The sequence below is a fragment of the Bdellovibrionales bacterium genome (assembly GCA_041662785.1).
In the GTDB taxonomy this organism is placed as follows: Bacteria; Pseudomonadota; Alphaproteobacteria; order UBA9219; family UBA9219; genus UBA8914.
This window is the reverse complement of record JBAZRW010000006.1, coordinates 1-88996: the sequence shown is the minus strand read 5'-3', so window position 1 is coordinate 88996 and position 88996 is coordinate 1. Positions and strand designations below refer to the sequence as shown.

The 88996-nt window shown below is 54.7% G+C and carries 84 protein-coding genes and 1 tRNA gene; 36 read left to right on the top strand and 49 right to left on the bottom strand.

Annotated elements, in window-relative coordinates:
• Positions 1-367: 367 nt before the first annotated feature.
• From WC612_06145 to WC612_06135, 3 genes are all read right to left on the bottom strand, one after another.
• Positions 368-4672, bottom strand: a complete 4305-nt coding sequence (locus WC612_06145) for an OmpA family protein (protein MFA6280355.1) — start codon at positions 4670-4672, stop codon at positions 368-370.
• Between the two features lie 258 nt (positions 4673-4930).
• Positions 4931-6274, bottom strand: coding sequence for a PQQ-binding-like beta-propeller repeat protein (locus WC612_06140; GenBank protein MFA6280354.1), 1344 nt, complete (start codon positions 6272-6274; stop codon positions 4931-4933).
• 3 nt (positions 6275-6277) lie between these two features.
• Positions 6278-6943 (bottom strand): tetratricopeptide repeat protein, encoded by a 666-nt coding sequence (locus WC612_06135; protein MFA6280353.1) that lies wholly within the window; start codon positions 6941-6943, stop codon positions 6278-6280.
• 78 nt (positions 6944-7021) lie between these two features.
• On the opposite strand from WC612_06135, the gene nagA reads away from it, so the two are divergent.
• Entirely contained in the window at positions 7022-8176 is a 1155-nt protein-coding gene (gene nagA, locus WC612_06130; protein ID MFA6280352.1) for an N-acetylglucosamine-6-phosphate deacetylase, read from the top strand.
• 329 nt (positions 8177-8505) lie between these two features.
• Here the strand turns inward: nagA and WC612_06125 are convergent, their stop codons facing one another.
• The 4 genes from WC612_06125 to lgt all read right to left on the bottom strand — a co-directional run bounded on the left by WC612_06125 (position 8506) and on the right by lgt (position 12075).
• On the bottom strand, positions 8506-9339 hold the full coding sequence (locus WC612_06125; protein MFA6280351.1) for a tetratricopeptide repeat protein: 834 nt from the start codon (positions 9337-9339) through the stop codon (positions 8506-8508).
• A 101-nt stretch (positions 9340-9440) separates the two neighbouring features.
• Positions 9441-10223 (bottom strand): peptidoglycan editing factor PgeF, encoded by a 783-nt coding sequence (gene pgeF, locus WC612_06120; GenBank protein MFA6280350.1) that lies wholly within the window; start codon positions 10221-10223, stop codon positions 9441-9443.
• Positions 10220-11275, bottom strand: a complete 1056-nt coding sequence (locus tag WC612_06115) for an SAM-dependent methyltransferase (GenBank protein ID MFA6280349.1) — start codon at positions 11273-11275, stop codon at positions 10220-10222. The genes pgeF and WC612_06115 overlap by 4 nt, the downstream gene beginning before the upstream one ends.
• Entirely contained in the window at positions 11272-12075 is an 804-nt protein-coding gene (lgt, locus tag WC612_06110) for a prolipoprotein diacylglyceryl transferase (GenBank protein ID MFA6280348.1), read from the bottom strand. The genes WC612_06115 and lgt overlap by 4 nt, the downstream gene beginning before the upstream one ends.
• A gap of 239 nt (positions 12076-12314) precedes the next feature.
• Between lgt and WC612_06105 the strand changes: the two genes are divergently transcribed.
• The 4 genes from WC612_06105 (at position 12315) to WC612_06090 (ending at position 14543) form a co-directional block, all read left to right on the top strand.
• Complete coding sequence (locus tag WC612_06105; GenBank protein ID MFA6280347.1) at positions 12315-12611, top strand: accessory factor UbiK family protein; 297 nt, start codon at positions 12315-12317, stop codon at positions 12609-12611.
• Between the two features lie 253 nt (positions 12612-12864).
• A complete protein-coding gene (locus WC612_06100; protein MFA6280346.1) occupies positions 12865-13368 on the top strand; it encodes a YbjN domain-containing protein in 504 nt (167 codons plus the stop codon).
• Between the two features lie 6 nt (positions 13369-13374).
• Positions 13375-13827 carry a hypothetical protein gene (locus WC612_06095; protein MFA6280345.1) on the top strand — a complete coding sequence of 151 codons (453 nt, stop codon included), beginning with the start codon at positions 13375-13377 and terminating at the stop codon, positions 13825-13827.
• Positions 13828-14012: 185 nt separating this feature from the next.
• A complete protein-coding gene (locus tag WC612_06090) occupies positions 14013-14543 on the top strand; it encodes a phasin family protein (protein ID MFA6280344.1) in 531 nt (176 codons plus the stop codon).
• Positions 14544-14637: 94 nt separating this feature from the next.
• Here the strand turns inward: WC612_06090 and WC612_06085 are convergent, their stop codons facing one another.
• Both WC612_06085 and efp read right to left on the bottom strand, forming a co-directional pair.
• Entirely contained in the window at positions 14638-15072 is a 435-nt protein-coding gene (locus tag WC612_06085; protein ID MFA6280343.1) for a hypothetical protein, read from the bottom strand.
• A gap of 215 nt (positions 15073-15287) precedes the next feature.
• On the bottom strand, positions 15288-15854 hold the full coding sequence (efp, locus tag WC612_06080) for an elongation factor P (GenBank protein ID MFA6280342.1): 567 nt from the start codon (positions 15852-15854) through the stop codon (positions 15288-15290).
• A 208-nt stretch (positions 15855-16062) separates the two neighbouring features.
• Here efp and WC612_06075 point away from each other — a divergent pair, with 208 nt between their 5' ends.
• Positions 16063-16383: a hypothetical protein gene (locus WC612_06075; GenBank protein ID MFA6280341.1), complete on the top strand. Its 321-nt coding sequence runs from the start codon at positions 16063-16065 to the stop codon at positions 16381-16383.
• A gap of 5 nt (positions 16384-16388) precedes the next feature.
• Here the strand turns inward: WC612_06075 and WC612_06070 are convergent, their stop codons facing one another.
• The 6 genes from WC612_06070 to ribH form a co-directional block, all read right to left on the bottom strand.
• A complete protein-coding gene (locus tag WC612_06070) occupies positions 16389-16658 on the bottom strand; it encodes a type II toxin-antitoxin system YafQ family toxin (protein MFA6280340.1) in 270 nt (89 codons plus the stop codon).
• On the bottom strand, positions 16655-16909 hold the full coding sequence (locus WC612_06065; GenBank protein MFA6280339.1) for a type II toxin-antitoxin system RelB/DinJ family antitoxin: 255 nt from the start codon (positions 16907-16909) through the stop codon (positions 16655-16657). Before WC612_06065 ends, WC612_06070 begins: the two co-directional genes overlap by 4 nt.
• Positions 16910-17249: 340 nt before the next feature.
• Positions 17250-19349, bottom strand: coding sequence for a sodium-translocating pyrophosphatase (locus tag WC612_06060; GenBank protein MFA6280338.1), 2100 nt, complete (start codon positions 19347-19349; stop codon positions 17250-17252).
• A gap of 151 nt (positions 19350-19500) precedes the next feature.
• Positions 19501-20019 carry a hypothetical protein gene (locus WC612_06055; GenBank protein MFA6280337.1) on the bottom strand — a complete coding sequence of 173 codons (519 nt, stop codon included), beginning with the start codon at positions 20017-20019 and terminating at the stop codon, positions 19501-19503.
• Between the two features lie 220 nt (positions 20020-20239).
• On the bottom strand, positions 20240-20722 hold the full coding sequence (locus WC612_06050; protein ID MFA6280336.1) for a transcription antitermination protein NusB: 483 nt from the start codon (positions 20720-20722) through the stop codon (positions 20240-20242).
• Positions 20723-20725: 3 nt separating this feature from the next.
• Positions 20726-21241, bottom strand: a complete 516-nt coding sequence (ribH, locus tag WC612_06045) for a 6,7-dimethyl-8-ribityllumazine synthase (protein ID MFA6280335.1) — start codon at positions 21239-21241, stop codon at positions 20726-20728.
• A 228-nt stretch (positions 21242-21469) separates the two neighbouring features.
• On the opposite strand from ribH, the gene WC612_06040 reads away from it, so the two are divergent.
• Positions 21470-21925: a hypothetical protein gene (locus WC612_06040; protein ID MFA6280334.1), complete on the top strand. Its 456-nt coding sequence runs from the start codon at positions 21470-21472 to the stop codon at positions 21923-21925.
• Here the strand turns inward: WC612_06040 and ribB are convergent.
• From ribB to recF, 6 genes are all read right to left on the bottom strand, one after another.
• Positions 21870-22487 carry a 3,4-dihydroxy-2-butanone-4-phosphate synthase gene (gene ribB, locus WC612_06035; protein MFA6280333.1) on the bottom strand — a complete coding sequence of 206 codons (618 nt, stop codon included), beginning with the start codon at positions 22485-22487 and terminating at the stop codon, positions 21870-21872. The two genes, WC612_06040 and ribB, sit on opposite strands and share 56 nt — an antisense overlap.
• Entirely contained in the window at positions 22487-23086 is a 600-nt protein-coding gene (locus tag WC612_06030; protein ID MFA6280332.1) for a riboflavin synthase, read from the bottom strand. Before WC612_06030 ends, ribB begins: the two co-directional genes overlap by 1 nt.
• Positions 23087-23369: 283 nt before the next feature.
• Positions 23370-23834: a transcriptional regulator NrdR gene (nrdR, locus tag WC612_06025; GenBank protein MFA6280331.1), complete on the bottom strand. Its 465-nt coding sequence runs from the start codon at positions 23832-23834 to the stop codon at positions 23370-23372.
• An 8-nt stretch (positions 23835-23842) separates the two neighbouring features.
• Positions 23843-25129, bottom strand: a complete 1287-nt coding sequence (glyA, locus tag WC612_06020; protein ID MFA6280330.1) for a serine hydroxymethyltransferase — start codon at positions 25127-25129, stop codon at positions 23843-23845.
• Positions 25130-25151: 22 nt separating this feature from the next.
• A complete protein-coding gene (locus tag WC612_06015; GenBank protein MFA6280329.1) occupies positions 25152-25601 on the bottom strand; it encodes an RpiB/LacA/LacB family sugar-phosphate isomerase in 450 nt (149 codons plus the stop codon).
• A gap of 195 nt (positions 25602-25796) precedes the next feature.
• Complete coding sequence (recF, locus tag WC612_06010) at positions 25797-26921, bottom strand: DNA replication/repair protein RecF (protein MFA6280328.1); 1125 nt, start codon at positions 26919-26921, stop codon at positions 25797-25799.
• A gap of 147 nt (positions 26922-27068) precedes the next feature.
• Between recF and WC612_06005 the strand changes: the two genes are divergently transcribed.
• Positions 27069-27245 (top strand): hypothetical protein, encoded by a 177-nt coding sequence (locus WC612_06005; protein MFA6280327.1) that lies wholly within the window; start codon positions 27069-27071, stop codon positions 27243-27245.
• A 111-nt stretch (positions 27246-27356) separates the two neighbouring features.
• Here the strand turns inward: WC612_06005 and dnaN are convergent, their stop codons facing one another.
• A complete protein-coding gene (dnaN, locus tag WC612_06000) occupies positions 27357-28472 on the bottom strand; it encodes a DNA polymerase III subunit beta (protein ID MFA6280326.1) in 1116 nt (371 codons plus the stop codon).
• Positions 28473-28839: 367 nt separating this feature from the next.
• On the opposite strand from dnaN, the gene WC612_05995 reads away from it, so the two are divergent.
• The 3 genes from WC612_05995 to murD all read left to right on the top strand — a co-directional run bounded on the left by WC612_05995 (position 28840) and on the right by murD (position 32245).
• Entirely contained in the window at positions 28840-29559 is a 720-nt protein-coding gene (locus WC612_05995; protein ID MFA6280325.1) for a hypothetical protein, read from the top strand.
• An 81-nt stretch (positions 29560-29640) separates the two neighbouring features.
• Positions 29641-30975, top strand: coding sequence for a hypothetical protein (locus tag WC612_05990; protein MFA6280324.1), 1335 nt, complete (start codon positions 29641-29643; stop codon positions 30973-30975).
• Positions 30962-32245, top strand: a complete 1284-nt coding sequence (murD, locus tag WC612_05985; GenBank protein MFA6280323.1) for a UDP-N-acetylmuramoyl-L-alanine--D-glutamate ligase — start codon at positions 30962-30964, stop codon at positions 32243-32245. The genes WC612_05990 and murD overlap by 14 nt, the downstream gene beginning before the upstream one ends.
• A gap of 4 nt (positions 32246-32249) precedes the next feature.
• On the opposite strand, the gene WC612_05980 is transcribed toward murD, so the two are convergent.
• From WC612_05980 to WC612_05930, 11 genes are all read right to left on the bottom strand, one after another.
• On the bottom strand, positions 32250-32765 hold the full coding sequence (locus WC612_05980; protein MFA6280322.1) for a hypothetical protein: 516 nt from the start codon (positions 32763-32765) through the stop codon (positions 32250-32252).
• Between the two features lie 18 nt (positions 32766-32783).
• Entirely contained in the window at positions 32784-33644 is an 861-nt protein-coding gene (locus WC612_05975) for an ABC transporter permease (protein MFA6280321.1), read from the bottom strand.
• 398 nt (positions 33645-34042) lie between these two features.
• On the bottom strand, positions 34043-35056 hold the full coding sequence (obgE, locus tag WC612_05970; GenBank protein ID MFA6280320.1) for a GTPase ObgE: 1014 nt from the start codon (positions 35054-35056) through the stop codon (positions 34043-34045).
• Positions 35057-35244: 188 nt separating this feature from the next.
• A complete protein-coding gene (gene rpmA, locus WC612_05965; protein MFA6280319.1) occupies positions 35245-35502 on the bottom strand; it encodes a 50S ribosomal protein L27 in 258 nt (85 codons plus the stop codon).
• A 37-nt stretch (positions 35503-35539) separates the two neighbouring features.
• On the bottom strand, positions 35540-35854 hold the full coding sequence (gene rplU, locus WC612_05960; protein ID MFA6280318.1) for a 50S ribosomal protein L21: 315 nt from the start codon (positions 35852-35854) through the stop codon (positions 35540-35542).
• A 337-nt stretch (positions 35855-36191) separates the two neighbouring features.
• The gene (locus WC612_05955) at positions 36192-36788 is read right to left on the bottom strand and encodes a hypothetical protein (GenBank protein MFA6280317.1); all 597 of its coding nucleotides are present in this window, start codon (positions 36786-36788) and stop codon (positions 36192-36194) included.
• A gap of 5 nt (positions 36789-36793) precedes the next feature.
• Positions 36794-37426: a hypothetical protein gene (locus tag WC612_05950; protein ID MFA6280316.1), complete on the bottom strand. Its 633-nt coding sequence runs from the start codon at positions 37424-37426 to the stop codon at positions 36794-36796.
• Positions 37427-37432: 6 nt separating this feature from the next.
• On the bottom strand, positions 37433-39112 hold the full coding sequence (gene ettA, locus WC612_05945) for an energy-dependent translational throttle protein EttA (protein MFA6280315.1): 1680 nt from the start codon (positions 39110-39112) through the stop codon (positions 37433-37435).
• A gap of 50 nt (positions 39113-39162) precedes the next feature.
• The gene (locus tag WC612_05940) at positions 39163-39663 is read right to left on the bottom strand and encodes a hypothetical protein (protein ID MFA6280314.1); all 501 of its coding nucleotides are present in this window, start codon (positions 39661-39663) and stop codon (positions 39163-39165) included.
• A 113-nt stretch (positions 39664-39776) separates the two neighbouring features.
• Positions 39777-41789, bottom strand: a complete 2013-nt coding sequence (locus WC612_05935; GenBank protein ID MFA6280313.1) for an AAA family ATPase — start codon at positions 41787-41789, stop codon at positions 39777-39779.
• Between the two features lie 358 nt (positions 41790-42147).
• Positions 42148-44361, bottom strand: a complete 2214-nt coding sequence (locus tag WC612_05930) for an ATP-binding protein (protein ID MFA6280312.1) — start codon at positions 44359-44361, stop codon at positions 42148-42150.
• A 177-nt stretch (positions 44362-44538) separates the two neighbouring features.
• On the opposite strand from WC612_05930, the gene WC612_05925 reads away from it, so the two are divergent.
• The 3 genes from WC612_05925 to dut all read left to right on the top strand — a co-directional run bounded on the left by WC612_05925 (position 44539) and on the right by dut (position 46842).
• Positions 44539-45054 carry an SH3 domain-containing protein gene (locus WC612_05925; GenBank protein ID MFA6280311.1) on the top strand — a complete coding sequence of 172 codons (516 nt, stop codon included), beginning with the start codon at positions 44539-44541 and terminating at the stop codon, positions 45052-45054.
• Positions 45032-46294, top strand: coding sequence for a bifunctional phosphopantothenoylcysteine decarboxylase/phosphopantothenate--cysteine ligase CoaBC (gene coaBC, locus WC612_05920; protein MFA6280310.1), 1263 nt, complete (start codon positions 45032-45034; stop codon positions 46292-46294). The genes WC612_05925 and coaBC overlap by 23 nt, the downstream gene beginning before the upstream one ends.
• A gap of 89 nt (positions 46295-46383) precedes the next feature.
• Positions 46384-46842 (top strand): dUTP diphosphatase, encoded by a 459-nt coding sequence (dut, locus tag WC612_05915; GenBank protein ID MFA6280309.1) that lies wholly within the window; start codon positions 46384-46386, stop codon positions 46840-46842.
• 225 nt (positions 46843-47067) lie between these two features.
• Here the strand turns inward: dut and WC612_05910 are convergent, their stop codons facing one another.
• Positions 47068-50100, bottom strand: a complete 3033-nt coding sequence (locus tag WC612_05910) for a DotA/TraY family protein (GenBank protein MFA6280308.1) — start codon at positions 50098-50100, stop codon at positions 47068-47070.
• Between the two features lie 500 nt (positions 50101-50600).
• Positions 50601-51503 carry a 4-hydroxy-tetrahydrodipicolinate synthase gene (gene dapA, locus WC612_05905; GenBank protein MFA6280307.1) on the bottom strand — a complete coding sequence of 301 codons (903 nt, stop codon included), beginning with the start codon at positions 51501-51503 and terminating at the stop codon, positions 50601-50603.
• Positions 51504-51705: 202 nt separating this feature from the next.
• On the opposite strand from dapA, the gene WC612_05900 reads away from it, so the two are divergent.
• The gene (locus WC612_05900) at positions 51706-52341 is read left to right on the top strand and encodes a VPLPA-CTERM sorting domain-containing protein (protein MFA6280306.1); all 636 of its coding nucleotides are present in this window, start codon (positions 51706-51708) and stop codon (positions 52339-52341) included.
• A 60-nt stretch (positions 52342-52401) separates the two neighbouring features.
• On the opposite strand, the gene WC612_05895 is transcribed toward WC612_05900, so the two are convergent.
• The 3 genes from WC612_05895 to irrA are packed head-to-tail and all read right to left on the bottom strand — an operon-like array spanning position 52402 to position 54559.
• On the bottom strand, positions 52402-53586 hold the full coding sequence (locus WC612_05895; protein MFA6280305.1) for a class I SAM-dependent rRNA methyltransferase: 1185 nt from the start codon (positions 53584-53586) through the stop codon (positions 52402-52404).
• A 5-nt stretch (positions 53587-53591) separates the two neighbouring features.
• On the bottom strand, positions 53592-54098 hold the full coding sequence (gpt, locus tag WC612_05890) for a xanthine phosphoribosyltransferase (GenBank protein MFA6280304.1): 507 nt from the start codon (positions 54096-54098) through the stop codon (positions 53592-53594).
• Between the two features lie 32 nt (positions 54099-54130).
• A complete protein-coding gene (irrA, locus tag WC612_05885; GenBank protein ID MFA6280303.1) occupies positions 54131-54559 on the bottom strand; it encodes an iron response transcriptional regulator IrrA in 429 nt (142 codons plus the stop codon).
• A 59-nt stretch (positions 54560-54618) separates the two neighbouring features.
• Between irrA and WC612_05880 the strand changes: the two genes are divergently transcribed.
• Together WC612_05880 and WC612_05875 are read left to right on the top strand one after the other, a co-directional pair.
• The gene (locus WC612_05880) at positions 54619-55422 is read left to right on the top strand and encodes a TerB family tellurite resistance protein (protein MFA6280302.1); all 804 of its coding nucleotides are present in this window, start codon (positions 54619-54621) and stop codon (positions 55420-55422) included.
• A complete protein-coding gene (locus WC612_05875; GenBank protein ID MFA6280301.1) occupies positions 55419-56114 on the top strand; it encodes an N-acetylmuramoyl-L-alanine amidase in 696 nt (231 codons plus the stop codon). The genes WC612_05880 and WC612_05875 overlap by 4 nt, the downstream gene beginning before the upstream one ends.
• Before the next feature lie 5 nt (positions 56115-56119).
• Here WC612_05875 and WC612_05870 read toward each other — a convergent pair whose 3' ends face one another.
• Positions 56120-56659: an RNA pyrophosphohydrolase gene (locus tag WC612_05870; protein ID MFA6280300.1), complete on the bottom strand. Its 540-nt coding sequence runs from the start codon at positions 56657-56659 to the stop codon at positions 56120-56122.
• Between the two features lie 239 nt (positions 56660-56898).
• Here WC612_05870 and WC612_05865 point away from each other — a divergent pair, with 239 nt between their 5' ends.
• From WC612_05865 to WC612_05855, 3 genes are all read left to right on the top strand, one after another.
• A complete protein-coding gene (locus WC612_05865; GenBank protein MFA6280299.1) occupies positions 56899-57471 on the top strand; it encodes a VPLPA-CTERM sorting domain-containing protein in 573 nt (190 codons plus the stop codon).
• 219 nt (positions 57472-57690) lie between these two features.
• Complete coding sequence (locus WC612_05860) at positions 57691-58437, top strand: HD domain-containing phosphohydrolase (GenBank protein MFA6280298.1); 747 nt, start codon at positions 57691-57693, stop codon at positions 58435-58437.
• 82 nt (positions 58438-58519) lie between these two features.
• Positions 58520-59461, top strand: a complete 942-nt coding sequence (locus WC612_05855; protein MFA6280297.1) for a DUF2125 domain-containing protein — start codon at positions 58520-58522, stop codon at positions 59459-59461.
• Here WC612_05855 and WC612_05850 read toward each other — a convergent pair.
• Positions 59458-60069: an epoxyqueuosine reductase QueH gene (locus WC612_05850; GenBank protein ID MFA6280296.1), complete on the bottom strand. Its 612-nt coding sequence runs from the start codon at positions 60067-60069 to the stop codon at positions 59458-59460. The two genes, WC612_05855 and WC612_05850, sit on opposite strands and share 4 nt — an antisense overlap.
• On the bottom strand, positions 60066-60701 hold the full coding sequence (nth, locus tag WC612_05845) for an endonuclease III (protein ID MFA6280295.1): 636 nt from the start codon (positions 60699-60701) through the stop codon (positions 60066-60068). Before nth ends, WC612_05850 begins: the two co-directional genes overlap by 4 nt.
• A gap of 269 nt (positions 60702-60970) precedes the next feature.
• On the opposite strand from nth, the gene WC612_05840 reads away from it, so the two are divergent.
• The 6 genes from WC612_05840 (at position 60971) to WC612_05815 (ending at position 66585) form a co-directional block, all read left to right on the top strand.
• Positions 60971-61495, top strand: a complete 525-nt coding sequence (locus WC612_05840) for a methylated-DNA--[protein]-cysteine S-methyltransferase (GenBank protein MFA6280294.1) — start codon at positions 60971-60973, stop codon at positions 61493-61495.
• Positions 61496-61562: 67 nt separating this feature from the next.
• Positions 61563-62324: an AarF/UbiB family protein gene (locus tag WC612_05835; GenBank protein MFA6280293.1), complete on the top strand. Its 762-nt coding sequence runs from the start codon at positions 61563-61565 to the stop codon at positions 62322-62324.
• A gap of 76 nt (positions 62325-62400) precedes the next feature.
• Positions 62401-63045 carry a hypothetical protein gene (locus WC612_05830; protein ID MFA6280292.1) on the top strand — a complete coding sequence of 215 codons (645 nt, stop codon included), beginning with the start codon at positions 62401-62403 and terminating at the stop codon, positions 63043-63045.
• On the top strand, positions 63042-64694 hold the full coding sequence (locus WC612_05825) for a hypothetical protein (GenBank protein MFA6280291.1): 1653 nt from the start codon (positions 63042-63044) through the stop codon (positions 64692-64694). The genes WC612_05830 and WC612_05825 overlap by 4 nt, the downstream gene beginning before the upstream one ends.
• Positions 64691-65620, top strand: coding sequence for a glycosyltransferase family 2 protein (locus tag WC612_05820; GenBank protein MFA6280290.1), 930 nt, complete (start codon positions 64691-64693; stop codon positions 65618-65620). Before WC612_05825 ends, WC612_05820 begins: the two co-directional genes overlap by 4 nt.
• 5 nt (positions 65621-65625) lie before the next feature.
• Entirely contained in the window at positions 65626-66585 is a 960-nt protein-coding gene (locus tag WC612_05815; GenBank protein MFA6280289.1) for a glycosyltransferase family 2 protein, read from the top strand.
• Here WC612_05815 and nadC read toward each other — a convergent pair.
• Genes nadC through nadA form a run of 3 tightly spaced genes read right to left on the bottom strand, consistent with a single transcriptional unit; the run spans position 66582 to position 69915 of the window.
• A complete protein-coding gene (gene nadC / locus WC612_05810) occupies positions 66582-67430 on the bottom strand; it encodes a carboxylating nicotinate-nucleotide diphosphorylase (protein ID MFA6280288.1) in 849 nt (282 codons plus the stop codon). The genes WC612_05815 and nadC overlap by 4 nt on opposite strands.
• Positions 67423-68943, bottom strand: coding sequence for an FAD-binding protein (locus WC612_05805; protein ID MFA6280287.1), 1521 nt, complete (start codon positions 68941-68943; stop codon positions 67423-67425). Before WC612_05805 ends, nadC begins: the two co-directional genes overlap by 8 nt.
• Entirely contained in the window at positions 68944-69915 is a 972-nt protein-coding gene (nadA, locus tag WC612_05800) for a quinolinate synthase NadA (GenBank protein MFA6280286.1), read from the bottom strand. It lies immediately after the preceding gene.
• Between the two features lie 106 nt (positions 69916-70021).
• Between nadA and WC612_05795 the strand changes: the two genes are divergently transcribed.
• Positions 70022-70924, top strand: coding sequence for a hypothetical protein (locus WC612_05795; protein ID MFA6280285.1), 903 nt, complete (start codon positions 70022-70024; stop codon positions 70922-70924).
• A 202-nt stretch (positions 70925-71126) separates the two neighbouring features.
• Here the strand turns inward: WC612_05795 and WC612_05790 are convergent, their stop codons facing one another.
• From WC612_05790 to WC612_05780, 3 genes are read right to left on the bottom strand one after another with little or no spacing between them, the layout of a single operon-like run.
• Positions 71127-71639 (bottom strand): hypothetical protein, encoded by a 513-nt coding sequence (locus WC612_05790; GenBank protein MFA6280284.1) that lies wholly within the window; start codon positions 71637-71639, stop codon positions 71127-71129.
• Positions 71640-71670: 31 nt separating this feature from the next.
• On the bottom strand, positions 71671-73008 hold the full coding sequence (gene aroA, locus WC612_05785; protein MFA6280283.1) for a 3-phosphoshikimate 1-carboxyvinyltransferase: 1338 nt from the start codon (positions 73006-73008) through the stop codon (positions 71671-71673).
• A gap of 54 nt (positions 73009-73062) precedes the next feature.
• A complete protein-coding gene (locus WC612_05780) occupies positions 73063-73818 on the bottom strand; it encodes a hypothetical protein (GenBank protein MFA6280282.1) in 756 nt (251 codons plus the stop codon).
• Between the two features lie 163 nt (positions 73819-73981).
• On the opposite strand from WC612_05780, the gene WC612_05775 reads away from it, so the two are divergent.
• The 3 genes from WC612_05775 to WC612_05765 are packed head-to-tail and all read left to right on the top strand — an operon-like array spanning position 73982 to position 78831.
• Complete coding sequence (locus WC612_05775) at positions 73982-74602, top strand: thioredoxin domain-containing protein (protein MFA6280281.1); 621 nt, start codon at positions 73982-73984, stop codon at positions 74600-74602.
• A 33-nt stretch (positions 74603-74635) separates the two neighbouring features.
• Positions 74636-78154 carry a chromosome segregation protein SMC gene (gene smc / locus WC612_05770; protein MFA6280280.1) on the top strand — a complete coding sequence of 1173 codons (3519 nt, stop codon included), beginning with the start codon at positions 74636-74638 and terminating at the stop codon, positions 78152-78154.
• A 26-nt stretch (positions 78155-78180) separates the two neighbouring features.
• Positions 78181-78831, top strand: a complete 651-nt coding sequence (locus WC612_05765; GenBank protein MFA6280279.1) for an HD domain-containing protein — start codon at positions 78181-78183, stop codon at positions 78829-78831.
• Between the two features lie 136 nt (positions 78832-78967).
• Here WC612_05765 and WC612_05760 read toward each other — a convergent pair whose 3' ends face one another.
• Positions 78968-79612: a hypothetical protein gene (locus WC612_05760; protein ID MFA6280278.1), complete on the bottom strand. Its 645-nt coding sequence runs from the start codon at positions 79610-79612 to the stop codon at positions 78968-78970.
• A gap of 585 nt (positions 79613-80197) precedes the next feature.
• Between WC612_05760 and dxs the strand changes: the two genes are divergently transcribed.
• The 4 genes from dxs to WC612_05740 all read left to right on the top strand — a co-directional run bounded on the left by dxs (position 80198) and on the right by WC612_05740 (position 85530).
• On the top strand, positions 80198-82069 hold the full coding sequence (dxs, locus tag WC612_05755) for a 1-deoxy-D-xylulose-5-phosphate synthase (protein MFA6280277.1): 1872 nt from the start codon (positions 80198-80200) through the stop codon (positions 82067-82069).
• Positions 82066-82209, top strand: a complete 144-nt coding sequence (locus WC612_05750; protein MFA6280276.1) for a hypothetical protein — start codon at positions 82066-82068, stop codon at positions 82207-82209. The genes dxs and WC612_05750 overlap by 4 nt, the downstream gene beginning before the upstream one ends.
• A gap of 126 nt (positions 82210-82335) precedes the next feature.
• Entirely contained in the window at positions 82336-82959 is a 624-nt protein-coding gene (locus WC612_05745) for an ABC transporter substrate-binding protein (protein ID MFA6280275.1), read from the top strand.
• A gap of 6 nt (positions 82960-82965) precedes the next feature.
• Positions 82966-85530: a glycosyltransferase gene (locus WC612_05740; GenBank protein MFA6280274.1), complete on the top strand. Its 2565-nt coding sequence runs from the start codon at positions 82966-82968 to the stop codon at positions 85528-85530.
• Positions 85531-85537: 7 nt separating this feature from the next.
• Here the strand turns inward: WC612_05740 and WC612_05735 are convergent, their stop codons facing one another.
• Positions 85538-86191, bottom strand: a complete 654-nt coding sequence (locus tag WC612_05735; protein MFA6280273.1) for a hypothetical protein — start codon at positions 86189-86191, stop codon at positions 85538-85540.
• A gap of 352 nt (positions 86192-86543) precedes the next feature.
• Between WC612_05735 and WC612_05730 the strand changes: the two genes are divergently transcribed.
• Together WC612_05730 and WC612_05725 are read left to right on the top strand one after the other, a co-directional pair.
• A tRNA-Ser gene (locus tag WC612_05730) sits at positions 86544-86636 on the top strand.
• Between the two features lie 224 nt (positions 86637-86860).
• The gene (locus WC612_05725) at positions 86861-88603 is read left to right on the top strand and encodes an ATP-binding protein (protein ID MFA6280272.1); all 1743 of its coding nucleotides are present in this window, start codon (positions 86861-86863) and stop codon (positions 88601-88603) included.
• The last annotated feature ends 393 nt before the right edge of the window (positions 88604-88996 follow it).

Genomic DNA, 88996 nt, shown 5'->3' with positions numbered 1-88996 from the left:
CTCGATAGATCGAAAAACATCCACACTTCGGACAGTTTTTGTTGTGACACCTTCAAAAACTCCCTTTTCCTCAAATCTATCATAAACTTATACGAAATCTACCCACACCTTTTTGATCATTATGCCATAAAAACAATGGGTTAGGTACTGCCGAAATTCGAGTCAGTTTTATTATATTTCAAGGGGTTACGGCATTAACTTTGAGCGGAAGGCGACCGAGAGGCACTATCCCACGCTCTTGGGGCTGTAAATCGATGTTTTTTTGCTAAGTTATTGATAACAAATAATGTCGATAGCCCGTTTTTAGGGGGAGAAAAAGCGCCATTATTGGGCGCTTATTCACCTCGATTTAAAACGGCCAGCCGACCTAATTGACCTTTACGTCCACACGATCCATATCGCCCGAGGGAACATTTGCGCCCATGGGACGAACGTCCACGCGGCTGCTGGCAATGCCTTTGGTCGTCATAAAGTCGCGGATGGCCAGCGCCCGATTAAGCGACAAGCGCCGCGCCTCACGTGGCGTAATCGTACCGTTCGTGTCGGAGTAGGCCGTAAGCGTAATCCGAGCCTCGCCATGCGCTTTTAAAATGCGGATAAGATTTTCAACCACCTCGACGGCATCCTTATCAAGCTTGTCCGAGCCACGCTCAAAGCTTATCAACGATGCTTCAGGTTCTAAGACAAGACGCGTTCCGGGGACGGTCTTGCCTTCGCTGTCGATCACAGGCGGCTTCAACCCAGCAGGCGGTAGCGACGCATCACGCACAGGGGGGGGCGTCATGGCCTTTGTTCCCTCCGGCAAGGCGGGGGCCGAGAGCGGCGCGCCCATGTCACCCGAAGAAGCGTCCTTTTTAATCTTACCTGTCGACTTCAAAGAAGGAAGCGTGCCGGGCTTAAGCGCAGGCAAGACAGCCTTAGAGGACAGTTGAGGCGTCACAAGACCGAGAGGAGCCGCCTTAGGCGCTGGAGCCTCATCACCATTGGACGGCGTGACCATTGAGGGCAAGGACTGCGTCGAAGCGCCTTTCCCCGCCAACGGAGCAACGCAACTCACCGCGCCGCCGCCATTGGTGCCGGAACAACTCCATGTCCACGGCCCCTTGCCGCTCACAGCACTCACGATACCCGCGCCGCAAAGCCCGCTCTTGGGCGTTGTCAACGTGCTAACACCATGCGCTGCGCCGCACATGCCGACGATAGGAGCCGGAGGCGTCAACGGCGCGGTGCAACTCACCGTCATACCGCCGTTCGCACCGATGCAACTCCAATTCCATGGCCCGTTACCGCTGAGCGCGGTGGCCATACCCGCCGAGCACATATCTTCTTCCGGCGCGACAAGTGAAGAAACGCCGTTAGATGCGCCACATAAACCGTTCACGAGCGGCCCTGGAGGTGGTGGCGCTTTTGGCAAAACCTTGGACGTCGCGCATGTACTGGCGATGCCGCCATTCATACCCGAGCAAGTCCATGTCCATGGGCCAGCACCATAAACCGAGCTAGGCATGCCGCTATCGCACAAACCAGAAACAGGGGCCTGATTGATCACGGCATTTGATGCCGCACCGCACAGACCGTCCACCTTGGTCTGCGCTTGCGAGGCAACCGAACAACTCGCGCTTGACCCGCTACCTGATCCTATGCAACTCCACATCCATGGGCCAGAGCCGCTTACAGGCGTCGCTGCGCCCGATGAGCAAAGACCCGAAGAGGGGGCTTCTTTTTGAACAGAGCCATTGGCCGCACCACACAGGCCATCAGCTGTTTTTTGCGCTTCGCATGTTACCTTGGCCTTCTGACCACACGTCCAACTCCATGGACCTGCTCCGCGCACCGCGCTCGCCTTACCCGCCGAACAAAGGTCGTCATCGGGTTTCTCGGTCAGACTTTTTCCCGCAGAACTTCCACAAACGGCTTCCGGCGCGGAAGGTTGAGGTGGTGTCTTTTCCTTGGGCGTAGAAAGAGTCTCCGTCTTAGCCGCCGCTGCCGCCGCTATGGGGGCCGAACAAGAAACGGCACTAGCGCCCATCGTTCCGGCACAATCCCATTGCCACTCTGTCTTGGCATGCATGCGCACATCGCTGGGCGTGCCTGCCTCACAAAGCTTGCTCTTCGGCTCACTGGTGCTTGAAACATTGGCCGCCTTGCCACACACGCCCGCGCTCGCGCTGAGTGTCGAACAAGAGGCCGCGTGACCAGCATCATCCGCACAAGTCCACGTCCATGGCCCTACACCGTCAACATCGCTGGCTTTACCAGAGGCACAAAGTTTTTCTGTTGGCTTGCCAAGCGCCAAGGTCTCAACCGCTTCACCGCAAGATACAACAGACTCGATCTCTTCCTTTGTTCCCAGCGAGGCTGTGCAACTTGCCGTTGCGCCACCATTCTCGCCCGAGCAAGACCAGTTGAAAGGCCCAAGCCCTGTCACGCGTGTGGCATGACCCGATGAGCAAAGCCCTTCCGTTGGCGTTTTGGCGTAAGCGCTGCCATGGGCAGGCCCACAGGCGCCATCTGTCAACGGCGAAGCACTACAGTTGACGCTCGCGCCGCCACTACCGCCATCACAAGACCACGTCCAAGGCCCCGTTCCCGATACGGATCCGGCCGCGCCACTGTTGCAAAGCTCGCTGGTTGGCGCTTCACGGTGACCTCGTGTTGAGGCCGCGCCGCAAATACCGTTGTTCTTTAAAGGGGCGTTACACATTACCGCGCCGCCACCGTAAAGGCCTGAGCACGTCCAGTTCCAAGGCCCCTGCCCTGTCACAGCGCTGGCATAACCCGCTGTACAAAGATCACGCATCGGCAAGCTATCAGCCCCAACGCCATGAGACGTGCCACAGGCACCATCCATCTTACGCGGCGCGTTACACGAAGCCGCCACACCGCCATTGGATCCGCTGCAGGCCCATGTCCAAGGCCCCACGCCGTTCACGCGGCTGGGTTGTCCCTGCTTACAAAGGGCATCAACGGGCACTGTTTCTGTCCCAACGCCTGCCGAAGCGCCGCATTGCCCATCGACAAGAGCCGAAGCGGCCGTCTTGGCCGCATCGCTGGCTTTTGATTCTTTAGAGTCGACCTTCTTCAGCGAAGCGCCCGCCGCAACAGGCGCAGCGCAGCTGACCGTCACGCCGCCGCTCATCCCCTTACAGCTCCAGCGCCATGGACCTTCACCTAGAACAGACGTCGCCTGCCCCTGCGAGCATAAATCGCCAGCGGGCTTGCTATCAGCCGCCAACCCATTGGCCACACCGCACGAAGCATCAATCGAGGACACTTTTTCCTCTGGCACAACAACCGACACCGCGCTTTGGGGCTCATGGGCCATCGAGGTAACAGGCTGCATAGGCGCAGAATCCGTCTCAGGTGCAGACACCGCCAAAGGCGACGAAGCAATCGGCGCGGCGCAATTGTTACTGAGCCATACGTCACGCGCATCGCCTGATGGGCACACAACGCGTGTTTCCCCGACAATTTTCCCGACAAAGTGAGCCGGATACCCCGCATCAGCGCACTCGCGCGTCCACTTGGTGACACTCGGTTTGCATGGCGTGGCCGATTCCGTCATAGGAAGAGGCGAAAGATCGGAAGCCTTCGAAGCCTTATCCGCCCCCATCGCGCCCGTTTCTTTTGTCTCGCCGTTTATCTCGTCCTCTTCTAAAGAGGGATGAGCCTGCGCGGCCTTTTTAGTCGCTGCCTTTTCATCAACCGACTCGCCAAAAATACTAGTGAATGGCGCGGCCATGCGATCGAACAAGCTCTTGTCACTGGCAGGTTGAGCCGAAGACTGCTCAAGCGGCAAGGGTTGTTCTGCCATATCGGTTGCTTTTAGCGATTCATCCGCCGCGACAGGGCCAACCGCCGAGGCTGGCGCTGATCCAAATGTTGTTGGCACAAAGTCATTGGCAACTGCGCCAGAAGCTGACGCAGCCGTCGGCACAGAATCCTTTGTCATTTCAGGCGGGAAAACGATATCCATCATCCCGTCATCCGTTGTGGATTTGAGCTTGCCTTCAGAGCCGCTAACAGCCGCCGCCTTGTCAGGCGAAGAGCCCCAAACTTTAGGTTCTTGACCAGCGACAAACCCTTCCTTCTTGGATGGAAGAGAAATAACCATGGGCGCAGCCAATGTCGTCGCGGACGCAGGTGCTTTCAGCAAAGGCGCTTTTACCGCCTCTGGAGATAGCGTCATGCTGTCGTCAATTTTAACAGAGTCGGGATTGAGCGGCTCTAAATCAGACTTAGGCAGATCAGTATTCTGCCCGCCTTTTTGCAAAGCGGTTTTCATCCCTTGCAAAAGCATAAGGCTCGCCGTGCTGTTTTTATCCGTTTTAATTTGGGGTGGAACAGCTTTCTTAGCAGACGCCAAAGGAAGCTTCGGCGCTGCAAGGCCATTCAACGCAGAAGGTACAGCTGGCACGAACGTCGCCTTGGGTTTTGCTTTTGTCGCGCTTTGTCGTGGCAAAACCATATCGCCCGCCTTAAGCGGCTGGTTCCAAATCATGCCATCGGGCATAACGCCCTGCCCCGCTGTGTCTGGCTCAACCTGATCAACATAGGTTTGAACCGAAGGAGCCGGCATTTGCGCCCGTGCAGCCACAGGAAAAAACGCCGCTAACGCAAGCGTCAAACCCAAGACCATCAAGCAAGATGAGAAGCGAACAGATAAAGACATAGGCAGGGCAACACCCAAGATAGAATCACGACTCCTACTGTTCTAAAGGGTACGCAACCAATAGTCGATAGTCATCAAGGGGATGGTGTTATTTCTTTTGATTATAGCCAGCCCTGCGGCAGGAAGGTCACGACGAGGGTAAAGACGGGGCAATACCCCTTTCGGCCTTCCCATCGCCACTGTTTCACAAAAACATTGAAGAACGACTCTTAGGGCTTCGTTTTTAAAGCATTTTTATGATCAATGGAGGGGCTTTGCTCACCGCAGAGCTATCAACTCACCCTTGTCCGTAAGGACAAAAAGGGTCTGCCCCGCCACAATGGGCGGCAAAAAGAAAGGATCATCCAGATCGACATCCTGCAACGCCTTGCCCGTTTCTGGCGCAAAGGACGCTAGATGGCCCAAAGAATTGGTAAGCCATAAACGGTTCCCCGCTAGAACCGGCCCCCACCAAGAAACAGGCTTAGAGTCCCGATCCGACGGTTTTTTCAATTTCTGAAGTGGCGTCACCCAAACGATGCGTCCATCCTGACGCGAAACCGCGAGAAGCTCGCTATCATTCGTCACAACATAAACGACATTGCCGGAGGTAAAGGGCGTGTTGACACCCCCAACATCAGCCTCCCATGAACGGTCGCCGCGCCGTTCATCAATCGCGGCCATGCGTCCACTGTGGCTGATAGAATAAACGCTCCCCTTATCCATAACGGGAAGGCCGCGAATATCCGCAATGGCGGGCAACGCGCCAATCTTGGTCGGAACCGCCAAAACCTCACCCCACACGACGCGCCCGTTTTGAGCCCTAAGGCCAAAAACCTCACCAGAGCTATACGCCACAACGACCGTATCACCCTTCACCGCCGGACTGGATGAACCCATCAGGGTTGCGCTTTCCGCGATACCTTTATGCGCCCAAAGGACGAGGCTGGTTTTGGTGTCCAGCATAAAGGTTTCATTTTCGATATCGATGACAAACAGCCGTTTGTCGGCAATCGTCGGCGCGGAGCGAAGGGGTTTGCCCAAAGAACGCCGCCAGATCACGCCACCATCCGTTGCGCGGAGCGCCAAAACCTCGCCAAAGCCCGTGGTCGCATAAACGACCCCATCCTCATAGGCAAGGCCACCGCCCATCGCATCGCCATCACGCTCGGGCGCAACGGTATCAACGCGCCAAAGACGATCACCATCCTTGGTATCATAAGCGCTTACGCGGCCTTTTGCATCCATCGCATAAAGCGTTTTCCCATTCACGATGGGCGTCGAAAGAAGCTTGTAATCGCCGCTAGAGCCAGACCCGATACTCGCCGACCATTTTTTGGAAGGCGTTGTTGATCCCGCCAAAGCCAACGGCCCCATGGCGTGTTGCGCATTGCCGCCGTTTTGCGCCCAGTCCGCGTTAATGGCGGGTGCAGGAACCTCGACAACAAAGTCAGGGATCTGCCCCGCCAGTTGTTTATGCGCCTCTTCCAAGACAGCAATCCGTTTGCCGGAAGAAGCCCCCTCCCCCTCCTTGGTCGCTTTATCGGATCCGCAAGCCGCCAGCGAAAGAACCAACAACGCTAAGAAGGGAAAAGACAGGAAAGAGGGCATAGCACGTTTCATCCTTTATTTCCCCTCACCGAGCCACTGTAAAATATCGCTTGCCCGCATCGCCATCGAAGTCGGCGTCTCAGGCATCGCTTTAAGCTCGGCAAAAAGCTTTCTTGCTTTTTCCTTATCGCCCGTGCGAAGAGCCAGATAGCCCGCAAACTCATAAGCAGAAAAATGCCAAGGGCTCTCCAGTTTCATCAACGGGGTCAACCGCGCCTCTAGCGCGGCGGGATCGCCTGAATCCAACAGTGCCTGCACAGCAAAAAGATCGGCAAGGGCACGATAAAGAGGCTCAACGGACGTATCGGCGGCCACCCCATCATAAAGGGCGATAGCCTCATCGCGCTTATTCTGCTCTAAAGCCAGAGCCGCAGCCTCAAACTTCGCAAAAACAGCCAAAGGCTTTTCACGGGTTCCCTTGGCATACGATTCAAACGCCGCGATTTTCTCCTCCGGCGTCTTATAATCCTTGTCCACAATCTCAACGAGGGTCTGCGTCGCTTTTTGCTCGGCTTGTGTTTTATAGTTCTTCCAGCCTGTAATGCCCGCCGTCGCCGCGATAATCATCAGCGCCCCCCCGATAACAAACGGGGAATACCTCTTCCACAGAGCCTCCATCTGCTTGTGGGCCAAATCGTCATCAACTTCTTGTATAAGGCTATCGCTATTTGTAGAGTGCATGGGAACCTGTTTGTTCAAGGGGACTGAGAATCTTTTTGAGAAACAAACACTAATCCACCCGAAGGGCTTGTGCAAGCTATGACAATCTCATCCCCACCCGTTGCTTTAACCGATTCCATCCTGTTTACGGGCGAGGCTTTCGTTGAAAAGCAAGCCCTTTTGCTGGCCGATGGCCATATCGTGGATATTGTCCCCAACGATAAAGTCCCCAACGATTTCCAACAATTCTCTTGCCGCGATCATATTCTTGCCCCCGCCTATATCGATTGTCAGGTGAACGGCGGCGGCAATGTCCTTCTTAACGCCACGCCGACGGCTGAGGCCGTTCTGGCCATCGCGGCGGCGCATAGAAGGACAGGCACAACCCGCCTTCTACCCACCTGTATCACCGACACGCCCGAAATCATGGCCGCCGCCATCGAAGCGATGCGGCAGGCGCGGCAGCAAGACACATCCATCCTTGGCATTCATCTTGAAGGCCCACATATCAGCATAGAAAAAAAGGGCGCGCACAACGCCGACTTTATCCGCCCCCTTAATGATACGGACATGGCAACCTATCAAGCGCAAGGCGATGAGATCGTTTTAATAACCCTCGCACCGGAAACCGTTTCCCCCGCGCAGATCAAACAGCTTGCCGCGCAAGGCATCATCGTCTCGCTGGGTCATTCGGCGGCCTCTGCCGATCAAGTCAGGGCGGCACTGGCGGCGGGAGCCAAAGGCTTCACGCATCTGTTCAGCGCCATGCCGCCGATGGGTGGCCGCGACCCATCGCTTGCCGCCATGGCATTGGATGACGCGGAATCCTATGTGGGCCTTATCGGCGATGGCGTCCATGTTGCGCCAGAGATGATGCGCCTTGCCGCACACGCCAAAGCAAAAGACAGGCTTTTCCTTGTCAGTGATGCCATGCCGCCCGCAGGCGCAGAGAAACCAGAGCCATTCAATTTGTGCGGCAGCAAGGCTGCCTCAAACGGGCAAGCTTGCTACAACGAAAAGGGCGGCTTGTGCGGCGCGAGCCTAACCTTGGGTGAGTGCGTGCCGCGCTGCATCCGCGACGCACGCCTTGATCCTGAATTGGTTCTTCGCATGGCCTCCACCATTCCGGCAGAGTTTTTGGGACTGGGTCATCGCTTCGGTAAGCTCCTACCGACTTACGCCGCCGACATCGTCATGCTGGATCACAGCTTCAAAACGCAAAAGGTCTGGCAGAATGGGAAAGCCGTGGCATAGGCCATCCTTTTTTCTCGTCATCGCCCCCCTTCCGTCATCCCGCACACCAATCGCGTCATCCCAAGACATTTTCTCTTCGCGCCCCCCTTGTCGCGCCGTAGCGGCGGAGCCGCGAAGGCGGATGCGCGAAAGAAAATGGGCGTGGGATCCAGACTCGCTCTCCATAAGCGATAAACAAAGACAGTGAGGATAGAAAAAAGGCTGGATCCCAGATCAACTTTCTTTCGTCTCACAAGAGTGAGCCGAAGAGAAAGTTTTCTGGGATGACGGGCGGAGCAATGGAAAGGGCCTTCCTCTTCCATCGCCCACGCTCCCACCAAAGACAAACCTTATGCTTTACAGGTTGGTAATTGGGCTTGCGGAGCTTTAGCTTCAGGGCGCGTGGCCGTTCCCATGGCTTTTATGAAGGCCTCGCGCAAAGTCGCGTCCTTTTTGCAAAGCTCAAAGAGCCTATCAACCGCCTCACGATCACCCTGCTGACTTGCCGCTGCCAACCAGTTAGAGGCTTCAACAAAATCTTTCTTAACGCCGAACCCATACTCACAGCAGACCCCAAGTTTAATTTGAGCGCAAGCATGTCCTTGTACAGCGGCCTTGCGAAGCCATTTCACGGCTTTCTTGGGGTCAACCCTCACGCCGATCTGATCACCATAGCATATTCCAAGATTGCATTGAGCATCAGCATTACCTTGTTCTGCGGAAGCGCGATACCATTTCACAGCTTCCACAGGATCAACATAGACGCCAATACCGAATTGGTAGCAGGTCCCAAGAACATATTGAGCTAGAGGAAATCCTTGTTCTGCAGCCTGCCTAAACCATTTCACGGCTTCCACATTATCTTGTTTAACGCCTGTCCCTTCATGGCAGCAGACACCAAAAATATATTGAGCATCAGCAATACCTTGTTCAGCAGCCATGCGGAACCATTTCACGGCTTCCTCGGGATCAACCTCAACGCCAATACCGAATTGGTAGCAGGTCCCAAGAACACCTTGAGCGCGAACATTTCCTTTTTCTGCTATCTCTTGCAAATAGGGCAAGGCATCATCCCCCAGTTTTCTTGCAGCTGTTCGGCTCAATATTTCGGCTTGGGCCGTGATGTCACCCGCATTAGCTTGTTCAAAAACTTCTTTAAAAGCGGCGTTTGTATAATCCGTCATCTCAAAATCTCCTGTTTAACGATGTCCAAAAGGCTCCCATCGGGTCCTTTGATAGCATAAGGACAACTCTTTTTAATACACCTTTTATACTTTCACACGCGTCACGCGTTAACCAAAGCGATGGCCGCCATTTGCCGCCCTGCGTTGGCCTCTATCCCCAGCGTTTCGCGGCGATAGCTGAAAAACCGCTCTTTATCCGCGAACGTATCGGCGGGCGGGCGCTCGACGCTTTCCACGCCCGCCTCGCGCAGCCGCGCCGCGATGTAGGCGGGCAGATCGAAAAGGAAATGTCCTTCCCTCTGCGCTGGCTTAAAAAACATCTCGTTCGCGTCGCTTTGCGCCAGAAACGGCATCTTAAAGTTCGCGCCGACTTCATAAGACTCCTGCCAGATGCAAGGCCCAATGGCGGCCTTAATAGCACCACGCGTCGCGCCGAAACGCTCCATCGCCTCCAGCGTGTTTTCAATCACGCCGCCCAAAGCGCCACGCCAGCCCGCATGCGCCGCGCCAATCACGCCCGCGGCCTCATCCGCGAACAGGATAGGGGCACAGTCCGCCGTCACAATCCCCAGCGTCACGCCGCGCTTGCGCGTCACCATCGCATCGGCGGGCGGCTCATGCGCGCTGTCCCATGCGGCGGCGACAGGAATAACCTCCGTCGAGTGAATCTGATTGCACGCCACAAAGACGTTGTCCTTCACGCCAAGCGCGACATTCACGCGCCGCCTGTTCTCCCGAACAAACAAAGGATCATCGGCCAGCCCCATCTTGCCGTTCAGCGAAGCAAAGACGCCCTGACTGACGCCGCCCGCCCTCGTGAAAAAACCATGCGTGACGGACATCATCGCGTTCAATGACGCGGCCTTAAGGCACTCAACCGTCATGGGAACCCTGCCAAATCTTGAAAGGCCTTTGGCGAAATGGCCATGACCTTAAACAACACGCCCATTTCTTCTGCCGAGGTCAACCGATGCAGCGCCTCGTCAATGGCATCGGCCTGCTCTAATGTTCCCTGCATCTTCAATTGCCTTGCGCGAAGGTCGATTCCCAAAGCCTTAAGGAACGCGCCCTGCCCGATGATAGGCGGCACAAAAACGGCCTCCTTTAAGGCCACAAGACGCAGCGCCGCAAAATCCACATGCGCCGTTAGGTCAACCGCGCCCGCTCGCGCTAAAGGATCGACGCTAGCATGGCCCGACACGGCTTGCAGCGTATCAGAGCCACTGTTCTCGGCATAACCATAGTCAATGATCAGCGCCGCGCCACCCTGCGCCGCGATATGACTGCCCATCGCCTGAGCAAGGCCAATGGCGGCGGGAGACAACTCATAAAACGAAACGCCTTCGGGCAAAGGCAAGGGGATGGTTTGCGTCCCCGCGACAAAAATCAAAGAGCCCGTTTCATCAAGTCCCACCAGCCTTTCGCGCCAGCCTTCCGCATGGCGTTCATATTGATGGATTGGCATCACATCAAAAAACTCGTTGGCGATCATAAAGACCGGATGCTCCGGCAGATCGGACAAATCCGCGCCATAGGTCGGATGATACGCAGCCAGCTTATCGCGCTGCATCGCCTTAAGCGTTTCGTTGCTCTCAATGATCCGCAGTCTCATGGCCGTATGAAAGTTCGGCACTTTGGCCGTCGCCCGCAAAGCATCCGCCAGCAGTGTGCCGCGCCCTGCCCCCAGCTCCAGCAGTGTAAAGGGAGCAGGTGAGCCTTGCGCCTGCCATTGCTCCACCATCCATAAGCCAATCATCTCGCCAAACATCTGGCTGATTTCCGGCGCGGTTGTGAAGTCTGCCGCCACGCCCAACGGATCGCCCTTGATGTAATAGCCATGCTGTGGGTGCGAGAGCGCAAGCTGCATAAACCGCGCAACGGTAACAGGCCCTTCCGCCTTGATCACATCGCGCAAAATATTCTCTAGGGCGGTCATTCCTTACTCTCTTTTTTAAAGGCACGAGCGATCAGGTATGAACCGAACAGGAACATCGGCACGCACAACAATTGCCCCATCGTCGCCCCCGCGAACAGAAAGCCCAGCTGCGCGTCAGGCTCACGGAAAAACTCCACGCCGAAACGAAAGGCGGCATAAAGGGCAAGGAACAAACCCGACAAAAGCCCCTCCTTCGCCCGCACCTTGGGGTTAAAGGCCAGCACCAGCATAATCACCAAAAGCACCGCGCCTTCCAAGCTCGCCTCATACAACTGGCTAGGATGGCGGGGCAAATCACCACCACGCGGAAACACAACGCCCCACGGAGCCTCCGTCACGCGGCCAAAAAGCTCACCGTTCACAAAGTTCGCAAGGCGACCAAGGCCTAGGCCAATCGGCGTCACAACAGCCAATACGTCGGTAAACGCGAAAAAGGAAAGCTTACGCGCCCGCACGAACAAAAGCGCCGCCGTGATCACGCCCAACATCCCTCCGTGAAAGGACATGCCCCCATGCCAGACCTGCAACGCCTCTAAAGGCTGCGCCCAATAATAATCAAACTGATAAAACAGGACGTAGCCAAGGCGACCGCCCAAGATCGTGCCGATGACGGCCCACGTCAGGAAATCGTCATAGTCCTTGGCTGTTGGCTTTCCCTTGGGATTCAGGCGGGCCAGCTTCATGCACAGCCACCAGCCACCCAGAAAGCCCGCTAAATAGGCCAACGCGTACCAGCGAATCTCAACCGGCCCCACAGAAAAGAAAACAGGATCGATAGACGGAAACAGAATAGCGAACATGATTAACCTTGGTCATAGACAAAAGGGGAAAGCCTGTTATAGCCTATTTCCGATAAAGTGATCATGAAAAAAGAAAACAAACGGGATCCCCGTTTTCACGGGCATGACGGGGGTTATATTTAAATTAAACCCTCTACCGTCATCCCCGCGAAAGCGGGGATCCCGTTTTTTAAATCATTTTATCAGTCGTAGGCTATATACCCTATTTCACGCACAAACACCACAAAGGGAAAAGCAGGATGAAGAAGAAGCAAAGCGGCCTTGATGATCTGATGGCCTTGGCGGAAACCGCGTTCAGCGTTCTCCTCGGCGCGCAAAAAGAAGTGGGAGCTCATCTCTCTGGCAAACGCGAGGCCATCGTGTGCAAGCTTGATTTGGTCACGCACGATGAGTTCGATGTGGCCTTTGCGATGCTTAAGAAAATTCGTGTTGTGCAAGATGATTTGGATCGTCGCCTCAAAGCGCTTGAAGGAAAGAAGCCCGTGTCAAGAGCCCAAAAGAAGCCTGCGTCAAAACAAATTCGCGCCAAAAAATAAATTTACTTTTTGTTAATCAAACCCCTTCGTTTTACAGGGCGAAAAGCGCATTTCAACCACCTGAAATGATTCAAAGTTCGAGTCAATTGAATCGGTTAGTCCGACATCGAAAGGATTCGCGCAGGCTTCTCTTACTGTGACTCAAAACACACGGGCGCGAGTCCTGTCACAAAGAATCACACGAGACCCTTGCGGCGCAGTTCCAACGTTTGATATTTTTCGGAGTCATTTCAAAAAAGAAGGCTTACCCACCATGGCGTTCCTTTCGGTTCAAGAGCAAACCCTCTCGCACAATCCCCTCGATATCCTAGAGGAAATCGTCACAGCCAATGAATGGTTGTTTGATCGCTCTGGCGAGGATGAGCTGACTGTTGAATTAGCAGGACGCTGGTGTCATTACCGTATGTTCTTCGTTTGGCAGCGCGAGGTTGGCGCTTTGCAATTTTCCTGTCAGTTCGACATGCGCATTCCCGAATCCAAGCGCGGCGACGTGAACGATCTCCTCTCTCTCCTCAATAACCGTTTGTGGTTGGGCCATTTCGATTTGGACATGCAGCAAAACGCGCCACTGTTCCGCTACACCGTTCTGGCGCGCAGCGACAGGCTGCCGGGCGTCGAGACTCTGGAAGACCTTGTCGAAATCGCACTGACGGAATGCGAGCGCTTCTACCCCGCCTTCCAATTCGTCGTGTGGGGCGGCAAGCATCCGACCGAGGCCTTGGCCGCCGCGATGATCGACACGGCGGGACAGGCGTAAAGCGCCTTGCCTACCCCTAAAAAACGCCTTCCCCTTATTAACGCGCAAAAGCCACAAGACCCTGCGCTTTTTCTTGCCGCGCTTGATGATCTAACCGAAAACGCCTATGCGCAAAAACCCCGCGAAAGCACGTTGCACGACAGGCTTTTTGAAGCGCTGATGACTCGCTTTGATGTCATGGAGCCTTATCGTGAGCGCCTTCACATCATCATAGAGCAAGGCCGCCGCGATACCGCCCTCGCCCTGCCGCTTGCCAAGGCGCACTGGCGTTCGATGCAGAAAACACTGACGTTTGTGTGCAAAACGGAGCCTTCTTGGATGGCTATCAGCGCCCTTTTCCCCGTTTATCTTCTTTCCCTTTATGACTGGAGCGAAGAAAAAGACGACTCTCACGCAACCGTCATGGCACGTCTTGACCAGAGACTCAGTCTCCTCGAAAAAGGAGGGCTCTTGCTCTGACTCTAAAAAGATACAGACCCCGCTAATTTTAAAAAACCCAGCTTTTGAGCCAAAAAATAAGGTAAAAAAAAGCGTGACAAATTGGTTAAGATTCGCCATATTCATCTTTGTTAACCATACCGCATTCGTCATATGGCTTGATTTTGCGGATCCAAACAACAGTTAGCAAGGCATGAGGGCTCCCAATGTCAAACCCAACAAACCCTTTCTTCGATGTCGATTTTTCGAAATTGATGGATATGTCCAAGTTTATGGATGCCTCCAAGATGACAGATATGTCGAAGATGATGGACATGTCCAAAATGATGGATATGTCAAAATTCCCCGATTTAACGAAAGCTATGGACGGGTGCAAACTCCCCAACGTGGATATCGAATCCATGATGGCCGCCCAGCGCAAAGGCCTTGAGGCTATTGCGACCAACAATCAAAAGGCTTTCGAAAACATGCAGTCTTACATGCGCCGCCAATCTGATCTGGCGCGTCAAAGCATGGAAGCCACATCGGGCTTGATGCAGGCCGTGATGGCCGCCCCCACCGCCGAGGAAAAAGTGGCCAAGCAAGTCGAAGCCACGAAATCGACGATTGAAGGGTGCGTCTCCAGCCTTAAGGAACTTTCTGAGATTCTCTCGCAAAGCCACGTTGAAACCATGCAGACGGTTAGCAATGCCGTATGTGAAGGCATCGACAACATCCAAGGCATAATGAAGAAATAACCCCCTTCGGTTGTTTTCTACCTTAGCCTTGTAAGTAATAAAAAAAGCGCGGTGTTTTCTCACCGCGCTTTTTTTTGCGTCTAGGCCGCCACCTTTATTGCAGCTGCCTACAATTCATATAGATATTGGTGCCTGTATTGGCCCAACCGCCTGCGCCCGTCATCACATAGCCATCGGGGCAGTTCAAAAGCGACCACCCCATATCCCCAAAATGCATAGTATAAACCGGCCCCAGTTTAGGGGGAGGCGGGGGAACGCAATTATGATTTCCATTGGTTACGCCAATAAGCATCTGCCCAGGGGGGCAATTCGGAATCGTAACCTCTTGTGACACTTTTCCGCACGCCGCCGCCTCCCCCGTCCATTTCAAAAAAGTCTGACCAGAGGGACAGACTTTAATGGGTCCATCTGGACCACCAGCCAAAACAGCCCCTTGTGGCGGAAACAACGCCCCTGCTTGAGCCTCTCCCGCGCCCCAAAAACAGGCCAACAAGAGAGTCAGCAAAGAAAGCGAAAAAGAACGTGTCATGGAAACCTCCTAAAAAAACAGAACCCCATTAAATTCAGACTAACAAAAACTTATTAAAAACACCACAATTTCGGGCGACACCCCACTTGAAAAACGCCCAAAAGTCGACAGTTTAACGATAAAAAAGGAAATAACCCTCAAAAAAGTGTCCAAGAAAATGGCTTACCAGCCTTTCCTTGGACACTCATTCCTCAAAATTCTATTCAGCTCCGTTATTAGTCCTTCGCCCGCTCGACATAGGCGTTGTCGGCCGTGGCAACAACAACGCGCGTGCCAGCCTCGATAAACGGAGGAACCAGAATACGCACGCCATTCGAAAGCTTGGCAGGCTTGTAGGAAGAGGAAGCCGTCTGCCCCTTTACGACGGGATCGGCCTCGACAATCTCCAGAGTCACCTGCGCGGGCAGATCAACCGAAAGGGGCGTGCCCTCATAGGTCTGGACGTTGCAAACCATGCCGTCTTGCAAATACACCGCGGCATCGCCGATGATATCGGCCTGCACGACGTATTGCTCGAACGATTCCTGATCCATAAAGGTATAATCGCCATCGCTGACGAACAGGAATTGCATTTCGTGATCGGACAGCTGAACGCGCTCAACCGACTCCTGCGTGCGGAACCGCTCGTTCGTCTTGATGCCCGTGCGGACATCCTTCATATCGATCTGAACGATCGCGTTCCCCTTACCGGGGATCATAATTTCACTTTTGATCACAACCCAAAGTTTGTTGTTGTGCTCAAGAACATGGCCCTTACGGACGGTGTTGGCATCGACTTTCATAAAAACCTTCTTGTTTTTGTAATGGGGAAGCGCCTACGCTCCATGACGCGCGGCGCAGTGTGGCTGCCCGCAAGAGCAACTTCAAGCAAAATCCTTCTAAAAGGCCTAAAAAAGAGAAAAATCCGCTCTTTCACAAGGAAACTCTTTTCTTTATTATAGGTCTCGCCATTCTACGATACGTTATAACCCCAATGATCGAGCCGATAAAATGGACAAAACCACTCAAATTCTCTCGGCCCTTTTTGGGGTCGCCATCGTGCTTATGATCGCGCCCAGCGTCTTCAGGCTCAACCAAGGTAAAAACTTAAAAAACATCGCGCTATGGGTCGCCATCTTCTTTGGCCTTGCCATCGCCTATAAGACCGTAGGGCCTGGCAAAAACGCCCTCCCCTTGATGACCAACGAACAAATCGCGCCGACAATCAATGGGGCGGAAAGCAACGCAGCGGGCGACGAGGCCGACCAAACAGACAAGACCTCAACCCCCACCTTGAAAGAAGAAGACGGCTTCTCGCCCCCAAGGGAGTAAAGGGCTTACTCAAATAAGTCGGCGTGCGTGCCCGTTCGGTAAAGCCGAACCTCTTTTTCTGTAACATCATAAATTAAGAGCCAATCCGGCTCAATGTGGCACTCCCATAATCCGGCATAAGCGCCAGAGAGCCGATGCGGTCTGCATCGAGAAGGCAAGTCTTCATCGGTCAGCAGCAAATCAAGAATGGATTGGAGTTTCTTCGTCGCCTTGCCGCGCTTGGCCGCAAGCTTAAGGTCTTTTCGAAACGCGTTGCCAGCAAAAAACGTTTTCACGACAATATATCATCCATCATGTCTTGCGCCGTTTTATAGCGCTTCCCCTTCCCTGCCTTAACCTCCGCTATGGCTTTACGTGTTTCAGCATTCGGGATACGCACATCAAAGGGCAGGCCTTTACGCAGCACGACCTGACTTAAAAAAATAGAGATCGCATCGGTTGTATTCATGCCAAGCGTGCGAAATATTTTCTCCGCCGAGGCTTTAAGGGCGGGTTCAACCCGCGCATTCACAACGTCCGTCTTCATAGCTTCACCTTTAGGGATGTATGTCATTTGTCATACAATGTAACACATGCGGCACATTTTGTCAAACACACCCTGCCTTTCCCCCTTCCCGTCATCGCGAGGAGCGCAGCGACGTGGCGATCCATCTCCTAAAATGTCGGACTGAACAATGTTGAAAGTTCAGGTGATGAATTGCTTCGCTCCGCTCGCAATGACACGATTCCGCCCAACAAAAAACCCCCGCTCTCTTTCGAAAGCGGGGGTTTTATTCATTTTCGTCACTCCCGCGAAAGCGGGAGTCCAGTTTGTTTTCTTTTAACCAAACGGGATGCCCGTTTTCACGGGCATGACGTATGTGGCGTTATGCCATCCTTGCCAAGATAGCCAGCAAGAGGATCGCCACAATGTTGATGATCTTGATCATCGGGTTGATGGCGGGGCCAGCGGCATCCTTGTACGGATCGCCGACGGTGTCGCCCGTCACGGCAGCCTTGTGGGCTTCTGAACCCTTACCGCCGAAATGACCTTCCTCGATGTACTTCTTGGCATTGTCCCAAGCACCACCGCCTGAGGTCATCGAAATCGCGACGAAGAGACCCGTCACAATCGTGCCCAAAAGCATCGCCCCAAGACAGGTGAAGGCCTCGGTTTGACCCGCAACCAGATTCACGATGACGTACAGAACGACAGGCGCGGCAATCGGGAGCAAGGACGGGATGATCATTTCGCGGATCGCGGCCTTGGTCAGCATATCAACGGCTGTGCCATATTCTGGCTTCGCCTTGCCTTCCATAATGCCCTTGATCTCGCGGAACTGACGACGCACTTCCTGCACAACCGCACCGGCTGCGCGGCCAACGGCTGTCATCGCCATCGCACCGAACAGATAAGGCAACATGCCACCGATGAAGAGACCCACCACGACGTACGGGTTTTGAAGGTTGAACTCGACCTTCAAATCGGGGAAGTAGTGGCGCAAGTCTTCGATATACGCAGCAAACAGAACCAGCGAAGCCAACCCCGCCGAAGCGATGGCATAGCCCTTGGTAACGGCCTTGGTCGTGTTGCCGACAGCGTCCAGCGCATCGGTGGTCACACGGATTTCCTTGGGCATATCAGCCATTTCGGCAATACCGCCCGCGTTATCCGTCACAGGGCCATAAGCGTCGATGGCAACGATCATACCGGCCAAAGCCAGCATGGTGGTTGCCGCAATCGCGATGCCGAACAAGCCGCTGACCGAGTAAGACACGATGATACCGACCGAGATCACCAGAACGGGAAGAGCCGTCGACTCCATCGAGATGGCAAGGCCTTGGATCACGTTCGTGCCGTGACCGTTAGCCGAAGCCGCCGCAACCGAGCGAACAGGACGGTATTCCGTTGAGGTGTAGTACTCTGTGATCCACACCATCAAGGCGGTGACGCCCAGACCCGTGAGGGCGCAATAGAACAGGTTCATGCCCGAAATCACCGCGCCATCGACGTTGGCAACAACCTCGTTCATCCCGATCATCTTATTGATCGCGACAAAGATCAATCCGGCTGAGATCACGCCCGTCGCGATAAGCCCCTTATACAAAGCGCCCATGATGTTTTGCTTGGCGTTCAAACGCACAAAGTACGTTCCGATCACCGAAGCCACAATGCACACGCCCGCGATAACAAGCGGCAGGATCATCATGGTCTCACGCACATCACCGACAAAGAACGTCGCGGCGAGAAGCATGGTCGCGACGATGGTCACGGCATAGGTTTCAAACAAATCGGCAGCCATACCGGCACAATCGCCGACGTTGTCGCCAACGTTATCGGCAATCACGGCAGGGTTGCGAGGATCATCTTCGGGAATGCCCGCTTCGACCTTGCCCACCAAATCAGCGCCTACGTCAGCGCCCTTGGTAAAGATGCCGCCACCAAGACGCGCAAAGATCGAAATCAGCGAAGCGCCAAAGCTCAGCGCAACCAGCGCTTCGATAACCGAGCGGATGTTTTCTTCTTCAAGACCCTTCCACTGAACCAGCGCGTAATAGTACCCGCCGACAGCCAGAAGGCCGAGGCCGACAACCAGCATGCCCGTGATCGCGCCCGACTTAAAGGCAATGCCCAAGGCTTCCTTCATGCCAACTTGAGCGGCAGCGGCCGTGCGCACATTGGCGCGAACCGACACGTTCATGCCGATGTAACCGGCCACGCCCGACAAAACAGCGCCCGTCACAAAGCCGATACCAACATGAAGCCCTAAAAACCAGCTCAACGCGGCGCAAATCACGATGCCAACAATGGCAATCGTCATGTACTGGCGGTTTAGATAAGCCTTCGCGCCCTCTTGGACGGCGGCGGCGATTTCCTGCATCCGCGCATTACCGGCGGACGACGACAACACGGACTTGGCCGTGAACAACCCGTATAGAAGCGCCAAAGCGCCACAGGCAAAAATAATCATGAATTCAGTACTCATGGATGGTTCCTCACATTTTTCGAAGACGATGGGGCAAGAAGGCCAGCGGCCAACCCCCACAAAAAGCGCTTTGGCGTTAACGCACCCGCAAAGCCGTGGCAGAATGCCCAAAGACTCCCTTAAAGGCAAGGGGGGAAATGAAAAAGAATCCCTACAGGCGTCTTTGGGCCATGGCTTGGATCAAAACATCGGTAGCATAATCTTTCTGATAAAGAGCATTAATAGTCTGAATTACAATGGCTTTTACACCCGCCAAGTCCACGGCGTTGTCATTACGGAGGGATCCGTCAGAAAATCCCGTATAAAGCACCTGAAACAAGGAATCCCTTAATTTAGGCATATTCGCCTGCATCGCTTCAGCGGCAGCCCGCTCGCTAACGCGGACATTGATGATCATCGAGATCACCTGCTGCGCCCCGTACTTATTGATCACGGGCATCGTAATGGCGGGTAGGTTCAAATAAATAGGATCATTATCTGTCATCCCGCCCGTAATCGTCGCGGCATCCTCTTTCTTTTTAGGCTTCTTTTCGCCGCCCTCGCCTTTTTTAGCCTCGCCCTCTTTTGCTTTAGCGCCACCCTCGCCGCCACCATGTTCGGCGGCATAGCTCACGCAAGGCGCGGCAAGCAGCGCCAGCAAAAGACCTATTATAACGAAAGCTCTTTTCATGAAGGGATGGGGCAAAGGGGTTTCTCGATAAGGTAGGAATGGCCATCCCTCAATGCCCGTCATCCCCGCGCCCTCGTCCCGCCGCTCTTGCGGCGGGCGAAAGGACAAAGCGGGGATCCCGTTTAGTTAAGAAAAGAAAACGGGACTCCCGCTTACGCGGGAGTGACACACGAGGGAAGTTCCACCCCGCTATTATCCGCCCACAACCCTTGACGAGGGGTTAACCCCTCAGCGTCTTGCCCAAACGATCCAAAACGGCGTTCACAAGGGCGGGTTCCTTGGCATTAAAGAAGGCGCGAGCGACATCAACATAGTCGCTAATGATAATGCCCGTCGCGATCTTGGCATGCTGATGCAGCTCAAAAGCCCCCGCGAGCAAAATCGCCTTCAACAGCGCCTCCATACGGCCAGAGGCCAGCTTCTCGCTCAGCGACCCCGCGACCATGGCTTCTAACGCCTCGCGATAATCCATCACGCCATGAACGATTTGCAGCAAAAGAGCCGCGTCAGGTTTTTCCGAAATAACCTCGCCCTCGCCTTCCTCGTCATTCAATCCCGCCGAGGCATCATCAAGGCAGCGGCGCAGGATCACGCTAAGCTCTTCCTGCTCAAACGAGGCCTGATAGAGCGCCTGCACCGCGACAAGCCGCGCAAGGCGTTTAGGCGCAAAAGGATCGGCCTTGGCCGTTGTGTTCTCGTCCATACTTTACCGCCCAACCCAACGACGCTTGGGCATCAAGCGGAAGTGGTGTTTCAATTCGATCATCTTCAGGCAAGCCTCTGCCGCCGCGCCGCCACGATTAAGCCGAGCGGGATCGGCGCGTTCTTGCGCTTGCTCCAACGTCTCCACGGTCAAAATGCCGTTGCCAACAGCCAGCGTGTTTTGAAGCGCCAACGTCTGAAGACCTTGCGTGCTGACATCGCCCACGACCTGATCATGGCGCGTGCTGCCCTTGATAACGGTTCCCAGCGCGACATAACCATCAAAGCGTCTGCGCACCGCATCAAAATCCAAAGACTTCACGGCGTACAAAATGGCCGCCGGAATCTCTAACGATCCGGGCACAGTGAAAACCTCATACGTCGCGCCTGCGCGGTCTAGCACGGCCTTAGCGCCCGCCAACAATTGATCGGCCACGTCATCATAAAAACGCGCCTCAATCACCATCACATGGGGCTTGTCTTCAAACGTAAAAACCGCTGGTTCTTTTTTCTGTTCCATGGCTCTGCCTTGTTTAGATATTGAATTTTTGCTTGTTTACCACAGTTTGCAGCGAACAGATAGAGTGTTGTTATGGTCTAATAATGTTGGATCAAGGACTTATCAATGAAGTTCTTTCGCATGAAAGTAATGGAATCCGCTGCTTTATTTGATACAATGCCACCATAAGCACAACAAACCCAACCACGTTTTAAAGGCCACAGATTAATCCTCATAAGGAATTATTTTATGAATAACAATCAGAAGATTCCTCACTTCGTCGCCATTAAAGTTGAAGATTTTGAAGGGCCGAACAGAAGAGAACCCTTCCCACATCTTGCCGGACGACTCTATTATTTATTTTCAACGAGCAAAAAAGAACACACTAATAACTTGTCTGCCATCGGCGAGGAAACACGTGCCATGATGAATTACTATGACCACGCACGTCCCTCTGTTCTTCTCCCAACACCAAATTACACAGCACCAGATTTAGAACGCGGTAAAGGTTTAACATGGGCGGTCATTAATGTGCTTGATACTGTCGTCTGGCTTTTGAATAACGATCAAACCGCCAAGATAGTTTGCGTTAGCGATAAAGAATCCCTTGCAAAAGAACTAACGATGTTACGCGATCAAAAAAGAGAGGCTAACCCTCCTGTTTTTGGCGATAGGTCACCAAATCCGCCACCGAGCCAACCTTAAGCCCGTGCTTGTCAGCAAAAGGCAATAAATCGGGCAGGCGAGCCATATGGCCGTCCTCCTTTAAAATCTCGCAGAGTACGCCCGCCGGATAAAGCCCCGCAAGGCGAGCCACATCCACGGCGGCCTCTGTATGCCCTGCTCTTGTCAGCACGCCGCCCTCTTGCGCGACAAGCGGAAAGATATGGCCGGGCACAGCCAGATCGTCCGCGCCTTTCGCCTCATCAATTGCCACCGCGATAGAGTGGGCGCGATCAAAGGCCGAGATGCCCGTCGTCACGCCTTCCTTCGCCTCAATCGACACGGTAAAGTTGGTGTGAAAACGGCTGGTGTTTTCACCGCGCAACATCATCGGCAAATCAAGTTGCGCAGCACGGCTTTCTTCGATGGCCAAGCACACAAGGCCGCGTCCATGCGTGATCATAAAATTGACGGCCTCCGGCGAAGCAAAAGACGCGGGGATAATCAAATCGCCCTCGTTCTCGCGGCCCTCATCATCGGTCAGGATAAACATCCGCCCTGCACGAGCTTCCTCGATAATCTCAAGCGTTGAGGCGAGCGCCATTACAAACTTCCCCGTTGATCCAGCATCCGCCCAACATAACGCGCGATCACGTCAATCTCGAAATTCAGCGCATCACCAACATTTTTGCCGCCTATCGTCGTTGCCGTTTGCGTATGAGGAATAATGTTCACGCCGAACTCGTTCCCTTCCACCTCATTCACCGTCAGCGAAATACCGTCCAGTGTCACCGAGCCTTTCGGCGCAAGGAACGGTGCGAATTCCGCCGGAACCTCAAAACGGAAACGCACGCTATCGCCTTCAGCCTTACGATCAACAACCCGCGCCAGCCCATCAACATGGCCCGACACAATATGTCCGCCCAGCTCATCGCCCATACGCAAAGCCCGCTCTAGATTGACAGGCGTGCCAACGTCCCACGCGCCGAGCGTTGTTTTCGATAATGTCTCCGCCGAGGCCTGCACCGTAAAAGCGCCAGCGGGAAGAGCAATAACGGTTAGGCACACGCCGCTGCACGCCACCGACGCGCCAAGGGAAAGCGAGGTGAGCAACGCTTCGCTTGCGGCTATCGTGATCACCCAATCGCCGCGCTTCTCAATCGCCGTGATCGAGCCAATTTCCGAAATAATGCCTGTAAACATGCTGCGTTTTTCCTTACCGATTTTCCTTACAGATCCTGCTTTACTTTTCTCTCACTCTCTTCCACCACTCTCGTCATCCCCGCGCTTCTCTTTCTTCCGTCATCCCCGCCCCCCCCTTCCGTCATCCCCGCGAAAGCGGGGATCCCGTTTTCTTTTTCACAAAGAACAACAAGAAGCAATGACGCTAACGGATAAAAAACTAAAACAAACTGGATCCCCGCTTTCGCGGGGATGACGGACAGGAGAAATATCCATCAAGGTTCTTTACTCTGAACTCTGAACTCTACCCTTCCGTCGCTTCCTTTTTCAGCAGCTCGACAAACTCGTTGAAGTCGGCAGGCGTGCGGAAGTCGCGGTAAACCGAGGCGTAACGGACATAGGCCACATGATCAAGGCGGCGGAGCGTTTCCATCACCAGCGCACCGATTTGCTTGGTGGTAATCTCGCCATCGCCCATCGTTTCCATCTGGCGCACAAGGCCGTTGATTACCTGCTCCAGCTTTTCCTCATCCACGGGACGCTTACGCAAAGCAATCCGCATGGAGCGCGAAAGCTTGTCGCGGTCGAAAGGCTTTTTCGTTCCATCGTTCTTGATCACGAACAACTCACGAAGCTGCACGCGCTCAAACGTCGTAAACCGCGCATCGCAGTTGGGGCAAGAGCGACGGCGACGGATGGCGACGTTGTCCTCGCTGGGACGGCTATCCTTAACTTGCGTATCGTCAAAACCACAAAAGGGGCAGCGCATAGGTTACCTCATGAGTAAATGGGAAAACGCTGACACAACGCGATCACACGTTTTTGAACGCTCTGCTCAATCGCCGTGTTATCGCCATCGAGGCCACAACTCACCAAACCATCCAACACTTCGGCAATCAGCTCGCCAACCAGCACAAACTCGGCACGACCAAAACCACGCGTCGTGGCGGCGGGCGTGCCAAGGCGAATGCCCGATGTCACGGCGGGCGGCAAAGGATCGAACGGGATGCCGTTTTTGTTGCAGGTGATGCCTGCACGCTCAAGGCTCTTGTCACTCACCTTGCCGGTTAGGTTCTTGGGACGCAAATCAACCAGTAGCAAGTGGCTATCCGTCCCGCCCGACACGATATCAAGACCGTGTTTGATCAGCGTCTCGCCCAGCACCTTGGCGTTGTCCACCACGTCCTGCGCGTATTGTTTGAAGGCAGGCTGCAACGCCTCGCCCAGCATGACAGCCTTAGCGGCGATAACATGCATCAACGGCCCACCCTGCAAGCCCGGGAAAACCGCCGAGTTGATCTTTTTCGCAAGGTCAGCATCGTTCGTCAAAATCATACCACCGCGAGGCCCGCGCAACGTCTTGTGCGTCGTCGTAGTCACGATATGCGCATGAGGAATGGGCGAAGGAAACACGCCGCCCGCGACCAGCCCCGCGAAGTGAGCCATATCGGCCATGAGCATCGCACCAACTTCGTCCGCGATTTTGCGGAAACGCGCAAAGTCGATAATGCGCGGATAGGCCGAGCCGCCCGTGATGATCAGCTTGGGCTTATTCGCCCGCGCCAGACGCTCAACTTCATCCATATCGATAAGGCCATCCTCGGCGCGAACGCCATAGGGAACGGCCTTGAACCACTTGCCCGACATGCTCACCGATGCGCCATGCGTAAGATGCCCACCCGAGGCCATCGATAGCCCCATAAACGTATCACCGGGTTGAAGCAGCGCGAGGAACACGGCCTCATTCGCTTGTGCGCCTGAATGAGGCTGCACATTCGCAAACGCGCAATCGAACAGCTTGCAGGCGCGTGAAATAGCAAGGCTCTCGGCTATATCGACCATCTCGCAGCCGCCATAGTAACGCTTACCGGGATAGCCTTCGGCGTATTTGTTGGTCAGGATAGAGCCTTGAGCTTCCAGCACCGCACGCGAGACAATGTTTTCCGACGCGATCAATTCGATATTGTTTTGCTGACGCGAAAGCTCACCCTTGATCGACGCGAAAAGCTCAGGATCATGGGCTTCCAAAGACTCGGCAAAAAAAGAAGGATTCAAACCACTCATCACGTTTTCCTTTCGAAAGAAACTAAAGACCGCCCATATCCGTCAGCATCCGGCAACGGGCGGCATACACGCCGCTCAACGCTTCCGTCGTCAAAAACACCTGCAAGCATTCAAGCGCCAGCCCCTCGCCCACCAGCTCTGCGCCCATCGCAAGGACGTTCGCGTCGTTGTGCTGCCGCGCCAGCCGCGCCATAAAGCCATTCACGCACAAAGCGGCACGGATATGCGCAAAGCGATTGGCCGTCATCGCCATCGCCTGCCCCGTCCCGCAAACTAAGACGCCAACACACTCTTTGTCCTCACGCATCGCCGTGGCAAGGCGCACCGCGAAGTCGGAGGCGTTCACGCGCGTCGTGTCCATCGGCCCCAAGTCATTCACGACATAGGATTGGCTCCTTAACCAATCGGCCAGAACCCCTCTAAGCGCTACGCCCCTATGATCCGAGGCCAGATATATTGTTTTTTGTGTCATGGTGAGGACATTAATGAGGCCGCCCCCAAAAGCCAACCCCCTCTTTCCCTAAATGCTGAAGACTAACTTCGGACAAAGCTCCGCATGGCAATGTCAATAGCAGAAACGTCCCCACATGTCAAGGGATTTTTTCAAGAATATGATGTTTTTTCCACGAAACTCTCTAACCAATTGTTTTTTCAATAAACATGGGGGCTATCCGCCCGTCACCCGCCCCTTTTCCACGGAAAAGTGCTGGGCATAGGGCAAAAACGCGTCGAAAAAGGCCTCATCCGTCCCCGTCAGCCATGCCTGAACGCGAAGGGCAAGGATTTCCTCAAACAGCGCGGCGCGGCGCACGCCATCCAAATGCGCGGTAATATCATCCAAAAGGAACAGCGGCGGATGCCCTCCCCTCGCCACAGTCAGCGTGCGAACAAAGGCCAGCATAATGGCAACCAGCAGTGCCTTTTGTTCGCCGGTCGAGCATAGCTCGGCAGGGCAGTTGTGGGCGCGATGGATCACCAAGAGATCACTACGATGCACGCCAATCGCGCAGGTTCCGCTTTGCGCATCGCCCTGCCGCGAGCGTGCCAGCGCGGCACGAAGCTTATCCTCCACCAAAAGCGCGGGCTGATCGGCCAAGGCTTCCTCGGCCATGCCGACAAGGGTAATCTCCGCCTGCGGAAAAGCGCTTTGCGCCAGAGTCATCGCGCTTTGCAATTGCCGCAGCAGATGCAGCCGCGCCGCCGCAATCGAAACGCCCGTTTGCGCCATCGTGTCCTCTAGCGCCGCCAGCCACGTCGCATCCGCCACGCCATCGCGGAGCAGGCGCAGGCGCTCGCGCATCGCCTTCTCGTACCGATGGACGCGCCCCGCATGCGCGGGATCAAAGCTGTACACCATACGATCCAACAGCTTGCGCCGCGCCGCCGAGCCATCGGCCAGCACGCGATCCAGATCGGGCGTCACCCACGCCATCGCGACATGCTCGGCTAAGGCTTGCTGCCCCTTCACCGCGCGACCATCGACATGCACGACGCGACGCCCATTGTCAGGCGCGGCGGGATCGCGACCCGTCCCAATCTTCACATCGCCCTCGGACGTTCTCACCTCAGCCGCCACGGCCCATGGCAAGGACTCATCATGATTTTGCCACTCGGCGGATGAAGCGCGGCACAGGCCGCGTCCGGGAACCAGCAAACTAATCGCCTCAAGGATATTCGTCTTGCCACTGCCATTCATGCCCGTCAGCACGACAGGCGCGGACGCAAGCTTTAGCCTCATCTCGCCATGGTTGCGAAAGTTGGTGAGGGAAAGGGAGGAGAGGCTTAGGGGCATGAGAGAGCTCAGAGTACAGAGATCAGAGTTCAGAGTTCAGGGAGGGATTGCGGTAAAACCGTTTCTTATACCAACCGCCTTTTGAAATGATCCATTAATGAAAAAAGAAAACTGGATCCCCGCTTTCGCGGGGATGACGGTAGAGGAATGAAATTAAACATAAAACCTGTCATTCCCGCGCAAGCGGGAATCCCGTTTGGTTTCTTACTCAACGAGTCGTTTCATGCGCCGTTTGGTATTATCGTTTTCTTCCTGTCCTTTCCCCTTATCGTCATCCCGCACCCCTCTACGCCCTTTGGGCTTCGCGGGGCAGGCAGCGGATGACGGACAGGAAAAATATCAACCAACGACTCTTACTCTGAACTCTGAACTCTGAACTCTGAACTCTGAACTCTGAACTCTGAACTCTGAACTCTGAACTCTACACTCTGAACTCTACACTCGCATCGGCATCAAAACATACAACGCGCTGGCATCGGCCACATCCTGCACGATGGCGGGCGCTGCCGAGTCGGCCAGCTGGAAGCGCACGCCCTCGCCCTCAACCTGCATCAGGATATCCAGCAAATAACGCGCGTTAAAGCCGATCTCCATCGGCGCGCCGTCATAACTGACTTCCAACTCTTCGCTTGCGCTGCCCGCTTCCGGTGCGCTGGCCGAAATCACCAGAAGCCCTTCGGAAAGAGCCAGCTTCACGCCACGCGACTTTTCCGAAGAAATAGTCGCCACGCGATCCACTGCCGCCGCAAACAAACGCGCATTGGCGTCCAAAAGACGATCATTGCCCACGGGCACAACGCGCTCATAATCGGGGAACGTGCCGTCGATCAGCTTGGACGTGATCACGATGTTGTCGAACGAGAAACGCACCTTGGATTCCGACAAAGCAATCTCAATCGCGCCCGTCGCCTCGTCCAGCATCTTGCGAACTTCGCCCACCGTCTTGCGGGGAATGATGATACCGGTAAGGCCTTTGGCTCCTTGCGGCGCGGGCATCTCCACCCGCGCAAGGCGATGGCCATCGGTCGCCACGGCGCGTAGCACGTCAACCTTGTCAGCCTTGGTCGCATGCAGATAAATGCCGTTCAAATAATACCGCGTTTCCTCTGCCGAAATCGCAAAGCGCGTGCGATCGATGAGGCCGCGCAAATCCTCGGACGAGAGCGTAAACTTGTGCTTGTGATCGCCGTCGGGCATCTTGGGGAAATCCTCGACAGGCAGGCAGCCCAGCTTGAACTGCGAGCGGCCAGAGGACAAAACGATTTGCCCCGCGCTGACGGCGTTAATCTCAACCTGAGCGCCCTCAGGCAGCTTACGCACGATCTCATACAGAGTGTGCGCGGGCGCGGTGATTGCGCCAGCCTTGGCCACAACGGCGGCGGCCGTCTCATTGACCTCAATTTCCATATCCGTCGCGACAAAGGAAACCTCATCGCCATTCGCGCGGATCATGACATTGGCCAGAATGGGAATAGTGTTTTTCCGCTCCACGACGCTTTGGACGTGGCTAAGGCTTTTAAGCAAGGCGGCGCGTTCAAGGGTGATCTTCATGGGCACAGTCTCTTTTCGTTGGCGCAAAGGGGCGCTTTTTTTGAACAATAACCGTTGAGGTCGACTTGAAACCTGTCATCACCCTCAAAAACCTGTCGTCGTCCCCGCGAAGGCGGGGATCCCGTTTTCTTTTTATAAACAAACGGGATGCCCGTTTTCACGGGCATGACGGAATAAAAGGACGATGAGGTCAATTTCATCCAAGCAAGCCATACTACGACCTTAATGGAGATAACAGAGAATCGGCTGGATGGCTAGAGAGGCGTTCAACCCAACCCAAGCCGTTAACCATATAATTTACTTTTAACGCTTTTACTTTCATTTTATATCCTCCACAGCAACAGTCTGCGTACGATGAGGGAATGAGATGAAGAAGCTGAGTGAACCCCTAGAAAACATTATTGAAGCTTATACAAAAGCGACGGACGCCCATACCAAAGTTGTTTTTCTCAGGCAGCTAAAGACTGAATATGCGCCGACAAGTTTGGGTAAGGGTGTTGGGCGCATCCTTAAGGGGCAATCTTATCATCCCGAACGAATCTGGTCACAAAGGGATCAAACGCTTGTCGAATTAACGACAAAAGAGGCTCTCCTCATCTGGGACTATGGGATTGCCAACAGCGCCGTGGATTTTCTACGGGCATTTCTTGGCAACACGGAATACAGCCGCACTGATCGTTTGAGCGCCGCAAAAGCAGTCCTTAACGAAACCACACACTGCCTGTCAACAAAAGCCCCCTTTGTAAACTCCCTTAGACTATTCAGAGTTGTTGCCTTAAAGGTTCCAGAAGCTCTTGATGAGGGTTGGACCCTTAAAATAGCGCGTGGCGTTTTGGCGCTCCCCACCGAAGAGTCTTTAGAAAAGGGTCAGTACACGCTTGAACTCGTTCTTACAAAACGCCCGCAAGATGCTCCCATCGTCCTTGACTATGTAGAATCAATTCCTCTCTCAGACGGTCTGTACCGCTATTCTCGGGAAATAATTATCGATGCGGTCACAAATGTATGCCCCGACCTTTTAAAGACAGAGCGCCCCCCAAGACCCTACATGGCCACTGCGACAATTCAACGCCAAGATGTTGGGTAAAACGCTTTAATCTCTGCAACCCCCACCTTGCCAGCCCAGCGCCTATGGCTTACGGTGCGAGGATACAGGACGGGATGATCCATGGAAGCAGGCGCGTTTATCTTTGAGAGCTATGCGTACGACCGCGAAAGCGGCGTGCTGACGCTTGGCTACGCCTATGAAAATGGCTTGGCGTTTAAGGAAACCATCGCCTTTCCGCCCCCCGCCGCGCCGCTGGATGAGGCCACCAGCGCCGCCTTGGACTCGTGTTTTCGCCTTATCTTCCTTTTGGCGGGTGTCAGCTATTACAAGGCCACTGTGCCGGAACGCTTGCTTTGCCGCGCCTTCGCGCTTGATCCCAACACGGCCAGCTTTATCGAAAAGGTTTACCGGCATGGCCTTGGCGAGTTTGCCTATCGCAATGGGCTGAGCCTAAAGGATAAGATCAAAATGGCTGCCGAAGTCCTTGATCCGCCTATCGCTCGCCCCGTCGCCCTGAATGCCCGCCCGCTTGTCCCCGTTGGTGGCGGCAAGGATTCCATCGTGACGATAGAGGCGCTGAAAGCCAAAGGCTTCACGCCTGTTCTGTTCGCGCTGGGCCCCGATGCGCCGCTGCCCGCCCCCATCCGCGAGACGATTGCAGTGTCGGGACTGCCCTTTATCAAGGTCACGCGCACGCTTTCCCCCGCGCTGCTAGAGGCCAACAAAAACGGCGCGTTCAATGGCCATGTTCCCATCACCGCGATCCTGTCCGCTATCGCGATGGCGACCGCCATCATGAACGGCATGGACGCGGTCGTTATGTCGAACGAGCATTCCGCCGACGCGCCGAATTTGACCCACGACGGGCAGGAAATCAATCATCAGTACAGCAAATCCTTCGCGTTTGAAAAAGACCTCGCCGCCTATGCCCACGCCCATATCACGCCAAGCTTGCGCTATTTTTCACTGCTGCGCCCCCTGACCGAGGCCGCGATTGCAAGGCGCTTTGCGCGAAGCGAAGCCTATGACCACGTTTTCAGAAGCTGCAACGCCTCCTTCCGCCAAGACGCGGCCACCCGCGCCTCGCATTGGTGCTGCGCCTGCCCCAAGTGCCGCTTTGTGTTTCTGGCGCTCGCCAACTTTATGGATAAGGAAAGACTGCTGGGCATCTTTGGCGCGAACATGCTGGATGATGAGACGCAGACGGACGGCTTCGCCGCGCTGTGCGGCCACGACGCGCACAAGCCATTTGAGTGCGTGGGCACGGTGCAAGAAAGCGCGCTCCTGCTGGCCTTTTTAGCGCAGCAGGACTCTTGGAAAAACGATAGCGTCGTGCGGGCGCTGGCTCCGCGCCTTCCGGCTTTTAGCGAGGCCGCCTATCAGGCGCTTTTCCTGCCGCAGGAAGGCAGCGCCCTGCCCCCGCCGTATGATGAGGTGATCCATGCGGGCGCATGACCTCACCGGAAAACGCGTTGTCATCTGGGGCACTGGCATGGAAGGCCGCGCCGCGGCAGCCTTTATCCATGATCGCGCCGCGCCATCCTCTTTGGTTTTTGTTGATGATGCCCAAGGCGAGGAAAAAGGGAAAGCTTTGGCGCAAGCGGATGTCCTTATCAAATCACCAGGGGTCAGCCTCTATAGGCCAGAGATCCACGCCCTGCTGGCCACGAAAACGCCCGTCACCTCGCTTTTAAACCTGTGGCTGGCGGAGCCTCATACAGCCACCGTTGTCGGCATTACGGGCAGCAAGGGCAAAAGCACCACCGCTGCGCTTTTGGCGCATGTTTTGCGCGAGAACAACGGCAAAAGGATTGCTTTGGCGGGCAACATCGGCACGCCCGTCACCGCCATCGACCTTAATGAAATCGACATCGCGATTATCGAAATCTCTAGCTATCAAGCGGCCACCTTAAACGAAGGCTGCGACATCGGTGTCGTCACCGCGCTGTATCCCGAACATCTCGACTGGCATGGCCATGTGACACGCTACTATGCGGATAAGCTTAATCTGCTGAAGCAAAGCCGCGTGACCATCGCCTCGCCGCAAGTCGTCGAAGCCGCGCAAGCGTGCGGCCTTGACCTTACCCCCTCGCAATTGTTTGCGGAGGCGCAAGGCTTTCACGCGCAAGGGACGCGCCTTTATGACGGCGAGAAACCTCTACCCGCCCTTGATAACGGCTACCTCACGCGTGCGCATAACCTTGCCAACGTGTGTGCGGTTCTGAGCGTTCTTCGCGCCCTTGGCCAAGACATCAGCGCGGCGCTGGAGGCTATGAAAAGTTTTCAAGGCCTTCCCCACCGTCAGCAAGAACTGGGCGAAAAGGATGGCCTTCTCTATGTGAATGATAGCCTGTCCACGACACCGCATGCTTCCATCGCTGCGATGGAGGCGTATGCGGGTCGTCCCCTTACGTTGATTGCGGGCGGGTTTGATCGCGGCATCGATTACGCGCCACTTGTCGATTACGTCCTGCGCCGTCCGAACACCGCCATCGTGTGCATGGGGCCAAGCGGCGAGAGAATTTTAAAAGCGCTGGAAGAGAGCGACGCGAAAACCATCGCCCTCGCCGCATCGATGGAGGAAGCCATCGCCTTCGCCCGCGCCCATACCAATGTGGGGGGCGTCGTCCTGCTCTCCCCCGCCGCGCCTAGCTACGGCCTGTTCAAAGACTATGCCGAACGCGGCAGCTGTTTTGCCAAAGCGAGCGGCGTAACGGAAGGCTAGAGTTTTATTTCTCCAGCGCCTTGGCCTGAGCCTCAGTCAACTGAAAGCCCGTCAGCACGCGGATGTTGGCCGCGTCCTCGCCCTTCGCCAGCGGCAGGAAAATATGCAAGGGCTGGTCAAGCGTCACGGCTTTTCCATCACCCTCAAACGAAAATTCCGCCGTCATCATATCCTTGGCCAGCACTTTGTCCTCGGCACTCACGACCGAGACAAAGAACGGAAAGCTGACTTTGTTGCCGCCAAGGCGCGGCCCCTTTTGCGCCGCCATCGACAAGTCAAACGTCACGTCCACGCCCTTCTCGCCATAGGCGCACGATCCGTCCACCTTTTGCATCACAGCCACCGCCACAAGCGTTGTGGGATCGATCGCTTCCTGCCCGTAATCCTCCACCTTCTCAAGCGCGCGCACGATGGCGACTTGGGGACACAAAGGCTTAGGCTTGACGGGCGCGTCCTTATCCGTGGCGCATGCCGCAAGAGTCAGACAAGCCATCATCAAAGTCGGGAGTGTGCGTTTCATCGTGCTTTCCTTTTCCCCTCAAGTTTTAAGACGCGTGCCATGGGCAAAAAGCCAATAGGCCAACGTGAACAGAACCAGTGAAATGATCGCGAGCATCCCACCCGACGCCAGCAACATGGCTTCGGAAGATCCCGTAAAACCATAGCGAAAACCATCGATCATGTAAAAGAACGGGTTGAGATATAGCACGCCGCGCCATGCGGGGGGCAGCTGGCTTGCGGAAAAGAACGTGCCCGACAAAAACGTGGCGGGCGTAATGAAAAAGCTTTGCGCCGCGCCCAGATGATCGAACTTGTCGCCCAAAATCCCCGTCAAAAGCCCCATGAGTGAGAGCATCAGCGATCCCGCCACAGCAAAGAAAATAACGGCCCCGATATGGTGAGGCATAACCGCCGGCAGCGCCATAAATGCGCCCAGCCCCAGCCCGCCAACAAGCAAGCCGCGCACGACGCCGCTGATGGTGTAGGCCAGCGTTAGCTCTAGCGCCGACAAAGGCGGCATTAGAATATCGACAATGTTGCCTTGAAGCTTAGAGATAATCATCGAGCTGGATGGTGTCATAAAGGCGCTTTGCGCCATCGCCATCATGATCAGACCCGGAATGGCAAAGGTAAGGAACGGAACGCCATCAATCATCCGTGCATTGCCGCCCATGCCCACCGCAAACACGGCATAAAACAAAAACGTCATGACAAGCGGCGCAAGGATCGTCTGCGGCCAGATTTTCATGAACCGCGCAATTTCTTTGACCGTGAGCGTCCAAAGGCCGCGCCCGTTAAACGCGCCCAGAACCCGAACGCCCTTGCACGCATCGTCCATGCGAAGGAGGACGTCTTGTTCCTCTTGCTCTTCCATCATTTTTCGACGCAAAACGCGCATAAAGGTGACTCCCTTGGGTTAACAGGAGTCTACCGCGTGATGGGGATAGGATAAAGGGGAAAAGTGGCAGGCTTTTCCGATTGAAGGGGCGAAAGAACAGCCCTTTCTGCCATTGCCCCCATTCCGTCATCGCGAGCGCCGTAGGCGCGTGGCGATCCAGCTCGCCGCGCCGAAGCGCGGATGCGCGAAGGCGGGCGGCGAGCGATAGCGAGCGCATGAGTCAAAAAAGGAAAGAAAAGGCCTTCGTTTGCTTTTTTGCGTCATCCGCGCCGCAGACGCGGCGCAGCTGGATTGCCACGTCGGCCAAGAGGCCTCCTCGCAATGACGCTGAGGAAAAAGGGTGATGCAATCCCACCCTGAATCCTGAATCCTAAATCCTAAATACTGAATCCTGAATGCTAACTTTTATGGATCTTCTTGGCCATCAGCTGCAAAACCTCATCCACGCCGGTGCGGGCAACGGCAGAGATAACGTAAACGTCCTTGCGGCTCGCCCTTTTCAGCGCGGCGACTTTCTTTTTCACCTCGGCGGGGGTCAGCGCATCGGCCTTATTCAGCGCGATGATCTCGGCCTTGCGGCCCAAATTGTGGCCGTAAGCCTTCAGCTCGGCGCGGATGGTCTTATAGTTCGCCACAACGTCCTCATCCGTGCCATCGATCAGATGCAGCATCACGCGGGTGCGCTCCACATGGCCAAGGAAGCGGTCGCCGAGGCCCTGCCCCTCATGCGCGCCTTCGATAAGGCCCGGAATATCCGCAATGACAAAATCAACGCCGGAATCACGCTTGCTGTTCTTCGCACCGATACGCACGACGCCAAGGTTAGGCGAGAGCGTCGTGAAAGGATAATTGGCAATTTTCGGCTTAGCCTGCGTACAGGCCGCCAAGAACGTCGATTTACCGGCGTTCGGCAATCCTATCAGCCCCGCATCGGCGATCAACTTCAGGCGCAGCCAGACATCGCGCTCTTGCCCCGGCCATCCGGGAATGGTGCGGCGAGGCGCTTGGTTCGTCGCCGATTTAAAATACAAATTGCCAAAGCCACCATCGCCGCCCTTTAAAAAGACGACCTGCTGACCTTTTAAGGTCAAGTCCAACAAGACGGTTTCTTTGTCCTCAGCCAGCACTTGCGTTCCCACAGGCACGCGCAAGATCATGTCGGGGCCATCCGCGCCCGTCATGTTGCGCCCCGCACCCGGTCGGCCATTCTTGGCCACATAATGCTGTTGATAGCGATAGTCGATCAGCGTGTTGAGGTTGTCCGCCGCCTCAAAAATAATAGAGCCGCCCTTGCCGCCGTTGCCGCCATCGGGGCCGCCATATTCGATGTATTTCTCACGACGAAAGCTCAGGCAACCGGCGCCGCCGTTCCCGCTTTTTAAAGAGACTTTCGCTTGATCAAGAAATTTCATTCTAGGGTTCAGGGGTCAGAGTTCAGGGGGCCGAGTTCAGGGGTCAGGGGTCAGGGGTCAGGGGTCAGGGGTCAGGGAGCAAAGGCTTGATGATACATCTTATCAATAAAAATAAAATCTATAAAAAAAGAGAAAGGGGCAGAAGGCATTCACCCCCTGACCCCTGAACTCTGATCCCTGAACGCTACTTACGCAGCGTCCGTAACAACCGAAACATACATCCGGTCTTTGATTTCACGGAAAGCCACACGACCATCGACCTTCGCAAAGATCGTGTGATCCTTGCCGATGCCAACGTTCGTTCCGGGGTGATAGGTCGTGCCGCGCTGACGAATGATGATCGCGCCCGCTTGCGCGGCCTGACCACCCGACAACTTCACGCCAAGACGACGGCCAGCGGTATCGCGACCATTGCGTGAGGAACCGCCTGCTTTTTTATGTGCCATAGTTTTTCTCCCTTAATCCGAAACCTTACTTCGCGCCTTACTTGGCTTTGATCGCCGTGACTTTAAGCACGGTGAAGCTTTGGCGATGGTTGAACTTGCGACGATAGTTTTGGCGACGCTTCTTCTTGAAGATAATCAGCTTGCCCGTGCGCTCTTGCGCGACGACTTCCGCCGTGACGGACGCGCCAGCAACAAAGGGAGCCCCCATCGTTACCTTGCCATTATCACAAAGCATCAAAACTTCGTTCAAATCGATGGATTTGCCAGCTTCGGCGTCCAGCTTTTCGACTTGAAATGTATCACCTTGGGCAACTTTATATTGTTTGCCGCCGGTCTTTACGACTGCGAACATCTTTTACCAGCCATTTCTGTATGTTAACAACAATCAGGTCGCGTCATCCAAGATGGGCGACCCGTGGAAGCGCGTTTTTGCCGGATTCTCGCCGCGATGTCAACAAGTCATTTGCTTGCCTAGAGCAGATCGCGAACGGTTGGCGGGTTTAACCGCCAAAAGTTCGCGTGAATCTGCTCGACAAACAAAATGTTAGAGCGTTTTCCGACGGCAAAAAAAGCACCAACCTATCCGAAAAACGCTCTAGCCCGTTAACTTTATTAATCCGCCTCAACAAGGAGAGATTATTAAGAATCAGGGCTCTGCCCCCGCCTCTCCAGCAGGAACCCATTTAGTCCTACGCTACGCGGATGCGGCGGGCGTTGCGCCATTTACCTATAAGGATCAGGGAGGCAATCAAACCACAAAGCATGATGAGGTAAGACGGAAACGCTATCTCGGCAAAGGACATATCTTTGGCAAGATATAAGCCGGTTGACGAAGAAAAAGAGGCGCCAAGATAAACCCAGATTGTTTCGCTCTCCGGATGCGTCCAGCTTTTCTTAATTGTTGGCAAAGCCGCTGCGCCATCGCTCAGGATCGCAAACAAGATCGCGATATTCGGGTTCTTTGTAATCGCCCACAAAACAAGCGCAGCAAGGGACAATGCGCCGCAGACCCAGTCGAACTTTCCAAGCTTCCACGCTGCATTCTTATTATGAAAGGATGCCATAAAAATCATACAAGGGCCGAAGCCAGCCAGAAAGACCGGAAAGACCGCCCACGTTACGCCCTGCGCCAAGGCCGCCGCGACACCGATAAACGGCGCAAACGCCCATAAGAAAAAACTAACGCGATTGGGCTGCGATCGCCCCAAATATGTATCTCGCACATAGGCCATAGAGCCGAACAAATGAACGATTGTGCCGATAATAACGAGCGCTTGCGTTTCCATAAAGGCTACCTCTCCAGCGGTTTGTATTTGATCCGGTGAGGTTGGTCGGCGTCGGTTCCAAGGCGGCGGTGGCGGCAACGACCAACAATGATAAGTCCAGCAATCAAAGCGCAAATCGCAACGCAATAGGCGGGATAGGCTATCTCCGAGAAACTATAGCGCTCTAGCGCCACAAAACTAGTCGCATAACCAATCACTGGCAATAAGTAGCCAGCAGCAATTTCCGTATCAGGATGACGCCAAGATTTAATTATCGTCGGAAAGGCCGCCGTCGTTCCAGCAAAGATAGAGAACAGAATGGCAAGGTTGGGATTACCCGTTACTTTCCAAAGAATAAGGCCGATCACAGCTAAAACGCCGCACACGAAATCGAAAGGCGATGTCTTCCACGCCGCTTGTTTGAGGCTGTAGGAAAGGCACAGAACCGAAAACGGACCCACAAAGGCAACCATAACGGGCAGCAATCCCCACCGCACACCATCCGACCACGACGCGGCCAAGGCGATGCCGCCTTCCAGCGCCCACGCAAAATTCGTCACGCGGCTTGGTCTTGCATCCCCTTTCACCATGCCTCGCAGGTACAACACCATCGACATGATGTTGGCAAGCAAGCCGAGGGCGAGGATGGAGAGAGTCATCGTTCCCTACCTCGCCAGCGGTTTGTATTTGATCCGGTGAGGTTGGTCGGCATCGGTTCCAAGGCGGCGGTGGCGGTCGACTTCGTAATCCTGATAATTGCCTTCAAACCAGACGACTTGGCTATCGCCCTCAAAGGCAAGGATATGCGTCGCGATGCGATCAAGGAACCAGCGATCATGGCTGATCACCACGATGCAACCGGGAAAATCAACCAGCGCATCTTCCAGCGCGCGCAAGGTTTCGATATCCAGATCGTTACTCGGCTCATCAAGCAGCAGCGTGTTCGCGCCGGACTTCAGCATCTTGGCCATATGGACGCGGTTGCGCTCACCGCCCGATAGCGTGCCGACCTTTTTCTGCTGGTCGGGGCCCTTAAAGCCGAACGCCGCCGTATAGGCGCGGCTGGCCACTGTGCGCTTCCCCAGATCGATCACGTCCGCGCCGTCCGAGATTTCCTCCCACACGTTCTTGTCAGCATGTAGGCTGTCGCGGCTTTGGTCAACGTAGCCAAGCTTGACCGTATCGCCCACTTTGATTGTCCCTCCATCGGGCTGTTCCTGCCCCACGATCATGCGGAACAGCGTCGACTTGCCCGCCCCGTTCGCGCCGATAATACCGATAATGCCTCCCGCAGGCAGCGTGAACGTCAGATCATCGATCAGCAGGCGATCACCATAGCCCTTGCGTAAATGCTCGGTCTCCACCACCAACTGTCCCAGACGCGGCGGCGTCGGAATCACAATCTGGCATGTTTCGGGCGCTTTATTGGCGTTTTCGGTCAGCAGATTATCATAGGCCGTAATACGCGCCTTATTCTTGGCGTGGCGAGCCTTAGGCGATTGACGGATCCACTCCAGCTCTCGCGCCAAGGTGCGCTGCCGCGCGCCCTCATCCCGCGATTCCTGCCCAAGACGCTTTTGTTTTTGCTCCAGCCATGAGGAATAATTGCCCTCATAAGGAATGCCGTTGCCGCGATCCAGCTCAAGGATCCAGCCCGTGACTTGATCCAAGAAATAACGATCATGGGTGACAAGGATCACCGCGCCCTTGTAGTCCACAAGGTGCTGTTGCAGCCACGCAATCGACTCCGCATCCAAATGGTTCGTCGGCTCATCCAGCAAGAGCAAATCAGGCTTCGACAGCAAAAGGCGGCACAACGCGACGCGGCGGCGCTCACCTCCCGACAGCTTGGTCACATCGGCATCGGCGGGCGGACAGCGCAGCGCGTCCATCGCGATTTCCACGGTGCGCGAAAGGTCCCACGCGTCGGCGGCCTCAATCTTTTCCTGTAGCTCGCCTTGCTCATCCAGCAGCTTTTGCATCTCATCAGGGTCTTCGACTTCGCCAAGCAGGTTGCTAACAGCCTCAAAGCGATCCAACAAAGCCTTCGTCTCGCCAAGACCCGCCAGCACGTTTTGCTCAACCGTCATCGTGGGGTCAAGCTGTGGCTCTTGCTCAAGATAGCCGACGGAGGTTCCGTCCGCCGCAAAGGCCTCGCCGCTATAATCCTTGTCCAGACCCGCCATGATTTTCATCAGCGTGGATTTGCCAGAGCCATTCGGGCCCAGAATGCCAATCTTCGCATCGGGATAAAAAGAGAGACGGATATTGTTCAAGACCGTTTTGCCATTGGAAAACGTCTTGGTTACGCCATTCATGACGTAGATGTATTGATATGAGGCCATGGGAAAAGGCTTTAGCGGTTTAGCGCGTAAAAGTCCAGCGGGCAGGACAATTAGACCGCTAAGTCCCTCGATTGAACATTATTCCACTGAACCTTGCTCCTATAAGCCGCTCTTTCTTCGATAGTGCCTTTAAAAGACAAGGCCTGTAAGGAGAAGGCGAGTCTGCTCATGGGAATAAGAACAAGAGGAACATGCCCCCACATCCTATCTGAATGCATAGCCACTATTCTATAGCCCCGTTCAACGGTATTAACGTGTACGGACATCTTCGTTGCAAGTTCGTACGTTTTCATATACGCCAAGAGAACAGCACGGGCATGACGATACGTTGCTTTGTCATCAAATATCAGCGCATCAAGACAAATATGCGTCAAGGCTGTCATATTTTTTTTGGTTCCTTGAGTGAGCGTATGCAGCTTGGGAGCGCACTCAACAACAGCGTGGGTCAGTTTTTTCCACGCCGCAACGTTAGCCTTGTTTTGCATCCAGTCATGAATCAACAGGGCAATATCCTGTTGGTCAATTTTTTCTTTTTTGTTCGTCTCCGCCATATAGCCTCCTATAAAATCCATTTATTCATAAAACAATGCTGCCCCTTACTACAACGGCCAAGCACTATATCACAAGAAAAAAATATGGTTAATCCGCACCTTTCTTAGAAAAGCTATCCCTTACGGCCCCGCAGGACTTGCTCAAAATGCGAGGGCTGAACAACGGGAGGAAGCCCTCCTTCGGGCGCGCCAAGAACCTGCCGGATGGCCAGAAGGCCAACGCGATTGCACAAGGCGACGATTTCAGCGGGGGACATGCCCTGCGTGCTATCGGCCAGTTGGTCAAAATCAATGTCCGCTGAAAGCGGCAATTTACGGGCATGAATCTGCAATATCTTCTTACGCACCGCGCCGTCGGGCATCGGCAACGTCATCGCGAAATCAAACCGCCCCGGCCGCAGCATTTCCGAGGTCAACCGATCCGGCCTGTTCGTCGCGGCCACCACCACCACGCCGGACAGGAGAGGCAGCGCATCCAGCTCGGCCATCAGCTGCGCGACAAAGGGGTGCTGATGCGGCCTGTCGGCATCACCCCCAACGGGCTCAAAAAGCACATCGATATTATCGAAGAAAACAAGGCAAGGAGCCTTGCGCCGCGCCAAAGAAAAACTCTCAACCAAAAAGTTGGTGTTGTTCTTTTGATCACGCGCCATCATGGCGGGACACGAAATCTCGACGTAATGGATAGGAAGCTGCGCGGCAAGCGCCCGCACAAGAGAAGTCTTGCCCGTGCCCTGCCCGCCCGACAAAAGGATGGAGCGCGGCGGATGAACGCCCGCTGCCGCGAACACCTCTTGCCCATGCAGCGACCATGTCAGAGTTTCACTAAGCACTTGCTTGATGTCGTCCAGCCCCGCCACGTCATTCCACAAAACCGAAGGAATATCGCAGATAATATCGCTGCTGGCCGAAGGCGTCGCGGAACAATAAGCCGCCGTAAAGTCTTTCTCTCCAACCTTGGACGATGTCGCCAGACAAGAAGCCGCCTGCGCCAAGGACGTTAAATCACGCGCCGTCATCCCACTGGAAATGGTGGCGAGCTCATCCAAATCGACGTCATCCGCCAACGCAAATCCCTTGGTTGCACAATGCAAAACCTCGCGCCGCCCCCAGCGGTTGGGCGCATCGACCTGAAGGCGGAAATCAAAATGCGACGACAGGCGGGCAATCTGGCTGGGGTCTCCCGCCAACACGCCAAAGACAACAACATTCGGGTTCATCGGCAACTCATCCAGCAAAGAACCGATTTGCTCGACCAACGCATGGGTTGCTCCGGCAAGCGCCGAGCCCTCGCCTTGCGCCAAGGCCTCTAAATGATCCAAAAGCAGAAAAGCGGGGCCGCTTCGGCTAACGTCAGCCAGTTTTTCCTCAAGCCCCACCGTACCCCGCTCGATCCACTGATTGATCAGGTGATAGGCATCAAGGCCATAAAAAGCTACCTTGCTTTCCTTGGCGAGACGCTCAACCAGCTTGGCCTTACCGCAGCCTTCCGGCCCCATCAGCAAGAGGGAACGCGCCGTATGCGCCACGCCCTGCGAAAAGCGCGCTTGGGTGAGTTTCTGGCAGGTTCGATAGACTTCGCGCAAGCCCCCAAGGGAAGGCAACGCCTGATCCCCCGATGCTGTATCGGGCATTACGGCAAAAACGGTACTGCTACCGATTTGAGCGGCATCAGAGGGCACAACACCCGCCACTTTGGCACGCAAAGGAAAGCGATCCAGCGTGGGAAAAAGCAGCTCGTCATCCGCCCTTACGGCGCGTTTCATGCAATGATTGACCAACTGCTTTTCGCGAGCGATCAAATGAACTTGGTCGATGCCGTCCTGCGCTTGAAGCATGACGCGCTCGGCCACCGGCAGCTTCACGCGCTCTGGCAACAGGCGCACTTTTTGCCCCGAAAGGGAGCCAAGATTACGAGCCGTAAGGGAGCTAACGCGTGCTAAACGCTGATTATGATCGCCCAGAAAAGCCGCCTTTACCAAAAGATGGCCAAGATGCCCCCCTTCAACCCCAATCAAATCGCCAACCGCAACGCCCAAAGCGCGCATGTCCGAGGGGTCAAGATGAATAACGCCGTCTTGGGTATCCGGCATTTCATAAAGCGTGAGCGTTATATCTGAAAACATGCAAACCACAGCCAGAAGCAAGAGGGGGGAAAACGCGGGGAAAGGTCGTGTAATACCAACAGCTATACTTAATGACACATGGACGGACAAACCCCCTTTCGTCATCCCGCTGAAAAGCGGGATCCAGCGCCGCGCGTCTGCGCGGCATAAGACTCTCTTATGCGCCGTGGACACGGCGCGACTGGATACCGGCTTTCGCCGGTATGACGCTAAAGGAAAAAGCTTTCCATAAGAGTCAGTATTTATGGTCGTTGGTATAAGGTAGGCTAAAAAACGAATCTCTCCCCCAGTAAGGGAGAACCCTTTTTATCATAAAAACTTTATAAACGCCAAACCCTTCTTGGGTCAGGAAAAAGCCTTACTCCATGAAATGCTCGCGCTCTTTTTCAAGCCGAGAGCGCGACAGCGCATAGATATCCGCCACGAAGGGCAAAAGGGTTTGAAGTTTTTCTTCCTCTTGATTCTTGGCGGCTTTTTCCAAATCCGCCATCAATTGGCTAAGGCGCAGAAGACCACAGCTGGCACTGCAACTTTTCAGCGTATGGGCGGTCTCCTGAATAAGCCCCTGATCCTGCTCTTTAAAAAGAAGAATGCGCTTTGCAGAGTCATTGAGGAAGGTCTCGGTTACCACGCCTACGGCCTCTCCGCCCAAATCGTGTTTCATACGCTCAAGAACCTTAGGGTCAAAAAGAACGGCTTCCGCCACCTGTCCTGTTTTGGGCAAAGGCGATTGATCTGAGGACATCGAAGACGGCACAGGGGCGGCGTGCGCCTTTTCCTCTGCGCACGCGCCCCCAAACGATAACCAACGCTCAATCACGGCATGAAAGCGACGACACTCAAGCGGCTTATTCAGGTAATCATCCATGCCTGCCGCCATGCACATCTCGCGGTCACCATCCATGGCGTGCGCCGTGAGCGCCACGATAGGGACTTTTTCGTTATGCCCACCCAAGGCGCGAATTTGGCGCGTCGACTCTAGCCCATCCATAATGGGCATAGAGACATCCATAAGGATCAAATCATAATCCTTTTCCTTGGCCTTTTCGACGGCTTGTAGCCCATTATGGGCTTCCTCAACCATCAAGCCTATCTTTTGCAAATAACGACTGGCGATCAGACAATTAATCTCATTATCCTCAACCAACAAAACCCTATATTCCCGTGTGGGATTGCTTATGACAGGCTGGTGAATCTCCGAGACCGTTACCGCTGAGCAACCTTCATCATTTTGCGCAATTTGAAGCGGGAGCATAAACCAGAATTTGCTCCCCTTCCCCTCTTGGCTTTCTACACCAATTTCGCCCTTCATCAGCGTGACAAGGCGGCGACAAATAGCAAGGCCAAGGCCCGTGCCCCCGAAGCGGCGCGTATAAGTTCTTTCAATCTGGCTGAATTCTTGAAACAGTTTTTGTTGATCCAACAAACTGATGCCCATTCCCGAATCCTGAACTTCAAACCGCAAAAGCTGCCCTTCCTTGCCGTCCACCTCTTGCGGCATCATCGCCACGATACGCAACGTCACGCGGCCCTCATCCGTGAACTTAATGGCATTAGACGTCAGATTCAAAAGAAGCTGGCGCAGCCGCCCGCCATCCCCGATAACCTTCGGCGCAACATCGGGGGCGCAAGATGCCTCTAACGTAATCTTCTTTTTCCCTAACAGCGCTTGGCTAAACGCCGTGATCTCTTCCAAAAGCGCACTAAGGGAAAGAGGCTCAGGAACGATATCGATCTTTCCTGCCTCCATTTTCGCATAGTCCAAAATATCGTTGATAATGCCATGCAAAACCGAACTGGACGTATTGGCCATCGAAACCAGATACCGCTGTTCCTTATCCAAGGAGGTGTCTTTTAAAAGTTTAAGAACACCCAATATCCCATTGAGCGGCGTCCGTATTTCATGGCTCATCATCGCCAGAAAGCTTGTTTTAACCGCACTCGCTTGCTCGGCCATCGCCTTGGCCTGAATTAAATCCTCTTGCGTTTGCTTGATCGCCGAGATGTCGGTAAAAAGGCTAACGTAATAGCCTGCCCGTCCCTCTTTATCCAAAAACGGGCTTAGGTTCCACTCTGTCCAAAATGGGGAGCCGTCTTTGCGATAAAGTAGCAACTCTAAGGCCGCCGTTTCATGCGCCCCCATCGCACGATCAAACGCGCTCTGAGAAGAAAGATCCGTATTCCAACCAAAAAGAAACCCAGGCTTTTTGTCACAAACCTCTTCAAGCGTGTAGCCCGTCATTTTGGTAAAGGCCTCGTTCACAAAAACGATGGGCATGTCTGCCCTTACCATATCGCGGATCAAAACCCCCATGCGTGTGCTTTGCAGCGCGGCGGCAAACAGCGCGTTGTTCTTTTCCGCCGCACGCGTGCGCGCAATAGATTGTTTCTGCTGATACAGGGCATCCGAAAGAGCAACAACAAGAGCAAAGTTGCCGATCAAAATTAATAGGATAAGAAGCCCACTGATGTTTTTTTCATATTCCCAATAGCCAAACAGCCCCAACGCCACAAGCTGCGGGAGAACCAAAAGGAAAAGAAAGCGATACGATAAAAATCTAGAATCGCGCACGGGGATCCTTTGAAAAAGGGGAAGGCATTAACCAGTCAACCTTATTTCAAACAAAAAATGATTAAGGATGTGCTTACAGTGGTATGATTCTTCCGTCTCCTGTTGTAAAAAGAAAGGGAAAGACAAAGGCTGCCCTTTTGCCTTAAAAAGAACCCGTTTAAACCCCACATGAGAAAAATGACGTTCTCCAAATTCTCCCTGTTCCTTATCCTCTGCCTGACCACGATGGCCCATGCGGCCTATGCACAGCCGGAAGGAGAGCAAACGCCCGCGTCCAGCACAGGGTTACCGCTGCCGCGCTTTGCCTCTCTTCACATAGATGACGTCAACCTGCGCACAGGGCCAGGGACACGCTATCCGATTGAATGGGTGTACCGTACGGAGGGCCTTCCCGTCGAAATCACAGGCGAGTTCGATATTTGGCGGCGCATTCGCGATTGGGAAGGGTCGGAAGGCTGGGTTCACAAAAACGCCCTGACAGGCAAACGAACAGCCATCGTCACGCAAAAAGAGAAAAAACTTTATGACAGCGACTCTTATGACTCGGCTATCGTGGCCACGGTTGAATCCAATGCCATCGGGATCATCAAATCCTGCCAGCCCGCATGGTGCAAAGTGCAATTTGGCTCGGTAAAAGGTTACATGCAAAAATCAGACTTCTGGGGGGCCTATGCGCAAGAAGTGTTCAACTGAAGACGACACACCTTCCCTGCCGTCCTCTCTTTCCCATCGCCGCATCCTCTTGATCATCTCTGGCGGGATCGCCGCGTATAAAAGCCTTGACCTTATCCGCCGCCTGAAGGAGCGCGGGGCGCAGGTGCGCTGCATCCTGACCAGCGGCGGCGCGGAATTTATCACGCCGCTTGCCGTCGCAGCGTTATCGGGAGAGACAACACTTACGCAGCTTTTTAATGCCGAAGATGAGAAGCAGTTCGGCCATATCCGCCTGTCGCGTGAGGCGGATTTGATTGTTGTCGCGCCCGCCTCGGCCAACATGATCGCCAAGATGGCGCATGGCCTAGCGGATAGTCTGGCCGCCGCCGTTTTGCTGGCAACGGATAAGCCCGTGATGATCGCGCCCGCGATGAACGCGCGGATGTGGGCGCATCCCGCCACGCAGGCGAATATCAAAACGCTGGCCTCTCGCGGCATTGTGCAAGTCGGCCCCGCGAGCGGTGCGCTGGCGTGCGGTGAGGAAGGCGCAGGCCGCATGAGCGAGCCGGACGCGATCCTGTCGTCTATCGAAAGCTTTTTCGCGCAGAACGCGCCGCTGCAAGGTCAGCGCGCCCTTGTCACCAGCGGCCCGACGTTTGAGCCGATTGACCCCGTGCGTTTTATCGGCAACCGCTCCTCTGGCAAGCAGGGGCACGCGATTGCCGCTGCGCTGGCAACAGCGGGAGCCGATGTCACGTTGGTGACAGGCCCGACAGCCCTGCCCGATCCGCAAGGCCTGCGCGTGATCCACATTGAAACGGCGCAAGAGATGCTGGCGGCATGCAAGGCCGCCCTGCCCTGTGATATCGCGGTGTGCGCTGCCGCTGTTGCCGATTGGCGGCCAAAGGCACAATCACGCTCGAAAATGAAAAAAGAAAGCGCTCACGCCGCCCCCACACTCATGATGACAGAAAATCCCGATATCCTTGCCACGCTGTCACAAAAGGGCGAGAGCCGCCCCCGTCTGGTGATCGGCTTTGCAGCAGAGACAGATGATGTGATCGACAACGCCAAGGCCAAGTTTGCGCGTAAAGGCTGCGACTGGATCCTCGCCAATCAGGTTGGCGGCGGCAAAGGCTTTGGGGCCGAGGAGAACAGCGTGACGCTTTTAAAGCACACGGCCAAAGGCACAGTGACCGCCGAGCCATGGCCAACCCTTTCCAAAACCGCCCTCGCCCAAAAGCTGGTCGACGCGATTGTGAAGGAAGGGAAGAAATAAGACTCTCCGACGACTTTCTCTGAACTCTGAACTCTGAACTCTGAACTCTGAACTCTGAACTCTGATCTCTAACCCCTAGGAACACCCCCATGACCACCGTCACCGTCGCCATCACCGCCCTGCCGCACGCACAGGGGCTTGACCTCCCCGCCTATGCCACCGAGCACGCGGCGGGCATGGACCTATGCGCGGCGGTGGGGCAGGACGCGCCCATCACGCTGCAAGCGGGTGAGCGCAAGCTTATCCCCACGGGGCTTTCCATCGCGCTGCCAGAAGGGTTTGAGGCGCAGATAAGGCCGCGCTCTGGCCTCGCCCTGAAAAACGGGCTGAGCGTTTTGAATAGTCCGGGAACGATTGACGCCGATTACAGGGGCGAGGTGCAGATCATCTTGGCCAATCTGGGCAGCGAGCCTTTTACCGTCACACGCGGTATGCGCATCGCGCAAATGGTGATCGCGGCCTATACAAGGATCATGTGGGAGCCCGCCGCCGCCCTCCCCCCGACCAGCCGAGGCACTGGGGGCTTTGGGTCAACGGGCGTGGGGTGAGAGGGGGGTTTTTCAGTTTATATCCCGCCCTAACAGACCGCGTCATGCCCGCGAAAGCGGGCATCCCGTTTGTTTAAAAAAAAGAAAACGGGACTCGCGCTTGCGCGGGAGTGACGGAAAAGGAATGGGAGCCCGCCGCCGCCCTCCCCCCGACCAGCCGAGGCACAGGGGGGTTCGGGTCAACAGGGGTTGGGTGAGAGAGAAAGAAAGCGTGTGTAAAGAGGCTTACTTTCTATCGTCTCCCCCATCTTTATCAGTCACCAAGCGTTTTACATCGCCATCGGAACGTCCGCCACCGCTTGGGCTCGTTCGTCCGATGGATGGAGAGCCTTGACCACCAGCTAAGTTGCCGCCACCGCCTAAATTACCGCCGCTGCCACCGCCGCCACTACCTCTTGGTCCGATGGGTGGATTATTTTGACCACCACCCAAAGCGCTGCCTCCACTACCGCTTGGTCCGTTGAGTGAATTATTTTGTCCCAAATTTGTGATTGCGTCTCGTATTTCTCCATGACGCTGTTCTGCGACTTCTCCCGCCGCATGTTCTTTCTCCGCCAAAATCGCATCATCTTTGTTCTTTAAATTATGAGAAGATGCATGCCCGATTTTCTTAGCCATGGGGTCTCCAATCGCTTGACCACCGGCCTTACTGGCAGACTGAACCATTTCCCCCGTTTTATGACCAAGGTAAGCTGTTCCAGCCCCCATAACTTTTTCTACCATGCCCCTATCGCCCATGCCAACGCCCATGGAGCCTTGAGCATTCATCCAGTTCATGCCATGTTCCGCAAAGTAACCAACAGTTTTGAAACAGTTATTGGCGCAAATATAAACCAACACACAGTACATCAAACAAAAGATGATTTTAGAAAGAACGGCAAAACCACCTTCAAACGCGCCAACACTAGCGGAAGCAACACTAAAAGATAAGTTAAGAAAGTTAATGGCCACAAAGAACATTAACATGCCCGCTATAAGACCAAAAACGGTCAAAACAGGACGCAAGAATATACTGAGAATAAAAAAGTACCCTTTTTGCGCCACCCCCCCCGGCAACCCATCGCCATAAGGCGTGAGATGAGCCAGCGCAAATAAGGGGGCTGAAACAACAGCTTCAAAAACAGAAATCAGCCACGACAACACATGAAAGAAAAAGCGAATAAAAGGCAATAAGGGAACATAAAACCCCATCATAATGCCAGCAGCCGCCATCGCCCCCGCTATTGTAAAGGCAACCCCCAAAAGACCGCCTGCGATGTTGGCAATACCTGCACCGATAAACGCTCCAGCAATTCCACCTGCGGGAAGCGCAAGCCCCCCCGATACCCCACCTGCTGCAACAGACCCTAAAACTGCACCTGTCGCCGCTGATGCCATTGTTCCCATGCCTGCCACAGTCATAAGATTCATAGCATACGAAAAGAGCTTATACCCGAAAGAAGCAACCTCAGAAAAGGGATTGGCGTTATTCCCCGCCTGCAGAATAATTCCATTTTTATCCCATAACTCTATTTGCCTACCGGCAAAATCAAGTCCTTTAAAAAATAAAGAGGACACTGTTCCTAAAGCTGGGTTGGAATCAGCGCTGGAACCTGTCGCTGCTAACGCTGTCACATCATTTTTGTTGGCAGAATCAACAATAGAAGCAAACTTAGTCACATACTCGGACACTGTTTGATCATTTGTGCGAATCTTTCCAGAGTCAAACAACCCCGTCTTCTGAGAGACCCAGCCCGAGAACCCGCCAGAGCTTAATTGCGGAGGCGACAATTCAACAGAAAAAGTAGAATTGACCATATCGAAAAGTCCACCTTGCATGCGTGCTAGAGTATTAAACCACGCCCCAGCCATAACCCACCCCGAAGTAGAATACTTAGCTATCGCGGCATTATCAAAGGGCTTAGCGATAGAAGCACTCAGAGCACTATGAAGACCAGTCGTTACAGAGGTTTCAGCAGTTTTAATAAGGTTTTTCGATTCAGTAATGATGCCCTCTGGCGTGCTTTCAACCACAGTTCCACGATAAGCCGCAGGCAATAAACCAACCGCTAACTTGGCAATAGCGGTGTCTGGTTGAGTCACAATATCAACAACATTAGTAAAAGTGTCATAAGAAACTTTATAAACGCCTGCGGCAAGACCATCCAATGGATCACCTGACACATAATCAGGCTCTGGGGGAAGACGGATAGAACCACATCCAACCTTTTTGTTCGTACTTAAAAAAGCTGCCTCTACATAATTACTTTCTGCAAACAACCCGCCTTCCGATTCATATGGCCTAAATTCTATATTTGGTATAAGATACCCGTCTAAATCTGTCGCCCCTGACGCAATCATCGCCTTAATCATGGCATTATGCTGCGCGACACAGCCACCATAGGCAATAATGTTTTTCACCACAGATTCAACATACGGAGGGGGTGGAACGACAAACCCCATGCTGTTAAAATTCGTTGTCAACCCTCCAAGAAACCCCGTCCACGTCTTGCTGGCAAAGGCAGAACCCCACTTCGTCATTTGAATGACAGCATATTGTCCCGTGTTTAGCCCCCCAGAAATAGGAACCAGAAGACCAATGGCAAGAACAAGACGGATAGGAGCCCACACCTGATTGGCACGTCCCATTGGCTTACCCGTATGCGCTGTCTCTGCAATCATCGACGCCAAATGATACATCAACAAAAAACCTGCCACCGCTAAAATCATGCTGCTATAAGTAGAAAATGCGGCAAGAAGTGCCTGCTGTATCATTTGACTATTGGGCGCATAATAAGATGAGGCACACCCAGAGCCCGCGTTAAGATCACTCCCCAAAAACAAATAACCAATCCACTTTTGAGCTAAATCACATTTTTCATTCTCGCTAGACAACGTAAACATACTCTCGGCCGCATGGGCCGACCCTGTAAACAGCGACATGACAAGGGCGAAGATGAAGATGGCGGCGAAGACAAGCGTGCCTATCACCGCGCCGAAAAGGAGGATCTGGGGCGTGCCCTCCTTTGTAAAGGACAGGTTGCTATAAGCGGTGGCGATCACCTCACGCAACGTCAGGCGCAGGCTGTTATCCCGCATCGCGGGGTGATCCTTGGGGAACAAACGGTGCGCGGCAAAGACCATCGCGATCATGCGCACGAACATGCCCATGCTTTCGCCCAGCGGCTTAATATCGCGGTCAAAGCGCGGGTTGAACAACAGCCCCAGCAAGGAGCGTTTTTTGTCTTTCGCTTTATCGTCATCGTTGTTGAAAAGCATAAACTATAGCCTCCAGCCACCTTGTTTTTGCACCGTGCGCTTTTTACTCTCTCCACCCTGCGCCTAGGATTTGATCCAACCGTAAGGAAAGACCCCTCCCCGATTTTGCTTTTGCAAAATCGACCCTCCCGCAAGGGGAGGGTGGTTCACCCTTATCCGTTGCCCCCCAACGCACGAGTCGGCATGAGACACGTCCCTATACTATCTATTATAGCTCAATCAGTTAAAGAGCTTTTAATATTTTCACGAAAGTCTTTTAAAAAGAAACCAAATGGGATCCCCGCCCCAGCCCTCTGGATACCGGCCTTCGCCGGTATGACGGAAGGGGGGTATGACAGGGAGCGTTTAATTTTAAGCACTTACGTCATCCCGCTGACCCTGCTTCGCTCTGACGAGCTTCGCAGGGCTGAAGCTTAGCCCGGCGAAGCTGCGGAGCAGCGTAGACGGGAAAGCGGGATCCAGCCGGTCTCTCCGCCCTTCCTATCGCTTATTCAGCCCCCTTACGCCGCCGCATCAACCATATCAAGGATCGAGGCCACCATCGCGTCCTTGATCTGCTTTTCGTTCGCCTTGCTGACGGGAACCATGGGCAGGCGAAGCTCATTGCGGCACTTGCCCAAAAGGGACGCGGCGTACTTGACCGGCGAGGGCGAAGTCTCGACAAACAGAACCTCAATCAGCGGCATCAACTGGTCGTTGATCTTTTGCGCGGTGGCGATATCCCCTGCCCTCCACGCGGCCTGCATCTTCGCGCACAGCGACGGCGCGATGTTCGAGACGACCGAGATATTCCCCATGCCGCCCTGCGCCAAAAAGGCCAGCGCGATATCGTCATTACCGGACAATTGAACAAAGTCTGCGCCGCACAGCTGCCGCACTTTCAAGGGGCGTTGCAGGTTCCCCGTCGCATCCTTCACGCCCACAATGCGCGGCAATTGAGAGAGTCTTGCCATCGTCTCTGGCGTCATGTTTACGATGCTGCGCCCCGGAATGTTATAGATAAAAACGGGCAGATCGCTGGCGTCATGGATAGCTTTGAAATGCTGATAGAGGCCTTCTTGCGAGGGCTTGTTGTAATAGGGCACAACGTGAAGCGCGGCGTCCGCGCCCGCCTTTTGCGCCTGTTGCGTTAGGTGAATGGCATGCGCGGTCGAGTTTGATCCGCAACCCACCATCACAGGAACCTTGCCCTTCGCCACATCAAGGCACGCACGGGTCAATAGATCGTATTCTGCATCGGACAGGGTGGGCGCTTCGCCCGTCGTGCCACAAGGGACAAGGCCATTCGTGCCTTCATGAATCTGCCACGCCACGAAATCCTGAAACGCCTTTTCGTCAATCGCACCGTTCTTAAAGGGCGTGATAAGGGCCGTTATGGAACCGAAAAACGGGGACTGAGTCATGGCCGTGGCCTCCTTTGAAAGCGTTAAAACCGAGAAAAGCATGCGCCGCGTCTCTTGCCTTTTCAAGGAAAAAGGTAAGGAAACTCCCCCAATACCCTGTTAACCATAGCAGAAAGAAATACTTTCTCGCGCTTGCTTTGGAAGCGATTTTGGACTATGTATAGAGTTAGTTTAAAATAAGATTATGTGAAGGATCAAAGCAATGACAGTCCGCTCTTTCTTTGCCACTGCTTTGACGCTTATTGCGTTAACGTCAGCTGCGCCTGCACAAGCCGCAACGATCGACTTTACCGGAAACCATGATTACATGGGTTTGGTTGACGCGGGCAACACAGGCACGATTGCCACCAACACGTTCGCTGGTGATGGCGGGTTTAAGTACGACAATGTCTCTGGCTTGCTCCCCAGTAATACCGCCATCACGTTCAGCTATACGTTCCTTGGCTCTCTTGGGCAATGGGACTACGTTCAGGGCAATGCCTCCTATAAGGAAGCTCCCTATCGCTATCGCGTTGGGGCTGACTCCAATGGCTGGACATTGAATCAAGAAGCTTTTAGGCATCATGGATTCCACGACACGAGCGACACCCTTGACGTGAGCGTTTCCGCGAATATGGAGGGCGACAAGCAAACCGCCACCGTCATTATCACCAACTTAGCCAATGTCGCCGCGAACTTTGACAGCTACTTCCTTTCCTATCGCTGGATGCGCGAAGGCAGGGTTGCAACAACCTACGCCGTGTCAAGCGTGCCGCTTCCCGCCGCCCTGCCCTTGTTTGGCTTGGGTCTAGCTGGACTGGCTGGCTATCGCCGCCGTAAGAGCAGCAAAGCGGCCTAACAAAGGCTTGGATCAAAAAAAAAGGGGAAGCCGCCTAGGCTTCCCCTTTTTTTGTTGTGCTCAATCTAACCTTATCAGCAAGCCCTTTAAATAGGCACTTTCGGGCAAGTGGGGATGGATGGGATGATCGGGCGCTGCCCCACAGGTATAAAGGATCGCACCGCTGCGCTTCGCCTCATGAAGGCCGCGCGCGACTTCCTGCGTAAACGTCGCAAGATCCATCGCATGGCTACATGTTGCTATAAAAAGCCATCCGCCTTGGGCCGTGACCGAGGCCGACAGCTTGGCCAGCTTGCGATAGCCACGCGCCCCTGCCGCCAAATCTTTTTTACTTTTCACAAACGGCGGTGGATCGGCGATCACAATGTCAAAAACTTCCTTGGCGGCGCTTCGTTTCTCTAACTCGTCGAACACGTCGGCCTTAACCCAAGCGCAGCGTTTCGCAAAGCTGTTGTGCGCGGTAGCTTTTTCCGCCAACGCCAAAGCAGGCGCGGAAGAATCCACGCCCACAACGCTGGACGCGCCAGCCTTGGCCGCCGCGAGGCCAAAGCCCCCCGCATGACAGTAGAGATCCAAAACGCTTTGGCCCTTGGCAAAGCGAGCGACCAGCGCATGATTGTCGCGTTGATCAAAATACCATCCTGTCTTTTGCCCCTGCACAAGATCGGTGAAATAGGTCAGACCGTTTTCCTTGATCTCTATCACACCAGCGGACTCGCCCAGCGCCATACGCACCTCGCGCGGCAACCCTTCCAAAGCGCGGGACGCGCTGTCGTTATGAAGGACAATGCTTTGCGGCTGGAAGACTTCCACCAACGCAGCTTCAATCATTGGCCACAAACGCTCCATGCCCGCCGTGTTGACCTGCACGCTGAAATGGTCGCCAAAACGATCAATGACAAGGCCGCCCAGACCATCGGCTTCGGCATGAACCAGACGATAAAACGGCTCGGCAATAACCGCCTCACGCAGCGCCAGCGCCGCGCGAAGCCGCACGGCGAACCACGCCTTATCGATCACAACCAAAGGCTCACGCGATAAAATCCGCCCCGCGATCAGCGTGTGCGGATTAAACGTGCCGATGCCAAGCGGGGAGCTGTCATGCGCCTGAAACTTGACAAGGCTTCCGGCGGGCAGAGCTTTGGCGGCGGCATCCATCGCAATTTCGTTCGAGAACAGCCACGGATGGCCACCGGCAGCGCGTTTATGCCGCGCGGCGTGAACCCTGATAAGGGGAAGCTTCATAAGCGTTATCCTTGCTTTCCCATGGCCGCAATCGGCTTCATGAATTGAGGTTCAATATCCCACGGGAAATAGATCCACGTGTCTTGGCTCACCTCGGTGATAAACGTATCCACCAAGGGCTTGCCCAAAGGCTTGGCATACACCGTCGCAAAATGCGCCTTGGGCATAATCTTGTGCAACACGTCAAAGGTGCGCCCCGTATCGACCAGATCGTCAACGACCAGCCAACCCTCGCCGTCGCCAACACCCGCCGCGGCCTTAATGATCTTAATCTCGTCAGCCTGCGAGGGATTAGCATCATCATAATGATATCCCACCGCCGAAACGGTTTCGATCACGCGGATTTCAAGCTCGCGCGCGACAATCGCGGCGGGAACAAGGCCGCCGCGTGTGATGGCGACAAGGCCTTTCCATGGCCCCTTATCCAACAGACGCCAAGCAAGCGCCTTACCGTTGCGGTGAAGCTCATCCCAGCTGACAGGATAAAATTTTTGTGGATTGGATGCCGTCACTTTTAAACTCCCTTTTTCTTACAAGCCGTTTTTTATGCTTTGGCCAAACGAACAACGACGCCTATCCCGTCGATCTTGCGACCAGAGGGCGGCAGCGGTAACCCCTCAATCCGTAAGACGCCAGACGGGATATCCCATAAATCGCCCGAAACCTCATCAAAAAAATGATGATGGTCAGAGATGGTCGTGTCAAAATAGCGCCGCGTTTGATCAATCAGAATTTCACGCAACAGCCCCGCCCGCGTAAACTGATGCAGGCTGTTATACACCGTCGCCAAGGAAACGGGCTCTTTTTGCTTTTGGGCCGCTGCCATCACCTGCTCAGCTGTCACATGCTTGGGCTTGCCATCAAACAAATAGGCGGCCAAAGAAAGCCTTTGGCGCGTCGGGCGCAAATTCCTTGCGGCCAACAAAGCCGTCAACCTGTCTTTTTGAGCGTTCTTTTCGTTTGAGCCTGTCATCTTCTCTTTATCAACTATTATTGAAGAAAAGGAAAGCATAACGGACTATAAAAGGGGCTATGTCGCGATTCGTCGGAAAATTTGTCGGAGCCGTTTTGGGGTTCACGCTAGCAGGCCCCGTGGGTTCTATGATGGGGCTTCTGCTGGGTCATTTGCATGATAGCCGTGGCACAGGCCATGGCTCCACCCGCGCCTCGTCCTCGCCCGAACGTGATTTTTTCCAAAACGTGGCCGTCAGCGCCAATCAACGATCTATCTTTTCAGTGAGCGTCATCGTTTTGGGCGCTAAGCTGGCGAAAATTGATGGCCCCGTCACGCGGGAAGAGATTTTGGCCTTTCGCCAAGCCTTTCATACCTCGGAAGAGCAACTGGATGAAGTCGGCCACATGTTTAACAACGCCCGCGCCAGCTCAGACGGGTATGAGCCTTATGCGGCGCGGCTGGCCCAAATTTTTGCCAAACAGCCTACAATCCTTGAGGAAACTCTTGTCGGCCTCTTTCTGATCGCCCGCGCCGACAGCACCCGTCTGGCGCGATCCGAAATCCTTTTCCTGCGGCGCGTCGCCGTTTTGTTCGGCTTTGACGAAGAAACCTTTACGCGCCTTGCCGCACGCGCTGGCATTTATTTGACCAGTGCCGCGCCGCCACCCAAACAGGATTCGGCTTACGACGTTTTAAGCCTTCCAACGACGGCCACAGCAGAAGTCATCAAAAAAACCTATCGCGCTCTTGTGCGCAAATATCATCCTGATAAACTGCTGGCGGCGGGACTGCCTGCCAGCCGCGTAGCTGAAGCCACGGAAAAGATAAAACGGATCAACGCCGCCTATAGCGAAATTTGCAAAATGAGGGGCATCAAATGAAGCGCATCCCTTCCCCCAACTACAACGAACGCGCAGAAAAAACGCTGTTAGCCTATGTCGTCCTTCACTATACGGGCATGCGAACGGCTGCCGAAGCCTTAGACCGCCTGCGCGATCCTCATAGCGAAGTGAGTTGCCATTACATGATCGATGAAGAGGGCGGCGTCATCCAGATGGTTGAGGAAGACCATCGCGCGTGGCACGCGGGACATAGCTGTTGGCGTGGAAAACGCGACATCAACAGCCAATCTATCGGGATTGAACTGGTCAACAAAGGACACGCCTTTGGCTATACGCCTTTCCCCAAGGCGCAGATTGATAGCCTGAAAGCCTTATTGCACGACATCAAGTCCCGTTACAGCCTGTCGCCTGAATCTTTGCTTGCGCACAGCGATATTGCCCCCCTGCGCAAGGAAGATCCGGGAGAATTGTTTCCGTGGCAAGAGTTGGCCGCCGTTGGGCTTAGCCTGTGGCCTTCCCCTACACCAGAAGACCGCCGCCCCGCCTTACTGGACGAGATTGCGACGATGCTGGGGGAAATTGGTTATGAGGTGCGCACGCCCGAATCGCTTGAGGCCGCGCAAAGAGCCTTTCTACGCCGCTATCACCCTGAACGGCTTGAGGACGGTTTTGACGATGAAACCACCGCCCGCCTGCGGGCACTGGAACGTATTTTGAATCCGCTTCTCTAAAACCTTCACAGGGGCAGAACGTCCTGCCCCTGTGCAAGGCGCTGCGAAAACGGAGAAAAAGCCTCAACTACGCTTTCATAAACAGGACGTTTGAAATCAACGATCAACGAAGGCGTTTGATTCAAATCAAACCAGCGCCACGCGATAAACTCCGGCGCTTCCGCCTCATACTCGCTCGTCAAGTTAATATCAGCGTCAACGCCGTGATAGCGCAGCGCGAACCAAACTTGTTCTTGCCCGCGATACTTGCCATGAAACACGCCGTTTTTGTATTGCAAAGCATCCGGAAAATCGTACCGCAACCGATCAGGATGACGGGCAATAATATCGGCCTTATCCGTGCCGACCTCTTCCTTCATCTCACGGAACACAGCGGCAGCGGGGTCTTCGCCCTTTTGAATGCCGCCTTGCGGCATCTGCCACGCACCACGCTTGTCGCGCCTCTCGGCACACAGAACAAGACCATCCGCGTTAAAAATGCAAAGCCCCACCCCATTACGATAGGGCAATCCATCCCCCATCATCGTCACTTCATGCTGCGTCATAACCTGTCCTTTAAGAAATCTTGTTGGCGGGCGCACTATACCCCTTGAATCCTTAAGTTTTCACAAAAGCGAGGCACACACCCCGATACCACAGACCAAAAATTAACTTTATTCGTTTCGTTAACCAAAGAATCTTTATTTTAAACGAAAAAAACCATTGCCTTGGGCTGCTTTTTCTTGCTAACGTCGAAGGTGAAGATAGATTCTTCGACAACCGCATTGGATAAGGATTTACAAAAATGAAGCTTACCACAATCTTCCTCAGCGCCTTTGTGACGCTTTTTGCGCTTCCCGCTCAGGCGGTAACGGCTCCCGTTGATTTCAACGGAACAGCGACAGGCCCCACGCAATACTATGTTGATATGGGCTATGTTCCCGCTGGCCAGTACGGCAGCATCAACACGACACCGTTTTTCGGTCTTCAGGATTACGTTGCGAATGGTTCTCTTGCTGGCAAGACAGCGATTACCTTTACTTATAACGTTGTCCCTTCGGCTGTTACCGGCATCACGGGCCCCGTTGATTTCTGGTACACGCCTACGGCCGCCGATCCCACGAAATACTCGGTTCTAACGACCAAGGATTTCGACAAGAATGTTTTCACACTTGTGATCTCCAACCTTCTTGACTCGACACTGTCCTTCTCGGCTGGCCTTGCGCTTTCGCCGATGTTCCAAGGCACAGTGAACACGGCCTACAACGCCGTTTCCAATGTTCCGCTTCCCGCCGCCCTGCCCTTGTTTGGCTTGGGTCTTGCTGGTCTGGCCGGTTATCGCGCCAAGAAGAGCAAGAAGGAAGCCGCTACGGCTTAAGTCTTTAAGGACTTAAAACCTTATCCAGAAAGAGGGTCGCCAAAATGGCGGCCCTCTTTTTTTGTCGTTTTCACCCAACTGCCCCATGCCAAATGGTGCATTTTCGCCACATGAAACTATTGTTTGCATAGTATTGAGGCCAAATTTCATCTATTGTTAAGTCATAGAAGGGTTAAATGTTGAACGGCTTTCTAGAACGATTATTAAAGGATTGTTCTTATGTCAGGAGCATACAAAACCATCCGTCAGCCAATCCCTCGTCCCTATGAGGCGCGCAGTAGCGAGCGCATGAGTCAAACCGTGACCGCCATGTGTAAGGCGACTTCGTGGGACGCGTATCAAGTCGATATAAAAAATACAATCCATCATCAAAACCGCGTCGCCCTTCTCTCTTTTGAAATAGCAACGCGACTGGGGCTGCCCGATCAAGCGCGATCCACCCTTTATTATGCCGCGCAATATCACGACATTGGCAAACTCCAACTGGCCCCCTCAACTCTTTTCAAAAGAGGCGACCTCTCACCGCAAGAATTCGAAAGCGTCAAGCAGCACGCCTCCAACAGCTATGAAATTCTAAGTCGCGCCAAAGGCCTTGCCCACGCCACGTCCGTTGCCCTTATTGCGCGTCAACACCACGAGCGCCTCGACGGTTCTGGCTATCCGTTTGGCCTGACCGAAAGCCGTATCACACAGGAAGCCAAAATCCTTGCCGTGGCCGATGTGTATGACGCGCTGACGAATGAGCGTTGTTATAAGGGGGCGATGGGGAACGAAAGAGCCTTGGCTATTTTAGAAAATGGCATAGGAAGCAAGTTTGACTCCACCGTTTTTCATGCCTTGGAAGAAGTCATCGCCCTGTCAATGGCGCCACGGTTGCAGCCCCTCTTTCCGCTGCTGCCGTCTCGGACAAGCGCCCCATCGGGGCTTTATGTGGCCAACACCAACCGCTCTCTTGTTTTCCATTAAGAGCGGGCAACAAAAAACTTACCCTCTGGCTGGCAATGAAGTATGCTAAGAAGCGCTGCTTTTTAGCCAAGAGGTGTTCTTCATGTCGTTTGCCGCTGCCATCCTTTCCCATCGTTCTTTGCGCCGCCGCCACTTTGTTGGCCTTATCCTTTTCTTCGCGCTTTTGTTTTGGGGTCTGGTTTGGGGCGTGGCCGCCTATCGCTTCAACAAGATTGTTGATACGTGGGTCGCCATATCGCAGGAGAACGGCAACATCCTAGCTTTTTCCGAAAGAGCCACGGGCGGCACGCCTTGGGCCATTCATATTACGCTTGATCAATTTCAAGCCCACTACAACAAGGTTCATAGCCTTAGCGCTGATAAAGCTATCTTGCGCCTGAACCTTTGGGACTGGGGTAACTTTTCCATAAAGCTTAGGGACAATGTCCACGGACAATTGGCAGGCCTTTCCTTTACGGCCGATATTTTTAAATTCGGCTTTATGAAACCAAGTTCCGCACCCTTAGACGAAAACGAAACAGGCCTTTATGTCTGGGTGCAATCGTTTGGCCTTATCCCCCAGAAGCAAAGCCCCCTCGCCCTTGGGAACCGGATCGAAGAGCTCTCCTTTGACGCGCGCGTCATGGGAACACCGCCCGACTTCTCGAAAACAGGAACAGTCAAAGCGTGGAATGATGCCAGCGGCGTGATCGAGTTTGATGATCTGGATTTGCGATGGGGATCCATGGAGCTTGTGGCCAAAGGAACTATGGCGCTCACCGCCGACCTGCAACCCGAAGGCGCTTTTTCAGGCCGCGTGGACGGACTAGAAGAAGCCGTCGATAAATTTACCTCTCAAGGAGAGCTTACAAGAAAAGATGAAGCGCTTTTAAGGTCATCACTGAGCGTTCTTGCGCGTCCCTCTGGGATGGTCGGCGGCACAAGCCCTATCGTCCCGCTGTCGCTGCAAAATGGGGGGGTCTTCCTTGGCCCCGTCCGCATCGCGACCTTGCCGAAGCTGGTCTGGCCGCAAAGCAACCCCTAGGCATCCGTCTTCTTTTTCCTTTGCGAATAAACACACCCGCAATAGGTCTGGCGGTAGAAGGCTTCCTCTTTGGCCAAGGCCGCGCCACGATCTGCGCCGCCGGAGCGCCGCCAGTTATAGTCCCAAAATGTCACGTCAGGGTGGTGCGCCGCAGCGGCAAGCCCTGCCCTGTGTACCTGCGCCTGATCTTTGTGGCGCGAGATAGACAGGCTGGTCGCCATCCATTTAAAGCCATTCTCATGCGCGTAAAGCGCCGTCCTTTCCATCCGCATGGCAAAGCAAGCATCGCAACGACGGCCACGCTCTGGCTCGTCTTCTAGCCCTTTGACGCGGGCAAGCCACGCGTCCGTATCGTAATCCGCATCGACACAAGGCACGCCAACCTTGTCCGCAAAACGCATGACCTCAGCCTTGCGTCGCTCATATTCCTCACACGGATGGATGTTGGGATTGTAAAAAAACAGCGTCGGCGCAAGGCCGCTGGCCAGCAGGCCTTCGATAATCGCGCAAGAACATGGGGCGCAGCAAACGTGCAGCAGAATCCCTGCTCCCTCGTCCATGCCTTCGGGACGTTCATAAGGGACAGCCGGCACAGAAAGATCGATCATTCTTTTGTCTTTTCCTTATACGCGCACAAATCGCGCACGGGGCAAATGGGGCAGTCTGGTTTTTTCGCCTTGCAAACATAACGCCCATGCAAAACCAGCCAGTGATGCGCATGGCTCATCCATTGTTGAGGCACAATCTTCAGCAGCTTTTCTTCAATTATCTCTGGCGTTTTTCCCGCCGCAAGGCCGGTGCGATTGGCCACACGAAAAACATGCGTGTCCACGCCCATCGTCGACTGCCCGAACGCCACGTTGAGCACCACGTTCGCGGACTTGCGCCCCACACCCGCCAGACTCTCCAACGCCTCACGGGTTTGGGGAACCTCGCCATCGAAATCATCGACCAGCTTTTGCGACAAAAGGAGGATGTTTTTGGCCTTATTGTTGAGCAAATTGATGCTTTTTATGTACGTTTTAAGACCGTTTTCGCCCAGTCTCAGCATCGCTTGAGGCGTTTTGACCTTCTTAAAAAGCGGCGCAGTGGCTTTATTCACGCCGCTATCGGTCATCTGCGCCGAAAGCACAACGGCCACCAAAAGCGTGTAGGGATTGACGTAGTCCAGCTCGCTCTTCGGGTCAGGGCGTAGCGCCGCAAGGCGGGCAAAAAACTCATTCACATCGGATGGTTTCATAAATCGTTGATCCTTGTTAGGCTAATAAACAAAAGTTAGGTTGTAATAGAACGTCTCAGCCCCCTAGCGTCATTCCCGCGAAAGCGGGAATCCAGCGCCGAGTGTCCACGAGGCGTATGAGTCAGAAACATTGCGTTTTTCTAACTTTTCCTGAGTCCTGTGCGCCACAGACGTGGCGCAGCTGGATCCCCGCTTTGCCCTTTCGCCCGCCGCAAGAGCGGCGGGACGAGGGCGCGGGGATGACGGCACACTCCAAAAGGAACCATGCCATGATGCTCATATCCAAGCAACACCCGCCGCGCGTTTTTTATGGTCTAGTTAGCCAAGGCCTTCCTGTGCCCCTTTGGCTTGGCCTGACAGAGGACGGGAAAGTGTGCCGCGTACATTTCGCGCCCAAGAACGCCGCCCGCTCTCCCTTAAAATCGTGGCAAAGCGCGTGGCCTTCCACAGCGTTTATCAAAGATCAACGTGCCGTTGAGGTATGGTGGAAAAAGGCGATGAAGCTTAAAAGCCCCCCGCCCATCTTATTAGTCGGCACGCCCTTTCAAGCCCTCGTGTGTATGACGCTGTTGACCATTCCCGCCGGAGAAACCATCACCTATGGCGAGCTGGCCGAGCGTATCGGAAGCCCCAAGGCCATCCGCGCCGTCGGCGCAGCCTTGGGCAAAAACCCTGTCGCCTTTTTCCTGCCCTGCCATCGCGTTGTGACAAAAGGCGGCCTTGGTGGGTTTGCGGGGGGCACGACGTTAAAACGCCACCTTCTGCAAAGTGAAGGCGCGAAAGTATTGCGTTAATCTTGCTTCATATCCCCTTGATGTGTAAAATAACCTTGTCGTTACAATCCGTTATTTTATGGCCAGAATGACCGACTTTATCCAGTTAAAAGACGCCCCCTTTTTTGCTCCGTTTATGAAGGATTCAACCTTTTTGGGCCTTCCGTCGGTTGATCCCCACGGGGCCTTTGCCGTTCTTCACAACACACAAAACAGCTTTGTTTTATCGCCCCAGAAACAGCCCTCTCTGATTATCAAATTTCCTAAATACCACCTGATGGTTTCATGCGATAAAGAAGCCGCCTTGCTGAACCAATTTAGCGCAGGCAAGGATGACGTTTTTTCTACGCCTCGCGCCCTTGCCTTTGGGGCATCACCTGAGTTTTTGATGATGAACCGTATGGCAAAACCATTTGCCGTTTCTACAGCGGGGGAAGAGCTCACCCATCGTCAGGCTGAAAAGATCGGGATAGCGTTTGGCTCTTTCTCGGCCATGACTTTTCGACAAGGGATGATCCATACCGATTTTCATTTTGGCAATGTGACGCAAGAGCCAGATGGCAAAATTGGCATTCTTGACTTTGCAGCCTTGCGGCATGCGCCCCTTGAACAGCTGCTCTCCTGCCCCATCCTTACCAACGATATTCTGGCTCATTCGATAGCAAAAACCTTTTGCGCGCTAACGGGCGAGCGTTTTGGCCTAGGCAAGCTGCAGGGCGAAAAAACGTACCTTTTTGCCAAGATGCACAACAACCCCTCTCTCACGCCGGATATTCTGGATCGTCATCAAGCCGTCTTTGACCGCTTTATGGCCAAGGCCAAGCAAACACCCTCTTGTTTTTATTCATGACTTCCCCCCAAAGGCGCGGCTTTACAGCCGCCCTTAACCAACTTACAATGGAAGCTTAACGAATAGGGTTATCACCATGAAAAACCGCGTCCTTCTTTTGTCTATTCTTGCTTTCCTTGCCGCTTGTTCGACGCCCCCGCCGCGCCCCGACCCCATCCGTCTGGATTATGCCCAGCTTGGAAAAATTATGCTGGATGCACAGGATATCCGGATCATTGACCGTTCACAAAACACACCCCAATGGCCGCCCTATGTCGGGCATCTGTTTCAGCCGACGTTGAAGGACGCGGTGAACCGCATGGCCGCCGACCGCCTGCAAGCTGCCGGAACGCTGGGCCACGCCACGCTGATCATCAAAGACGCCAGCGTCACCGAGCAATCGCTGAACACCTCATCGGATTTCGAAAGCCTGTTCACGCGCCAGCAAGCCGCAAAATATATTGGCCGCGTTGAAGTTTCCCTTGAAGCTCAATCGCCCGCCGATGCCAGCATCGGCATGGCCTCTGCGCACGCCATCTATAGCGTGAGCCTTCCCGAAGAGCCGACAGAAACCGAAAAGTATGAGGCCTATAGAAAGCTTTTGACCAACCTTATGGCTGATCTTAACAAGGAGCTGGAGCGCGGCATTAAGGAACATATGTCTCGCTTTATCCTGAACGATGCCGCCGCAAGCGCAGCGTCACCCACCCGCGATTCAGCACTACCGCACTTTCGTGAATGAAAAGGCAAGACTCCCTCCCCACCCTTCCCCTGCGCAGCAGCAAGGCGCGAGGGCTGGCCTTTTTCCTATTGGCTCTTGCGCCGCTTTTGATTGGCGCTTTGGCGCTTTATCTGGGGCAGGACACCAACTGGGATCTACGCAACTATCACTGGTATAATGCCTATGCCCTTGTGAACGGGCGACTGGGGTTTGACCTTTTGCCCTCGCAAACGCCCTTTTTCTATAATCCCGCGCTGGACGTTCCCTTTTTCCTTTTGGCAAGCCATGTCAGCGCCAAGGTTGCGGGCTTTATACTTGGCAGTGTTCAAGGCCTTAACGTCATCCTGCTCTTTATGCTATGCCACGCGACGCTGATCATCCCCAACGCGCGGCAAAAGGTTCTGGTGTGCTTTGCGCTGGCCATGCTGGGAATGCTGGGCGGCGGCGGTATCGCGCAAATCGGCACAACCTTTTACGACAACATCACCAGCCTTGGCCTGTTCGCTTCGGCGTTGATGGTCATTCGCTTTTACCCGCGCCTGATCTATGCGCCATGGCGCATCGCCCTTTTCTTCGCGTTTATCGCAGGCCTTCCAGCGGGCGTGATGATGGGCTTTAAGCTCCCCTTCGTGATCTTTACCGTTGGGCTATGCGGCGCGATGCTGTTTGTTACAGGCGCATGGACGCGCCGCCTGTGTATCGCCTTTGGCTTTGGCCTTGGCGTGCTGGCTGGCCTTGCCATCGCCTTGGGGCCGTGGGCGTGGTATCTGCAAGAGCATTACCAAAGCCCCCTTTTCCCCTATTTCAACGATATTTTCAAATCGCCCCTTGCACCTCTTGATAGTGGTCGGGACATGCAGTTCCTCCCGACAACGTGGAGCGACCGCCTGCTCTTTCCCTTTATCTTCACTATCACGCCGTGGCGGGTGGGTGAGATTCCGTGGAGGGATTTGCGTCTGCCAGCCCTCTATGTCCTTTTGCCGCTCTGCGCCCTGATCCGCCTTGCCTATGGCCGCAACAAACACGCGCCGGATCGCCTCGTGTCGTTTTATGCCACGCGCTACCTTTTGTGGCTGGCCATCCTGTCCTATACGCTGTGGCTTTTTATGTTTGCGATCTACCGCTATCTAATCCCGCTTGAGATGATCGCGCCGCTTTTGATTGTCGTGGCCATGGGCATGCTGCCGCTTCGGCCCGCGCCGCGTACCCTGCTAACCTTCTATATCCTGCTTGCCATCGCCGTCACCATTCAGGCGGGCGATTGGGGTCGCAAGAAGCCATGGCTGGACAAGGCAATCTCGGCCACCGTTCCGCCCATCGAAAACCCGTCCCAAACCATGATCCTGATGGCGGGCTTTGAGCCTTATTCCCATATTGTTCCGTCCTTCCCGCCGGAAAGTGCCTTTGTGCGCATACAAAGCAATTTTTCCAGCCCCGAACAGGGTAAAGGTATTAATGCCATGATGGCCGAGCGGATCGCAGCCCATAAGGGCGTTTTCAAGCTGTTGATTCCTAGTTATCAGTTTTTCCATGCCGCCCCTGCGCTTGGCCACTTTGGGCTCACCTTTTTGCCACAAAAATGCCAAGCTGTTGACGATCCTCTCTTTGACTCGAAACTCGTGCTGTGCGATGTCGAGCGAACAACCAACTTTCCGGTACAAAAACCATGAGCGAAGCCCTTAGAACCGCCGTCTTGATCCCCTGCTATAACGAGGAAACCGCCATCGCACAGGTTGTAGGCGACTTCCGCCGCGCTTTGCCCGATGCGCAAATCTTTGTGTACGACAACAATTCCAAAGACAAAACCACCGAGGTCGCGAGAGCCAGCGGCGCGATTGTGCGTAGCGAACCGTTACAAGGCAAAGGCAATGTCGTGCGCCGCATGTTCGCAGATATCGAAGCGGATATTTATGTCCTTGTCGATGGAGATGCGACCTATGACGCGGCTTCGGCCCCCGCCATGATCAAAAAGCTTTTGGACAACCAGCTGGACATGGTCAACGGCGCGCGCGTGACCGAAATTCAAGAGGCCTATCGCGCTGGTCATCGCTTTGGTAACTGGATGCTGACCTCCATGGTGTCGCTGATTTTCGGCAATCGGTTTAAGGATATGCTATCGGGCTATCGCGTGTTCTCACGCCGCTATGTCAAAAGCTTCCCCGCCTTGGCCGTTGGGTTTGAAACGGAAACCGAACTTACCGTTCACGCGCTTCACCTGCGGATGCCGACCGATGAGGTGGAAACTCCCTATAAAGATCGCCCCGTCGGTTCTGTTAGCAAGCTCAGCACGTTTAAGGATGGCTTCCGCATTTTGTGGATGATCCTTGTGCTGATCAAAGAGGAAAAGCCAATGCCATTCTTCTCGCTGATCGCGGGGGCGCTTGCCTTTATCTCCGTCGCGCTGATGCTGCCCATTTTGGCCGAGTATTTACAGACAGGCTTGGTTCCGCGCTTTCCAACGGCTGTTTTATCGACCAGCCTGATGATCATGGCGTTTCTTAGCTTCGCCTGCGGTCTTATCCTTGACACCGTCACGCGGGGCCGCAATGAGATGAAGCGCATGCGCTATCTGAACGTCCCCCTCACGCAGCGGTAACACGGATGGCGTTTTCTCCCGCCCTTTCCGTTATCGTGCCTTGCTATAACGAGGCGCAAGGACTGGCGGAAACGTGTCAGCGCATCACAGCAGCCTGCCACGCAAGCGTAGGCGACACGTTCGAAATCCTGCTCGTCAACGACGGCTCCACCGATGAGACGCTGGCCGTTATGCGCGGTCTTGGCGCGGGAACGCCACAAATCGCCGTCGTCAACCTCTCGCGCAACTACGGGCATCAAATGGCGCTAACGGCGGGGCTGTCGCTATGTGCCGGAGAACGCGCGTTGATCCTTGACGCCGATCTGCAAGACCCGCCCGAACATTTGGCCGCCATGATGAAAATCATGGATGATACGAAAGCCGATGTCGTGTACGGTCAGCGCACCGCACGCGCAGGCGAAAGCTGGTTCAAACGAGCAAGCGCCGCGCTGTTTTACCGTTTGCTGGGGCGGTTAGCCGATACCACCATTCCCAAAGACACGGGCGACTTCCGCCTTATCAGCCGCCGCACCATCGACATTTTGAACAAAATGCCAGAGCAATCGCGCTTCCTGCGCGGCATGATCGGCTGGATCGGTCTGACGCAAGTAGCCTTCCCCTATGAGCGGCAGCCCCGCGCGGCGGGCGTTACCCAATACCCCCTTCGCAAGATGATCCGTTTTGCGCTAGATGCCGTGACAAGCTTTTCCATCGTGCCACTGCGCCTTGCGTCCTATGGCGGCGCGCTCATGGGCGTCCTTGGCCTTGCGCTTTTGGCCTATGTCATGAGGGCGTGGCTGGCGGGAGAAACGGTGCAAGGCTGGACGAGTTTGATGGTCGTCGTGCTGGTGATGGGCAGCGTGCAACTGCTATGCCTTGGTGTGCTGGGCGAATATCTGGGCCGCCTTTATATCGAATCCAAGCGCCGCCCCCCCTTTATTGTGGAAAGCGTCACGCGACGCGGCGATGCCACAAAGGACGTTTAATCCGCAGTATCCAAAGCGATATCAAGGATAGGGGCGCTGTGCGTGAGGGCGCCAACGGAAATCACATCAACGCCCGTGGCCGCAATCGCAGCAACCGTTTCCAGCGACACGCCGCCCGACGCCTCTAGCGTAAAGCGTCCGTCCACCAACAAAACGGCTTCCTTCATTTGTGCGGGGGTCATGTTGTCCAGCATCACAACATCGACGGGCGCATCCAAAAGCGTGCGGAGTTGATCCAGCGTGTCGACCTCGGCCTCGATCTTGACCATATGCCCAACAGCGGCGCGGGCCTTGATCACCGCGCTGCGCACATCGCCCGCCACGGCAATATGGTTGTCCTTGATCAACACCGCGTCATCAAGACCAAAGCGATGGTTCGCCCCGCCGCCCGCCCGAACCGCGTATTTCTCCAAAAAACGCAAGGTCGGCGTTGTCTTGCGCGTGCAACAGATTTTGGCCTTGTGCGGCGCAGCCGCCGCCACATAGGCACGCGTTTGCGTCGCGATGCCACTCAGGTGACACAGGAAGTTAAGCGCCGTCCTCTCCGCCGCCAAGAGGGCGCGGGCGTTGCCCGACACTTCGGCCAGCACATCGCCACGTTGGATAAGATCACCGTCAGTCTTGTGCGGCTCAAACAACACCAGAGAATCCATTCGCGCAAACGCCAACCGCGCCAGCGCCAACCCCGCCAAAACGCCATCAGAGCGAGCAACAAGCGCCGCCTTCCAATGCTGATCAGGAGGGATAAGCGCTTGCGATGTTATATCGCCACCGCGCCCCAAATCCTCACGCAGGGCCGCGCTGACGATGTCGTTCAACATCATGTCGGATAATGACTCAACCATGTTTTTTCCTTCTCTCATCCGTGCGGCAATGAGCGCCAAGGCTACCTTCCCGCGCTAGTGCGGCACGGGCGATCATAAGCCCCACCCTCGCACGCGGCGATTGTTCAGCAAGCCTCGACAATTCATCTATGGCCTTTTGCAACCCCACCGCATCGCGCATCACGCCGACATGGCGCGTCATAATCTCGCGCACCTGTGCGATGGTATCGGGCGTATCGCGCCCTTTATCCGTCCTCTCCGCCACTCTATCCCCCTTCGGCGGGATGACAGAATGGGAAATACTCTCTGCCACCCGCTGCCCCATCGCGGTGGCCTCCAACAGCGAGTTGCTGGCTAGACGGTTTGCGCCATGAAGGCCCGTCGCGGCGCACTCGCCGCACGCCCAAAGGCCTTGCACGTTTGTCTGACCCTGCGCATCGGTCGCGATCCCACCCATATGGTAATGGGCGACGGGGCGAACGGGGATCAAATGGCGCGCAGGATCAAGTCCCGCCTTGCGGCAAATCCCGAACACCGTGGGAAAATGCGCGGCGAAATCCGTGAGATGCCGCGCATCAAGAAAAACACGCCGTCCCGATTCAATCTGCGAGGCGATAGAAAGCGCCACCACGTCACGTGGCGCAAGCTCCTCCACAAAGCGCTCGCCACGATCATTTACAAGAAATGCGCCCTCGCCGCGCACCGCCTCACTAATCAGCGGCATAGGATCGCAGCCCGCATCAAGCCCCGTAGGATGAAACTGTACAAACTCTAAATCACGAAGCGCCGCGCCAGCATCCGCCGCCAGCAAAAGCCCATGGCCCCATGAGCCCAAGGGAACCGTCGCATTCTTCCACAGGGCGCAAGCGCTGCCCGTCGCCAGCACCACGCTGTCCGTCAGCAGCTGTTGATTGTCACGTGATCCGCGCTGATGATAGGTCACGCCAGCGATGGTCTTACATACACACAGCTCGTCATCCCCGTGAAAACGGGGATCCCGTTTTCTATTAAAACCAAACGGGACTCCCGCTTGCGCGGGAGTGACGGAAGAAGGTTGATTGGTGAGAATCCCCGTTACCTCAACGTCTTCGATCAAGGTGATAGAGGGCGTGGCCCTCACGCGCTCCACCAAAGCCCGCATAATCGCCGCGCCCGTGGAATCGCCCTGCGCATGAACAATACGGCGATGCGAGTGCGCCCCCTCTAACCCCGTATCAAGGTCGCCAGCCACATCGCGGTCAAACGCCACGCCCCATTCTTGCAAGCGTTCGATCACAGAAGGCGCGGCCTGCGTGATCATCCGCACCACGGCGGAATCGCAAGACCCTGCGCCCGCCGCCATCGTGTCACGTTCATGAAAAGCGGGCGCATCGCCCTCACCCACCGCCGCCGCAATGCCGCCTTGCGCCAGCTCACTGCTGGTCCAGCCTGCGGCGACCTTGCGACCCAAGACGATGCAGGGGCGCGGCGCGAGCGACAAGGCAACCGTTAGGCCAGCCAGCCCCGCGCCGATGATGATGGGTTTGGTTGTCACCTATTTCACCGCGACCATGCGCTCAACCGCGCGGCGGGCAGGAGCGGCAACATCCTCCTCAATCTCGATGGGATAGGTCATCGTCTCCAGCGAGCGGCGAATGGCCGCCAGCGTGATCAGCTTCATATAAGGACACGGCAAGCGCGGACGCACAAAATCGATGTCAGGATGATCCACGGCCGCGTTATCGCTCATCGAGCGTTCGGTCAGCAGCATAACTTGGCGCGGATGATGCGCAGCGACCCAATCGGTCATATTCACGGTTGAGCCAGAAAAATCAGCCTGCGCCACAACGTCCGGTGGGCATTCTGGATGGGCGATAATCGTGATATCGGGATTTTCGCGCCGGATCGCGGCAACTTCTTGCGGCGCGTATTGCTCATGCACTTCGCAATGCCCATGCCACGGAATAATCTTCACAGATGTTTGCCGCGCGACGTTTTGCGCTAGGTATTCATCGGGAACCATGATGACTTCGGGAACGCCCAGCGACTCCACGACCTTTTTCGCGTTGCCCGACGTGCAGCAAATGTGGCACTCGGCTTTCACCGCAGCCGACGTGTTGACATAGGTGATAATGGGGAGATCAGGATACTTTTCTCTTAAAGTGCGAACATCTTCGGGCGTGATGGAATCGGCCAACGAGCAACCCGCCTGCAAATCCGGCGAGAGAACAATGCGGGATGGGTTCATAAGCTTGGCCGTCTCAGCCATAAAATGGACGCCCGCACAGACGATCACGTCAGCCTGCATCTTGGCGGCCTCCCGCGCCAGAGCGAGCGAGTCGCCCGTCACGTCGGCCACGCCGAAATACACCTCTGGCGTCATATAATTGTGCGCCAGAATGACGGCGTTTTTTTCCTTCTTCAGAGCGCGGATGGCCATAATATCCTCGGCCATACCTCCCCATGCGTCCTGCGCCACCACTTTATCAAGGCGTTTGTAAAGAGCCACCAGATCGTCGTCCGTCATGCTTTATGCTCCTTTTGAGCATTAATAAGGATAAAAAAGATGTCGCCAAGCGACACAAGAAAGATTATAATCATTTTGAGCATAAAGGCAAGGACCCTTCGACACCATGACGACCGCGCAAAAAATAGCCCTTGAACTCAGTGCCGTGATTGTCAGCGTCACAGACGGGCAGCCACGAGTCGTCGTCACAGACGATCTGGCCCTCCCCTCTGGCCCACTAGAGACGCAGCACGAAAAACTGGAACAGGCCTTGCGCTCATGGGTGACCCATCAATCAGGCCTCTCCCTTGGTTATGTCGAACAACTTTATACCTTTGCCGATAAAAACCGCGAGACAGACGGCCTGCGCATTATCTCCATCGGCTATCTGGCGCTGGCGCAAGAGCTGGGCGCTGTGACGGCCATCGATTGGTATCAATTTTTTCCATGGGAAGATCGTCGCGCCGAGAAAGCCGAAGCGTTGGGCCTAGCCCTTCGCAAAAATCTTGCTCTTTGGAAAAACGCTGCGCCTGATGCGCAGAGGCGGCGCGAAAGGCAAGCGCGGATTAACATCGGCTTCCCCAAAGACCCCCGCGCATGGAACGAAGAGCTTGTCTTGCAGCGCTATGAGCTTTTGTGGGAGGCAGGCTTGATCGATGAGGCCGCCAGAGGGAATCGCAAGGAAGCCAAGCCCGTCGCGGGCGGCCTTGCCATGAAACATGATCACCGCCGCATTCTGGCCACGGCCATGGCGCGGCTGCGCGCCAAGATCAAATACCGCCCCGTGGTGTTTGAATTGTTACCACCGCGCTTTACGCTGCTGCAATTGCAAAACACGGTAGAGGCTTTGGCGGGCCTAAAGCTTCACAAGCAAAATTTCCGCCGTCTTGTCCTCTCACAAGGCCTTGTTGAGGAAACGAACGACCAGACAGCCTCTATCAAAGGCCGTCCAGCCAAGCTCTTCGCCTTTCGCCGCGAGATTATGCAGGCACGCGCCGCAGCTGGCACGAAGTTGCCAAGGGGCGGATGATCCAAGGCTGCGTACGCCAGAGTTGAAGAATAAAGAAAACCAAATGAGATCCCCGCCTTCGCGGGGATGACGAGAGAGCGTTAAATTTAGGCAGAAACACCGTTATGCCAGCGCAGGCTGGCATCCCATTTGTTTTTACAATGCGACCAAACCGCGACGGCAAGAGGGGCTGAGCGCAGCAAGCCACATTCCCATTCTATCGTTAGATAAAGGGATCATAGGCCCATTGGAGCAGAGCCTGCCGTTGCCTTGGGCGGCACCCCGTATCCATCGGCAGGCAGTTGGCCTTGATCTGTCCCGCATGGCGGGCAAAGGCCTTCCATCTTTTGATCTGCCAAGCATCGACGTCGGGCAAGCGTCTCCCCAGATAATAGCGGCAATACCATTGAAACCATCCGCGCGGGTCGGGCTCGACGATCCAGCCTTTTTGACGCCAGACAGAAAGGGGCTGGCGGCTCTTGACCTTGAAGAGGTTCAAGGTGGGGTCGGGTTCGTCGCTTGCTTTCGCCTCGGCAAACCAATCTATCGGCAATTCGTCGCGGCAATCGTTGCAATATTTGCCTTCGAAAACGCCCAGCTTCAGCATTTCCTTGGGCGAAAGATGAGGGGTGAAGTCGGGGGCGAAGTTCTTCCCCACGGGCTGCGCGATCACATAGCTGTAATCCGACTGCATGGTGTCATGAACATGAACGATGGTGCCGACGCAATAAGCCATGAATCCCTCCCTTGCGCCCGTGGCGAGCACTCTATCCCAGCTTCGCGCCAAGGCCGTTCATCATGGTGACGAAATTCGGGAAGCTGGTTGCGATCACACGACCATCATCAATAACAATGGGTTCTACCGTTGCCATGCCCAGCACCAGAAAGCTCATCGCGATGCGGTGATCCAGCGCCGTTGTAATCGTCGCGCCGCCGCGTGGCGGCTTGCCCGTCCCGTGAATAATCAAATCATCGCCTTCAATTTCGACCCTTGCGCCGCACGCCTTTAGCCCTTCGGCCACCAGCATCAGGCGGTCGCTTTCCTTCACGCGCAGCTCACCAAGCCCGATAAAGCGCGACGTGCCTTCGGCGCACGCGGCGGCCATCGCCAGCACAGGATATTCATCGACCATCGAGGACACACGGCTGGCGGGGATCGTCACGCCCTTTAACGCGCCGCCACGCACAAGGATATCGGCCACAGGTTCACCGCACACCTCGCGCTCATTTTCCAAAAGAATTACCGCGCCCATTTCCTGTAGACTGGCAAGGAGTCCGGCACGGCGCATGTTAATGCCGACGTTCAAAAGCTTGACCTTTGAGCCTTCGCGAAGGCAGGCGGCCACCATGGGAAAAGCAGCTGAGCTAATATCCGCAGGCACAATAATCTCGCGCCCCGTCAGGGTCGGGCGGCCTTGAAGATGGATCGCATCCGCACCATCGGACGTCTTTTCAACCGTGAGGCTCGCGCCAAACGCGCGAAGCATGCGCTCGGTCGGGTCACGCGTGGGGATCGGCTCAATCACCGTGGTGATGCCCTCAGCGCTCAATCCCGCAAGAAGTACCGCCGACTTCACCTGCGCCGAAGCGACAGGCAGGCGATAGGTGATAGACGTCGGCGCAACCGCGCCACGTACGGCCAACGGAAAGCGCCCGCCCTCACGGCTCATAAAGGTTGCGCCCATTTGGCAAAGAGGCTCTGTCACCCGCCCCATCGGGCGCTTACAAAGCGAAGCGTCTCCTGTGAAGAAACTGGTGAACGGACGCGCGCCCAAAAGGCCGATCAGCAACCGCGCCGACGTGCCGCTGTTGCCCATATCCAAAATGCCAGAGGGCTCCGTCAGGTTCTCTAGCCCCACACCATCAATCGTCCAACCATCGCCCTCTTTGGCGATCTGCGCCCCCACGGCGCGTAGCGCGGCAACGGTGGAGAGGACATCTTCGCCCTCCAACAGGCCGCGCACAGTGGTGCGCCCCTTGGCGATGCCGCCTAGCATAATCGAGCGGTGCGAGATGCTTTTATCACCGGGCGGCGTGACGCAGCCGCGCAAAGCGCCTGTTTGACGGGACGTAAGGGAGGGTGAGGTGTTTTCTGTCTGTGTCATGCGTTTGCTTATAACAAAAAAAGGGAGATACAACAGGTCTTTTGACAAAGGGGGTCAGGGGCTATTATGAGCCTCCCAATAAAGGGCAAGGCTTAAAATAAGGATCAATTTAGAAAGACGATCCGGTTTTTGAATATGGCTTTTCATCAAACCAAAGCCTTCGGACTCAAATCCCGTGAACAGCCATCTCACGCCACCTGAAAAACACAAAGCAGCCTCTTCCGTTACGCTCTCAGCCCCGTCAAGGTGAAGGTGATGCTCCCACCCCGCTTTTTGGCACCAATCAATCAGCCCCGCTGTGGCAAGGCTTGTATCCGTGGCAAGGGTCACAGCGCTCTCCTCGGGAAGCCATGCCTTAACACTGTCCAAAAGCTCCTTTTGCGCGGCCACGCCTGCTTTATCCTGCCTCGCGCTTACGCGCCACGCCACAGGGAGAACCCTTTGGAGCCCGCAAACGGCCAGCATCAAGACTTCATTGAAATCGTTCGCAGGACTTTGATTCATGATCAAAAGGATCTTTTGTCCCTGCCCCGCGAACCGCTTTATCGCGCCCAAAGCATAGGGCTTCATGGTCGTATCAGCGTCGATTTTCTCGTTCTTTAATTGCCTCTCGATGTACTGATAGCGATCATGCGGCGTGCCAATTGTACGCGGCAAGGCCGCCGCCAACGTCATCAAATTGACGTTCCTCACCTTCAACATAACGCCCGCTAGGGATGTTAAGGCTTCGCGGCGCGACTTATGATAATGCGGATGCCGTTGTTTAAAATCATCTTCTATCGCCTTGATTAATGAGACTGTTGTGCCCATCACGCCCACCCCTCAAACTAGGAAGAGCCTTTGAAACACGGAGAATTATAGTGAGTCAACAGAAATTGACGGGTAGTGAAAGGAATAGCTCACAATTCTTGAGTTTGCCTTCCCTTTTCTCCTATACTAACAACTTCTCGATTCGAGGCGAAAAATGAAAAACATGTCACGCACCCTTGTTTGGGCTACTCTTTTCATCGGAATAACCCTGTCCACCGCGTGGGCCGCTACGCCTGCCGACGCGCCGGTGCAAGAGCTGCCGATACGCGCCCTTGGCCGCGCTGATGCGCCGCTGACCATTACGGGGTATTCCAGCCTGACCTGCTCGCACTGCGCTGACTTTTTTAATAACGTCATGCCGGAAATCGAAAAGCGCTATATCGACACAGGGAAGGTTCGCTTTATCTATCGCGATTTCGCCATGAACGGGATCGACCTTAAGGGCATGGCACTGGCCCATTGCATGCCTAAAGAACAATTCTTTCCCTTCATCAAGATTGTGTACAAAAACCAAGCAACATGGATTCGTGGCGACAAGCCCGATGCCACGTTGACCCAGTATGCCGAGATGGCCGGTCTTGCTTCTGATAAAGCCAAAAGCTGCACCGAGGACACCAAGCTTATGGACGCTTTGGTTGCGGTTCGCACCGAGGCGATGGAAAAGAATGAGATTAAGGCCACGCCGACCTTTATCTTTAGCGATAACGAAACCAAGTTGGTTGGGGCACGCTCACTGGAAGAGTTTGCGGCGACCGTCGATAAAGTTCTGGCGAAAAAGAAATAAGACCGTTTATCATTTATCTGTTGGGGTTTCACTTTGCATTTTTCACGGCTACGCCTTCATGGCTTTAAATCCTTCGTCGATCCGACAGACCTTATCATTCAAGAAGGTCTGACAGGCATCGTCGGCCCCAACGGATGCGGCAAATCCAATCTTGTCGAAGCTTTGCGTTGGGTCATGGGCGAAACCTCGCCACGGCGCATGCGCGGCGCGGGTATGGAAGATGTCATCTTTGCCGGAACAACCACGCGCCCCTCGCGCAACCTTGCCGAAGTCACGCTAGAGCTGGACAACACCGACCGCACCGCCACGGCGGAATACAACAACACCGACGAAGTTATGGTTGTGCGCAAGATTGAGCGCGGCGGCGGATCAGATTATCGCGTCAATGGCCGCCCTGTGCGCCAGCGCGACGTGCATTTGCTGTTCGCCGACCAATCGACGGGCGCGGGATCAACCAGCGTCGTGGGCCAAGGGCAGATCGACGCGCTGATCCGCTCGAAGCCGCAAGATCGCAGGCAGATTCTTGAGGAAGCCTCTGGCACAGCGGGGCTTCAAGCCCGCCGCCATGAAGCCGAATTGAAGCTGAAAGGCGCAGAGACCAACCTGACGCGCGTGGACGATGTTTTACGTACGCTGGACACACAACTGCGCAGCCTCAAGCAGCAAGTCAAGCAAGCCTCGCGCTATCGCAATCTGGCCGACCATATCCGCAAGACCGAAGCCGCCCTGCTCCACCTGCGCTGGCTGGAAGCCGAAGGCGACGCCGTCAAAACGCGTGAGGCCTTGCAAGAAACCGAAAAGCAGGTCAACGAATTTATGGCCGTCGTCACACGTGGGACGACCGAGCGCACCACCATCGCCGCCGATCTTCCCGCCCTGCGCCAAAACGAAGCGACCGCCGCCGCCATCGTGCAAAAGCTAACCCTTGCACGCGATCATCTGGATGCCGAGGCGCATCGCCTTGACGATCAGATCAAGGCCTGCGAAGGCCGCCTTGATCAAGCGCAAAACGACCGTGAGCGCGAGCAATCCCACCATCATGATAGCGTGGAAGCTCTTAGCCGCTTGAAGGACGAACAGACGCAACTCGCCGCCAAGGCCGAGACGCTTGACGCCTCGTTCCCTGCTCTGAGTGAATCCCTCACAAGACTCACCGCCGAGGTTGAGGCACTCGATTCGACCCTAGGCGATCTCATGGCGCAAAGCGCCGCCGCCGAAGCCAGCGAACAGTCCCTAAGCCGCGAAATGAACGCCCTGTTGGCCAAGCAAGCGACGCTGACGCAGCGCCGCGCCGATATCGACGCGCAGCGTGCCACCTTGGCACAAGAGATTGCGGCCCGCCCCGATCTCTCGATGGCCACCGAGATGGTTGCGGCATGCGAAACAGAATTGGAGCGCCGCAAGGAGCAAGCCAAGCAGGCCGAAGAGGCGCGGCAGGACGCGGGGCGCGCGCAAGATTCCGAGCGCGAGAAAACCGCACAGACGGAAACCGCTCTGACAAAACTTCAAGCTGAATCCCGCGCTCTGACGGATTTGCTGGCACATCATGACAGCCAGTTTGACGAAGTCATTGACCTTATCACCGTTGCGTCAGGGCTTGAACACGCGCTGGCCGTCGCGCTGGGAGAATCCCTTACGGCCTCGCTCGATTCCAAGGCCGCCATGCACTGGCGCGAGCTTGCACCCTTGGCGAACGCCCCCGCTCTACCTCACGGCGCGACGCCGCTTGCCGCCTCGATTAAGGCTCCCGCCGCGCTGGCGCGAAGCCTTAGCCAGATTGGCCTTGTCGATAATAAGCAACAGGGCGAAAGCGCCGCTGCCGCTCTGCAGGCCGGACAAATCCTTGTTAGCCGCGATGGCTGGGCATGGCGCTGGGACGGCTTTACACTAACGCCCGAAGCCAAGACAGCCTCGGCCATGCGCTTGCAACAGCGCAACCGTTTAGCAGCACTGCAAGACGAAATCTCGCTCGCCGAAACGACAAACGCCAGCGCCGCTGTCGCTTTGTTGGAAGCCACGGCCCTTTTGCAACAATGCCAAGAACTGGATGCGCAAACGCGCGCGGCTTTACAGGCCGCCTTTGCGGCGTTGAGCGACGCTCGCGATCACTATGCGCAGCAAGAGCGCGAGTCCACCGCCGCCAATGCCAAACTCTCGGCCTTAAGCGAGTCCTTGCGCCAGATTACCGAGGAAACGGATACCCTCTCGGCACGTGGCGCAGCGATTGAAGCAGAGCGCAGCGCCCTGCCCGATAGCGCCGCTTTGCGCGATGCTATCGCGGCGCAGCGCATCACGCTGGCCGAAGCGCGTGGACAAAAAGCGCAAAAGCAAAGCGAGCGCGACCGCTTCGCGCAAGAAAAAGAAGCGTGCAGCCAACGTCAAACCGCGATTGGCCAAGAAGTCGCCGCATGGCAAGGCCGCATGACCAGTGCCGAAAAACAAAGCCTCGCTCTGGCCGAACGTCTTTCAGCGCTGACTGTTGAATTGGCCGCCCTTTGCGCCCGTCCCGCCGAGTTGGACGCGCAGCGCGGCAGCCTGATGACACAGCTTTCCGAAGCGGAAGGCAAGCGCCGCGAGGCCGCCGATCTTCTGATCGCCACCGAACAAAAACTAAGCGTCACAGAACATCAGCTAAAGCAAGACGAAGCCACGTTGGCCCATGCGCGTGAAGAGCGCGTGCGCGCACAGGCCGCCGTGGAAGCCAGCGAAGAACACTTTAAAACCTTGCGCGAACGCGCTACTGAAAAGCTTGGTTGCACGCCCGAAAACCTGCGCGAAATCGCGATGCTCAGCGACGATGACAGCCTGCCGTCCGTGTTTGAGCTGGAGCAGCTGCTAGGTCGCCACATGCGTGAGCGCGATAATATGGGACTCGTCAACCTTCGCGCCGAGGTGGAGTCCGAGGCCGCGCAAACAGAAATTGATCGCCTGCAAAAAGAAAAAGACGATCTGGTTGCTGCGATTGCCAAGTTGCGGCAGGGCATCAGCCAGTTGAACCGCGAGGCGCGGGAGCGTCTACAAAACGCCTTCACGCAAGTGAACGAACGCTTCCAAGTTCTCTTCACCAAATTGTTCAAGGGCGGCAAGGCTTCTTTGGAATTGATCGACAACGAAGACCCGATGAACGCGGGCCTTGAGATTTTTGCTGCGCCTCCAGGTAAAAAACAGCAAATCCTGTCCTTGCTATCGGGTGGTGAGCGCACGCTCACCGCGCTTGCGCTACTCTTCGCCGTGTTCCAGACGAACCCCTCGCCGATCTGCGTGCTCGACGAGGCCGAGGCCGCCTTGGACGAAAGCAACATTGGCCGCTTCTGCGAGCTGGTGCAGCATATTGGCCGCGAAACCAGCACGCGCTTCCTTATCATCACGCACCAACGCGTGACGATGGCGCATATGGATCGCCTGTTCGGCGTGACGATGAGCGAAAAGGGTGTCTCGCAGCTTGTCTCCGTCGATCTCGCCAGCGCCGTCGCGCTCCGCGATGGACATAAGGTTGACGCCAGCCAGAATGCCTCTGCTACGTCGGCCCTCGCGGACGTACAGGCGGCGTAAAAATCCCTTTGACCTACGAGGCATAAATGACAGGCGACAATGACATCATTGTGAAGACTCGCACCTATGTTCACCAAGAGTTTGACAACGACACGTCGGGGCATGACTGGTGGCATTTTCATCGCGTTCACAACATAGCCTTAAAAATCGCTCAAGCCGAAAAGGCCGATGAAACCGTGGTTAGCCTTGCCGCTCTTTTGCACGATATCGCTGATTATAAGCGGCACAATGGCGACGACAAGGCGGGCGTAAAAACGGTTCGCGATTGGCTTGAGGAGCAAGGCCTCGATAAGAAAAGAACCGATCACGTCTGCGAGATTATTCAAAAGGTTTCTTTTAAGGGTGAGGGCACACCAACACCGATGGAAACAATCGAAGGCAAAGTTGTTCAAGATGCGGATAGGCTTGATGCCATCGGCGCTATTGGAATCGCCCGCGCCTTTACCTTTGGGGGACACTACGGAAGGGAAATCTATAATCCAGAAGCAAAGGCCGTCCTTCACAAAGATTTTGAATCGTATAAAGACGGGACATCCTCGACCCTTCACCATTTCGATGAAAAGCTCCTCCTCCTTAAAGATCGTTTAAATACACCAACAGCCCAACAGATGGCCAAAGAACGCCATTCATTTATGCTCACGTTTCTTGACCAGTTTCATAAGGAATGGGAGGCGTAGAAAACCGCAGCATCATCCCCAGTCCTCTGGATCCCGCATCACGCGCTCGGCACAGCCTCGCGCTGCGCGGGATGACGAGGAGGGCGATGACGAGGAAGGGAGGGCTATATATGTTTGTTTATGGCTCAGCGTGCTTTTATGGCCGCGGCGTTCTTTTGGACACGGCAGCGCTCTTCCCCTCTGGCCGCGCGGGGGCGGAATCAGGGGATGTGTATGTGACGATGACGGTAAATCGGCTCAACAGCTCCGTTGCCTTTTGATCAAAGGCATAGCTTATATGGTTATCCATGGAAAAAACCTGCATCTTTTTTACCTGCTCCTTAACAAAGGCAGGATCAAGCGTTTTCTTCTCAAGCACTGTGGTGATAATCTTTGCCCATGCGTGGGTATAGCTCTTGTTATAAGGATCACAGGAGCTCAGGTAATACCATTGTGCCTCTCCAAAGGCTCTCCCATCGCCCTTGGTCGCCGCGTCATTCATGGCGAAGAGGGCATAATCAAAATGCAGGGTTTGTGCCGTATCTCTCACGCGGGTGTTTGAAGGAGCGTATAGATACATCCGCTTCGCCAGCTTGGCAGCCCCCAACAAACCTATGGAGGGATTCTCTGCCACCTTTATCAGCTCCCACACCCATGCGTTAACATCGCGCTCTTCACGTGGATCACAGGATTTCAGATAATGCGCTTGCGCTCGCCCAAACGCCTTCCTATTGCCCTTGGTCGCCGCTTTGCCCATGGCGGCGAGGGCGTTTTTCTTTGCTTCATGAATGTTGGGGGTCATCCTTTTTCGTCCCTAATAATGTTGTGACTCGCAAGCCTATGATTTTGTAGAATGGTTGTTCCGCCTCGCGGCAGGAAAAGGGCTAACGGAGGAGGATCAAACGTCACCCCCCTGTCTTCGCTCACCATAACGCGCCCCCACGCCCGAGTCTATAAACGGTAATAGTTTCCTTCCATTTCAAGCGTAGGCTGGCTGAACAAAAAACCCAATAAAATCAACGAATCGAGCTTTTTTAGAGGCCGTACGTCGAGCAGAGCCCTACTGAGAGACGCTTTTGAGTCTGTTTGTACCTGATTAACCATCTATGTTGATGAAATATAACGATTTTGTCAAAATCGATGACAGCCTATATCCCCTTGAAAACAAACACTTTTCTGAATCATCTTTTTGCGGAAGCTAAATTTCGCGAAGTTTCAGAAATGAGGCATCCCACGACCACCCAATTCCTCACCGCGACACAGGTTAACGGCTCTGTTGCGCGAAAGTAACGCTTTCCTTGCAATGGGGACACGTTCGGGGCTAATCCTACCGACTCATGCCTTAAAAGTGATATGGAAGAGGGCTTAAAGCTTAAGGAGAACCGTTTTGTCATCTGCAACAAAAAACAAGAAGCCCCTGCACGCCCTGTGTCCCGATGAAAGCTGCACCGTCGAAGCTGGCGATGTGCCCTCGTTTAATGGCCGCCCTACCACGCCGCTTCTTGATACGGTTAAGCTGCCCAAAGACCTGCGCAAACTTGCGCCCGAACAATTGCCCCAACTGGCGGATGAGCTTCGCGCCGAGGTGATCGATACCGTCTCGGCCACCGGTGGGCATTTTGGCTCTGGCCTTGGTGTGGTTGAGCTAACGGTTGCCCTGCACTATGTCTTTAACACGCCCGACGACTCGCTGATCTGGGATGTCGGCCATCAGGTTTATCCCCACAAGATTTTGACAGGACGCAGGGATCGCATCCGCACGCTGCGCCAAGGCGGCGGGCTGTCGGGCTTCACCAAGCGCGAGGAAAGCGAATACGATCCGTTCGGCGCGGGGCATAGCTCCACGTCCATTTCGGCAGCGCTTGGCTTTGCCATAGGCCGCGATTTCGCGAAAAAAGACAATCAGGTGATCGCCGTGATCGGCGATGGCTCGATCAGCGCGGGCATGGCCTATGAGGCACTTAACAACGCGGGCGCGATGGATTCGCGCCTGATCGTCATCCTCAACGACAACGATATGTCGATTGCGCCGCCGACGGGGGCGATTAGCTCGTACCTCTCGCGCATCGCGTCATCCAAGGAATACCGCAAGCTTCGCCACATCGGCAAAGAGTTCGCTGACATCTTCCCCCGCCCCCTCAAAGAAGCCGCACGCAAGGCCGAGCATTATGCCCGTGGGCTTGTGACGGGCGGAACCTTGTTCGAAGAAATGGGCTTTTACTATGTCGGCCCGATTGATGGTCATAACTTTGACCACCTGATCCCCGTTTTGGAAAACGTGCGCGACGATCCGCAGGGCGGCCCCGTCCTTATCCATATCGTGACGGAAAAAGGCCATGGCTATGCGCCTGCCGTCAGCGCGCCGGACAAGATGCACGGCGTTGCCAAGTTCAACATCGTCACAGGGGCACAGGAAAAAGAAAAGAACGCGCCGCCTTCTTTTACGCGCGTGTTTGCCGATGCCTTGGTCAAAGAAGCCGAGCATGACGACAAGATCGTCGCCATCACGGCGGCGATGCCCGCCGGAACCGGCCTTGATATCTTTGGCCGCCGTTTTGAAGGCCGACTGTTTGATGTCGGCATTGCCGAGCAGCATGCCGTTACCTTTGCCGCTGGCCTTGCGTGCGAGGGACTCAAACCGTTTTGCGCCATCTACTCCTCGTTTATGCAACGCGCCTATGACCAAGTTATGCACGATGTCGTTTTGCAAAAGCTGCCCGTTCGCCTGATGCTGGATCGTGCTGGTCTTGTCGGCGCGGATGGCGCAACCCATGCCGGATCCTTCGATTTGGCCTTTATGGGCTGCCTTCCCGATATCATCGTGATGGCTCCCTCGGACGAGGTTGAAATGACCCACATGGTCGCGACAGCCGCCGCCATCAATGACCGCCCCTCGGCAGTGCGTTATCCACGCGCCGACAGCTCTGGCCTAGAGCTGCCCGACCGTGGCGAAGTCCTGACCATCGGCAAGGGACGCATCGTGAAGGAAGGAAGCAAGATTGCGCTGCTCAACCTTGGCACACGCCTTGGCGAATGCCGCAAGGCAGCGGAGGAGCTTGACGCACGAGGTCTTTCCACCACCATCGCCGATCTGCGCTTTGCTAAGCCTCTGGATCTTGAAATGATCCAGCGCCTCGCCAAAAACCATGAGGTCTTGATCACGCTTGAGGAAGGCTCTATCGGCGGATTCGGCAGCAACGTTTGCATCATCTGGCCAATCTGGGCGCGATGGATCACGGGCTTAAAATCCGCTGCATGACCCTGCCCGACCGCTTCCAGCTGCAAGACACGCAAGTCAAGCAGTACGATGAGGCCGAGTTGAACGCCAAGCATATCGTCGCCCGCGCCCTTGAGGCCTTGGGGGTTGAGGCTGCAGCCACGGTTATCGCCTCGGCCTAAAGAAAAGCCTGTTCAAAACAGTCATAATTCTGCCTTGAACGGGCGGCATATTCCGCTATGGTGTGGGGCGCTGAAAAAGCGCCCTTAGTTTGTCCCAGTTCCCCTTATCCTTTTCGGTGGTTTTTGATGAAACGCGTTGCGATCCTTTTTGCCCTTCCCCTTTTTCTTATAACGTTTCTGATGGCTTCGTCCGCGCAGGCTGAAACGCCAGCGGCCGCCATCGTCCAGAAATTTTACGATACCCTTCAAGCGACAATGCAAGAGGGCCAAGAGCTTGGCTTTGAGGGACGCTATAAAAAGCTGGAGCCCGCCGTCACGTCCGCCTTTAACCTGCCTTTAATGGCACGCTATGCCGTCGCGTCCAACTGGGCCAAAGCGAACGATGAGGACAAGCAAAAACTAGTAAGCGCCTTTTCTGCGTTTTCCGTTGCAACCTATGCCAGCCGTTTTACAAAATTTGATGGCGAAGTGTTCAAAGTTGGCGACGAAAAACCAGCGGCAGGCGGCGGCATCATGGTCGAGACGACGCTGACCCCCAAGGGTAGCGACCCCGTGATCCTTAATTACCTTTTGCGTCCCGATGAAACGGGCGCGTTGCGTATCGTCGATGTTTATCTTGATGCGTCGATCAGTGAACTAGCCACGCGCCGCGCCGAGTTTACCTCTGTTATCAAGCGCGAAGGGATGCCAACCCTTTTGCGCTCTTTGGACGAAAAGACCAAAAAAATGGGACAAAGCAAGCAAGGCTAAAACACCATGCGCGCCATCCGACAAACGTTTCTTGTTCTCCTTATTGTCCTGACGGGCAATCTGGCCGTTTGGGCGCTTGTTAATCAAGGCGCATGGCAAAAACCGTGGGGCGGCAAAATCAACAGCCTGTCCTATAGCGCTTGGCAAGCGGGCAATGAGTCTAGCCGCCTCAGCGATGAGCAAATCAGCACGGACATGAATCTTATCGCGCAGCAAGCGTCGGCAATCCGTCTTTACGGCCTTAGCGACGGGCTTGATCGCATCATTCCATTAGCCGAAAAAAATAAGATGAATGTTTTGGCGGGCGCATGGATCAGCCCCGACGATAAAACCAACCTTGAAGAAATTGATCGCCTGATCCGCTTGGCCAAAGAGCACCCCAACGTCAAACGCGCCATTGTCGGCAACGAAACCATTTTACGCGCCGATACAACTGTTGAAGCGCTCGTTTCCTATATCGAAAAAGTCAAACGCGAAGTCGATATCCCCGTCTCAACCGCTGAGCCTTGGCACGTCTGGTTGGATCATCCCGAACTGGCTCGCTCCGTTGACTTTATCACGGTTCACGTCCTGCCCTATTGGGAAGGGGTCGATATCATTGGGGCGCTTGCATACGTTAAATACCGTATTGATCAACTACAGGCCGCCTTTCCCGACAAGCATATTTTCTTGGGAGAAGTGGGATGGCCCAGCGAAGGCCAATGGATCAAGGGCGCGGAACCCTCACAAATCAATCAAGCCAAATTCATTCGGGAATTTCTGAACTATGCCACCGAAACGCGGCTTGATTACTCCATCGTCGAAGCCATCGATGCGCCGTGGAAGCGCGGGATCGAAGGAACGGTTGGCGCGCATTGGGGGATCTGGGACGCCGATCGCCATGTGAAGTTTGCGATGAGCGGCATTGTGCGCGAATCCATTCACTGGTTTTGGGGCTGCCTTGTCGCCTCGCTGCTGGCTCTTTTTCCTATCCAGTGGTTTGTGCGTAAGCGGCAGGACTTGAAGTTTGCGGGACAAGTTTTCTATGCCTCCCTGATTCAGGCCGTCGCCTCTCTCCTTATATGGGCTATCATGGTCGCGATGGCCGAGAAGATCATCAACGCCAACACCATTGCGTGGGTCGTCCTCATAGGCTTTCAAATCGTCTTGCTGGCCCTTTTACTGGTGGACGGGCTAGAGCTGACCGAAGTCATGTGGGCCAACCGCAAACGCGCCTTCCCCCCAATAGACCAAGAGCCTGCCAAGAACGCGCCTAAAGTCTCTATCCATGTGCCGTGTTATAACGAGCCGCCACAAATGGTCATCGAAACGTTGAACGCGTTGGCGGAGCTGGCCTATCCCAACTTTGAAGTTCTTGTCGTGGATAACAACACCAAAGACGAAGAAGTCTGGAAGCCGTTGCAAGAACACTGTGCCAAGCTGGGGCCCCGTTTTCGCTTTTTCCACCTTCCCAAATGGCCGGGCTTTAAGGCGGGAGCGCTCAACTTCGCCCTTGCCCAAACGGCCAAGGACGCCACTATCGTTGGCGTGATCGACAGCGACTATATCGTGTCCGCCGACTGGCTGCGCGCAACGATCCCCTATTTCGACAAGCCCGAAGTCGCGATTGTGCAAGCACCACAAGACTACCGTGACGCCAGTGAGAGCCTTTTCAAACGCCTGTGCTATTGGGAGTATGCGGGCTTTTTCCACATCGGCATGGTTCAACGCAATGAGCGCAACGCGATCATCCAACATGGCACGATGACCTTGATCCGCCGTGATCTACTGAGCAGCGTTAAAGGCTGGGCAGAGTGGTGCATTTGCGAGGATGCCGAGCTTGGCCTGCGCTTGTTCGAAAAAGGCTATGAAGCCGTGTATCTTGAGCACTCTCTGGGACGCGGCCTGATCCCCGACAGCTTTGGCGGCTATAAAACGCAGCGCTTCCGTTGGGCCTACGGCGCGGTGCAAATCTTGAAGCGCCATTGGCGTGCGCTTTCCGAAGAAAAGGGCATGGACGGCGCAAGGCTGACCTCTGGCCAACGCTACCACTTTGTGTCGGGCTGGCTGCCTTGGTTTGCCGATGCCACGCATATGGTCTTTGTCGCGGCGGCGGTATTCTGGTCGATCCTGCTCCTCCTCAAATGGGTGGAGTTTCCGCCCGCCGTCTTCCTCATCCCGACGCTAAGCGTCTTTGTCTTCAAAGTCGTCGCAGGCCTGTGGCTTTATCACGTCCGCGTCAAGTGCGGCTGGCGGGATCGCTTTGGCGCGGCGCTGGCGGGCATGGCCCTGACCCACGCCGTAGGCCGCGCGGTCTGGCAAGGCCTGTTCACATCGGGCAAGCCCTTTATCCGCACGCCCAAATGCGACGACAAGCCCGCCGCAACGCAAGTCTTCTTGATGGCACAGGAAGAAATTGGGCTGTTGCTTGCCTTGTTAATCGCCGCCTTCTCAATCCTTTATAAGTTCGAAACGTCCAACCAAAACGCCGTTTTGTGGTCGGGCATGCTGCTGGTTCAAACCCTGCCCTATTGGGCGGCCCTGATCACATCACTCATCAACACAATGGGGAAAAAGGCAACCTTATCTTAATTGCCCCCTATGCCTGAGCGGCTTCATGAGCCCTTATGGCCGATCGCAGCTTTTCTTCAACCTGCCGAACATCTCCGATGTGCTCAAAGCCTTTTTTTGTAAGACGCGAATTGCCAGCCTTGCCCACCATTTGGCTTGATGCAAAGAACAGGCTACCAGAACCGTCAGCGCGCTCTTTGCGACTTATTTCAAATTCAGAAGAATCGAAAGAATAGCTGGCCACTTCGCGCAAGGCCCCTTGGCGTATAACCAGCGCCCTGCGATCCGTTATGGCATAGATGGTTTTACGCGCTCGGCGTCCTTCGATAAAAGGCCGTGCCAACATAAAGAAACCAACCGCTATAAATGGAAGGCCAAAAAGGGGAAAAACAATCATAACAGCCCTTCCCATTCCTTCAGGCATTTTATCGCCCGCTTTCGTAAACCATAGGCTTATCGCCATCGCCTCCCAAAAAAGGGAGAAGGCCGTCCAAGGAATCGCAAACAAATAAATAATTAAGGTACTCATAAAAACACGAAAAGCCAAAGGACGCCCCGTCCACAACAGCCTCTCCCCTCCGCTAAGCTCAGCCTGCACAAGCTCTGTTTGGATAGGGGCTTCAGCCATCCCTCTATGCTTGAAATCGCTAGATTTTGCCTGATCTGGATCGAATTCGCTCATCTCTACCTTCCTTTCTGACACCAACGCCCTGCCTTAAGGCCTATGGTAAGGAACAAAGCCTTAAAAGGAAATAAAAGCCCCTCAATCGACCTTTTAAGGGGGGAAAGAAAGAACCTTAAAGAGGAACATTTTTTGTTTTAAAACACAAAAAAGAACGGTATACACAACTCTCTCACCGAGGGTGAGCCATAAAGCCTTCAGCCTTAGCCCCTGAAGGATACGAGATGCGGAGACATGGCCGCTTGTCCGGCGAAGCTGCGTAGCAGCGTAGACGGAAGAGGCTGCCCCGCTTGCCGTAAGGCAAGCAAACAAATAAGGCCTTCAGCCTTAGCCCCTGAAGGATACGAGATGCGGAGACATGGCCGAGAGGCTGAAGGCGACGGTTTGCTAAACCGTTATACGGGGTATACCTGTATCGAGGGTTCGAATCCCTCTGTCTCCGCCATTTTTTAATCCCGCTGTTCCATATCTGTTATTTGCTTTCATCCCTTCGGATAGGCTATAATGCCCCCTTTCTGCACAACGAAGAGCACAAATACGGGCATTATTTTCATGTTCCCCTTTGGAAGAGCAAATATAAAAACAGATAAAGCGCCATTAAGCGCATCCGCGCCCACGATCATACGGCACGTTGGCCTAAGCGTCGATCACGAACAGCTCGTGCGTCTTATGGGAATCCACAACTATGCCTCTACTCTGGCCAATGTTATGGCTAAAGAATTTCTTCAAAACGCTTTTGATGCTGTCCGTAGCGCTTATCAACAACGGGAGCTTGCAGAAGGGCATGGCATAATCGATATTTCGATTAACCCTGCCCTGCGCCTTCTGTCTGTTCGCGACAATGGCGTCGGCATGACGCCAGATACCGTTCAAAATGTTTTTCTGCGCGTTGGCACCTCGTTAAAAGAAGCCCTATCAACCGAACAAAAATCGGGCGGGTTTGGTTTAGCCAAACTTGCTTTTCTTTTTGCCGGAAAGGAAATAACTCTTTGCACGATCCGCCATGGCCATAAGACCTTTATGCAAACAAATGGGTCCAATTTATTATCCGGCAATACATCTCTTTCAGTCCAACGCACGCAGGAACCAAATGGAACCATCATTGAGGTGACCTTGCCGCAGAGCCTTCCGACACCTTCCGGAGCGCTAAATTTTGTCTCTTTCCCGCGCAGTGTTAACTCCCTTTTTGCGCTTAAACGCCCCCTTTTAGGAAAAGTGCATGTTCAAGCCAGCCTTGTGGGAAATCCTGCTGAAATACTGCCTTTGGGAAACCATTATGATTATGCCACAACACCCTTGACCGCTCAGGTTCAAGCCCCATGGGGTTCTATTGATATTTATATGTCGCCCCATGAAGTTCCTTTCAGCGAACAACAAAAAGTCGTTTTGTCCGCAGGACTATACCAATTCAACAACCACGGTCTGCCGAATGTTCAACATAGCGTTTTGGTGAATGTCAAACCGTCTGTTTCAGCCGATTCCCCCCATTATCCTTTTAACAAACAAAGGGAGGGATGGAGCCTTGCCGCGGCGGCGGATATTAGCGCCCTCAACACAATCATCTTGAAACTTGTTTATATAAAAGACACGGCCAAATGGAGTAAAGTATTCTCGCACTTGAAACTTGTCGACAAAGATCATGGGAATGGTCAGGATCGATACACTCTGGTGGAGATTCCTACCTATAACAAGAAAGACAGGAAAGCTAATAACCAAGCCATCTTGCAATTCTCAATTAACGGAAAAAACGTTCTTGCTATCCAGCCCTCCCAAACGGATGAGGCCACTCCTTTACGGTTTGAAACGACCAAGCCAGTCTTCCTTTCACATTACACAACAGACCCTCTGATTGAGATCACGCGAAGAACGGGTTTTTCTAAAGAACAAGTCATGGAAGGCTTGGGCGCTTTTGCTTATATTATTCACGACTTCTTAGACAAAGTTCTGGATATGCCCTGTTTTGAACCTATCCGCATGAAAAAACCTTTGTTGGGAATTCATTTCAATAAAATCTTGCGTGGCGTCAACCTAAAGGTTCCGCAAGACGCCATTTTTATCAATCCAGCCCGCGATCTGGGAGAAACACCAGGGGCGTGGGCCCATGGATGGCTTCATACAGCTCTTCATGAAAGCACCCATTGGGTCGAACGCTTCCATGACGCTCCCTTTACCAGCATGATGGGGGATTTATATTCCGTCCTTGATGACATTCATCCCGGCCTTTATGTCCGGACGCTGATGTCATTAGAAAAACTGGCAACAGACCACAAGCCCCTTTTTATGGCCATTCGAGAGATCAATCAGGATCCATCAATCCAAAACCTAAGCGAGACTGAAACGGGGGAGCAGACACCATCTGGCACAAAGGCAAAACCGACGCTGCCTTCGTGGCCTCACATTAACCCGTCCTAAAGATCGATTACCCTCTCGCTATGGCTAGGGGGCTCTTTTTCAGGAACAGTCTATCCTAAAAAAGCCTGCCTGCGGTAGCGGCGCGCTTCTCTACTTCCGTTGAACACATTGTTTGCTTGCGGCATCGGAAGCTTCTGCCCTTGGCCATAAACCTGAATTCCTTTGCGTGCATGGGCAAGAATGGAGGAAGCCGCCTCAGCGAACGACAAAGGATCTAATTTGCTGGAAGTGCGCACGAGCAACTTATAAAAATGAAGGCCTATTTTTCTGCCGTTTGGGCATAATGATCAAAAGGTGTGGGTAGATTCACGATTTTGAGAGCAAAAAGCTGATCATTTTTCTCCGCCGATCCTTCTTCAATCCTCGATGTATTTTGACCTTGTTTTTCCAGTG

Bases quoted from the DNA above. Each gene is read 5' to 3' on its own strand.
- pgeF (MFA6280350.1), bottom strand. From the start codon at position 10,223: ATGACGGTTGAGTGCCTTAAGGCCGCGTCATTGAACGCGATGATGTCC.
- coaBC (MFA6280310.1), top strand. From the start codon at position 45,032: ATGCGCAAGAAGTGTTCAACTGAAGACGACACACCTTCCCTGCCGTCC.
- WC612_05910 (MFA6280308.1), bottom strand. From the start codon at position 50,100: ATGCTTTTCAACAACGATGACGATAAAGCGAAAGACAAAAAACGCTCC.
- WC612_05950 (MFA6280316.1), bottom strand. From the start codon at position 37,426: ATGACTCTCTCCATCCTCGCCCTCGGCTTGCTTGCCAACATCATGTCG.
- WC612_06115 (MFA6280349.1), bottom strand. From the start codon at position 11,275: ATGACCGCCCTAGAGAATATTTTGCGCGATGTGATCAAGGCGGAAGGG.
- WC612_05765 (MFA6280279.1), top strand. From the start codon at position 78,181: ATGACAGGCGACAATGACATCATTGTGAAGACTCGCACCTATGTTCAC.
- WC612_05870 (MFA6280300.1), bottom strand. From the start codon at position 56,659: ATGACGCAGCATGAAGTGACGATGATGGGGGATGGATTGCCCTATCGT.
- obgE (MFA6280320.1), bottom strand. From the start codon at position 35,056: ATGAAATTTCTTGATCAAGCGAAAGTCTCTTTAAAAAGCGGGAACGGC.
- nagA (MFA6280352.1), top strand. From the start codon at position 7,022: ATGACAATCTCATCCCCACCCGTTGCTTTAACCGATTCCATCCTGTTT.
- WC612_05795 (MFA6280285.1), top strand. From the start codon at position 70,022: ATGACGACCGCGCAAAAAATAGCCCTTGAACTCAGTGCCGTGATTGTC.
- WC612_05790 (MFA6280284.1), bottom strand. From the start codon at position 71,639: ATGGCTTATTGCGTCGGCACCATCGTTCATGTTCATGACACCATGCAG.
- WC612_05825 (MFA6280291.1), top strand. From the start codon at position 63,042: ATGAAAAGGCAAGACTCCCTCCCCACCCTTCCCCTGCGCAGCAGCAAG.
- WC612_06075 (MFA6280341.1), top strand. From the start codon at position 16,063: ATGGACAAAACCACTCAAATTCTCTCGGCCCTTTTTGGGGTCGCCATC.
- WC612_06055 (MFA6280337.1), bottom strand. From the start codon at position 20,019: ATGAAAAGAGCTTTCGTTATAATAGGTCTTTTGCTGGCGCTGCTTGCC.
- WC612_05875 (MFA6280301.1), top strand. From the start codon at position 55,419: ATGAAGCGCATCCCTTCCCCCAACTACAACGAACGCGCAGAAAAAACG.
- WC612_05940 (MFA6280314.1), bottom strand. From the start codon at position 39,663: ATGGCGGAGACGAACAAAAAAGAAAAAATTGACCAACAGGATATTGCC.
- dnaN (MFA6280326.1), bottom strand. From the start codon at position 28,472: ATGAAGATCACCCTTGAACGCGCCGCCTTGCTTAAAAGCCTTAGCCAC.
- WC612_06060 (MFA6280338.1), bottom strand. From the start codon at position 19,349: ATGAGTACTGAATTCATGATTATTTTTGCCTGTGGCGCTTTGGCGCTT.
- WC612_05895 (MFA6280305.1), bottom strand. From the start codon at position 53,586: ATGAAGCTTCCCCTTATCAGGGTTCACGCCGCGCGGCATAAACGCGCT.
- WC612_05780 (MFA6280282.1), bottom strand. From the start codon at position 73,818: ATGGGCACAACAGTCTCATTAATCAAGGCGATAGAAGATGATTTTAAA.
- rpmA (MFA6280319.1), bottom strand. From the start codon at position 35,502: ATGGCACATAAAAAAGCAGGCGGTTCCTCACGCAATGGTCGCGATACC.
- WC612_05820 (MFA6280290.1), top strand. From the start codon at position 64,691: ATGAGCGAAGCCCTTAGAACCGCCGTCTTGATCCCCTGCTATAACGAG.
- WC612_05955 (MFA6280317.1), bottom strand. From the start codon at position 36,788: ATGGAAACGCAAGCGCTCGTTATTATCGGCACAATCGTTCATTTGTTC.
- WC612_06050 (MFA6280336.1), bottom strand. From the start codon at position 20,722: ATGGACGAGAACACAACGGCCAAGGCCGATCCTTTTGCGCCTAAACGC.
- WC612_05745 (MFA6280275.1), top strand. From the start codon at position 82,336: ATGAAACGCGTTGCGATCCTTTTTGCCCTTCCCCTTTTTCTTATAACG.
- WC612_06105 (MFA6280347.1), top strand. From the start codon at position 12,315: ATGAAGAAGAAGCAAAGCGGCCTTGATGATCTGATGGCCTTGGCGGAA.
- murD (MFA6280323.1), top strand. From the start codon at position 30,962: ATGCGGGCGCATGACCTCACCGGAAAACGCGTTGTCATCTGGGGCACT.
- WC612_05860 (MFA6280298.1), top strand. From the start codon at position 57,691: ATGTCAGGAGCATACAAAACCATCCGTCAGCCAATCCCTCGTCCCTAT.
- WC612_05725 (MFA6280272.1), top strand. From the start codon at position 86,861: ATGGGAATCCACAACTATGCCTCTACTCTGGCCAATGTTATGGCTAAA.
- WC612_06065 (MFA6280339.1), bottom strand. From the start codon at position 16,909: ATGAAGACGGACGTTGTGAATGCGCGGGTTGAACCCGCCCTTAAAGCC.
- ribB (MFA6280333.1), bottom strand. From the start codon at position 22,487: ATGGCGCTCGCCTCAACGCTTGAGATTATCGAGGAAGCTCGTGCAGGG.
- WC612_06030 (MFA6280332.1), bottom strand. From the start codon at position 23,086: ATGTTTACAGGCATTATTTCGGAAATTGGCTCGATCACGGCGATTGAG.
- WC612_05775 (MFA6280281.1), top strand. From the start codon at position 73,982: ATGTCACGCACCCTTGTTTGGGCTACTCTTTTCATCGGAATAACCCTG.
- nadA (MFA6280286.1), bottom strand. From the start codon at position 69,915: ATGACGGACGACGATCTGGTGGCTCTTTACAAACGCCTTGATAAAGTG.
- lgt (MFA6280348.1), bottom strand. From the start codon at position 12,075: ATGTTCGCTATTCTGTTTCCGTCTATCGATCCTGTTTTCTTTTCTGTG.
- glyA (MFA6280330.1), bottom strand. From the start codon at position 25,129: ATGAGTGGTTTGAATCCTTCTTTTTTTGCCGAGTCTTTGGAAGCCCAT.
- WC612_05760 (MFA6280278.1), bottom strand. From the start codon at position 79,612: ATGACCCCCAACATTCATGAAGCAAAGAAAAACGCCCTCGCCGCCATG.
- ribH (MFA6280335.1), bottom strand. From the start codon at position 21,241: ATGGAACAGAAAAAAGAACCAGCGGTTTTTACGTTTGAAGACAAGCCC.
- WC612_05735 (MFA6280273.1), bottom strand. From the start codon at position 86,191: ATGAGCGAATTCGATCCAGATCAGGCAAAATCTAGCGATTTCAAGCAT.
- WC612_05865 (MFA6280299.1), top strand. From the start codon at position 56,899: ATGAAGCTTACCACAATCTTCCTCAGCGCCTTTGTGACGCTTTTTGCG.
- WC612_05815 (MFA6280289.1), top strand. From the start codon at position 65,626: ATGGCGTTTTCTCCCGCCCTTTCCGTTATCGTGCCTTGCTATAACGAG.
- WC612_06015 (MFA6280329.1), bottom strand. From the start codon at position 25,601: ATGACACAAAAAACAATATATCTGGCCTCGGATCATAGGGGCGTAGCG.
- WC612_05925 (MFA6280311.1), top strand. From the start codon at position 44,539: ATGACGTTCTCCAAATTCTCCCTGTTCCTTATCCTCTGCCTGACCACG.
- rplU (MFA6280318.1), bottom strand. From the start codon at position 35,854: ATGTTCGCAGTCGTAAAGACCGGCGGCAAACAATATAAAGTTGCCCAA.
- ettA (MFA6280315.1), bottom strand. From the start codon at position 39,112: ATGGCCTCATATCAATACATCTACGTCATGAATGGCGTAACCAAGACG.
- WC612_05835 (MFA6280293.1), top strand. From the start codon at position 61,563: ATGACCGACTTTATCCAGTTAAAAGACGCCCCCTTTTTTGCTCCGTTT.
- WC612_06100 (MFA6280346.1), top strand. From the start codon at position 12,865: ATGGCGTTCCTTTCGGTTCAAGAGCAAACCCTCTCGCACAATCCCCTC.
- WC612_06005 (MFA6280327.1), top strand. From the start codon at position 27,069: ATGAAATTAAACATAAAACCTGTCATTCCCGCGCAAGCGGGAATCCCG.
- WC612_05995 (MFA6280325.1), top strand. From the start codon at position 28,840: ATGAAGAAGCTGAGTGAACCCCTAGAAAACATTATTGAAGCTTATACA.
- nth (MFA6280295.1), bottom strand. From the start codon at position 60,701: ATGAAACCATCCGATGTGAATGAGTTTTTTGCCCGCCTTGCGGCGCTA.
- WC612_06125 (MFA6280351.1), bottom strand. From the start codon at position 9,339: ATGACGGATTATACAAACGCCGCTTTTAAAGAAGTTTTTGAACAAGCT.
- WC612_05840 (MFA6280294.1), top strand. From the start codon at position 60,971: ATGATGCTCATATCCAAGCAACACCCGCCGCGCGTTTTTTATGGTCTA.
- WC612_05990 (MFA6280324.1), top strand. From the start codon at position 29,641: ATGGAAGCAGGCGCGTTTATCTTTGAGAGCTATGCGTACGACCGCGAA.
- nrdR (MFA6280331.1), bottom strand. From the start codon at position 23,834: ATGCGCTGCCCCTTTTGTGGTTTTGACGATACGCAAGTTAAGGATAGC.
- WC612_06145 (MFA6280355.1), bottom strand. From the start codon at position 4,672: ATGTCTTTATCTGTTCGCTTCTCATCTTGCTTGATGGTCTTGGGTTTG.
- WC612_05855 (MFA6280297.1), top strand. From the start codon at position 58,520: ATGTCGTTTGCCGCTGCCATCCTTTCCCATCGTTCTTTGCGCCGCCGC.
- WC612_06140 (MFA6280354.1), bottom strand. From the start codon at position 6,274: ATGAAACGTGCTATGCCCTCTTTCCTGTCTTTTCCCTTCTTAGCGTTG.
- recF (MFA6280328.1), bottom strand. From the start codon at position 26,921: ATGCCCCTAAGCCTCTCCTCCCTTTCCCTCACCAACTTTCGCAACCAT.
- irrA (MFA6280303.1), bottom strand. From the start codon at position 54,559: ATGACAGGCTCAAACGAAAAGAACGCTCAAAAAGACAGGTTGACGGCT.
- WC612_05935 (MFA6280313.1), bottom strand. From the start codon at position 41,789: ATGTTTTCAGATATAACGCTCACGCTTTATGAAATGCCGGATACCCAA.
- WC612_05830 (MFA6280292.1), top strand. From the start codon at position 62,401: ATGAAAAACCGCGTCCTTCTTTTGTCTATTCTTGCTTTCCTTGCCGCT.
- WC612_05900 (MFA6280306.1), top strand. From the start codon at position 51,706: ATGACAGTCCGCTCTTTCTTTGCCACTGCTTTGACGCTTATTGCGTTA.
- WC612_05975 (MFA6280321.1), bottom strand. From the start codon at position 33,644: ATGCGCGTTTTGCGTCGAAAAATGATGGAAGAGCAAGAGGAACAAGAC.
- WC612_05880 (MFA6280302.1), top strand. From the start codon at position 54,619: ATGTCGCGATTCGTCGGAAAATTTGTCGGAGCCGTTTTGGGGTTCACG.
- nadC (MFA6280288.1), bottom strand. From the start codon at position 67,430: ATGGTTGAGTCATTATCCGACATGATGTTGAACGACATCGTCAGCGCG.
- efp (MFA6280342.1), bottom strand. From the start codon at position 15,854: ATGAAAGTCGATGCCAACACCGTCCGTAAGGGCCATGTTCTTGAGCAC.
- WC612_05980 (MFA6280322.1), bottom strand. From the start codon at position 32,765: ATGAAACGCACACTCCCGACTTTGATGATGGCTTGTCTGACTCTTGCG.
- dut (MFA6280309.1), top strand. From the start codon at position 46,384: ATGACCACCGTCACCGTCGCCATCACCGCCCTGCCGCACGCACAGGGG.
- WC612_05850 (MFA6280296.1), bottom strand. From the start codon at position 60,069: ATGATCGATCTTTCTGTGCCGGCTGTCCCTTATGAACGTCCCGAAGGC.
- dapA (MFA6280307.1), bottom strand. From the start codon at position 51,503: ATGACTCAGTCCCCGTTTTTCGGTTCCATAACGGCCCTTATCACGCCC.
- WC612_06085 (MFA6280343.1), bottom strand. From the start codon at position 15,072: ATGACACGTTCTTTTTCGCTTTCTTTGCTGACTCTCTTGTTGGCCTGT.
- WC612_05740 (MFA6280274.1), top strand. From the start codon at position 82,966: ATGCGCGCCATCCGACAAACGTTTCTTGTTCTCCTTATTGTCCTGACG.
- aroA (MFA6280283.1), bottom strand. From the start codon at position 73,008: ATGACACAGACAGAAAACACCTCACCCTCCCTTACGTCCCGTCAAACA.
- WC612_06040 (MFA6280334.1), top strand. From the start codon at position 21,470: ATGAATAACAATCAGAAGATTCCTCACTTCGTCGCCATTAAAGTTGAA.
- WC612_06135 (MFA6280353.1), bottom strand. From the start codon at position 6,943: ATGCACTCTACAAATAGCGATAGCCTTATACAAGAAGTTGATGACGAT.
- WC612_06090 (MFA6280344.1), top strand. From the start codon at position 14,013: ATGTCAAACCCAACAAACCCTTTCTTCGATGTCGATTTTTCGAAATTG.
- WC612_05750 (MFA6280276.1), top strand. From the start codon at position 82,066: ATGACCCTGCCCGACCGCTTCCAGCTGCAAGACACGCAAGTCAAGCAG.